Here is a 114,207-nt window from a genome sequence, read left to right on the forward strand (position 1 = left end):
AGATGTCTCTGTTCACCCGCGTCGTCCGGGGCCGGCTGGCCGCCTGGCTCACGCTGGCCGCCGCACTCGTCGTCGGCGTGGTCGCCTTCGGGCTTCCGAAGCCGGACAATCCGGCGCCCGTCTCCGACACCGGCCTGTCCGTGGAGTGGCAGTCGACACAGGTCGAGCGGCTCCAGGAGCAGTTGCCCTCCAAGGACGCCCAGACCGCCCTGGTGGTGGTCAGCCGCGCCGACCGGGCTCCGCTGAGCGGGGCCGACCGCAGCGTGCTCGACGGCCTCGGCGGCGAGTTGAACTCGCTCGCCGCCGGCGGGCGGGTCTCCCCCGCCCAGGTCTCCCCGGACGGCACTGTGGCGCTGGTCGCGGTGCCGCTGTCCACCGAGGGCGGCCCGTCGGCGGTGGTCGACGAGGTGGAGAAGCTCCGCGAGGCGGTCGGTGACCTGCCCGGCGAGCTGACCGTCGAGGTCACCGGCGGCCCGGCGTTCACCGCGGACCTGGGCAAGGTGTTCCAGGGCGCGGACACCACGCTGCTGCTGGTCACCGCCGCCGTGGTGGCGGTGCTGCTGCTCGTCACCTACCGCAGCCCGTTCCTGTGGCTGGTGCCTCTGCTGGTCGTCGGCGCAACCGAGCAGATCACGCTGCGCGTGGTGGAGTCCCTCGTCCCGGCCTTCGGCATCTACCTGCCCAGCGGGCAGGTCACGGGCATCGCCAGTGTGCTGGTGTTCGGTGCCGCCACCAACTACGCGCTGCTGCTCATCGCCCGCTACCGGGAGGAGCTGCGCCGCGAGGAGGACCGGTTCGCCGCCATGCGCTCGGCGCTGCGCCGCACCGCCGAGCCGATCCTGGCCAGTGGCAGCACCGTCGTCCTCGGCGTGCTCACGCTGCTGCTGTCCGAGCAGGAGACCAACCGGGCGCTCGCCCTGGCCTGCGCCACCGGTGTGATCCTCGCCATGCTCTCCGCCCTGTTCGTGCTCCCCGCCGCCCTGCTGCTGTTCGGCCGGGGCCTGTTCTGGCCGTTCGTCCCCCGCGTCGGCAGCGCCGCCCGCGAGGGCCGGATCTGGGGCCGTCTCGGCGAGATGGTGGTCCGCCGGCCGCTGCCGGTCGCCGCGCTCGCCGTCCTGCTGCTCGCCGGCCTCGCCCTCGGCGGCCTGGGCATCCGCACCGGGCTGTCCGAGACCGAGCAGTTCAGCGAGAAGCCCGAGGCGGTCGCCGGAGCCGAGACGCTCGCCCGGGCGTTCCCGGCCGGCAGCACCCAGCCGGTCGCGGTGCTCACCACCCCGCAGGCCGCTCAGGCCGTCCTGGCCGCGGCGGGCGGCGTCGACGGGGTCGCCTCGGCCCGGCCCGGCGCCGCCGGGGACCGGGTCGCCCAGATCGACGTGGTGCTCACCGCCGAGCCGGGCAGCGCCGCCTCCGACCGGGCCGTGGTGGCGCTGCGCGACGCCGTGGCCGCCGTACCGGACTCGGCACCGCCCGCCGTGGACGGAGCGGACGCCCCCGGCGGTGCCCTGGTCGGTGGTTCGGTCGCCGCGACGTACGACTCGAACGAGGCGAACACCAAGGACCTCAAGCTGATCCTGCCGCTGATCCTGCTGCTGGTCGGCGCGGTGCTGGTGCTGCTGCTGCGCGGGCTCCTGGCGCCGCTGCTGCTGGTGCTGACAGTCATCGCCTCGTTCTTCGCCAGCCTCGGCGCGGCCTGGCTGCTCTTCGACCACGTGCTGGACTTCCCGGCGCTGGACAGCGGGGTGCTGCTGCTCGCGTTCGTGTTCCTGGTGGCGCTCGGCGTCGACTACAACATCTTCCTGGTCACCCGGGCCCGGGAGGACGCCCGGCGCACCGGCACCCGCGACGGGATGCTGTCGGCGCTGCGGGTCACCGGCGGCGTGATCACCAGCGCCGGCATCCTGCTGGCCGCAGTGTTCGCGGTGCTCGGCGTGCTGCCGCTGATCACGCTCACCCAGATCGGCATCATCGTCTGCATCGGTGTGCTGCTGGACACGCTGCTGGTCCGGACGGTGCTGGTGCCGGCGCTGGCGTTCCTGCTCGGTGACCGGTTCTGGTGGCCGGGACGGATCAAGCGGGACGCCGACGCGCCCGCCACGACGCCGGCCGAGCCGGTCGCCGCGCGGGACTGACCGGACGGGCGGGGGCCGGCGCGTACGCCGGCCCCCGCCCGTTCGTCCGGTCGCCCGTTCGTCGGTTCGCTCAGAAGCTCAGGCACTCGCACTCGGTCATCAGCGCCCGCACGTTGCGCACGTACTGCGGGTTGGGGATGGTCAGCGGCTGATCCTCCCGCGCCACCGCGCCGTGCCCGTAGTTGTAGGCCGCGATCACGGCGTTGAGCAGGCAGGAGTTCAGCTCGCTGGTGCACAGCGAGGCGTCGAGCCGGTAGTCGGACTCGAAGTACATGTCGCCGATGTACTTGGTCAGCCAGGCCAGGTAGGTGCCGCCCAGGTAGGCGTTGTCCCGGTAGGCGTCGATGTCGTACGACTGGCCGAACCGCTGGTTCATCCACTCCGCCGTGGCCGGCATGACCTGCATCAGCCCGACCCCGCCGTCACAGGCGATGATGTTGGACTGCCACCCGCTCTCCTGCCAGGCGGTGGCCTTCAGCAGCGCCGACGGGATGCGGATGTCCGGCGCCGAGGTCGGCCAGTAGGTCCGCGCCGCGGCGTCGGCGAGCGCCGCCTTCACCTGGCTCTGGCTGGCCTTGGTGCCCCGGTAGCTCGGCTTGCAGCCGTCGTCGGCCGGCTTCGGCGGCGCCGGTGGCACCTGGGTCTCGGTCGGCGGCTTCGGCCGGGCCAGCGGCGCCGTCGACGTGCGGGACGGCTTCGCCCGCGGCTTCGGTTTCGCCGACGCGCTCGGGCTGGGCCGTCCGCCCATCGCCGCGACCGCCGGTGGCTCCTCGCTCGGCGCGTCGGCGGGCGCCTCCTGCGGCTGGTCCGCCGGGGCCGCAGTGGGCAGGTCCGCAGCGACCTCCCGGACCGGCCGTTCCTCCTCGCCGCACGCCGTGAGCGTGGCCGCCGCGACCAGTGCCACCACTGTCACGGCCCACCGGCCGAGTCCTCGCCGCATCGGACCTCCCCGTAGTCCCCCGTCGGCGCACCCTAGCAAGGATCGACAGGTCCGGGGGGTACCCGGAACGCGGACCGGCGCCGCCGGGGCCGGGGCGGCGACTCCCCCGCCACCGCGCCGGCCGGTCGCTCGTCCCGGTCGGCCAGGCGGTCCCGGGTCGCCCACGCCACCACGAACACGGTGGTCCAGGCGACGCCCAGCAGGACCGCGGTGACGGTGCCGCTCGCCGTGCTGAAGCCCAGGTAGAGCCGCGCGCCGGTGACAGTCACCACGCCCGCCGACGCGACCGTCCAGACCGCCGCGCCCACCGGCCAGCGGGCGCCGCGCGACAGCAGCCAGGCGAGCGTGCCGAAGCTCGCGGTCACCACCGCGTTCTGCGTCGGGAACAGGTCACCGGGGCGGTCCGGGCCGCCCGGGCCGGTCAGGTCCGCGACGACGACGAGCAACACCAGCGGCACGGCCGCCCCGACGGTCCCCAGCACCCCGAGCGGGTCCGCCCGCCAGGCCCGGCCGCGCCGGGCGACCACGGCGGCCACCACCGCCACCGCGGCGATCAGCACCCAGCCGCGCAACACCGACACCGCCAGCAGCGCCGTGTCGTCCACCCCGGGGGTACGCCGGGCGGCGAACCAGTCGGCGACCAGCCCGTCGAGGACGTACAGCCCGCTCTGCGCGACCACCGCCTCCAGCAGGACCGCCACGGCCAGCCCGGCGACGAACAGCAGCGCCAGCCCCAGCGCCAGGTTGAACAGCAGCGTCCAGGCCGGGCCGACCCGCATGGCGACCAGGAAGAACAGCACCCCGTACCGGGCCCGCAGCCAGCGCAGCGGCGGCAACGCGGCGGCCCGTGCGGCCAGCGCGCGTACCGGGTCCGGGTTGCGGCCCAGCCAGCGGCCGGCCAGCACCACGGCGAGCAGGCACAGCAGCAGGACCAGCACCGCGCCGGTGGCCCGGCCGAGCAGCTTCGACACCCGCTCGTACGACTCACCGGCGAGGTAGCCGGCGAGCACCGAGGCGCCGACCCAGCTCGCCACCCCGGCCAGGTTCCACGGCGCGAACCGCCGGTACGGCATCCCGGCCGACCCGGCGAGCCGGGGCGCCAGCGTGCGGGCGAACGCGATCCAGCGGGCCGCGAGCACACCCCGGCCGCCGAGGCGCTCCAGCAGCGAGTCGGCCCGCCGCCACCGGTGCGCGCCGATCCGGGCACCCACCCCGGAGGCACGCAGACGGGGGCCGTAGCGGCGGCCGGCCCGCCACGCGAGTGTGTCTCCGATCACGGCGGCGGCGGTCATCGCCACCAGCACGGGCGCGAGGCGCAGCGTCCCCGCGTACGCTAGGAAGCCGACCAGAAGCAGGGTCGCCTCGCCGGGCATCAGCAGCCCGACGATCACCGCGGTCTCCGCCGCGACGATCGCCGCGGCGGCCACGTAGATCAGCAGGGGCGGCAGCTCCTGCAGCCAGCTCAGCAGGTCAGGCATCGGGCACCCCGCACGGGTGTCAGCATGCCAGTCGCTGGAACGGTCGGCACAGCACTTTCGACGCAGATCCGGGTTGTCTCGGGGTGACCCCGAGGCGTGCCCCGGCAACCGCAGACAGGAGTATGGAGGGTATGCAGCTACGCACCGACCTCCGCAACGTCGCCATCATCGCCCACGTCGACCACGGCAAGACGACCCTGGTCGACGCCATGTTGCGGCAGGCCGGCGCCTACGGCGCCCGTGGTGAGACCACCGAGCGGGTCATGGACTCGATGGACCTCGAGCGCGAGAAGGGCATCACCATCCTCGCCAAGAACACCGGCGTGCGGTACATGCCGGCGGACGGCTCGGAGCCCGTCACCATCAACATCATCGACACCCCCGGTCACGCCGACTTCGGCGGCGAGGTCGAGCGCGGCCTGACCATGGTCGACGGTGTGGTGCTGCTCGTCGACGCCAGCGAAGGCCCCCTGCCGCAGACCCGGTTCGTGCTCCGCAAGGCGCTGCGCGCCCGGCTGCCGATCATCCTGGTGATCAACAAGGTGGACCGTCCGGACGCCCGGATCAAGGAGGTCGTGGACGACACGTACGAGCTGTTCCTCGACCTGGACGCCGACGAGGAGCAGATCGACTTCCCGATCGTCTACGCCTGCGCCCGCGACGGCATCGCCTCGCTGACCCAGCCCGCCGACGGCGCCGTCCCGGACGACAGCAGCAACCTGGAGCCGCTGTTCCGCACGCTGCTGGACACCATCCCCGCGCCCGCGTACGACGAGGACGCGCCGCTGCAGGCCCACGTCACCAACCTCGACGCCTCGCCGTTCCTGGGCCGGCTCGCGCTGTGCCGGGTTCGCCAGGGCACCATCAGCAAGGGCCAGACCGTGGCCTGGTGCCGCACCGACGGCAGCACCCAGCGGGTACGCATCTCCGAGCTGCTGATGACCGAGGGCCTGGAGCGCAAGCCGGCCGACTCCGCCGGGCCGGGCGACATCATCGCCGTAGCCGGCATCCCGGAGATCATGATCGGTGAGACGCTCGCCGACGCCGAGAACCCGGTGCCGCTGCCGCTGATCACCGTGGACGAGCCGGCCATCTCGATGACCATCGGCACCAACACCTCGCCGCTCGTCGGCCGGGTCAAGGGCGCCAAGGTCACCGCCCGGATGGTCAAGGACCGGCTCGACAAGGAGCTGATCGGCAACGTCTCGCTGCGGGTGCTGCCCACCGAGCGGCCGGACGCCTGGGAGGTGCAGGGCCGTGGCGAGCTGGCCCTGGCGATCCTGGTCGAGCAGATGCGCCGCGAGTCCTACGAGCTGACCGTCGGCAAGCCGCAGGTCGTCACCAAGGAGATCGACGGCAAGACCTGCGAGCCGGTCGAGCGGCTGACCATCGACGCCCCGGAGGAGTACCTCGGCGCCATCACCCAGCTGCTGGCCACCCGCAAGGGCCGGATGGAGCAGCTGGTCAACCACGGCACCGGCTGGATCCGGATGGAGTGGCTGGTCCCGGCGCGCGGCCTGATCGGGTTCCGGACCGAATTCCTCACCGAGACCCGCGGCACCGGCATCCTGCACCACGTCTTCGAGTCGTACGAGCCGTGGTTCGGCGAGCTGCGCACCCGCAACAACGGCTCGCTGGTCGCCGACCGCGCCGGTTCGGTCACCGCGTTCGCGATGACCAACCTCCAGGAGCGCGGCCAGCTCTTCGTCGAGCCGGGCACCGAGGTGTACGAGGGCATGATCGTCGGTGAGAACTCCCGCTCCGACGACATGGACGTCAACATCACCAAGGAGAAGAAGCTCACCAACATGCGCTCGTCGACCGCCGACGAGACCGAGAAGCTGATCCCGCCGCGCAAGCTGTCCCTGGAGCAGGCGCTGGAGTTCTGCCGCGAGGACGAGTGCGTCGAGGTCACCCCGGCCGCGGTGCGCATCCGCAAGGTGGTGCTCGACCAGCAGCAGCGTGGCCGGGCCGCCGCCCGCCGCAAGCACGCCGGCTGACCCACCACCGCTCATAAGCCCCACCCGGAGCCCGGCCCGCCCTCAGCGGACCGGGCTCCCCCCTTCCCACCGCCTCCTCCCCACTCACCCGCTCACCCGCTCACCCATCTCCGCCCGGTCGCCGGTCGATCATGAGGTTGGCGGCAGTTCTGGAGAGGCGGGGTCAAGGGGTGAGTGCAATCGTCAGGTGGTGATGAGTTGTGCGAGGCGTTGGGCTGGGGTGTTCCAGCCCAGCGTTTCGCGGGGCCGGGTGTTGAGTTCGTGGGCGACGTGGTCCAGGCCGCGCTGGTCGATGGCGCGGAAGTCGTAGCTGCTTTTGGGGAAGTACTGGCGTAGGAGCCCGTTGGTGTTCTCGTTGGTGCCGCGTTGCCAGGGGCTGTGGGGGTCGCAGAAGTAGACCGGGCAGCCGGTGGCGACGGTGAACACCGGGTGGGTGGCCATTTCCGTGCCTTGGTCCCAGGTCAGCGACCGGCGCAGGTGTGCCGGCATGCGGGCTGCCAGGGCGGTGAGGACACCGATGACGGCTTCGCTGTCGCGGCCGTGAGGCAGCGCGCCGAGCATCACATAGCGGGTGGTCCGTTCCACCAGGGTCACGATCGCCGAGGCTCCGGCCTTGCCGATGACCAGGTCACCTTCCCAGTGCCCGGGCACCGCCCGGTCGGCAGCCTCAGCCGGCCGGTTACTGATCCGCAGGTCCCCGATCCAGGGCCGCCGACTACGGGCGGCACCCGCGGCCCGCGACTGCGGGCGCCGCTGGGTGCGACCCGAGCGCAGCGCCACCTGCCGGGTCAACTCCGCCCGCAGGCTGCCCCGCGACTGCACATAGATCGCCTGGTAGATCGTCTCGTGGGACACCTGCAACTCCGGCCGGTCGGCGAACGTGGCCCGCAACCACGCGGCGATCTGCTTCGGAGACCACCTACGCGCCAGTTTCCCCGCCACCACCTGCCGCAGCCGCGTGCCCGCCGCCAACTTCGAGACCACCGGCCGCCGCCGGGCCCCGTCAGAACGCCGCTGCGCCCACTGCGCCTGATACCCCCACCGATACGGACGCCGAGCCCGCCCGGACGGCAGTGACCGCCCGAGCGGGTTCTTCGTCCCGTGCCGCGCACTGTTGTTCCGCGCCACCTCCCGCGACACCGTGCACACCGGCACCCCGAGAACCTCCGCGATCTGCGAGATCGTCCGACCCGACCCCCACAGATGCTCCAACACCTGCCGATGCCCGAACGTCATCACACCCGGCCTCGCCACCAGCCCCTCCAGCCCAACCAAGATCAGTTGCACTGAAGCCTAGAAACCGCCAGATCGAGTCCGCCGCCAACTTCATGATCGACGCGGTCAACGGGAGGGCTGCGCGACAGATGCGAGACGGCGAGACGCGCCACGGGGCCGGTACCGTGCCTCAGACGCGAGGCGAAGTCACAGCCAGCGGGGTCAGTGAGGTTTGGTGGCCTCCAGGGCCAGGACGTCGGGGATCGGGCCGGAGCCGGACTCGACGACCCGGGTCAGCCGCAGGCCGGCGCCCGCCACGGCGTCCAGCAGGCCGGCCAGCGGCAGGTGCCACGCGCCGACCCGCGCCCGCACCCCGGTCGCGTTCCACGAACGGACCGTGCGCTCCCGCGAGGCGTACCCGCCGTCGATCACGATCCGCTCCGGCTCGGACCGGTCGGCGAACGCACCCACGAAACACGGGTGCACGCCGACGTGCACCAGCCGCCCGCCAGGTGCCAGCACCCGCGCCGCCTCGGCGACCGCCGCCGGATAGTCCGGCATGTCGGTGTGCGCGAGCACGCAGACCACCGCCGGTACGGCGCCGGTGGCGAGTGGCAACGCGGTCGCGTCGGCCCGGGCCACCGGCAGCCGGGCGCGGGCGTGGCGTAACTGCCCGCCGGACAGGTCCACCCCCACCGGTGTCCACCCGAGACGCTTCAGCTCGGCCGCGTGCGCCCCGGTGCCGCAGCACAGGTCCACGCAGCGGCCGGGGCCTTCGCCCAGCAGGTCGGCCAGCACCGACCGGACCCGGTCCATGTAGACCGACGAGGTCTCGCTGGCGTACTCCTCGTACCAGTCGGCGATGTCGTCGTACAACGGGGTCGTCATCTCCGCACGCTAGCCCCGCACCGGGCCCGCCGCTGCCCCGCGTACGCCACGAAGATCCGCTACGGTGCGGTCATGACCTGGGAGGACCTCGACGCACACCTGGACCGGGTGCCCGGCACCGTCTCCGCGTACGTGGGCCGCCCCGGCGCGCGGCCGGCGTGGACGCGGCGGGCCGACGCCACCCACTACGCGGCGAGCACCATGAAGCTCGCCGTGCTGGTTGCGCTGTTCCGCGCCGCCGAGGCCGGCCGGCTCGACCTGGACGCGCCGGTGCCGGTGCGCAACTCGTTCGACTCCGCGCTGCCCGGCGCGCCCCGGTTCGCGAACGACCGCGACTACGACAACGACGAGGCGGTCTGGGACCGCGTCGGCGGTGAGGCGCCGCTGCGCTGGCTCGCCGAACGGATGATCGTCCGGTCCAGCAACCTCGCCACCAACATCTGCATCGGCCAGGTGGGGCTGCCCGCCGTGGCGCAGGCGTGGGCGCTCGCCGGTGCGCGGCACAGCGTCACCGGCCGCGGCATCGAGGACTTCGCCGCCCGCGACTCCGGCATCGACAACCTGGTCACCGCCGCCGACCTGGCCGCCCTGCTCGGTGAGCTGGCGCTCGGCGCGTCCCGGCCCGGCCCGCTCGCCTCGCCGGCCGGCTGCGCCGCCATGCTCGCCGTGCTCGTCGCGCAGGAACACCGCGAGGACCTGGCCGCCGGGCTGCCCGACGGCACCCGGATCGCGCACAAGAACGGCTGGGTACGCGGCGTACGCCACGGCGCGGGCGTGGTGTTCCCGGACGACTCGCCGCCGTACACGATCGTCGTCTGCACCACCACCGAGCTGGCCGACGGCGGCGCGGACGGCGACGAGGTCGAGGATGACGCCTGCCGGCTGATCGCGCACGTCTCCGAGCGGGTCTGGGCCGCGCGGCACGACCTGGCCGGCTGACCCGGCTACTCCAGCAGCCGCTCGCGCAGCGCGGCGCGGTGCGCGTCGGTCACCCCCAGACCGTCGCGCAGGTACGCGTCGAACGAGCCGTGCGCGCGGCGCACCTCGTCGTAGGCGGCGTCCAGGTATTCCGGGCGCACCTCCAGCAGCGGCCGGGCCACCGCCGGGTCCAGGTCCGGCCGGCGCTGGATCATCGCGGACAGCAGCACTTCGCGCAGGCTCTCGGTCAACTCGTTGTGCACGAGGTAGTCGGCGCGGATCGCCTCGTCCTCCACGCCCAGCGCGGTCAGCAGCACCACCGACAGCCAGCCGGTGCGGTCCTTGCCGGCCGAGCAGTGGAACAGCAGCGGCAGGTTCGCGCCCTCGGCGGCGAGCCGCACCGCCGCGCCGAACCCGGTCCGTGCCGACTCCCCGGTGACGAACCAGCGGTAGATCGCCGTCATCGCCCCCGGCATGCCCTCGCGGGCCAGCGCCGCGTACGCGTCCAGGTCGTGGCCCTGCAGCACCGCCGAGACGTACGTGAACACCGGGTGCGCCGCGTCGTAGACCGGCAGGTGCACGGTGCGGGGCTCGCCCACCAGCCGGTCCGGCGGGGCCACCGCCTGCTCGTGGACGTCGCGCAGGTCCACCACGCAGGCCGGGCCGAGCTTGCCCAGCACCGGCAGGTCCTCGTCGGTGAGCCGGCCCAGCGCGGGTGTGCGGATGAGCCGCCCCGCCCGTACCCGCCGCCCGTCGCTCGTCGGCAGTCCACCCAGGTCACGCGCGTTCGGCGCGCCCACCAGCTCCCATTCCCGCCCGGCCATCGGCCCTCCCCTGCTCGCCGCCAGTTGGCTATAGGGTGCCCCACATGACGATCGCCGCGGTACGCACCCACCGTCTGTCGGCCCCCTTACACACCCCGTTCGTCACCGCGCTGCGCCGTACCACCACAGTGGACACGCTGGTGGTGGAGGTGGTCGACGGCGACGGCCGGTCCGGTTTCGGGGAGGCGCCGCAGGTCTGGCAGGTCACCGGCGCGTCGGTGGCGGGTGCCGAGGCGTGCGTACGCGAACTGCTCGCGCCGCTGCTGATCGGCCGCGACGCCGACGACCTCCAGGCAGCAGGCGTGCTGGTGCGCCGTGCCGTGGTGGGAAACGAGTCGGCGAAGGCGGCGCTCGACGTGGCGCTGCACGACCTGGCCGCGCGGCGGCTCGGCGTACCCCTGGTGCGTCTGCTCGGTGGCACGGCGCTGCGCGTGCCGACCGACGTCACGCTGGCCGCCGGTGACGCGGTCGACCTGGCGGCGACGGCGGCGCGGCGCGGCGCCGAGGGGTTCGGCGTGCTCAAGCTCAAGGTCGGCACCGACGCCCGCGGCGACCTGGACCGGGTCCGGGCGGTGCGGGCCGCGGTCGGGCCGGACGTGCGGATCCGGCTGGACGCCAACCAGGGCTGGACGCCCCGGGAGGCGGTGCGGGTGATCCGCGCGATCGAGGACGCGGGGCTCGACGTGGAGCTGGTCGAGCAGCCGGTGCACCGCCGCGACCTGGACGGGCTGGCCTGGGTCAGCGACCGGGTGGACCTGCCGATCCTGGCCGACGAGTCCGTCTTCGACGTGCGCGACCTGGTCGAGGTGATCCGGCGGCGCGCCGCCGACATGGTCAACGTGAAGCTGGCCAAGTGCGGCGGCCTGCAACCGGCCCGCACGCTGCTCGACCTGGCCGCCGCGCACGGCATGGGCACCATCGTCGGTTCGATGATGGAGGGCCCGGTGGGGGTCGGCGCCGCGGCCAGCCTGGTCGCCGCGTCCGGCACCACCGCCGTGTCGGACCTCGACGCCGCCTGGTGGCTGGCCTGGTCGCCGGTCACCGGGGGCATCCGGTACGAGGGCGCGAGCGTGCTGCTGCCGGACGCTCCGGGCCTGGGGGTCACCGGCCTGCGTGAAGCTAAAATTCAGACACGTAGTTGAGCAACGTCAGAATTTTTCATATGGTCGCCCGGACGACCACCGGAGAGAGGGGTACGCGTGGCACCTCAGCCCGGCCGCCGGGCCGTCGTACGGGTACCGGTGGCGACCCTGTGGACCGCTCCCGAGGCGGTACGCCCGATCGACTGCCCCGCCCTCGCCGGCTCGCCCGACGTCGCCGCCTGGATCGCCGGCATGGACCGCGACCAGCTCGTCGGTGACTGCGTCCTGACCCAGCTGCTGCTCGGCGAGCCGGTGCGCGTCACCGAGTCCCGGCCGGACGGCTGGGTGCGGGTGGTGGCGCTGGGCCAGCCCGCGGCGAAGCTCGGCGCCGACGGCTACCCGGGCTGGCTGCGGGCCGCCCACCTGGCCGACGCCGACCCGGCCGACACCGTCCCGTCCGGCAGCGTCCCCGCCGGCCCCGCTCCGGCCGACCCCGCCGCGTCCGGCACGGCGCGATCGGGCCCCGCTTCGGCCGGACCGGCAGCGGTCGGCACCGGTCCGGCCGGTCCCAGGTCGGCCGGTTCCGGCCCGGCGGCCGACGGTCCGCTGACGGTCGACGTGGCCCGCACCGCGTTGCGTGCCGAGCCCGGCGGCGGCGCCGCGCTCACCGGCGTGGTCCTCGGCACCCGGCTCACCCCGGCCGGGCCGGCGGTGAACGGCAGACGCCCGGTCCGCGTACCCGGGCGGCCCGACCCGCTCTGGGCCCCGGAGGACGACCTGGTGCCGCTGCCCGCCGAGCGTCCCGAGGCCGAGCAGGTGCTCGCGGTCGCCGAACGGCTGCGCGACCTCGTCTACGTCTGGGGCGGCATGTCCACCGACGGCATCGACTGCTCCGGGCTGGTGCACCTGGCCTGGCGACGGTACGGGATCACGCTCCCCCGCGACGCCGACGACCAGGCGGCGGCGACCTCGCGGGTGCCGCTGGACGCCGAACGCCCCGGCGACCTCTACTTCTTCGCCCGGCCCGGCCGGCGCATCCACCACGTCGGGATCGTGTCGGCCGAGCCGCGCGGCGGCCGGCGCCGGATGCTGCACGCCTGCTACCTGACCCGCCGGGTGATCGAGGAGGAGCTGCCGGCCGACCGGACCGCCACTCTCGTCGGCGCCCACCGCGTCTGACCGCTGACACGCCGCGGGGCGCCCCGGCACGGGAGCGCCCCGGACGGGACGGACGGGTCAGCGGCGGGCCTGGGCCAGTTCCCGGCGCCGGTCCCGCGACGACTTCGCCAGGCTGGCGGCGGTGGCCACACCCAGGGTGCCGAGGATGACCGTCAGCGACAGCCAGATCGGGATGTGCGGGGCCCACGCCACGTGCTCGCCGCCGTTGATGAACGGCAGGTTGTTCTCGGCCAGCGCCTCCAGCACCAGCTTCACGCCGATGAAGCCGAGCACCACGGCGAGGCCGTAGCTGAGGTAGATGAGCCGGTCCAGCAGGCCGCCGAGCAGGAAGTAGAGCTGCCGCAGCCCCATCAGCGCGAACACGTTCGCGGTGAAGACCAGGTACGGCTCCTGGGTGATGCCGAAGATCGCCGGGATCGAGTCCAGCGCGAAGATCAGGTCGGTGGTGCCGATCGCGATCATCACGATGAGCATCGGGGTGAACAGGCGCCGCCCGTGCTCGTGGGTGGTCATCCGCGCGCCGTCGTAGTCACGGGACAGCGGGAGTGCCTTGCGGCTCCACCGGATCAGCAGGTTCTCGCTGAACTCGTCCTCGTCCGGCTCGCCCTGCCGGGCCAGGTTCACAGCGGTGTAGATGAGGAACGCGCCGAAGATGTAGAACACCCAGGAGAACTGGGAGATCAGCGCCGCGCCCGCCGCGATGAAGCCACCCCGCATGATCAGCGCCAGGATGATGCCGACGAGCAGCACCTTCTGCTGGTACTGCCGGGGCACCCCGAACCGGGCCATGATGATCACGAAGACGAAGAGGTTGTCCACCGAGAGGCTGTACTCGGTGAGCCAGCCGGTGTAGAACTCGCCTGCGACGCGGCCACCCGCGGTCAGCCAGAGCACCACGCCGAAGATCAGCGCCAGGCCGACGTAGAAGCCCACCCACAGGCTGGACTCCCGGACGCTCGGCTCGTGCGGCCGCCGGCCGATGATGAACAGGTCGGCGAGCAGGACCGCGATCATCGCGATCAGCGTTACCGCCCACACCAATGCGGACACGTTCAAATCCATCCTCCGGCAGACACGCTGCGTCGGGCACACCGTACGCCGGGTGCGGTGCCGGGGTGCGTCGACGCTGACAGGGGTGACTGTCGGAGGTCTCTTCCGCCGGAGCCCGGGTGCCGGGTTCCGACCGGCGGAGCCGGGTCGGGCCACCGGGGGTGCCGGCGCTCTTCCGTGCTGACGACTCCGTCGCGGGGGAATACTCCCCTCCTCGGCCGCCATTGTTCACCATCGCACCCGGGTGGCGCATCTCCGGGCCGCCCATCGATCTCTCGACGTGCTGCGGCTCACGTCGCGCAGGGCGTCCTAGGAGGCTAGTCGTCCCCCTGGCGGGGCGCGCCGGGACGTCACCCGGGACGCACCGGCCGCGGGCCGGCATGGCAGGCTGCCTGCATGGTTCTTGAGGTCGCGCTGATCGATGTCACGCCCGGACACGAGGACGAGTTCGCCGCCGCCTACGCGCAGGCGCGGCCGATCCTCGCCGGCGCCGAAGGCTGCCGCTCCGTGCGGATGACCCGGGGCGTGGAGTCGCCCACCCGGTTCGTGCTGCTCGTCGAGTGGGACTCGGTGGAGGCGCACGACGTGAACTTCCGCCAGACCGAGCGGTTCGCGCAGTGGCGAGGACTGATCGGCCCGCACTTCGCCGGCCCGCCGCTGGTCGAGCACTTCATCGACGTGCCGGCCTGAACTGTCGTACCCGTGCCGTAGCCTGCGCGCTGCGCGGCCACCGGTCCCGACGGGCATCGGGGGCGCCGGGCCCGGTGGTCGCGCCGCACCGACAGCGGGGGCTCACTCCAGCTCGTGCGGATCGCGCGGCCGGGGCACCGGCGCCGCGCCGAGCCGCCGGGCGACCAGTTCGGCGGAGGCGTCCGCCGGCAGCGCCGCCGCCAGCAGCCGCTCGATGACCCGCTCGTAGTGGGCCACGTCCGCCTCGGCGACCAGCCGCAGGTCGGTGGTGAGCGTCTCCACCAGCACGGTGCGCGGGTCGTCCGGGTCGGGGTAGGCGTAGTACGAGAACGGCGCCAGCGGGTGCGGCCCGTCGCCGCTGGACGCCGCGGACCGCAGCACCCGGACGCTGACGCGGGGCCGTTCGGCGAGCGCGAGCAGGTGCCGCATCTGGTCGCGCCACACGTCGGCGGGCAGGCCGTCCGGGTCGCAGACGCGCTCGTCGACGAGGGCGGTGTAGTGCGGCGGGTCCGGCCGGATCAGCAGTTCCTGGCGTGCGACGCGGGCGCGCACGTCGGCCTCCACGTCCACCTCGCCGGTCAGCGCCGCGCCGGCCGCCACGCGCAGCCGGGCGTACGCCGGGGTCTGGAGCAGGCCGGGTACGAGCACGCACTGGTACTCCACGATGCGTTCCGCGCCCGCCTCCAGCTCGGCGTACGCCCGCTGGCGCTCCCCCATCTCGCCGAGCGCCTTGGACCAGCCCCGGCCGGTGGCCGCGTCGCGGGCGATGACGATCAGCTCGTCGCGCTGCGGCGGCGGCACCGCGTAGACGTCGAGCAGGTCGAGCACGTCGGCCAGGTCGGGCCGGCTCTGCCCCAGCTCGATGCGGGACAGCTTCGACGTGGACGCCCAGCCCAGCCGGGTGCAGACCTGTTCGAGCGTGAGCGACTCGCGACGACGCAGCCGGCGCAGCTCCACACCGAGCCGCGCCCTCCGGACCACAGGACTTGCTGACAACGGCATGCACGCCTCCCGGGAGGCAGCGTACGCATCACCGTCACGCTCGGCAATACCTCGCCCACACAGCGCAACCAGGCGGGCGGCGGCGCTCAGGGCCGGTAGGTGCCGAACGACCAGACCAACCCGGCGAGGTCGCGGGCGGCGTAGTCACGGGAGCCGTAGTCGGTGTCGAACGGCGCCCGGACGATCTCCGCGCCGGCCGACCGGGCACGCTCGTGGTGCGCGTCGACGTCGTCGAGCGCCACGTAGACCCGGTAGTCGTCGTCGGCCGGCCGGGACCGCGGCGCCGGCCCCGGGCCGAGCATCACCAGGTCGTCGCCGTACGCCAGCTCGGCGTGGCCGACCGTGCCGTCGGGCAGTTCGTGGGCCTCGCGCACGGTGAAGCCGAACGCGGAACAGAGGAAGTCGGCTGCGGCTCGCACGTCGGGATACCGCAGGACCGGATAGATGCTTCGCATGGCGGTCAGTCTGCCGCCGGAGCGGTCAGGCCGGATTGGACGAATGCGATCCGGGCCCGGTCAGCGCGGCCGGGGTGGCGCCGGCGAACTCGCGGAACTCCCGGATCAGGTGCGACTGGTCGTAGTAGCCCCACCGGGCGGCCCGCTCCGCCCACCCGGCGTCGTCCGGCACGGCGGCGTCCGCGGTGAGCAGCGTGCGGCCCAGGCTCGCGTACGCCCGCTCGAAACGCAGCAGGCGGGCGACCGTCTTCGGCGGCAGGCCGAACTCCCGCCGGAACCGGACCGACAGGTGACGGCGGGACCAGCCCAGCTCCCCGGCGAGCGCGGCCACGCCGACCGCTCCCCCGCTGCCGTCCAGACGCCGAAAGGCCGCCAGCAGGTGCGGGTCCACCGGCGCGGTCGCCGCCAGCCGCGCGGCCACTGCCGCGTCGAGCCGGGCGAAGCGTTCCGGCCAGCCCGGCTCGCCGGCCAGCTCGTCGCGCAGCCGGGCCAGCCAGCCCGCCACCGCGTCGAGCGGCACCACCCGGTTGGCCAGCTCGGCCAGCGGCAGCCCGAGCAGGCGGCGGGCCGCCGGGGCGGTCAGCAGCACCTGCACCCCGGTGCCGGTCCCGGCCGTCCGGGTGGCGCACCAGCCGTCGAACGGGCCGGCCAGGAAGGCGTTGGTGGCGGACCCGCCCTCACCGGGGGCACGCGGGTCGGTCACGCCGAGAGGGTCGCCCCAGCCGAGGATCAGCACCACGAAGGCGCCCGCCACCTCCCGGCGTACCAGCGGGACGGGCACGTCCTCGCGGTAGCCGAGGTAGCTGTCCACCCACCGGCGCAACCGCGGGTCGGGGCGCCCGACGACGGCCTCGGTCAGCATCGCGCCGCCCCGGCCGTCGCGCCGGTCACCGGACCCCTGCGGCGTCCATCCCGCGTAGCTCCTTCTTGAGGTCGGCGACCTCGTCGCGGATCCGCGCGGCCAGCTCGAACTGCAGCTCCCGCGCGGCAGCGAGCATCTGGTCGTTGAGCTCCTGGATGAGGTTGGCCAGGTCGGCCCGGGCCATCCCCTCCCGCGACGGGGTGGCCGCGGCGCCCCGGCGGCTGCGGGTCTCCTTGACCGGAGCCTTGCCCCGGGACAGCTGCCGCACGGCACCGCCGACGTTGCTGTTCTCGGTGTCCTCCGCCTCGCGGTAGATGTCGTCGAGGATGTCGTGGATCTTCTTGCGCAGCGGCTCCGGCTTGATGCCGTTCGCCTCGTTGTGCGCGATCTGCTTGGCCCGGCGCCGGTTGGTCTCGTCGATCGCGTCCGCCATCGACGGCGTGATCTTGTCGGCGTACATGTGGACCTGGCCGGAGACGTTACGGGCCGCGCGGCCGATGGTCTGGATCAGCGACCGGCCGCTGCGCAGGAAGCCCTCCTTGTCGGCGTCGAGGATCGCCACCAGCGACACCTCGGGCAGGTCGAGACCCTCCCGGAGCAGGTTGATCCCGACGAGCACGTCGTAGTCGCCCTTGCGCAGCTCGCGCAGCAGCTCGACCCGGCGCAGCGTGTCCACCTCGGAGTGCAGGTAGCGCACCCGGATGCCGTTCTCCAGCAGGTAGTCGGAGAGGTCTTCGGCCATCTTCTTGGTGAGCGTGGTGACGAGCACCCGCTCGTCCCGCTCGGTCCGCAGCTTGATCTCGTGCATGAGGTCGTCGATCTGCCCCTTCGTCGGCTTGACCACCACCTCGGGGTCGATCAGGCCGGTGGGCCGGATCACCTGCTCGACGAACTCGCCCTGCGCCTGCTCCAGCTCCCACGGGCCGGGGGTGGCGGAGAGGAAGACCATCTGACCCACCCGCTCCAGGAACTCGTCGAAGCGCAGCGGCCGGTTGTCGGCGGCGCTGGGGAGCCGGAAGCCGTGGTCGATGAGCATCCGCTTACGGGAGGCGTCGCCCTCGTACATGCCGCCGATCTGCGGGATCGTCACGTGCGACTCGTCGACCACGGTGAGGAAGTCGTCAGGGAAGTAGTCGAGCAGGCAGTGCGGCGGGCTGCCGGGCAGCCGGCCGTCGATGTGCATGGAGTAGTTCTCGATGCCGGAGCAGAACCCCACCTGGCGCATCATCTCGATGTCGTAGGTGGTGCGCATGCGCAGCCGCTGGGCCTCCAGCAGCTTGCCCTGCCGTTCCAGCTCGGCCAGCCGCTCACCCAGCTCGGCCTCGATGTCGCGGATCGCCCGTTCCATCCGCTCCGGACCGGCGGCGTAGTGCGTGGCCGGGAAGATCATCAGGCTGTCGACCTCGCGGACCACGTCACCGGTCAGCGGGTTCAGGTAGTAGAGCTTCTCGATCTCGTCACCGAACAGCTCGATCCGGACCGCCAGCTCCTCGTACGCCGGGATGATCTCCAGCGTGTCGCCGCGGACCCGGAAGGTGCCGCGCTGGAAGGCCATGTCGTTGCGCGTGTACTGGATGTCGACCAGCCGGCGCAGCAGCTGGTCGCGGTCCAGCTCCTGCCCGACCTTGACGCGCACGGCCCGGTCGAGGTATTCCTCCGGCGTACCCAGGCCGTAGATCGCCGAGACGGTGGCGACGACGATGACGTCCCGCCGGGTGAGCAGCGACATGGTGGCCGAGTGCCGCAGCCGCTCGACCTCCTCGTTGATCGAGGAGTCCTTCTCGATGTACGTGTCGGTCTGCGGGATGTACGCCTCGGGCTGGTAGTAGTCGTAGTAGGAGACGAAGTATTCGACGGCGTTCTGCGGCAGCAGCTCGCCGAACTCCTTCGCCAGCTGGGCCGCGAGGGTCTTGTTGGGGGCGAGCACCAGGGTCGGCCGCTGGAGCCGCTCGACCAGCCACGCCGTGGTGGCGCTCTTGCCCGTGCCGGTCGCGCCGAGCAGCACCGTGTTGCGGTCGCCGCGCCGCACGCGACGCTCAAGCTCGTCGATGGCAGCCGGCTGGTCACCGGCCGGCTGGAACTCACTGACGACCTGGAAGCGGCCGTCGAGCCGGGGAATGTCGAGCGCCATGACACCCACCGTACGCCCGGGGTCCGACACTTCCGGCCACGACCACGGACCGTCCCTGATCGGCTTCGATATTCCCATTGTGTGGCTCATCTCACCGGTCTACCCTCGTACCGTAGGCCGCTCGCGGCGGCCGACCGGGCCGGTGATCGCCCCACGCGGGCCGGTCGCCCCCGGCGCCAGGGCCGCAGCACCCGGGACGACCGGCGTGCGCGCCGACGGTGGTCGCGCGCAGCGCTGACCGGCCGCCGCGAGCGCCCCTGCTCGTCACCGAAACCCCGCTCTCGCGTTCTCCACTCGTGGGGACCTCTCCCGAGCGCAGGCCGCGACGTGAGCCCGACACCGGCACGCCCCCGCCCGCCGACGAGCCGGGCCGCCAGCGCGGCGTGAGCCGCCCCCACCGGCTCTCCGCGCGGGGCGACGGCGACCAGGCCGTACCCCGGGAACCGGGTCGCGGCCACCGGCGCGGCCGCACCAGCACACCGACCCGGCCCGCCACCGTGGCCGGCCGGCGCCGCCGGGCCGGCCTCTTCGACGGCCGCCGTCCCCCGCTCACCACCCGGCCGGACGGCGACCCGGAACTGGACGGCGCCGACGACCCGCCGGACGGGCCGGACCGGCGCCGGATCGCCCTCGCCGCGCTCGTGGCCGCAGCCGCGATCTCCGCCGCGACGCTCGTCGCCGCCCTGCCGTCCTGGGTGCCCGGCCGCACCGACGACGCCCCGGCGACACGTGCCCTGACCGCCGCCGAGGCGGACCGGGTGGCCGCGCTGCGGGTCACCAACCTGCGCGACGTACGCGCCGGTGTCCGGGTCACGGTCGGCGCCGACGGTGCCCGTACCGAACTGGTCGGCTGGGTCGACTGGGCCCGCCCCCTGGTCTACCTGGACGTCGGCGGCCCGGGCGCGGGCGACGACCGGGGCCTGGTGCAGGCCACCGCGTCCGCGCTGCTGGTACGGCCCGACCCGGGCGCGCTCCCCACCCCAGCCCGGCCGCCGCTGGTGCCGCCGGCGGACCGGTGGCGGATGCGTTCCCCGACCGGCGGGCACGGCCTGGGCGCGGTACGCGACCTGCTGATCGGGCTCGGCGCCGACCGGGTCGATCCACCCGCCACCGACGGCCGGTGGCTACGCGGCGACCAGGTGGGCGGCGTCCCGGTGGACGTGCTCCAGGCGCCCCTCGCGTCACTCGGTGACCCACTGCCCACGCTGTGGGTGGACGCGGACGCCCGGCTGCACCGGCTCACCGGCCGGCTGGCCGACGGCACGCCCGTCACCGTGGACCTGACCCGCGCCGACCGGCCCACGCTGCATCCGGTGGACGCGCTCGGCGGGCGGCCCGGCCAGCCCCGGGCACTCACCGACGACGAGGTCGCCCGGCTGGCCGCGCTGCCCGCCCGGCTCCGGGCAGTCGGCGGCGCGACGGTGACGGTGGCCGCGCCGCTCGGCCCGTCGGACAACCTGTGGGCCACCGGAACGGTGAACTGGACGAGCCCGTCGGCGTACCTCGCGGTGATCGAGGAGGGCAGCGGCCGGCGCACCCTGCGATGGGCCCGGCCGGGACGCGTGGCCGAGGTGCAGCGGTCCCCCGACGGGCCCGCGACGCCACCGGCACCGACGCCGGCCGCGCTGCTCGCCGCCCCCGCGCGGCCGCCCGGCGACGACCTGGACCGGCTGCTCGACGCGGCGCTGCGGGCGGCCCGGCGCGCGCCCGACGGGACCGCCGTCCGGATCCGGGAGGACCGGCTGGACGACCGGGCCGTCGACGTGTTCGAGCTGCCGGGCGGCCGCCGCCTGTGGCTGGACCGGGGCGGCCTGCCGCACCGGATGGAGCTGCGGGCCGGGTCGGGCGTGTGGATCCGGCTCGACCTCACGCCCGGTCGGGCGGCGGGCAGCGGCGGATCGGCGGCCTCGGCGCCGCGCTGAGCCCGGCCCGATCCCTACCGCCCGGTCAGGGCCGCCAGCCGGTCTGCCCGGCCCACTCCTCGGCGCGCAGGTGCTCCTCGTCGAACCAGGGATCGGTCACCGTGCCCCACGTGACGTGCTCCGGCGCCGCAGCCGCCAGTTCCCTCTTCACCTGCAGGTAGTCGGCCCGCCGTGCCGGGTCGGCGCGCAGGTGGTCGCGCATCAGCAGCGCGTACCGCCAGCCGGGCGAACCGGCCTCCCGCAGGTGCAGGCGCACCGGACGTGCCGGGTCCGCTCCGCCGTGCAGCCGCTTGGGCCAGCGCACCGGCTCCGGCTGCCGCGGTGCGTCCCACCACTCGCCCGGCAGCCGCGGGAAACCCGCCTCGGCCAGCCGCTGCGCGAGCGGCCCGTCCGCCTCGTCCAGGGAGGGCACCGTCACCTGGATGTCGATCACGTCCGGCGCGGCGAGCCCCGGCACGGCGGTGGAGCCGACGTGGTCGACCCGGATGTCACCGCCGGCGGCGTGGCGAATCCGGGCGGCCAGCCGGGCGTACTGCTCGGGCCAGGTCGGGTCCGGCCCGGCGAGGGCCGCCGGGTCGGGTGGGACGGCACGGCGTTCGCGGACGTTGCGCTCGTAGGGCAGCAGACGGTCCCGCCAGAGGGTGTCCACGGCGGCGTGCAGATCGGTGAGCGTGCCGTCGTTCGTCAGCAGCACGTCGGCGACCGCGCGGCGGGTCGCGTCGTCGGCCTGCGCGGCGATGCGCCGCTGCGCCTCCGCCGGGGCCATCCCCCGGTCGCGGGTCAGCCGGGCCATCCGGGTCGGCACGGCCGTCTGCACCACGACCACCAGGTGGTACGTCGGCGCGAGTCCCACCTCGACCAGCAGCGGTACGTCGTTGACGACGATCGCGTCGGCGCGGGCGGCGGCGACCAGTTCGGCGCTGCGCGCGCGTACCCGGGGGTGGGTGATCCCTTCGAGCGTGCGGCGGGCCGCCTCGTCGCCGAAGACGACCGCGCCGAGGGCGGCCCGGTCCAGCGCCCCGTCGGCGTCCAGAACCTTTTCGGAGAAGGCGGCGACCACCTCGGCCAGCCCGTCGGTGCCGGGCGCGACGATCTCCCGGGCGATGCGGTCCGAGTCGACGATCACCGCGCCCAGGGTGGCGAGCCGGCTCGCCACCGCGCTCTTGCCCGATCCGATTCCGCCGGTCAGCCCCACCTTCAGCACCCGGACAGTCAACCGGATCCGAAGTCCGCATGCCAAACCCGCCGGGCGCACGACGCGGGCCCCGCCCCCGGCGCTCCGCTGGTGCGGAACGCGGGGACGGGGCCCGTCGTCAGAGGCAGTCGCCGGTCCGTCCGGTGGGACGAACAGGCGTCAGCGTCCGGTCACTTGCCGCCGGCGAGCTTCTCCCGCAGCGCGGCGAGCGCCTCGTCGGTCGCGAGCGTGCCGGCCGGCTCCTCGGCCTGACGGCTCGGGGCCGAGGTCGAGGTGGTGGTGCCGGTGGTGGCCGGAGCCGGGTTGGCGGCGGCCTCGGCGTCGGCGGCGCGGGAGGTCTGCACCTGCTTGGTGTGGGCCTCCCAGCGCTGACGCGCCTCGGCGTACTGCTGCTCCCAGGTCTCGCGCTGCTTGTCGTAGCCCTCGAGCCACTCGCCCGTCTCCGGGTCGAAGCCCTCCGGGTAGATGTAGTTGCCCTGGTCGTCGTACGTCGCGGCCATGCCGTAGAGGGTCGGGTCGAAGTGCTCCTCGCCCTCGACGAAGCCCTCGTTGGCCTGCTTGAGCGACAGCGAGATCCGGCGGCGCTCCAGGTCGATGTCGATGACCTTGACCATGACCTCGGAGCCGACCTGCACGACCTGCTCCGGGATCTCCACGTGGCGCTCGGCCAGCTCGGAGATGTGGACCAGGCCCTCGATGCCGTCGTCCACGCGGACGAACGCACCGAACGGCACCAGCTTGGTGACCTTACCCGGCACGATCTGCTGGATCGCGTGGGTGCGGGCGAACTGACGCCACGGGTCCTCCTGCGTCGCCTTCAGCGACAGCGAGACCCGCTCGCGGTCCAGGTCGACGTCCAGGACCTCGACCTCGACCTCCTGGCCCACCTCGACGACCTCGGACGGGTGGTCGATGTGCTTCCAGGACAGCTCGGAGACGTGCACGAGACCGTCCACGCCGCCCAGGTCGACGAACGCGCCGAAGTTGACGATCGAGGAGACGACGCCCTTGCGGACCTGCCCCTTCTGGAGCTTGTTGAGGAACTCGGTGCGCACCTCGGACTGCGTCTGCTCCAGCCAGGCACGGCGGGACAGGACCACGTTGTTGCGGTTCTTGTCCAGCTCGATGATCTTGGCTTCGAGCTCGCGGCCGACGTACGGCTGCAGGTCACGCACACGCCGCATCTCGACGAGCGACGCGGGCAGGAAGCCGCGCAGGCCGATGTCGAGGATGAGACCACCCTTGACGACCTCGATGACCGAGCCGCGGACGACGCCGTCCTCGTCCTTGATCTTCTCGATCGTGCCCCAGGCCCGCTCGTACTGCGCCCGCTTCTTGGAGAGGATCAGCCGACCCTCCTTGTCCTCCTTCTGGAGGACGAGGGCCTCGATGTGGTCACCCACCGAAACGACCTCGGCCGGGTCCACGTCGTGCTTGATCGACAACTCCCGAGAGGGGATGACACCCTCGGTCTTGTAGCCGATGTCGAGCAGGACCTCGTCCCGATCGACCTTGACGACGGTGCCTTCGACAATGTCGCCGTCGTTGAAGTACTTGATGGTCTCGTCGATCGCGGCGAGGAAAGCTTCCTCAGAGCCGAGGTCGTCGTGGGTGACCTTGTTGGCGCTCGAGGTGGCCTCGATGCTGCTCGTCATGTGGGCGGTTGCTCCGGTCGGATGGGTTGTCACAGCGGGCATGGGTGTCGCGGTGACTCTGCCGCGCCAACGGATCCGTCGCCGGGCACACCGAACGATCGACGCGAGAAGATCATTAGTGGCTCCGGTGACCGCGCACCTGCTCCCTGCCGAGGCACACGATCCGCGAGCGCATCGTCTAGCCTACCCGCTGCATTACCACAGCGTGCAAGCCCTCCCGGGTCCGTGCGAACTCATCCGCTGCGAAAGCGGAGATTTTGCGCGGTAAGGTGCCACAGCTGTCTCGTCCGTCACATCCGCCCCAGCCACCACCCCACCGCACCCGGTCCGCGCCGCCGGACCTAGCGTGAACCCGTGGACGACGACAGGGTGACCCGCCGACGGGTCGACGCCGGGGAGATCCGCCGCGCGAACCGCGGATGGTGGGACACCGACGCCGACGCGTACCAGGCCGAGCACGGCGCGTTCCTCGGCGACGCCGACTTCGTCTGGTGCCCGGAAGGGCTGCGCGAGGCCGACGTCCGGCTGCTCGGCGACGTCGCCGGCCGGCGGATCCTCGAACTCGGCGCCGGGGCGGCCGCCGCCGCCCGCTGGCTCGCCGCCCAGGGCGCCCGGCCGGTCGCGCTGGACCTGTCCGCCGGCATGTTGCGGCACGCCGCCGAGGCCGCCGGGCGCACCGGGGTACGTGTGCCGCTGGTGCAGGCCGACGCGCTCGCCCTGCCGTTCGCCGACGCCGCGTTCGACACCGTCTGCACCGCGTTCGGCGCGATCCCGTTCGTGGACGACTCGGCGGCGGCGATGCGCGAGGTGGCCCGGGTGCTGCGGCCCGGCGGCCGGTGGGTCTTCTCGGTCACCCACCCGATGCGCTGGATCTTCCTGGACGACCCGGGCGAGGGCGGGCTGACCGCAGTGCACTCGTACTTCGACCGCTCCCCCTACGTCGAGCAGGACGAGCACGGCGTGGCCACGTACGTCGAGCAGCACCGCACCCTCGGCGACCGGATCCGGGAGCTGGTCGGCGCCGGGTTCCGCCTGCTGGACCTGGTGGAGCCGGAGTGGCCGGCCGGGCACGAGGGGATCTGGGGCCAGTGGAGCCCGCTGCGCGGCCGGCTGTTCCCCGGCACCGCGATCTTCGTCGCGGAGAAGCCGACGGGCTGAGCGCGTCGCACGTCCGGTGCGACACGAGCTCCGGCACCCGGCGGTACGCTCGCCGCATGAGCGCCGTGCCCATTCCGACATCACCTGGCCCCTGGTGTCCGGACCCGATGCGGCAGCAGCGTGCGGACTACACGCTGGAGGATCTGCTCACCCTGCCGGACGACGCCCCCCGCGTCGAACTCGTCGACGGAGTCTTCCAGGTGACACCCTCCCCCACCCTGGGCCACCAGGACATCTCCCTCCTGCTCAGCCTCTGGCTGCGGTCACACGCTCCGGCCGGGCTGCGGGTCGCCCAGGCCATCAGGGTCGGACTCAGCCCCAACACCAGCCGGCAACCGGACGTCCTGCTCCACCACGCCGGGCTGCCGAGCGACAGGTCCCTCCTGCGACCGGCGGACGTCGTCCTGGCCGTCGAGATCGTCTCCCCCGCCACCCGGCGGGTCGACCGGTTCGCCAAGCCGGGCGAGTACGCCGCCGCCGGGATCCCGTTCTACTGGCGGATCGAGCAGGATCCGGTGCACCTCTACGCGTACCGCCTCGGTGACCGGATCGGTCCGGGCGGCGAGCGGCAGTACGAGCTGGTGGACGGCAGCAGCGAGGTGATCGAGCTGTCCGAGCCCTTCGCGATCAAGCTGCCGATCGCCGAGATCCGGCCCTGACCACACCGTTACTCGGTGTCGGCCGCGGGTAAGCGGGCGGCATGGCCGAGAAGGAGTTCCGCGCCGGCGACCACGTCTCCTGGGCCAGCCACAGCGGCCGGGCGTACGGCGTCGTCAAGGAGAAGCTGACCGAGCGCACCCACGTCCGCGGGCACACCGTGAACGCCTCGCCGGAGCAGCCGCAGTACCGGATCACCAACGACGACTCGGGCCGCGACGTGGCCCACCGCCCGGAGGTGCTGCGCCATGAGTCGCGCTGAAGACCCGCAGCAGACGTACCGGGAGTTCACCGACGCGGTGAACATGAAGCCCGGTGAGCTGACCCGCTGGCTGGAGACCGAGGAGTCCAAGCACGTCGGCTGGCACAAGAAGGGCACCCAGGGCGGCGAGTCGGTCGGGCACGACTCCGGCCGGCGCATCGTCGACCTGCTGCGCCGCAAGCGCGCCGACCTGACCGCCGCCGACTACAAGCACATGCGCAAGGTGATCGGGTACGTCCACCGCCACCTCGCCCAGCGCCCGTCCGGGGACGTGCGGGACACCAGGTGGCGCTGGTCGCTGATGAACTGGGGGCACGACCCGCTCAAGGGCTGAGCCGCCCGGTCCGTTCGCGTCGCGTTGGTACCGTGCCGGCGATGACGACAGACGTCTCGACCGCAGGCCGTCATCCCCGCGCCGGACGTGTGGTCCTCCTGGCGGGCCTCGGCCTGATCGCCGTCGCGGCGCTTCTCCTGGTGGCGACCGGGAACACCGGCATCCGATACAGCGCCGACCACGACGGCACCGTACCGATGTGGAGCCGCTGGATCCCGGCGCTGGCCGGGATCGCACTGATCCGCCTGATCCCGCCCGCGCCCGACCCGAGGTGGCTTGACCCGGTCGCGCCGTACCGCGAGGCGGTGCCGCTGCTGCTGGCCGGGATCGCGTTCGCCGCCGTCATGCCGCTGCTCGGCGGCGAACCCGCGTACACGCTGGTGAAGCTCGCGCTGCTGCTCGGCGTACCGATGGTGGTGTTCCTGGCCGCGCGCCGCCGGCCGCCCCGGTGGCGGCCGGGGCCGGCCCCGGCGGACACCGCCCACCGGTGGGGTCCGGCGCTGCCGGTGGCGGTGTGGCTGGTGCTCAGCTACGCGACGCCGCTGTCCGTGCCGGCGAGCGACTGGGGGCGGACCGTCACGCCGGTCGAGCTGGTCGTCACGCTGCTTGTGGCTTTCGCGGTGAACGCGCTGCTGGAGGAGGTCTTCTACCGGCGCTGGCTGCAGACCCGGTGGGAGTCCCTGCTCGGCCGGTGGCCGGCGATCGTGCTCGCGTCGCTGGTGTGGGCGGCCTGGCATGTGGCCATCCAGGGCAGCGGCCGGCCCGCCGTCGACCTGGCGTCGGTGGTCGTCAACCACGGCGTGATCGGGCTGTTCCTCGGCTACCTGTGGTCCCGGTACCGCCGGATGTGGCCGCTGCTCGTGGTGCACGGCGCGGTCAACGCGATGCCCGTTCTGCTCGGTCTCTGACCGGCCGCCGCGCCCCGCCTCCTCCCGGGTCGCCTCTTCGCGGTGATCAAGGCGTTTGTGTCCCCGAACGGGCTCGGGCGTGACACAAACTCCTTGATCACCACCGGGAGGAAGGGCAGGGTGGGGAAGTCAGTGGTCGGCGCTGTTCCAGTCGCGGCCCTCGCCCACCGAGACCTCCAGCGGCACCGACAGCGGGTACGCCTCGCCCATCTGCTTGCGTACCAGCGCCTCCAGCGCCTCCCGCTCGCCCGGCGCGACCTCGAAGACCAGCTCGTCGTGCACCTGCAGCAGCATCCGGGACCGCAGCCCGGCGTCGCGCAGCGCGCTGTCGACGTGCAGCATCGCGACCTTGATGATGTCGGCCGCCGAACCCTGGATCGGGGCGTTCAGTGCCATCCGCTCGGCCATCTCCCGGCGCTGCCGGTTGTCGCTGACCAGGTCGGGCAGGTAGCGGCGGCGACCCAGGATGGTGGAGGTGTAGCCGTCCTGGCGGGCCCGGGCCACCACCTCCTGGAGGTAGTCGCGGACGCCGCCGAACCCGGCGAAGTAGTTCTCCATCAGCCCGCGCGCCTCCTCGGCGCTGATGCCGAGCTGCTGGGACAGGCCGAACGCGCTGAGCCCGTACGCCAGGCCGTAGTTCATCGCCTTGATCTTGCGGCGCTGGTCGGCGGTCACGTCGCCGACCTCGACGGTGAAGACCGAGGACGCGGTGGCGGCGTGGAAGTCGTGCCCGGAGTTGAACGCCTCGATCAGCGCGTCGTCCGAGGACAGGTGCGCCATGATCCGCATCTCGATCTGGCTGTAGTCGGCGGTGAGCAGGCACTCGTAGCCCTCGCCGACGACGAACGCGCGGCGGATCCGCCGCCCCTCCTCGGTGCGGATCGGGATGTTCTGCAGGTTCGGCTCGGTGGAGGACAGCCGCCCGGTCGCCGCCACCGTCTGGTTGAACGTGGTGTGGATCCGGCCGTCGTCGGAGACGGACTTGAGCAGCCCGTCGACTGTCGACTTGAGCTTCGCGACGTCGCGGTGGCGCAGCAGGTGGTGCAGCAGCGGGTGCTCGGTCTGGGCGTAGAGCCACTGGAGCGCGTCCGCGTCGGTGGTGTAGCCGGTCTTGATCCGCTTGGTCTTGGGCAGGCCCAGCTCGGTGAAGAGGATCTCCTGCAACTGCTTCGGCGACCCGAGGTTGAACTCGCGGCCGACCACCTCGTACGCGCTCTGGGCGGCGGCCTTCACCTCGGCGGCGAAGTGCGCCTCCAGCTCGGAGAGGTAGTCGGTGTCGGCGGCGATGCCGGTGCGCTCCATCGCGGCGAGCACCCGCATCAGCGGCAGCTCGACGCCGGCCATCAGCCGGGCCGACTGCTCGCCGTCGCGGGACAGCTCGGCGTCGATCGCGTCGGCCAGGTCGAGCGTGGCGCGGGCCTGGAGCATGAGGTTCTGCTCGGCCGCGCCCTCGTCGCCGAACCCGTCGAGCGTGAGCTGACCGGTCTCCGGCGCGTCGACGCGCAGCTCCCGGTGCAGGTAGCGCAGCGCCAGGTCGGTCAGGTCGTACGAGCGCTGGTCGGGGCGGGCCAGGTAGGCGGCGATCTGGGTGTCGCGGGCGATGCCCTGCAGCTCCCAGCCGTGCGCGGCGAACGCCAGCACCGCCGGCTTGCTGTCGTGCAGCACCTTCGGGCGGTCGGCGTCGGCCAGCCAGCCGGCCAGCGCGGCCTCGTCGCCGGCGTCCAGCCGGCTCGGGTCGAACCAGGCGCCCGCGCCGGCGGCGGTGGCCAGCGCCATTCCCGTCACGGTGGCGGTGTGGCGGCGGTTCGGGCCGGTGTCGAGCGTGACCGCCAGGCCGACCGGCGCGCCCGCCGGGGCGTGCGTGTCGAGCCAGCCCGCGAGCGAGCCCGGCTCGGTGAGCACCTCGCCGGCCAGCTCGAAGCCCGCGTCGGCCTCCGGCTCGACCGCTTCCAGATACTGGTAGAGCCGGTCGCGCAGGATGCGGAACTGGAGCGTGTCGAAGACCTGATGCACCGCTTCGCGGTCCCAGCCCTGCCAGCGGGCGTCCTCGGGGCGTACCGGCAGCTCCAGGTCGGAGACCAGGCAGTTGATCTCGTAGTTGCGGATCACGTCGGCGAGCCGCTCGCGCAGGCTGTCGCCGGCCTTGCCCTTGATCTCGTCGGCGCGGGCCACCACGCCCTCGACGCCGCCGTACAGGTTGATCCACTTGGCCGCGGTCTTCGGGCCGACGCCGGGCACGCCGGGCAGGTTGTCGCTGGTCTCGCCGACCAGGGCGGCCAGGTCGCGGTAGCGGTCCGGGGTGACGCCGTACTTCGCCTCGACCGCGGCCGGGTCCATCCGGGCCAGGTCGGAGACGCCCTTGCGCGGGTAGAGCACCGTCACGCGCTCGCCGACGAGCTGGAACGCGTCCCGGTCGCCGGTGGTGATCAGCACGTCCATGCCCTGGTCGCGGGCCTGGCAGGCGAGCGTGGCGATGACGTCGTCGGCCTCGTAGCCCTCCTTCTCGACCACCGGCACGCGCAGCGCGGCGAGGACCTCCTTGACCAGGCTGACCTGGCCCTTGAAGTCGGTGGGCGTCTCGCTGCGGCCGGCTTTGTACTCGGAGTACTTCTCTGTGCGGAAGGAACGGCGGGACACGTCGAACGCCACGACGATGTGCGTCGGCTGCTCGTCGCGCAGCACGTTGATCAGCATCGAGGTGAAGCCGTAGACGGCGTTCGTCGGCTGCCCCGTGGTGGTGGAGAAGTTCTCCACCGGCAGGGCGAAGAAAGCCCGGTATGCCAGGGAATGTCCGTCGACGAGAAGCAGGCGCGGCGTCGTAGCTGTCACGGCTGCGACTCTAGTCCGTACGCCCGACAACTCCGGCCTCCGGTGCGGCGCGCGCCGCACCGGAGGCCGAGGTCAGAGAACCTTGGCCAGGAACGCCTTGGTCCGCTCGTGCTTCGGCGCCGAGATCACCTCGCGCGGGTCGCCCTGCTCGACCACCACGCCGCCGTCCATGAACACGAGGTGGTCGCCCACCTCGCGGGCGAAGCCGATCTCGTGGGTCACCACGATCATCGTCATGCCGTCGCGGGCCAGGTCCTTCATCGTGTCCAGCACCTCGCCCACGAGCTCCGGGTCGAGCGCGCTGGTCGGCTCGTCGAACAGCATCAGCTTCGGCCGCATGGCCAGCGCCCGGGCGATCGCCACCCGCTGCTGCTGGCCGCCGGAGAGCTGACCGGGGTACGCGCCGAGCTTGTCGCCCAGTCCCACCCGGTCCAGCAGCTGCGCGGCGTGCTCCCGGGCCTGCGCCTTCTTGGCCTGGCGCAGCAGCACCGGGGCCTCCATGACGTTCTGCAGCACCGTCATGTGCGGGAACAGGTTGAACCGCTGGAACACCATGCCGATGGCACGGCGCTGCGCGGCCACGTCCCTGTCGCGCATCTCGTACAGCTTGCCGCCGCGCTCCCGGTAGCCGATCAGGTCACCGTCCACCCAGATGCGGCCGGCGTCGATCTTCTCCAGGTGGTTGATGCAGCGCAGGAACGTCGACTTGCCGGAGCCGGAGGGCCCGAGCAGGCAGCACACCTCGCCGGAGCGGACCTCCAGGTCGATGCCCTTGAGCACCTCCAGCGGCCCGAACGACTTGTGCACCTGCTCGGCCCGCACCATCAGCCCGGACCCGGCCGTCGGCGCGGTGGCCTGCGCGGGCACGATCAGCTCGGTCACTTCACCACCCCCGCGCCGCCGCCGGCCTCGGCCGTCATCCCCCGCAGCTTCAGCCGGGCCCGGCCGGTCACGCCGTAGCCCTTGCCGAAATGGCGTTCCAGGTAGTACTGGCCGACCAGCAGGATGCTGGTCAGGAACAGGTACCACAGGCAGGCCGCGACGTACATCGGGAAGATCTGGAACGTCCGTTTGCCGACCGCGTCGAGCTGGAAGAACAGCTCCACGCTCACCGGCACGTAGAGCAACAGCGACGTGTCCTTGAGCATGGCGATGGTCTCGTTGCCGGTCGGCGGGATGATCACCCGCATCGCCTGCGGCAGCACCACCCGGCGCAGCAACTGAGAGCGGCTGAGGCCGAGCGCCTGGGCGGCCTCGGTCTGGCCGGGGTCGACCGACTGGATGCCGGCCCGGACGATCTCCGCCATGTACGCGGCCTCGGAGAGCGCGAGGCCGAGCAGACCGGCCATGAAGCCGGTGAGGATGTCACGGGAGGAGAACCCGAACAGCCGTAGCTGGAGGTTGTCGATGCCGAACAGCTGGCCGATCTGGGTGTCGAACGGCACCCCGAACTCGACCCGGCTCCACAGGATGCCGATGTTGCCGAAGACGGCCAGCAGCACCAGCCGGGGCACGGCCCGGAAGAACCAGGTGTAGAGCCACGCCACGCCGCGCAGGATCGGGTTGTCCGACAGCCGCATCACCGCGATCACCACGCCGAGCGTGACGCCGATCAGCATCGCGCTGACCGTCATCAGCACGGTGCCGCGCAGCAGGCCCTCGATGATCGGCGGCCGGAACATCTTGTCGACCATGAAGGACCAGTTGAAGGCCTCGTTGGTCACCAGCAGGTGGACGAACATCGCGGCCAGGACGGAGAGCACCGCCACCGCGGCCCATCGTCCGGGGTGCCGCACGGGCACGGCCTTGATCGGTTCCGGCCGTGCCCGCGCGGTTGTCGCTTCCTCGGTGGTCATGTCGTCACGGGTTGATCGCGGGGTCCGTGATCGCGCCGTCTCCCACCTTCCACTTGTCCAGCACCTGCTTGTAGGAGCCGTCGGCGATCACGGCCTTGGTGGCGTCACGCACCGCCTCGGCCAGCTGCGTCTGCTCCTTGGCCAGCACGTAGCCGTACGGTGCCGCCTCGTACTGCTTGTCGAGCAGCTCCAGGGCGTCGTTGGACTGCGTCACCGCGTACACGCCGACCGGGTAGTCGGCCAGCATCGCGTCGTCCTTGCCGGACACGACGGCGGCGGTGGCGGCGTCCTGGCCCGGGAACTGGTCGACGGTGATCGCCGGCTTGCCGGCGTCGGTGCACGCCTTGGAGCGCTTCTGGATGTCCTCGACCTGGACCGTGTCCTTCTGCACCGCGATCTTCTTGCCGCAGGCGTTGTCCAGCGCGATCCCGGCCGGGTTGCCCTTCTTGGTCACCCACTGCGTGCCGACCTGGAAGTAGCTGACCATGTTGGCCTGGCCCTTGCGCTCGTCGTTGATGGTGAACGACGAGACGCCGGCCTCGTACTTGCCCGAGTTGACGCCGTTGATGATGTCGCCGAAGGGCGCCGAGACGAACTCCGCCTTGAGGCCCAGCTTGGCCGCCACCGCGGTGAACAGTTCGACGTCGAAACCGATCACGGTCTTGCCGTCGGTGTCCAGGAACTCCGCCGGGGCGTAGGTGGAGTCGGTGCCCACCACGATCTTGCCGTCCGACTTGATCGCGTCCGGGACCTTCGCGGCCAGCGCGGCGTCGACCGACGACGCGACGCTGGGGCCGCCACCGGGCTGGTCGGTGCTCTCCTCCTCGCCACACGCGGCGAGGGAGAGCAGCAGGACGGCCGCACCGGCGACGCCGAGCGCCGCCCGCCGTCCGGGGTTGGGGTGGAACATGGCTGTACTCCTTATTGCGAGGGGTCGGTCGGTCAGGCCACGCCGAGGTAGGCCTCTTTGACCGAGGGGTCGTGCAGCAGGTCCGCGCCGGTGCCGCTCTTGACGATCCGGCCGGTCTCCAGCACGTACGCCCGGTGGGCGCGCGCCAGCGCCTGCTGGGCGTTCTGCTCCACCAGCAGGATCGTGGTGCCCTGCTGGTTGATCTCCGTGATGATCGTGAAGATCTGCTGGATCAGCATCGGCGCGAGACCCATCGACGGCTCGTCGAGCAGCAGCAGCTTCGGCCGGCTCATCAGCGCCCGGCCGACCGCGAGCATCTGCTGCTCGCCGCCGGAGAGCGTGCCGCCGGCCTGCTTGCGCCGCTCGGCCAGCCGCGGGAACAGGTCCAGCACCCGGGCCAGGTCCTGCGCGATGCCGGCCTTGTCGCGCCGGGTGTACGCGCCCATGTCGAGGTTCTCCAGCACCGACATGCCGGGGAAGATGCCCCGGCCCTCGGGCGCCTGGCACAGGCCGCGCCGCACCCGCAGGTCGGCCCGGAGCTTGGTGATGTCCTCACCGGCGAACCTGATCGTGCCGGAGGCGACCGGCCGGATGCCGGAGATCGCCCGCATGGTGGTGGACTTGCCGGCGCCGTTCGCGCCGATCAGCGCGACGATCTCCCCCTCGTCCACGGTCAGGCTGATGCCGTGCAGCGCCTGGATCCGCCCGTAGAGCAGGCTCACGTCCTCGATCTCAAGCAGCATCGTCCGGCACCCCCAGGTACGCCGCGACCACCTTCGGGTTGTCCCGCACCTCGGCGGGCAGCCCTTCGGCGATCTTCTTTCCGAACTCCAGGACCACGATCCGGTCGGTCACGCCCATCACCAGGCGCATGTCGTGCTCGATCAGCAGCACCGTCACGCCCTGATCCCGGATCTGCCGGATGAGCTGGAGCAGCTCCTCCTTCTCCGCCGGGTTGAAGCCGGCGGCCGGCTCGTCCAGGCAGAGCAGCTTCGGGTCGGTGGCCAGCGCGCGGGCGATCTCCAACCGCCGCTGCTCGCCGTAGGACAGGTTGCGGGCGAACTCGTGCATCCGGTTGCTGATGCCGACGAACTCCAGCAGGCGCTCGGCCTTCTCCCGGCCCTCGCGCTCCTCCTTCCAGTGCCGCGGCAGGCGCAACAGGGCGGAGATCACGCTGGTCTTGTGGTGCGCGTCCGCGCCGACCTGGACGTTCTCCAGCGCGGTCATCTCCGGGAAGAGACGGATGTTCTGGAAGGTACGGGCCATGCCCATCCGGGTGATCTGGTGGCGCTTCTTGCCACTGATCTTCTGGCCCAGGAACCGGATCTGCCCCTCGGTGGGCTGGTAGATGCCGGTCATCGCGTTGAAGCAGGTGGTCTTGCCGGCGCCGTTCGGGCCGATCAGGCCGAGGATCTCACCCTTGTAGAGGGTGAAGTCCACGTCGTTGAGGGCCACCACACCGCCGAAGCGCAGCGTGACGTGGTCGACCTCCAGCAACGGCTCCCGCTTGTCGACCGTCTCGACGGCGGGGGCCGCCGCCTGGGCCGGAACGGCCGGGGTCTGCTCGGTGTCACTCACCGACGATCACCTCCTTGCGGCGGTCCTTGAACTCCGCCGCTCGTCGCCGGTTCGGGATCAGGCCCTGCGGGCGGAAGATCATCATCACCACGAGCACCAGACCGAAGAAGAGGAACCGGTACTCGTACAGCTCCACGCCGAACAGCTCGATGCCACGGAACCGCTCGATCATGTACGCCACCAGGCCACCGCCGACGATCGCGCCGACGATGTTGCCCGAGCCGCCGAAGATGACGGCGGCCAGGATGATGATCGAGTTGAGCAGCTCGAAGTTCTGCGAGTTGACGAAGTTCTGCTTGCCGGCGAACAGCGCACCGGCCAGGCCGGCGATGGCCGCGCCGGAGGCGAACGCCCACAGCTTGAACTTGAACGTCGGCACACCCATCAGCTGGGCGGCGTCCTCGTCCTCGCGGATCGAGATCCAGGCCCGGCCGACCCGGCTGTGGGTCAGGTTCCGCACCCCGATCACCACCAGGATGATCAGCGTGAGCACCAGCCAGTAGTACGGGCGGGCGTCGAGCACGCCGAACCACGGCCGGCCGTCGGCGTACTCGCCGGGCGGGTGCGGGATCTGGTTGAAGCCGCGCTGTCCCTTGAGGAACTCGGAGCTGACCGCCGCGATCCGGATCATCTCGGCGAAGCCGAGCGTCACCAGCGCCAGGTAGTCGCCGCGCAGGCGCAGTGTCGGCGTGCCGAGCATGACGCCGGAGACCATGGTCAGGCCGATCGCGATCGGCACCACCGCCAGCCACGGCCACAGCGTCTTGAGGTCGCTGCTCGGCGAGGTCAGCACCGCCACCGTGTACGCGCCGACGGCGAAGAAGCCGAAGTAGCCCAGGTCGAGCAGGCCGGCGAAGCCGACCACGATGTTGAGCCCGACCGCCAGCAGCACGTAGATCGAGACCGTGAACATCACCTGGGTGAAGTTCGCTCCCGGGGTCGGGATCGGCCCGAGGTACTGGTAGAACTCCTTGTTCGGCAGCGCGTAGAAGAACGCGATGACCGCGACCAGCAGCACCCAGCGCACCCAGCGCGGCGCGTGGTGCCAGCGCTCCGAGATCGCGTGCCGGCCCTGCCGCAGCTTGTCCGCCGCCGTCTCCCGCCGCTCCGGCGGGTCGATGGTGGTCGTCATGCGCGTGCCCTCCCCAGTGATTCGCCGAGCAGACCGGTCGGCCGGAACATCAGCAGCACGACCAGCACCGCGAACGCGGCGAAGTCCTTCCACTGACTGCCGAACAGGCCCGCGGCGTAGTTCTCCACGACGCCGAGCAGCAACCCGCCGACGAGCGCGCCGCGCAGGTTGCCGATACCGCCGAGCACCGCCGCGGTGAACGCCTTGAGGCCCAGCAGGAAGCCGACGCTGTAGGTGAGCGTCTGGATCCGCACGTCGTACAGCAGGCCCGCGACGCCGGCCATGGTGCCACCGGCGATGAAGACCATCAGGATGATGCGGTCCTTGTTGACGCCCATCAGGGCCGCCGTGTTGGCGTCCTGGGCCACCGCCCGGATGCCGCGGCCGGTACGGCTGCGGTTGATGAACTGGTCCAGCGCGAACATCATCACCAGCGCGGAACCGATGGTGAGCAGCTGCACCGCGTCGATCGGCACCCCGGCGATGTGGAACAGCGGCTCCGAGCTGACCAGGATCGGTGCGCCCTCCGGCCGCCGCCGGGTGTAGACGCCGAACGCCTCCGAGATGGCGATCGAGGCACCGATGGCGGTGATGAGGAACGCCAGCGGCGGCGCGTTGCGCTTGCGCAGCGGCCGGTACGCCACCCGTTCGATCACCGTCGCGGTGCCCGCCGAGGCGATGGCCGCCACGATCATCGCCACCAGCAGGTAGAACAGGATCGAGCCGATGCCGCTGACCTGGGAGTTCTGGTCGAGTCCGAAGCCGTTCCAGGTCCAGATCGCGGCGAACGCGCCGGCGATGAAGACCTCGGAGTGGGCGAAGTTGATGAGCCTGAGCACGCCGTACACAAGCGTGTAGCCGAGCGCGACCAGGGCGTAGATGGCGCCCTGCGTCAAGCCGGTCGTGGTGAGTTCCCCGAAGTTGGAGAACAATCCGTCGAAGTCCAAGGGAGGGACGCTCCGTCGCTCAAGAGAAAAAGAGGGTGCGGCCGGGAGCCAGCTCCCGGCCGCACCCGCGATCACTACTCAATCGCCAGTCCAGCGATCGAACGATCAGGACTTGGGGATCTCCTGGTCCGGGACGACCTTGCCGCCCTGCACCTTGAACGCCCAGACCTTGACCTGCGCCGGGTCGAGCTCGCCGCCCTCGACGAACTTGTAGCTGGCGGCAACGCCCTCGCCGCTGTAGCCCTTCACGAACTCCAGCAGGTCGGCACGGCTGCTCTTGCCGGCCTTGATGCCCGCCAGCAGGATGTTCGCCGCGTCGTAGGCGGTGTCGCTGTAGGTGCCCGGGTCGGTGCCGTTGAGCGCCTTGAAGTCGGCGGCGAAGGTGCCGCGGGCCTCGGTGGACGGAGCGCAGGGGCAGGTGAGGATGGTGCCCTCGGCGGCGGCGGCACCGGCGGAGGTGATGTACGCGCCGTCGTTCACGCCGTCACCGGCGACCAGCGGAGCGGTGACCCCGGCAGCGGTGAGCTGCTTACGGATCAGGCCGGCCTCCTGGTAGTAGCCGCCGTAGAAGACCGCCTTCACGTTGGCGGCCTTGACCTTGGTGACCACACCCGAGAACTCGGTCTGCTTGCCCTCGCCCTGGACCTTGTCGCTGCCCACGACCGAGGCGCCGAGGACCTTCTTGACCTCGTCGGCCAGGCCGGCGCCGTACGCGGACTGGTCGTCGATGACGTAGACCCGGTCGGCCTTCATCACGTTCTTGATGTAGTTACCGGCGGCGGGGCCCTGGCTCAGGTCGTTGCCGACCGCGCGGAAGAAGGTCTTCCAACCCTGCTCGGCGAGGCTGGGACGGGTCGCGGAGGGGGTGATGGTGACCAGACCGGCCTCGTTGAACAGCGGGCCGGCGGCCTCGGACTCGCCCGAGTAGGCCGGACCCACGACACCCAGGATCTTGGTGTCGTCGATCGCCTTCTGGGCCAGACCCGGCGCCTGGTCCGGGCTGCCCTGCGAGTCGAGCTCGGCGAGCTCGACCTTGCAGTCCGGGTTCTCCTTGTTGTACTTGTCGACGGCCAGCTTGACGCCGTTCTTCTCGTTGATGCCCAGCGCGGCCGAGCTACCGGTCAGCGCGCCGAAGAAAGCGATCTTGCTCCCGCAGGCGCTGCCCCCGGAACCCTCATCGTCGCTGCCGCTGGAACAAGCGGTGCCACCGGCGACGAGCGCCAGCATGGCGACCCCGCCGATCACGCGTGCGAGCTTCTGCCTCAAGGCCCGAACCCTCCTCCGTCCATGATCCGAACCACCCGCCGCTGATTGGCCCTTGCGGGGTGGACGAACCAAGACCGTCGTCGCCGGTCTGGGGCGGGACGTTATCCCACCGTGAGCGGTGGCGTAAGACCTGGAAAGCGGGGTTGACCGAACCGTTACACGCCGTGGCGGATTCAAGCCCATCGGCGTAAGAACCGAAGGCGGGCAAAGGCTTTCGCCGACTATTCCTCGGTAATGAGCCATGCCCTCCCCACCCGCTACCGATCGACGGTCGGCAACGCCCCCCACCAGGCAAGGGACGTCTTCCCGTCATCGGCGACCACGAGCAGCCGGTCGTCGCGGACCGCCACCGCCAGCGCCGCGTCGCCCCCGTCCGGCACCTGCACCGGCGTGATCACCGGAAGCCACGACGCGCCGCCGTCACGCGACATCCAGAGCCGTCGCTGACCCCCGTCCCCGGTCACCGCGACGAGCCGCCCACCGGACGCCACGAACGCGTCCACCGACGACACCCCCGGGCCCGCCGAGCCGAACCCGCCTACCCGCCGCCACCCCTGATTCGCACCCGCCGAACCGGCCGACGGCGAGCCGCAGTCGTCGCACCCGCGCCACACCGCGAAGCGGTCACCCACCGGGCCGACCGCCACCGGCCCGCCGTCGGCCGACACCACCCGCTCGGCAGCCCCGGCCGCCCCCGCCGGCACCGGCAGGGCCACCCGCCGCCACACCCGGCCGTCGGCCGAGAACCACGAAAGCGGCGTCCGGGCCGTCCCGCCGGGCGGCAGCAACGACCCCACCACCAGCCAGCCCGACCCCACCGCCGCCACGTCGTACGCCGCCGTCCGGCCCCGGCCGTCGCCGGCCAGCTCCGCGACGCCCTCGCGCAGGACGAACCCCTCGGCGTCCGGCGACGACCACACCGCCGCGCCGTCCGCGCGCGCCCCCGCCACCAGCCAGCCGCCCGGACCCGCCGCCAGCCGCGACGCGCTCACCGCGCGCGGACCGCCGAACAACTCGAACGCCGCCGGCACCTCCCGCAACGGCCCACCCGGACCCCACACCCACGTTCCGGTACGCGGATTGCCGTGCACGCCACCGGTCTTCGCGCCCAGCGCCGCCATCCCGTCGTCGCGGCACGCCACCGCGTAGAGCACGTGCTGGCGGCCGTAGAACGTCTGCGCGCGCACCGGAATCGGCGACCAGGTCACGCCGTCCGATGAGGACCACGCCGCCGGCCGGGTCTCCCCCGCCGGATCGACCAGCCCGCCCACCACGTACCACCGGCCCGCGCACCGCGCGGCGTCGCGCAGCACCGGCCGTCCGGTGGCGCCGGCGGGAAGGGCCAGCTCGACGGGCTGCCACTGCGGGCGTACCGGCGCGGGCTCGGGCAGCTGTCGCGGCGTGGTGTGGCAGGCCGCCAGGAGCAGCGCGGCGGCAGCGGCGACGAGGGCCGGCCGGGCACGCGCGGGAGACATGCATCCGATCCTATCGATCGGACGCCTCCCGGGCAGGTCAGGGCGTGGGCTGCTCCACCTCGCCGCCGGCGGTCTCGGCGAGGATCCGCTCGGCGACCTCCTTCATGGTCATCCGGTGGTCCATCGCGGTGCGCTGGATCCACTTGAACGCCTGCGGCTCGGTCATCCCGTACGTGGTCATCAGCGCGCCCTTGGCGCGCTCGACGGTCTTGCGGATCTCCAGCCGGTCGGTGAGGCCGGCGACCTCCGACTCCAGCGCGGCGATCTCCGAGTAGCGGGACAGCGCGATCTCCACCGCCGGCACCAGGTCGCTCTTCTGGAACGGCTTGACCAGGTACGCCATCGCGCCCGCCGCCCGCGCCCGCTCCACCAGGTCGCGCTGGCTGAACGCGGTCAGGATGATCACCGGAGCGATGCGCGCGCCGGCGATCCGCTCGGCGGCGGCCAGCCCGTCCATGATCGGCATCTTGATGTCGAGGATGACCAGATCCGGCTTGAGCTCCTCGGCGAGCTTGACGGCGGTCTCGCCGTCACCGGCCTCGCCGACCACCTCGTAGCCCTCTTCGACAAGCATCTCGGCCAGGTCCAGCCGGATGAGCGCCTCGTCCTCGGCGATCAGAACGCGCTTGCGCTCGGCGTCCGCCTGCATCTCGCCCACGAGCCACTCCCACCATCGATCCCGGCACGGTCACCACCCATGCTCCCGCATGAGCCTAGTCGGGTACAGTTACCGCACCCCGCCGGGATGGTGGAACGGCATACACGGAAGTCTCAAACACTTCTGCCCGAAAGGGCTTGCGGGTTCGAATCCCGCTCCCGGCACTTCTTGTCATACAGGTGTTCGAGGATGTTGCTGTGCATCCTCCCGAAATGCGGGCACGAGCCCGCGCCCTTCGCGCCCGGGGTCACAACATCCATTCGGTGGCCCGCAGCCTTTCCCTGCCCTACACCACGGTCTGGCACTGGTGCGTCGACCGGCCCCAGCCGGCAGTCTTCGGCAGCGCGGTCCGCTGCTTCCGCTGCCAACCCGACCAGGACGGGCCGCCTGATCCGGCCGCCTACGCCTACCTGCTCGGACTCTATCTCGGTGACGGGCACCTGGTTACCACCGACCGAACGCCGGTGCTCCGCGTCTACTGTGCCGACGCCTGGCCGAACCTGATCGACAAGTGCGACGCCGCGATGCGGGCGGTGTTGGCAAACAAGGTGCAGCGCATCCAGAAGCGGGGCTGCGTCGCCGTGCAGAGCACCGCCGCACACTGGCCGTGCCTGTTTCCCCAGCACGGGCCAGGCAAGAAACACGAGCGACCGATCGTCCTGGCCGACTGGCAGCGCACCATCGTCGAGGCCCAGCCGGGCGACTTGCTGCGGGGCCTGTTCCACTCCGACGGCTGCCGCTTCGCCAACCGGGTCGTCGTTCGCGGGAAGGAATACGTCTATCCCCGCTACATGTTCTCCAACCGCTCCACGGACATCATGGCGCTGTGCCAGTGGTCCCTCGACCTGCTCGGCATCGCGTGGCGGATGAATCTGCCGTGGTCGCTGTCCGTGGCCCGCCGGGAGGCCGTCGCCGCGCTGGACCGGCATGTCGGCCCGAAGTCCTGACTCGACGGCGCCGGCAACGGCCGGGCCTCAGATCCGCGCCAGCGCCCGGGCGAGATCCGCCCGCAGGTCCTCCGGGTCCTCCAGGCCGACCGAGACGCGCAGCAGCCCGCCGCACGGTTTGGCGTCGCCCTCGACCGGCCGGTGGGTGAGCGAGGCCGGGTGCTGGATCAGCGTGTCGACGCCGCCGAGTGACACCGCGTGCGTGATCAGTTCGCAGGCGCCGGCGACCTCGGCCGCGGCGGGCGCGCCGCCGCGGACCTCGAAGGCGAGCAGGCTGCCGGTGCCGGACATCTGGCGGCCGACCAGCCCGGCCGGGTCGTGCAGCGACGGGTGGTGGACGCGCTCGACGGCGGGGTGCCCGGCGAGCCAGGCGGCGAGCTTCTCCGCGCCGGCCTGCTGGGCGCGGACGCGCAGCGGGAGGGTCTGGATGCCGCGGTGCAGCAGGTACGCGCCGAGCGGGTGCAGGACGGCGCCGGTGACGGCACGGACCTGGCGCAGCCGGGCGGCCCACTCGGGTCCGCAGGCGACGACGCCGGCGAGGACGTCGCCGTGGCCGCCGATGCTCTTGGTGGCGCTGTGCAGCACGAGCGCAGCGCCGTGGCGGGCGGGCTGCTGGAGCACCGGGGTGGCGACGGTGTTGTCGACGAGCAGCGGGACGTCACCGGCGGCGTCGGCGAGCGCGGCGATGTCGACCAGGTCGAGGCTGGGGTTCGCCGGCGTCTCGACCACGACCACTGCGGTGTCGGGGCGGATCGCGGCGGCCACGTCGGCGGTGGTGGCCCAGGTGACCTCGGTGCCGAGCAGGCCGGTGGCGAGGACGTGGTCGGTGCCGCCGTAGAGGGGACGGACGGCGACGACGTGCCGCTTGCCGTCGCGGGTGGCGGCGAGCAGGGTGGCGGTGAGCGCGGCCATGCCGCTGGCGAACGCGACGGCTTCGGCGGTGCCTTCGAGCTGGGCGAGCGCGGTCTCGAACCGGGCCACTGTGGGGTTCCAGAGGCGCTGGTAGACGGCGCTGCCGCCGGCCGGGAGGGTGCCGCCGGTGGCGAGCGTCTCGTAGTCGTCTCCACCGCCGGCGACCGAGGGCAGCGGGTTGGTGGTGGACAGGTCGATCGGCGGGACGTGGACGCCGAGCCCGGCGAGGTCGGCGCGCCCGGCGTGTACGGCTGCGGTGTCCACGGAAGTCATGCCGGAACTGTCGAACATGACGATGGCTAGAGGCAATAGCAGCGAAGAAGATTCTGGGAGTCACGCTTTCGTTCGGCGGTGATTCGGTGAAGGATGGTCACATGCCTGCCGCACCGAATGATGTACGGCCGTTCGCCGGCCTGGACGACATCGACCGCGCGATCCTCACCGAGCTGGCCGCGGACGGCCGGCTGCCGAACAACGCGCTGGCCGAGCGGGTGGGGGTGGCGCCGTCGACGTGTCTGACGCGTACCCGGGCGCTGCGGGAGTGCGGTGCGATCCGCGGGTTCCACGCCGAGGTGGACCCGGCGGCGGTGGGTCTGCCGTTGCAGGCGCTGGTGTCGGTGCGGTTGACGGCGCACGAGCGGGCCGCTGTGGACGCGTTCCGGGCCCGGTCGGTGCGGCTGCCAGGGGTGGTGTCGGTGTTCCACGTGGCGGGCGCGGAGGACTACGTGCTGCACGTGCGGGCCGCCTCCGGTGACGCGCTGCGGGACTTCGTCCTCGATCATCTCGCAGTCGATCCGGCGGTGCAGCACACGCAGACCAGCCTGATCTTCGAGCAGGCGCGGGGTATGGGGTAGCGCACCCGGCGGAACAATTCCGGCACGTCGCCTGTTGCACCTCCCTGTGATCGACGTACCCATGTCTGTTCTTGATCTTGCCCCGGTGGCGGCGACCGGCAGTGCCGGTGAGGCGCTGCGGTACACCACGGAGCTGGCCCGCCGCACCGAGGAGCTGGGCTACCGCCGGTTCTGGGTGGCCGAGCACCACAACATGCCCGCGATCGCGAGTTCCGCGCCGGCGGTGCTGCTCGCGCACCTGGCGGCGCACACCAGCACGATCCGGCTCGGTTCGGGCGGGGTGATGCTGCCCAACCACCCGCCGCTGGTGGTGGCCGAGCAGTTCGGCACCCTGGAGGCGCTGCATCCGGGCCGGATCGACCTGGGCATCGGCCGGGCGCCGGGCACCGACCAGGTGACCGCGCTGGCGTTGCGCCGCACGATGGAGGGCCTGTCCGCGGAGCACTTCCCGCGTGAGCTGGCCGACCTGATGAACTACTTCTCCGGTGCCGAGCCGGGCCCGATCACGGCGACGCCGGGCCGCGGCCAGTCGCCGCAGGTGTGGCTGCTCGGGTCCAGCGGCTTCAGCGCGCAGCTGGCCGGTCTGCTCGGGCTGCCGTTCTCGTTCGCGCACCATTTCAGTTCGCAGAACACGATTCCGGCGTTGCAGCTCTACCGGCAGAACTTCCGGCCGTCGCAGTGGCTGGACCGGCCGTACGCGATGGTGGCGGTCAACGCGGTCTGCGCGGAGACCGACGAGCGGGCCGAGTGGCTGGCCGGGCCGGCCGGGCTGTCGTTCCTGAAGCTGCGGTCGGGGCGGCCGGAGCCGCTGGTCACGCCGGAGGAGGCGGCGGCGTACCCGTACTCGGAGTTCGAGCGGGAGTTCGTCGCCCAGCGCCGCGACGGCCAGGCGACCGGCTCACCGGAGACGGTGGCCCGGCAGCTCGGTGAGCTGCTGGAGCGCACCGGCGCGGACGAGCTGATGCTCACCACGATGGTGTACGACGTGGCGGACCGGGTCCGCTCGTTCGAGCTGATCGCCGAGAAGGTGGCGGGCGGGCTGCGCCGGGAGGGCTGAAACACGCTCTTCATAGCCACGTCACCGCAGCGTCGCGCGGGACGCATAACTTTGTCCCCGGTGGTGGTACGGCATTCCCGGTCGGGACGGGTCGGGAATGCTGCGGTGTGGTGCACCGGGTCGCCGGCGGAGCGGATTCCGCGGCCGGCGACCCGGTGCCTGCCGTTTCAGCGCAGGTAGATGTTCGGCGCGGGCGGGGTGCTCATGCCGTCGCCCAGGTAGAAGCCCGGGTGCGGCGGCTGGTTGTAGGCGGTGTTCTGCCAGGCCACAGCCACCCGGTACTGCGGGTCGTGCATCAGCGTCGGCAGACGCAGACCGGTGGTCGACGGCGTGCTGTAGATCCGGAGCGCGGTGCTGTCGGAGGTGCGCCAGACGACCTCCTCCCGCCAGTCACCGAGCAGGTCCGCCGAGAGCGCCGGGGTGGACTTGGTGCCGTTGTTGGAGGCGACGCCGCTGCCGGTGAGCAGCCGGGTCTCGCCGCCGGTGCCGTACTTGTCGATCTTCGTGGCGTCGAGCAGTTCCCGGACCGGGTCGCCGTCCCACCAGATCAGGAAGTTCGCCGACGACGGCTTGCGCCCGACGTTCTGCCCCCGGGTGTTGAGCAGTCCGTCGACCGCCGACGACCAGGACTCGGCACCCGGGCTGCCCGCCCACACGTCACCGGAGACGCCGCGGCCGTTGTCGCCGTTCGGCGCGGTCTGCCAGATGATCTGCCCGGTACGCGCGTCGGCCATCCAGGAGCTGGGCTTGCTGGCGTCCTCGTCGACCTTGAACACCTCCAGACCGGAGCGGGACGGGTCGAGGTCACCGACGTGCAGGGCGTCGCCGTGGCCGTTGCCGGTGGAGTACAGCAGCCGGCCGTTGTCGTCGATGGTGGCGGCGCCGTACACGATCTCCTGGCGGCTGTCGTTGTCGACGTCGGCCACGGAGAGCTGGTGGTTGCCCTGGCCGGCGGCGGCGCCGTTGCCGGAGGCGTTCGAGTCGAACGTCCAGCGCTTGCGCAGCGTGCCGTCGCGGAAGTCCCAGGCCGCGACGACGGCCCTGGTGTAGTAGCCGCGCGCCATGATCAACGACGGTCGCTGCCCGTCCAGGTACGCGGTGCCGGCGAGGAACCTGTCGACCCGGTTGCCGTACGAGTCGCCCCAGGAGGAGACGGTGCCGCGCGGCGGGTCGTAGTCGACAGTGGACAGCGCCGCGCCGGTGCGGCCGTCGAACATGGTCAGGTATTCCGGGCCGGCGAGCACGTAGCCGCTGGAGTTGCGGTGGTCGGCCGAGCCGTTGCCGATCACCTGGCCGGTGCCGGAGCGGGTGCCGTCGGCGGTCTTCATGGCCACCTCGGCGTCCCCGTCGCCGTCGTAGTCGTACACCTGGAACTGGGTGTAGTGGGCGCCGGCGCGGATGTTGCGACCCAGGTCAACGCGCCACAGCCGGGTGCCGGCGAGCGTGTACGCGTCGACGTAGACGTTGCCGGTGTAGCCGGACTGCGAGTTGTCCTTGGCGTTCGACGGGTCCCACTTGAGCACGAACTCGTAGCGGCCGTCGCCGTCGAGGTCACCGACGCTCGCGTCGTTCGCCGAGTAGCTGTACCCCTCCCCCGACGGGGTGGTGCCGCCGGGCGGCGGCTGGATCGGCACGTCCAGGTAACCGTTGGCGAACTGGAGCGCCGGCGCGGACGCCGCCTGCTCGGCGCCGTTCACCACGGCCCGCACGGTGTACGCCGAGCCGGCCGCCGCGCCGCTGTCCAGGTACGTGGTGGCGCCGGTGATCGGGCTGCCGTTGACCTTGGTACCGCCCCGGTACAGGTTGAACGAAACCCCGGTGGTCTCGGTGCCGAGCAGCCGCCAGGAGACCAGGTTCCCGCTGCCGGAGCGGACGCTGATCAGCCCTCGGTCGAGGTCCTCCATCTGCTTCGCGCCGGCCGGCGGCGTGGTCGGCGGCGGCGTGGTGGGCGGGGGTGTGGTCGGCGGCGGGGTCGTGGGCGGAGGTGTGGTGGACGGTGGCGGGGTCGTCGGCGGCGCGCTGGTGGACGGCGCGCCGGTGCAGGCGGTGCCGTTGAGCGTGAAGGCGGCCGGAACCGGGTTCGACGCGTCGTTCCACGAGCCGTTGAAGCCGAAGTTCGCGGTGCCGCCGGTGCCGATGGCCGCGTTGTAGCCGGCGTCGCGGGCGCTCACCTGCGCGCCGGACTGGCTGACCGTCGCGTTCCACGCCTGGACGACCTGCTGGCCGGCGGCGAAGCTCCAGCCGACGGTCCAGCCGTTGACCGGGTCGCCGAGGTTGGTGACTGTCACGTCGGCGCCGAAGCCGCCGCTCCACTGGTTGGTGATCCGGTAGTCGACCCGGCAGGCGACGGCCGCCGCGGCAGCAGTCATCGTGGTGAGCGCGCCGGCCGACAGGGTGACCGCCGAAGCCGCGGCGAGCAGCGCGATCCGGCGGCGAGGGGTGGTGGGGTGCACGGGGAACGCCTTTCGCGGAGGTCAGGCACGCGACGAGCGCCGGCCTGCCCGGACCGGCGGATACGTGCCCTGACGCGACGGGCGACGTCAACGCATCGACGTCGGTGATTCGGCTCCGCGCTTCGTCAGCCTAGGTCGCCACTGGACGCACCACAAGCGCGGCGGAGCGGTCGGGCGGCGCGAAGGAATGGCCCGACAGCCGATATACCTCAGAGTCATAAATATGACCGAGAGGCATACCGGTCAGCGGGACATCTTCTCTCCCGGGCGACGGCACGGCCAGGCGAGGCGCGCGGTTCAGGCCGCGGGCGGCTCAGCCCTCGACGGCGGCGGCGAGCTTCCGCGATTCGGCGGCCTCGGCGGTGGCCGCCGGCTCCGGGACCTGCCCCGACTGCGCGTCCTCCGCCGCCGACGCGGAGGCTGGCGCGGCCTCGGCCGGCGGCGCGGCGGCCAGGGCCGCGTCGACAGTGGCGCGGGCCCGGCGGGTACGGCGCAGGGCGCGCACCGCCAGCCCGACGGCGACCAGCCAGGCGGTGCCGAGCAGCACGTACACCACCACCGGCACCGAGCCGCCCACGCCGCCGGCGCTCAGCAGCGTGCGGGCATTCGTCAGCACGATCACGCCGCCGATCACGGCGCCGAGCAGCTGAGCGGGGACGATGCGGACCAGCCAGGCCGCGATCGGCGCGGCGATCAGGCCGCCGACCAGGAGGGCGGCCACTGTGGGCAGCAGGAAGCCCTCGGAGCCCAGGCCGATGAGGAAGCCGATGCTGGCCGCGCCGGCCACCACGAACTCGGAGGTGTCCACCGAGCCGATGACCTTGCGGGGTTCCATCCGACCGGAGACCAGCAGGGCCGGGGTGGCGACCGGGCCCCAGCCACCGCCGCCGGTGGCGTCGACGAAGCCGGCGACCAGGCCGAGCGGGGCGAGGAAGCGGCTACGGAGCCGGCCGGCGGCGCGGTTGGCGCGCAGCGGCCGGGAGAACCGCACCAGCAGGTACGCGCCGAGCGTGAACAGGATGGCTGCCATCCACGGCGCCGCCGCCTCGGTGGAGATGGAGCTGAGGAACGTCGCCCCGGCGAACGCGCCGATCGCGCCGGGCAACGCGATGCGGCCGACCACCTTCCAGTCGACGTTGCCGAATCGCCAGTGCGAGACGCCCGCGGCGAGCGTGGTGCCGATCTCGGCCAGGTGCACCGAGGCGGATGCCGCGGCCGGTGCCACGCCGGCGAACAGGAGAAGCGTGGAGGAGGTCAGCCCGTACGCCATGCCGAGCGCGCCGTCGACGAGTTGCGCGGCGAGCCCGACGAGGGCGAGGACCAGCAGCTTGCGCACGAGCGCCCCCTGACTTTTCGGTATCTCCTATCAACTTGGTCGACAATGCGGCACGAGGGCACCCCGGGTCAAGTCCCCCATCCGGTTGGTAGGAGACGCCGGACGGTGTGGTCAGCTCCAGGCGCGCGGGTCGGCGGCCAGTTCGTTGACCCGGCCGGGCAGCGCGCCGGCGGCCACGTCGGCGATGGTGACCAGCTCCAGGATCTCCCGCTCGCTGGCCCGCAGCGCGATCCAGACGTCCTGCAACGCGCGGGCCGCGCCCTGGTAGCCGAGCTGTTCCGGGCGCTGCCCGCGCACGTGCGCGAGTGGACCGTCGATGACGCGGATCACCTCGGCCAGGGAGATCTCGCCGGCCGGCCGGGCCAGCCAGTAGCCGCCCTCGGGGCCACGCTGGGCGTGCACGATGCCGCCCCGGCGCAGTTGCAGCAGGATGCTCTCGAGGAACTTCGGCGGGATGTCCTGCGCGCGGGCAATCTGCTCGGCGGTCACCGGGCGGCTCCGTCCGGTGCTTCCCCCGTCCGCGACCGAGGCCAGCTCAGCGGCCGCGCGGAGGGCATAGTCGACCCGGGCGGAAAGACGCATACGGCCAGGTTAGTCCGCTGCGGTGCGGACCTGCCGCCCGACCCGCGCCGGGACGATCACCGGCCGGGCGATCACCGCCCGGGCGGTCAGTCGCCGACGCGCCGCAGCAGCCCCTCCTGGACGGCGCTGGCGATGTGCCGGCCGTCGGTGGTGAACATCCGGCCCGTGGCCAGGCCGCGGGCGCCGGACGCGGACGGGCTCCAGCAGTCGTACAGGAACCACTCGTCGGCGCGGAACGACCTGTGGAACCAGAGCGCGTGGTCGAGGCTCGCGCCGACCACACCGCCCGGGCCCCACACCTCGCCGTGCACCGACAGCACCGAGTCCAGCAGCGTCAGGTCGGAGGCGTACGTGAGGGCGCACGCGTGCAGCAGCGGATCGTCCGGCAGCTTGCCGTCCAGGCGCATCCACACCCGCTGGTGCGGTTCGGCCGGGCGGTCGCCGGGGCGGACCCAGCCGGGCTCGCCGACGTAGCGCACGTCGATCGGGCGCGGGATCATCCCCCAGATGCCCAGGCGCTCCGGGTAGCGGGACAGCCGGTCGGCCATCGTCGGCACGTCGTCCGGGCCGGGTACGTCCGGCGGGAGCGGGGCGTGGTGGTCCAGCCCCTCCTCCTGGCGCTGGAACGACGCCGACATGAAGAAGATCGGCTTGTCGTGCTGCAACGCCACCGAGCGGCGTACCGAGAAGGAGCGGCCGTCGCGGACGTTCTCCACCTGGTACTCGATCGGCTCGGCCGGGTCGCCGGGGCGCACGAAGTAGCCGTGCAGGGAGTGCACGGCCCGCTCCGCGTCGACGGTGCGGCCGGCCGCGACCAGGGCCTGGCCGGCGACCTGCCCGCCGTAGACCCGCTGCGGGCCCACCGGCGGGCTCATCCCCCGGAAGGTCATCTCCCCGGTACGGGCGAGGTCGAGCACCTCCAGCAGCTGGTCGACCGCCGCCTGCCCGGTGGCCACACCACTCATTGGAGGGCTCGCGCCGAAGCGGCGTCGACCAGCGAACCGAGCTGGTGCACGCGCAGCGTGTTGGTGGAGCCGGGGGTGCCGGGCGGGCTGCCCGCCACGATGACCACGTAGTCGCCCGGGTTGGCCCGGTTGAGGCCGAGCAGCGCCTGGTCGACCTGGCGGAACATGTCGTCGGTGTGCTGGACGAACGGCATCAGGAACGTCTCCACGCCCCAGGACAGCGCGAGCTGGTTGCGCACCTCCGGCACCGGCGTGAACGCCAGCAGCGGCAGGTCGCAGTGCAGCCGGGCCAGCCGCTTGACGGTGTCACCGGTCTGCGAGAACGCGACCATGGCCTTGGCGCCGATGGCCCGGGCGATCGACGAGGCGGCGACGGTGAGCGCGCCGCCGTGCGTACGCGGATCGTGCTGCAACCGGGGGACGGCGATCGAGCCGGCCTCGGTGGTGGTGATGATCTTCGCCATGGTGCTGACGGTGAGCACCGGGTACTTGCCGACGCTGGTCTCGCCGGAGAGCATCACCGCGTCCGCGCCGTCGAGCACCGCGTTCGCCACGTCGGAGGCCTCCGCGCGGGTCGGGCGGGAGTTCTCGATCATCGAGTCGAGCATCTGGGTGGCCACGATGACCGGCTTGGCGTTCTCCCGGCACAGCTGCACGGCGCGCTTCTGCACCAGCGGCACCTGGTCCAGCGGCAGTTCGACGCCGAGGTCGCCGCGGGCGACCATGACCCCGTCGAAGGAGAGCACGATCGCCTCCAGGTGGTCGACCGCCTCCGGCTTCTCGACCTTGGCCAGGACCGGGCGCCGTACGCCCTCCTCGTCCATGATCGAGTGAACGAGCTTGATGTCCTCCGGCGAGCGGACGAAGGAGAGCGCGACCAGGTCGACACCGAGGCCGAGGGCGAAGCGCAGGTCCTCGGCGTCCTTGTCGGACAGGGCCGGGACGCTCACCGCGACGTTCGGCAGCGAGACGCCCTTGTTGTTGGAGACCGGGCCGCCCTCGGTGACCAGGCACCGGATGTCGTTGCCGGTCACGTCGCTGACCTCGACCGCGACCCGGCCGTCGTCGATCAGCAGCCGGTCGCCCGGCTTCACCTCCTGCGGCAGCTTGCGGTAGGTGCAGGAGACCCGCTCCTTGGTGCCCTCCACCTCGTCGCCGGTGATCACCACGGAGTCGCCGGTGCGCCACTCGTGCGGGCCGTCGACGAACCGGCCGAGACGGATCTTGGGGCCCTGGAGGTCGGCGAGCACGGCGACCGGCCGGCCGGCCGCATCGGCCGCCTCGCGGACCAGCCGGTAGACCGATTCGTGGTCGGCGTGACTGCCGTGGCTGAAGTTGAGCCTCGCCACGTTCATGCCCGCCTCTACGAGGCCGCGGATACGCTCCGGGGACGCGGTTGCGGGGCCGAGAGTGCAGACGATCTTCGCGCGGCGTGTCACGCCCATCAGGCTAGTCTCTCCTCCGGATCGGCCTCCCGGCCGACCCCTTGCGGACTGCGGAACATTTGTCCAACGACGCGCGTCAACCGCGTGGGCGGGCGGTAGGCGTACCGCACCGGAACGTCGTGTGGCGGGCATCGGCGACCGCGCGGTGAGAAATCGTACCGCTCCCCGTCACGGACCGGCCGGGGGCACTGTGGGGCCGCCGCGCTCGGCCGGCCGGGCGTGGGCGGGCACCGGGTACGCGGCAGCGACCGGTGCCGTCGGAGGGGCGGGCGTCGCGCCTCAGCTCTCCGTCTTGACCAGCGGGAACTCCAGTGAGCCGGCCGGGCAGAGGAAGGTAAGCACCTCGACCCGGTAGAGCCCGGCCTGCACCGCCGGGTCGGCCTCCATGACGCTGCGGACGTCGTCCACCGAACCGGTCCGGGCCAGGCCGAAACCGATCGGCGGGTCGGGTTCCCGGGCCGGGCCGTCGACCGACCCGTCCACGAGCACGATGCCGCGCCGTTGCAGCGCCCGCATGTGCTGGAGGTGCTCGGCCTGCAGCCGCTGCACGGTCTCGTCCGGCAGGGCCCGTCCCGAGGGCCCGGGGTAGAGCACGATGCACTCGTACGTGTCCAGCGCGAAGTCGAGCCGTGGCGTCGCGGCCATGCGCACCTCCTGAGCACCGTCCCACCCAGCCTCCCACGGCGGCCCGGTGCGCCGGGGCCGCTCGCCGCAACTACCAGTGCTTCGCCGTCACGATTCGGGGAATGTCCAGTGGTCGGGGCGCAACACCGCCCTGCGAGGCACGAACGAGCACAGGAGGACCGCGAATGGCCACCAGCACCCAGCCCGCCAAGGCGTCGGGCAGCTACCGGATCGGTGGCGACCTGCCGGTCGACCGCCTCGGCTACGGGGCGATGCAGCTCACCGGCCCCGGCGTCTGGGGCGACCCGAAGGATCCGGCCGAGGCGGTACGGGTGCTGCGCCGCGCGTACGAGCTGGGCGTCACGTTCGTCGACACCGCCGACTCGTACGGGCCGTTCGTCAGCGAGCTGCTGATCCGCGAGGCGCTGCACCCGTACGCCGACGACCTGGTCATCGCGACGAAGGCCGGGCTGACCCGCTCCGGCCCGGACGACTGGCGGCCGGTGGGCCGCCCGGAGTACCTGCGCCAGCAGTGCGAGCTGAGCCTGCGCCACCTGGGACTGGACTGCATCCCGCTCTACCAGCTGCACCGCATCGACGCGAAGGTGCCGCTGGCCGACCAGCTCGGGGAGCTGGCGCTGCTGCGCCAGGAGGGCAAGATCCGGCACATCGGGCTGTCCCAGGTCAGCGTCGAGGAGATCGAGGCGGCCCGGGCGATCGCGCCGATCGTGTCCGTGCAGAACCTCTACAACCTGGCCGACCGCAGCGCGGAGGACGTGCTGGAGCACTGCGAGCGCCACGACCTGGCGTTCATCCCGTGGTTCCCGATCGCCACCGGCAACCTGGCCCGGCCCGGCGGACCGCTGGACGCGATCTCGACCGCGCACGGCGCCAGCCCGGCGCAGCTCGCGCTGGCCTGGCTGCTGCGCCGGTCGCCGGTGATGCTGCCGATCCCGGGTACGTCGTCGGTGGCGCACCTGGAGGAGAACGTGGCGGCGGCCGAGGTGGAGCTGACCGACGACGAGTTCGAGGCGCTGGCGAAGGCCGCCTGACCCGGACGCGCCCGGCCCTTTCGCGGAATGTGATCGAGCAACTACTGTCAGAGGGATTCTCGCGAGTGGGGGTCCGCTGTGGAGGAGTTCGACTACGTCATCGTGGGGGCCGGCGCGGCGGGGTGCGTGCTGGCGAACCGCCTCACCGAGGATCCGGGGACGCGGGTGCTGCTGCTGGAGGCGGGCGGCTGGGACCGCAGCCCGTACGTGCGGGTGCCGAAGGCGTTCTCCCGGCTGATGGACGGCCAGCGCACCGCCTGGCACTACCCGGCCACCACCGGACCGGGCCGCCAGGAGATCTGGCAGCGCGGACGGATGATCGGCGGTTCGACGTCGGTGAACGGCATGATCTGGAGCCGCGGCGCGGCCCGCGACTGGGACGCCCTCGCACCACTGGGCTGGGGCTGGTCGGTCATGGGCCGCGTGTTCCCGCAACTGGAGGACCACCCGCTCGGGCCCGCGACGCACCGGGGCACCGGCGGCCCGGTGCGGCTGTCCATCGCCACCGGCACCGAACCGCTCGCCGAGGAGATGGTGGCCACCGGCGCCGAGCTCGGCTGGCGCCACGCCGACGACCTGGACGCCCACGACGACGAGCGGATCGGCTACCCGACCGCCACCATCCACGCCGGACGCCGGGTCAGCGCCGCCGACGCGTTCCTGCACCCGGTGCGGCGCCGGCCCAACCTGACCGTCGAGGTCGGCGCCGTCGTCCTGCGGGTGCTCGTCGAGGGCGGCCGGGCCACCGGCGTACGGGTGGCGCGCGGCGGCGGGGAGACCACGTACCGGGCGGCCGGTGAGGTGATCCTCGCCGCGGGCGCCCTCGCGACCCCGCACCTGTTGCAGGTCTCCGGCATCGGGCCGGCGGACACACTGCGCGCGGCAGGGGTGCCGGTGCTGCTCGACCGGCCCCGGGTCGGCGCCGGGCTGCGCGAGCACCGGTCGATGGTGCTCCAGTACCGCCTCGCCGAACGCGGCGGCCACAACATGACCATCGGCAGCCCGCTCGGGCAGGCCCGGGCCACGCTGCGCTGGCTGCTCACCGGGGGCGGCCCGCTCGCCCTGCCGGTGCTGGACGTGGCGGCCCACCTCAAGTCCCGCCCCGAGCTGGACCGCCCGGACGCGCACCTGCTGATGGCGCCGTTCTCGGCCGCCCCGCCCCGGCCCGGCAAGGCCCTCGAACTGGAACGGGAACCGGGCCTGATGTGCCTGGGCACGGTGACCCGGCCGGACAGCGAGGGCAGCCTGACGATCACCGACGCGGACCCGCGTACGCCGCCGGCCATCGTGGCGAACTACCTCGCCACCGAGCACGACCGGCGGGTGGCGGTGGACCTGTTCCGCCGGATGCGGGAGTTCTTCGGCACCGGCCCGATCGCGAAGCGCATCCGGGCCGAGACGGTGCCCGGGACGGCGGCTACCACCGACGCGCAGATCGTCGAGGCGGCGGTGGCACGCGGCTACTGCGGCTACCACGCGATCGGCACCTGCGCGATGGGCGACGGCGACGATCACGTGGTCGACCCGCACCTGCGGGTCCGCGGCGTGGACGGGCTGCGGGTGGTCGACGCGTCGGTGCTGCCGGTGATGGTGGCGGGCTGGACCAGCGCCCCGGTGACCGCGCTGGCCTGGCGGGCCGCCGACGTGATCACGGGCCGGGACGCGGACTGAGCGACGGCCCGGCCGGACGTGCCCGGGCCTGCGCGACGGCGGGCCCGGGCACGTGACTCAGACCGCGAAGCAGTTCGGCTGGACCGCGGCGCCGGAGAGCACCTGGCGTACCGCCGTGTACGTGGTGCCGTCCAGCACCAGCCCGAGGTGGCCGACGACCCGCAGCGGGCACCACGCCTGCACCAGGATGTTCGTCGCGCCGTCGGCGAGCACGGCGTTGTCGACCGGCCGGACCAGTTCGTCCTGCCAGGTGCGCACCGTCGCCCACCGCACCGGGCCGGGGGTGTCGTCCCCGGCGTTGAGGTCGGCGAGGAAGCTCGACCCGATGGTCATCTGCTGGCAGGCGATCACCCCGGCGCAGCTGCCCAGCCCGAGGAAGGCGACCAGGTTGGCGACGTAGGTGCCGTACTGCGGGCTGCCCAGGCTGACGTACTGGTCGACGGTGGCCGCGCCGCCGAGGTACTTGACGTACCAGCGGCTGACCAGGCCGCCCTCGGAGTGGCCGACCAGGTCGACGCGGGCCGCACCGGTGCCGGCGCGCACCCGGTCCACGTAGGACGACAACGCGCGGGCGGACTCGCGGATGTCGCCGAGACCGAGGTTCGGCAACTGGAAGATCGAGACCCGGTAGCCGTCGGCGCGCAGCCGCGCGGCGATCGGCTCGTACGCGATGGAGATTCCACTGAGGCCGCCGACCACGATCACCGGGTCGGCGGCCGCGGCGGCGGCCCGTTGCGCGGCGGTGGCGACGGTGGCCGTGGCAGACGGGGCGGCGGGTTCGGCGGTGGCGGCCTGGGCGGCGGCCGGGACGAGCAGGACGGTGGCGGCGGTGGTGACGGCCAGGATCGTTCGGAGCAGCATGGGCTGCACCTCCGGGGGGAGGCACCCGGGCGTACCCGGGGGGACGGGTGGGATCCGATCGATCGTGGACACGATGATGCGTGTCCGATTTCACACACGTCAATGAAAAGTTACGCGGCGGTAACCCTTGTCGCGCCCTGCGCGCAAACCGGCATGCCGGACCGGGCTCAGTTGCCCAGCGCCTGGACCTTCGCGATGGTCTCCTGCACGTGCTGCCGGGCCGGTTCCCCGCCCTGTGCGGCCTGTGCCAGCGCCTGCCGGTAGGAGTCGATGGCGCCGATCAGCGGCCCCGCCGTGGCACCTTCCAGCGCGCCCGCCACCAGCGCCCGCGCCTCGGCCGCGTCCTGCGCGGCGGCGGCGGTGCGTGCCTTGGCCTCGTCCAGCTTCTGTGCCGCCGCCGCCAGCCTGGCGATGATCTCCGCCGCGCTCACACGCCCTCCCCCAGCTCACCGACCCGCGCGCAGCCTACCGCCCCACCCCGCTTCGCTGTCAGCGCAGGAGGCGGAAGAGGAGGAGGTAGAGGCAGAAGAAGGACGGGGAGACCAGCGCGCAGATCACGAAACCCAGCGGCACGTAGCGTCCGGCCGGGGGCGCGTCGCCCTCCACCGCCGGGCGGCCCCAGCGGGCGAGCACCGCCTGACCGGCCACGAAGGACATCAACGGCACGCCCGCGCAGCTCAGCGCCGCCACCAGGTCCAGCCCGGTCACCGGCAGCGACGAACCCACTATCGCGATCAGCATCAGCAGCGAGCCGACCAGCGCACAGCCCGCGTACACCACCACCGCCCGCGCCGGCGCCGACCAGGTGGGCAGCAGCACCGGCGTGCGGGCCAGCGCATCGGCCTGCTGCCCGAACACGTCGGCCTCCTCGGCGAGCCGCCCCGCCGCCGCCAGCTCCGCCGCCGGGTCGCCGGCCCGCGGCGCCGGAACACCCCCCGAGGGGTACGCCCCGACGTCCGGCCGCCCCGGCGCGTCGGCTGCGCCGCCGGTCACCCCGTCCCCCGGCCCGGGTGCGGGACCCGGCGCTCCCCCACCGGCAGCCATCGCCGGCGCCGGCGCCTCCGCCGGTACCGACGTCATCGGCACGCCGATCGCCTGCCCGAGCCGGTCCAGGTGCTGGCCCTGGGTCGCGAGCCGCTGCCCGAGCGTGTCGACGGCGGACTGGAGGCCACGGCGGCGCTCCGCCTCGGCGGCGATCTCCCGCTCCCCGCCGCGCTGCCGGGTGGACAGCTCCCGCAGCAGCGCCGCGTACTCGTCGAATCCGCTCATGACGGCTCTCCCGCGGCGGCGAAGGGCACGATCAGCGCGGTGCGGTGCTCGTGCCGGTCGACCAGCAGGGCGCGCCCCTCGCGCGGGACGTACGCCAGGTCGTGCACGCCGAGGTGCAGGCCCAGGTCGGCGGCGGGGACGTTCAGCGCGACCAGGCCGGTCACGTCGTCGCGGTGCCCGCTGCCGCCGAGGTCGTCGGCGAGCCGGCGCAGCCCGCGCCACCAGCCGAGCACGTGCGTGCCGCGCGCGGGCCCCTGGCGCAGCACGGCGCGCAGGTCGTCGTACCCGGAGCGGAACGTCGCCGGGTCGGAGGCGGCCAGCGTCGTGGCCGCGGCGTCCATGCCGAACACCACCAGGTAGGTGCGCCCGGACGCCGGGCTGTCGCCGGCGGCGGCCTCGGTGAGATGGGCGCGCAGTGCGCCGGCGTCGAGGCGTCGGACCTGGTGCCCGGCGGCGGCGAGCGTCATGGCCAGGTCGTCGGCGGCGTCCGTGGTGCCCGGCGCCAGCGGCGCGAACAGAAACCGGGCGGTGCCGGGGGCGTGCTGGCGGGCCAGGGACAGGGTGGCCGACCGGAGCACGTCCGCGCCGCCCGCGGCGGTGCCGACCACCGCGAGGTGCCGGCCCGGGCTGGCGTCGAGCGCGAACCCGGCCGGGCTGCCGGGGACGTCCACTACGCGGCCGACGAGCGCGTACGGCGGGTCGGCGCCGGGCGTCAACGCCGCCCAGGCGCTGTCGTCGGTGAGCCGGGGCGTCTCGTGTCCCCGGAAGACGGCAGGCGGGCGCGACCCGGCCGGGCGGGCCGCGTGCAGCTCGTGGCGCAGCGCGGCGAGGTCGGCCGAGGCGGCGTGCGCGTCCGGGAACCGCACCTCGGCGTCCGAGCCGGGCGCCCCCGCGCCGGTGTTCACCACCGCCGTGCCGACGGTGAGCCCGCGTGCGGCGTCGTTGCGCGGGTCCAGCACGGCGTCGCCGCCGGGTAGCGCGATCCGCAGCGGGAACTGCCCGAAGATCGCCTCGGCCCGGCCGTAGAGCGCCTCGATGCCGGTGGTGCTCTGGCTCGCCAGCACCAGGTGCAGGCCGTACGAGCGGCCCTTGCGGGCCAGTTCCTCGATCAGGTCGACGGCCTGCCGGGCCAGCGCGTCGTTGCCGGCGAACAGCACGTGGAACTCGTCGACCACTGTGACGATCCGGGGCGGCCGGGCGTTGGGCGGCAGGTCCGCCAGGCGGCTGACGCCGTGCCGCTTCAGCAGGTCGGCGCGGCGGCCCAGTTCGGCGCGCAGTTCGCGCAGCGCCGCCACGCCGTACTCGCGGTCGGACTCGATGCCGACCGCGTCGGCGTGCGGCAGCCAGGACGGGTCACGGTCGGTGGGCACGAACTCGGTGAAGCTGACGCCCTCCTTGAAGTCGAGCAGCATCAGCCGCAGCTCGGCCGGGGAGTAGCGGGCGGCCAGCCCGTAGAGCACGTCGAGCAGCAGGACCGTCTTGCCCGCGCCGGTCCGCCCGCCGACCAGCCAGTGCGGGGTGGCGTCGTCGAACGCCACGCTCAGCGGACGGCGGCCGGCCCGGCCGAGCACGGTACGCAGCCCGGAGGCGGCGGACCCGGCCCAGCGCTGCGCGGGCAGCAGGTCGGCGAACGTGACGCCGTCCTGGCCTGCGGCCTCGGCGTACCGGCGGGCCAGCGCGGTGACGGTGGCGTGCGACGGGTCGCCGTCGAGCACCACCGGCGCGGCCAGCCCGCTGCCGTCGGTGCTGAACGGGCGCCCGGGCGGGTCGCCGACGAGCGTGTACCGCTCGGTGACGCGCAGCTGGGTGGTGGCGCCCAGCGGCGGCGCGGCGGACGGCCCGGCCGGTGGGTGCCCGGCCAGCAGCACGCAGACCGCAGCGGCCGGGCCGGCGTGGGTGAGCGCTGCGAGCCGGGCCAGTTCCCGGGGCGGCGGCGCGGACGCGGCGACCACCACCAGCAGCTCGCGGTCCTCCGGCGCGGACCGCTGGGCGGTACGGGCGTGCCGCTCGGCCAGGTCGAGCAGGGCCGTCGTCTCCGCCTCGGTCGTCGCCGCCGGGGCGAGCACCCCGGCATCGTGCAGCGGGCGCAGCGGAAGGAACGCCGCACCGAAGGCCGCCTGGTCGATGCCGGCCACCCGGATCGCACCGGCCGGAGCGGCGGTCAGCAGCCGTACCACCACCGCCCGCAGCAGCTCGCCGACGCGCGGGTCACGGGCGTCCGCGTCGACGGCCAGGTGCGCGCCCGCACCCACCGGCACGAGCACCGGGAACGCGCCGTCGACAGTGGACGCGGCGCCGAGGCGTACCGGAACGGGGTGGGTCGCGACGCGGGCCGTGCCGGGCACCGCGGCGGCCAGCTCACCGCCGAGGCGGGCCAGCCGCGCCACCAGCTCGGGGCTGCCCACCGGCGCCGGGCCCGCAGCGCCCAGCAGCCGCCGGGCCGCCTCCCAGTGCCGCACCGCCCGCCGATGCCGATCGACCGCCTGCCGGTACGCCGCCGCGAGTCTGCCCACCGTCCGCCCTCCGACGTTTGCGATCGAAGGGAACCCTAACGGACGCGCGCCGCACCGGCACGGGGCGCTCCGCACCGGGGATTCGTCCACTGTTCACCCGGCTACCGACGGACGCGCCGCCCGCCGTTCCCCCGGCCCCGCTTGCCTTCGGTCAGGCAATCGTGCGCACAGGAAGGCGACGACGTGACCACCTCACCTCTCCCCCGGCGGTCCCTGCTGCGCGGCGGCGTGGCCGGCGGACTCGGCATCATGGTGGCCGGCAGCCTGGAGGCGATCGCCGGCCCGGCGGCGGCCCGGCCCGCGTGCCGCCCCGCCGTCGGCTACGGCGACCTGGTGCCGGACCCGGCCGGCCTGCTGGCGCTGCCGCCGGGCTTCTCGTACACGGTCGTCGCGCAGGCGGGCGCGACGCTGCTGGAGTCCGGGCAGCCCACCCCGAGCGACGCGGACGGTACCGGCTGCTTCCGCGGCCCGCACGGCTCGGTGCTGGTCAACAACCACGAGATCGGCGGCGACGAGCCGTACCCGGTGCCGCCGCTACCCGGCCTCACCTACGACCCGGGCGCCCGGGGCGGCACCACCACCATCGAGGTGGACCGGCACGGGCGGCGGCTGCGCGAGTACGTGAGCGTGGCCGGCACGCACAACAACTGCGCCGGTGGCATCACCCCGTGGGGCACGTGGCTGACCTGCGAGGAGACCGAGCAGCGGGCCGGTGGGCGATATCTGAAGGACCACGGGTACGTCTTCGAGGTCGACCCGCACGACCGGTCCGCCAACACCGGCCCGGTGCCGCTGACGTTCCTCGGGCGGTACTCCCACGAGGCGGTCGCGGTCGACCCGTACACGCACTCGATCTACCTGACCGAGGACGCGAGCGGGCCCAACGGCCTGTACTTCCGGTGGACGCCGCCGCCCGGCTTCCGGGCCGGCAAGGGCGCGCTGCGGGCGCTCGCCCAGCGACCCGACGGCGGCACCGCCGGGAGCCTCGCCGCGATGCGCTGCCTGCGGGGCGACGGCCACGTGGCAGACCTGTCCGAGGCCACCACCCCCGGTACCCGCTACCGGGTGGAGTGGGTCGAGGTGCCGGACCGCGACGCCCGGACCGTGTCGGTACGCAAGCAGTTCACCGACGCCGAGGTGACCCGCAGCCGCAAGCTGGAGGGCGCCTGGTGGGGCGACGGGGGCGCGTACTTCGTGGCCAGCTACGCCCGCCACGACGACGGCAGCGCCAACGAGCACGACGGGCAGGTGTGGTTCTACGACCCGCGTCGGCAGACCGTCACGCTGAAGACGATCTTCGGGGTGAACACCGACCCGGAGGCCGACACCGGCAACTACGACGGGCCGGACAACATCACCGTCTCGCCGTACGGCGGGGTGATCCTGGCCGAGGACGGCGAGGGCGTGTCGCACCTGGTCGGCGTCACCGAGCAGGGCACTGCGTACCCGCTGGCGCGCAACGAGCTCAACGACAGCGAGTTCACCGGGCCGACGTTCAGCGCGGACGGCAAGACGCTGTTCGCCAACATCCAGTCGCCGGGGTACGTGTTCGCGATCACCGGGCCGTGGGGGCGGCCGGGTAACGGGCACCGCTGAGAGGGCGCCGGCCGGTGGTCTCCCCAGGGGCGGGAACCGCCGGTCGGCGTCATGGGTCGCCCGAGCGCCCGGATCATCGGTACTCTCTGAGCAGGGCTGATGAGGGGGTGTCACCGGATGGCCAGCGCACACGACGTCGCCGCCGCGGTGCTCGCCGAGGTCGGCCGGGTCACCGCGATGAAGCTCGAGAAGCTCGTCTACTACTGCCAGGGATGGCACCTGGCTCGCAGTGGTTCGTCGCTGTTCGCCGAGCCGATCGAGGCATGGCGGGAAGGCCCGGTGGTTCCGCTGCTCTACCGGCACCACCGCCAGCAGCTCTACGTCTCGGAGTGGCCCCTCGGAGATCCCTCCCTGCTCACCGAAGCCCAGCGCGAATCCGTCCGCTGGGTGGCCCGCGAGTACGGCAGGTTCTCCGCGACCGAGCTGTCCACCATGACGCACAACGAACTGCCGTGGCGGGCCGCTCGTGGCGCGCTGCCCGAGTCCGCCAGCTCCTCCGAGCAGCTCGATGTCGACCTGATGCGGACGTACTACGCGCGGCAGATGGCGAGCACCGAGACAGCCGTCGCGCAGGCCACGGCGAACGCCGCGATCGAGGGCCAGGAGTTCGACCAGGACTGGCAGGAACGGCTCCGCGACGTGGCCTCGGGCCTGGTCGACGCGGACGATCTGATCGCCGAAGAGATCGCCCGCCTGCGCGGATGACCGATCCGTACTGCTGGCCGGGCACTGACTGCCTGGTCAACCGGTTGGGCCTCAGAGACGCCGCTACCCTGCACGAGGTGGAGTTCCGCCTGGTCTCCATCCGGGACGTGCAGGCGGCCCGTAGCACCATCCCCGGCAACTACGGCCTCGGTCACCTCCAGGCGTTCCACAGGCACCTCTTCGGCGACGTGTACCCCTGGGCCGGGCAGACACGCACTGTTGAAATCAGCAAAACCGGGGCACGCTTCTGCCACTGGCGCTTCATCGACGACCAGGTGGGCAGCGTCCTCGCCCAGCTCTCCGAGGACGGCTTCCTGCTCGGCCTGAAGCGCGAGCCGTTCGTCGGCTCCCTCGCCCACTACTACGGCGAGCTGAACGTCTGCCACCCGTTCCGCGAGGGCAACGGCAGGACGCTGCGCGCCTTCCTGCGTCAGCTCGGCGCCGCAGCCGGCTACCTGCTCGACTGGTCGGAACTCGACGCCGCCGACAACATCGACGCCTGCGCCCGGCATCTGAACACTGGCGAGACGGACCTTCTGGTGACCGCGCTCGATCCGGTCGTACGGCGCCTCGGCTAGACCCGGGGCGATCCCGCACCGGCCGGCGGGCGCAGGCCGTCCAGCGCGATGGCCAGGACGCGGTCGCGCTGGGCCGGGTCCGGGAACTGATATGCGGCCAGCCCGCTGATCAGCCGGATCACGTCGTCGAAACCGGCGTCCGGCCGGGCCGCGCCGGCCTCCTGGGCGCGGCGCAGCAGCGGCTCGCCGGTCGCGTAGATCTCGGTGCGGCAGCTGCGGAACACCTCGGAGTCGTGTACCAGTTCCTCGGCCAGCGCCCGCTTGGTGGCCACGTAGGCGACGAACCGGTGCAGCCAGCCGACCAGGGCGTCCCAGGGCGGCTCGTCGGCCAGGTCGGCGGCGGAGGCGCTGAGCGCGCGCACCTCCTCGACGTAGACCGCCTCGAACAGGTCCCGCCGCTGGGGGAAGTTGCGGTAGAGCGTGCCGATGCCCACGCCCGCCCGGCGGGCGATCTCCTCCAGCGACGCGCCCGCGCCGTGCTCGCCGAAGACCTCGCGGGCGGCGGCGATCAGCGCGTCGTAGTTGCGGCGGGCGTCGGCCCGTTTCGGGCGGCGGGAGAAGACCTCACCGGGCACGTCGGCGTCGGTCATGACGCGCGTCACCCCTTCCGTCTTGCAACCGGAGGCACCCCTCCGCTAGGTTAATGGAGGCACGCCTCCGGTTACTGACCGGAGCCACCCCTCCGGATAGCTTACTCCGGACTTCCGGCCGCCCTCCGGCCGCGCGATCCTCGCGCCACGACACGGACCCGGGAGGTCCCACCATGCCCGCCGACCGCTGAGCGCCCGCACGACCCGGCCGCCACCGCCGCACGACCGCGCGAGCGGCCACCAGTCTCGTACCGACAACGGGGAGTTCTCCCACATGATCCACTCATCAGGGCGCGGCTCACGCCGGCTCACCTTCCTCGTGCTGGCCGCCGGCACCGGATTCTTCGCGATGCTCCAGTCGCTGATCACGCCGGTGCTGCCCACCATCCAGCACGACCTGCACACCTCGCCCAACACGGTGACCTGGGTGCTCACCGCCTACCTGCTCTCCGCGTCCGTCTTCACGCCGATCATCGGCCGCGTCGGCGACATGGTCGGCAAGGAGAAGACGCTCGTCTTCTCGCTCGCCGCGCTGGCGCTGGGCTGCCTGCTGGCAGCCGTCGCCCCCAGCATCGGCGTGCTGATCGCCGCCCGCGTGGTGCAGGGCATCGGCGGCGCCGTCTTCCCGCTCTCGTTCGGCATCATCCGCGACGAGTTCCCGGCCGCCCGGGTCAGCTCGGCGGTGGCCTCGGTCTCCGCGGTCGTCGCCGTCGGCGGCGGGCTGGGCGTGGTGCTGGCCGGGCCGATCGTGGCCACCCTGGGCTACCGGTGGCTGTTCTGGATCCCGCTGGTGGTGGTCGGCCTGACCGCGCTCGCCGCGCACCGGTTCGTACCGCGCTCGCCGGTACGCACCCCGGGCCGGATCAACTGGCTCAGCGCCGTACTCCTGTCCGGCTGGCTGGTGGCGCTGCTGCTGCCGGTCAGCAAGGGCGCCGCGTGGGGTTGGGGCTCCGGCCGGGTGGTCGGGCTGCTGGCGCTGGCCGCGGTGCTCGCGGCCGCCTGGCTGGCGACCGAGGCCCGAGCCGCGAACCCGCTGATCGACCTGCGGATGATGCGCCTGCCCGCGGTCTGGACCACGAACCTCGTCGGGTTGCTCTACGGCGCCTCGATGTTCGCCGTGTACGCGTTCCTGCCGCAGTTCGCGCAGATCCCGACCAGCGCCGGCTACGGCTTCGGCGCCAGCGTCACCCAGGCCGGGCTGCTGATGCTGCCGATGCTCGTCGGCATGTTCGTGGCCGGCCTGCTGGCCGGACGGCTGCAGTCCCGGTTCAGCGCCAAGGCCCAGCTGAGCACCGGCGCGGTGTTCAACGTGGCGGCCGCCGCCATGCTGACCGTCGCACACGACACCCGCTGGCAGGTCGGTGTCGCCGGTGGCCTGGTCGGCCTCGGCATCGGGCTGGCGTTCGCCTCGATGGCCAACCTGATCGTGGCGAACGTGCCGGCCGGGCAGACCGGCGCGGCGACCGGCATGAACGCCAACATCCGTACCATCGGCGGCGCGATCGGCGCGGCGCTCGCCAGTGCCGTGATCACCGCGAATCCGCAGCCGAGCGGGCTGCCCCGGGAGGCCGGTTTCACCGCGGGCTTCCTGCTGCTCACCGGCATCTCGGTGGCCGCGGCGCTAGCCGCGCTCGCCGTACCCTCCGGCCGCCGCCGGTGGCCCCGGCGGCGGATCGGGCCGGCGGTGCCGGACCTGGCGCCGGCCGCCGAGCTGGTCCCGGCCCGCTGACCTCAGCCCTCTCGTTCCGTGGATCTTGGTACGCGGGCGCCCTTTGCGGGGCGTGCGCGTACCAAGATCTCGTCTAGCGTGGGGCGACGCGGCAGCCGGGGTCGGGGCCGGCGTCGGCCACGCCGCAGTGGAACACCTCGACCGGGGCGGCGTCCACGTCGGGCACCTTCGCCACGGTGAGCAGCGCCAGCCGCTTCGCGACCGGCTCACCGGAGTCCGGGGCGTACCGGATGAGGCCGCTGACCCCCGGGTAGCCGCCGGCGGCGTTCTGCCGCAGCACCTCGGCGTGCACCCCGACCGGGTTGACCGAACGGGGCTCCCAGCGGCGGCCGGTGTCGGCGTGGCGCAGCCGGGCGGCGAGGCTCTCCAGCGCGCGTACCGTCATCATGGTGGCGTCGTAGGCCAGGCTGACCCGCTCGCCGACCGGCGGACCGGTCCCCGCGCGGCATCGGGGCGGGTCGAGCAGGCCGTCCGCGCCGATCCAGGTGAGGAAACTGCCCCGGGCGTCGTCGCGCCCGGCCTGCGCGGCCCGCAGCGACGCGCAGGTGGCCAGCGCGGCCTTCGACACGTACGTGACCGGCAGGTTGCCCGGCGCGCTGGCGCGCAGCCCCGGGTTGGCCATGTAGCGGTTCACCGAGTCGTCGGCGACCAGGTGCCGGGGCGGGTTCGCGCCGCACTCCTTGAGCGCGCGCATGAACCCGTCGAACTCCGACCAGCGGCCGGCGAAGAAGAGCATCCCCGGGTAGCCGCACTCCTGGGTGAGCCGCCGCCCGCTGCGCCACTCGTCGAGCCGGGTGAGCCGGTCGCCGAAGCGTTCCCGCAGGCCGTCGACGAGGGTGGCGACGTACAGGTCGTCGGTGAGCGAGCTGCCCTCGCCGGTGGTCCAGTAGACGTGCGCCTCCCCCACCCGCAGCACCTGCCGGGCGTACGCCTCGACCATCCGGGTCTGGTCCCGGTTCGGCGCCGACATGGCCAGGTAGAGGCTGGAGTTGGCGTCCATCCGGTCGGCCGACAGCGTCGGGGCGAGCACCGGCAGGCCGACGCGGTTGAGTTCGCGCAGCGCCGCCGCCGTGCTGGTGCGGCTGTCCACCAGGCCGACCACGCCGAGCACTGTGGGGTCGTCGCGGGCCAGCCCTTCCAGCATCCGTACCGCGTCGTCGGCGTGTCGCATCTGCCGCCCGGCGTTCGCCACCACGATGTGCAGCAGCGCCGCGTCGTCCGCCGCCGCCGACTCCTGGAGCAGGGCGTACTGGGCGGTGGCCATGCCCTCCAGTTCCTCCCGCTCGGAGACGTAGGACTCCTCGTCCGCGCGGGTCCGGTTGCCGGTGAGGCTGCCCAGGTAGACGAGCGTCAGGTAGGGGCGGCGGTGCTCGCTGCGCCGCCACACCTCCTCGGCGGCCCGGTTCTGGGCGAAGATGCGCCGCTGCACGGCGCGCAGCCGGTCCTGCCCGGGTTCGCTGTTGAAGACCTGCCCGGCGGTGTCGCTGTAGCCGACGCACTCCCCGCCGACGAGCCGCACGGTGACCCGGTCGGTGGGCCAGGGGCGGCAGTCCGGCGCCCACCGCCCGTGCGCCCACACGCCCAGCCCGGCGACGAGCGCCAGGGCCACCGCGGCGGGCAGGAACCGCCGGGCCCACCAGGGCGGGTCGGGTGCGACAAGGGCCGGCGGGACGCCTCCCACCGGCGCGTCGACGTCCCGGTCGTCCGCCTCCAGCAGCATCAGCCAGGCGCCGGGGCGACGCAGCCGGCGGTTCTCCGGCAGCGCCTCGGCCCACTCCTCGTACGCCTCCTCGGCCTCGGCCAGCGGCCGGGCCGCTGCCGGTTCCGGTGGCGGGTCGGCGGCGACCGCGACGACGAGCAACGGGTCGTTGCGGCCGGTCTCGTTGCGGACCTCGTCGACGAGCCGGACCAGCGTGTGCCCGACGTTGTCCGGCCGCGCGCCGTCGAGCACCAGCACCGGATAGGCGGTGCGGCGCCAGTCCCCGGGCCGCCAGAACCGCCGCCGGTACGCCAGGCGCAGGTCCTCCAGGAACGCGTGCAGCAGCAGCTTCTCCACCTGGGCCGGGTGTTCGCCGTCGCGCCAGCCGGCGGTGAGCCGCTCGGCGAAGCCGAGGAACGTCACCGACTGGCGGGGCGCCAGGTACTGCTGGCGCATGAACCAGCGGTACTGCCGTCCGACGAGCGGCACCCGGCCGGAGACGGCGATCCGGAACACGACGCCGGGTACGGCCCGCCACAGCAGCCAGAGCAGCAGGTGCAGCGCGGCACCGAGGCCGGAGTCGCCGCCGACCTGGGGGTCCTCTCCGGCACGCCGTCCCCGCCAGTCCCGCAGCCGGCGCACCAGCGCGGCCCGGCCGCTGTCGGCGGCGTCCAGGTCCACGGCGAGCGTCTGGTGCATCAGCCAGTCGGCCAGCGGGTAGTGCCGGAACCGCAGCCGGGGCGCGCCGAACGCCTCCACGGAGAGTTGCCGGTGCAGCTCGCGCAGCACGGCCGCGACGTCGTCGCCGGCCGGCCGGCCGGTGAGGTCCAGCACGGCGTGCGGTACCCGCCGCCCGGCCCGGAGCGCCGCGAAACGCCGTAGCAGGGCCGCGACCGCGCCGTCCCCGGTGGGCCGGACCAGCCAGAGCAGTGGGAGCCGGCGGTCACCGCGGCGTGGACGCCGCAGCAGCCGGGCCAGCAGGGTGAGCAGTTCCGGGCCGCCGGCCGGGAGCTGCTCACGGACCGGCCGCAGCCGGGTCGCCGGTTCACGCATGGTCACCTCCGGGTCGCACGGGGTGTCGCACCATTGTCGACGTTCGATGCAACCCGGCACGGCGGGGGCCCCGCTCGACGGACGGGTGTCGAGCGGGGCCCTCTCCTCACATGCGGATCAGCCGATGGCGGCGGTCAGCGCGGCCAGGTAGCCGTAGCGGTAGCCGTTCGCGTTCGGGTGGTACGCCTCGATGACACCGCTGACGTCCCGGATCCACGGCTCGGCGGCGCACACGCCGTGCCCGGCGAAGAACGGCCGCGCGTCGACGAAGGTGCCGCCGGCGGCGGCGGCCCGGCCGGAGATGACGCCGTTGAGCGTGTCGGCGGCCTGGTTGAGGATGGTGCGCTTGTAGCTGCTCATGGCGAGCAGTCCACAGGAGCCGGTCTCGAACAGCCGCGGGTAGCCGAGCACCACCAGCCGGGCGTTCGGGGCCCGGTTGCGGATCGCAGTGTACGTGGCGTCGAGCCGGGCGGGCAGCGTCGCGGTGGCGAACGCCTTCGACTCGTTGACCGCACTCTCGCAGCTGGACGTGCTGCCGAAGCGGCAACTGGTCATCACGTCGGCGAAGCCGGCGTCGTTGCCGCCGATGGTGATGGTGACCAGCGTGGTGCTGCTGCTGAGCTGGCCGACCTGGTCGGCCAGCACGTCGGCGGTGACCGCGCCGCCGCAGGCCGGGAACTTGAAGCTGGTGACCGAATGGGCGGCGGCCCAGAGCGGGGCGTACGACTTCTGGCTGCGCAGGCAGGTGGACAGGTCGTACGGGCCGGCGCCGACCCCGGAGGAGTAGGAGTCACCGAGGGCGACGTAGTTGACGGTGGCCGCCCGGGCGGCGCCGGGCAGAAGCACGGCGCCGAGTACGGCCGCCAGGAGGGCGGCGAACACGGTACGGACGCGACGGGGCATGGCAGAGCCTCCACGGGGCAGGGGTGGTGGAGCCCGTTGACCGCGCGCGTGGCCGAGGGATCGGTGCTGTTACTGGTCGGTAATGCTATCGAAACATTCGTCGAAATTGAATAGCCCCGATCGACCGGACAGGACAGATACGTTCACATGTGTCGATTAGCTTGACGGTGACGACACCCGACGGAGGGAGTCCCACCGTGCGACGCGCACTCACGGCGGCCATCGCCGCCCTGACCCTCACCACGGCCGGCACCACGGTGACCGGTGCCCCCGGCCAGGCCGCCCCCACCGGATGGGGCCGGCCGCAACCCGCGGCGGCCACCCCGACGCCGGGCAGCCCCGGGCTGGGCGACAGCTACTTCCCCGACTACGGCAACGGCGGCTACGACGTCGGCCACTACGACATACGGCTGCGCTACGAACCGGCCACCGACCGGCTCAGCGGCACCACCACGATCCTCGCCACCGCCACGAAGGACCTGTCCCGGTTCAACCTGGACTTCGCCCTCGACGTCGAGTCGGTGCGGGTGAACGGGTGGACCGCCGGGTTCGCCCGGGCCGGCGACCACGAGCTGGTCGTCACCCCGGCCCGGCCGCTGACCAAGGGCCAGCAGCTCACCGTGGTGGTGAGGTACGCCGGCGTGCCGTCGCAGACCACCGTCTACGGCTACACCGCGTGGACGCGAACCGCCGACGGGGCGCTCGCCGTCAACGAGCCCGAGTCGGCCTGGTGGTGGTACCCGAGCAACGACCACCCGAAGGACAAGGCCACCTGGGACATCTCGGTGTCGGTGCCGACCGGCGTCGAGGTGGTCAGCAACGGCGTGCAGCCGCGCGACCCGCTGCCCGAGGCCGGCAACCGCACCCGGTGGAGCTGGCGCAGCGTCAAGCCCGGCGCCACGTACCAGGCGTTCCTGGCCATCGGGCAGTACGAGATCGTCACCGACGTCGCGCCGAACGGGCAGCCGGTGGTGAACGCGTACAGCACCACGCTGGGCGAGCGCCTGCCGGCCGCGCGGGCGAGCATCGAACGCACCGCCGAGATCGTCGAGTGGGAGAGCGGGCTGTTCGGCCCGTACCCGTTCGAGGCGCAGGGCGGCGTGGCCGGGCCGGTCGACGGCATCGGCTTCGCCCTGGAGACGCAGACCCGCCCGGTGTACGGGCCCGGCTTCTGGCGGCGCGGCGCCAACACGTACGTGGTGGTGCACGAGAACGCCCACCAGTGGTTCGGCGACTCGGTGTCGGTGGCGGACTGGCGGCACATCTGGCTCAACGAGGGCTTCGCGTCGTACGCCGAGTGGCTCTGGTCGGAGGAGCAGGGCGAGGGCACCGCGCAGGAGCTGTTCGACTTCACCTACGACAGCTACCCGGCCGACTCCGAGTTCTGGCAGGTACGCCCCGGCGCCCCGGGCCCGGGCGGCATCTTCGACGCCGCCGTCTACGACCGGGGCGCGATGGCGCTGCACCAGATCCGGCGCGCCGTGGGCGACGCCGCGTTCTTCCGCATCCTGCGCACCTGGACGGCCAAGCGGCAGTACGGCAACGGCACCGTCGCGCAGTTCCAGGCGCTCGCCGAGCGGATCTCCGGACGGGACCTCGACGCGGTGTTCACCACCTGGCCGTTCACCCCCGGCCGGCCCGCCGTGGCCACCGCCGCACGGACGAGCGCCGCACCGGCGCAGCCGGCCTCGTGGGCGAAGATCCGGGCGGCGCACGACCTGCTCGGCCGCTGACCGGCGCCGGCCGGGCCGCTCCCCCGCGACGGAGGGCGGCCCGGCCGGTTCGGGGTCAGCGCGCGGCGAGCGGCTGGCGGGCCGGGTCGACCGGGGCGGGCAGTTCGCCCACCCCGCCCAGGTACGCGTGGATCGCCGCCGCGGCGGCGCGTCCCTCGGCGATCGCCCAGACGATGAGCGAGGCGCCCCGGTGCATGTCACCGGCGACGAAGACGCCGTCGGCGGCCTGCCAGTCGGGGCCGGAGTCGATCGCGCCCCGGCGGTTGCGGGTCACCCCGAACTGGGCCAGCAGCGGCTGCTCCTCGGTGCCCTCGAAGCCGATGGCGAGCAGCACCAGGTCGGCCGGGATCTCCCGCTCGGAGCCCGGCAGCGGGGTGACGATGCGGCGGCCGTCCACCTTCTCCACTGTCACCTCGGCGATCCGGACCGCGCGGACCTGACCGGTGCCGTCGTCCACGAACTCCTGCACCGCGACGGCGAAGACCCGCTCGCCGCCCTCCTCGTGCGCCGGGTAGTTGCGCAGCACCCACGGCCAGGTCGGCCACGGGTCCCGGGCCGCGTCGCGCTCGGCCGGCGGCTCCGGGTAGAGGTCGAGCTGGTGGACGCCGGCCGCGCCCTGCCGATGCGCCACGCCGAGGCAGTCGGCGGCGGTGTCGCCACCGCCGATGATCACCACGTGCTTGCCGGCGGCGTCGATCGGCGTACCGTCGGGCAGCGTGGCGAGCGCGGGCCGCCCGTCCCCGGCGGCGGCCACCACCCGGTTCGCGGCGACCAGGTGCGCCATCGCCTGGTGCACACCGCGCAGCGCCCGGCCCGGCGTCTCCGGCGTGTCCCGGCCCTGCAACGCCCCGCAGGCCAGCAGCACCGCGTCGTGCTCGGCGCGCACCTGCTCGGCGGTCACGTCGACGCCCACCTCGACGCCGGTCCGGAACCGCACACCCTCGGCGGTGAGCTGGGCCAGCCGCTTGTCGATGTGCTGCTTCTCCAGCTTGAAGTCGGGGATGCCGTAGCGGAGCAGGCCGCCGATCGCGTCGTCGCGCTCGTACACGGTGACCGTGTGACCGGCGCGGGCGAGCTGCTGCGCGGCGGCCAGCCCGGCCGGGCCGGAGCCGACCACGGCCACCGACCGGCCGGTCGGGGCGGACGCGGGCCGGGGCCGCAGGCCGTCGCGGGCCACCGCCGCGTCGGCGATCTCCACCTCGACCTGCTTGATGGTGACCGGCTGCTGGCCACCGAGGCCGAGCACGCAGGCCGCCTCGCACGGCGCCGGACAGAGCCGGCCGGTGAACTCGGGGAAGTTGTTCGTGGCGTGCAGCGACTCCACCGCGGCGTCCCAGTTGCCGGTGCGGACCAGGTCGTTCCAGTCCGGGATGCGGTTGCCCAGGGGGCAGCCGTCGTGGCAGAACGGGATACCGCAGTCCATGCACCGGGTGGCCTGCTCGCGGATCAGCCCCTCACCGGCCGGCGGGTAGACCTCCCGCCAGTCGGAGATGCGTACCGGCACCGGACGGCGGGCCGGCAGCCGCCGGTCGTAGCGCAGGAAACCGTTCGGGTCAGGCACGAGCCACCTCCTGGGCGACCGCCCGGGGCGCGGGCGGTACCGGCGCGGCCGACGGCACGCTGAGCGCGCTCATCACCGCGTCGTCGACGTCTCGGCCGGCGGCTTCGGCGGCCCGCATGATCTCCATGACCCGGCGGTAGTCGCGGGGCACCACTGCGGTGAACTCCTCCACCGCCTGCGGCCAGCGCTTGAGCAGGTCCTCGGCGACAGCCGAGTCCGTCTCGGCGAAGTGCCGCTGGACCAGCTCGTGCAGCCGGTCGCGTTCCTCGTCGCGCAGCGGCGACAGGTCGACCAGCTCGGCGTTCACCAGCCGCTGGTCGAGCCGGTGCACGAACGCGGTGCCACCGGACATGCCGGCGGCGAAGTTGCGCCCGGTCGGCCCGAGCACCACGACGGTGCCGCCGGTCATGTACTCGCAGCCGTGGTCGCCGAGGCCCTCGACCACGGCGACCGCGCCGGAGTTGCGGACCGCGAACCGCTCCCCCACCCGGCCGCGCAGGTAGACCTCGCCGCCGGTGGCGCCGTACAGGATGGTGTTGCCGGCGATGATCTGGTCCTCGGCGCGGCGGCCCGGCGTGGCGTCCACGCCGACGAACGGCGCGTCGGCGTCCGGCCGGACCACGATCCGGCCGCCGGACAGTCCCTTGCCGACGTAGTCGTTGGCGTCGCCGTACAGGCGCAGCGTGACTCCGCGCGGCAGGAACGCGCCGAACGACTGGCCGGCGGTGCCGCGCAGCCGGAACTCGATCGTGTCGTCGGGCAGCCCGGCGCCGCCGAAGCGGCGGGTGACCTCGCCGCCGAGCATCGCGCCGACGCTGCGGTGCTCGTTGCGGACCTCGACCTCGACCCGGACCGGGGTACGGTCACGCAGCGCCGGCCCGGCAAGCTCGATGAGCCGGTTGTCCAGCGCCGCGTCGAGGCCGTGGTCCTGGGCGCGTACGCCCCGGCGGGCCGCGCCCTCGGGCAGCTCCGGCAGGTGCAGCACGCGGCTCAGGTCGAGGCCGTGGCCCTTCCAGTGGTCGATCGCGCCGGCCACGTCGAGCAGCTCGGTGTGGCCGATCGCCTCGTCGATGCTGCGGAAGCCCAGCTCGGCCAGGTAGCCGCGGACCTCCTCGGCGAGGAACAGGAAGAAGTTCTCCACGAACTCCGGCTTGCCGGTGAAGCGCTCGCGCAGCACCGGGTTCTGGGTGGCGATGCCGACCGGACAGGTGTCCAGGTGGCACACCCGCATCATCACGCAGCCCTCGACGATCAGCGGCGCGGTGGCGAAGCCGAACTCCTCGGCGCCGAGCAGCGCCGCGATCAGCACGTCCCGGCCGGTCTTGAGCTGGCCGTCGACCTGCACCGTCACCCGGTCGCGCAGCTTGTTGAGCAGCAGCGTCTGCTGCGCCTCGGCCAGGCCCAGCTCCCACGGGGTGCCGGCGTGCTTGAGCGAGTTGAGCGGGGACGCGCCGGTGCCGCCGTCGTGCCCGGAGATCAGGATGACATCGGCCTTGAGCTTGGCCACGCCCGCCGCGACGGTGCCCACGCCCACCTCGCTGACCAGCTTGACGTGCACCCGGGCGGCCGGGTTGACGCACTTCAGGTCGTGGACGAGCTGGGCGAGGTCCTCGATGGAGTAGATGTCGTGGTGCGGCGGCGGGGAGATCAGGCCGACGCCGGGGGTGGCGTGCCGGGTCCGGGCGATCCACGGCCAGACCTTGTTGCCTGGTAGCTGCCCGCCCTCGCCGGGCTTCGCGCCCTGCGCCATCTTGATCTGAAGGTCGTCGGCGTTGACGAGGTACTCGCTTGTCACGCCGAACCGGCCGCTGGCGATCTGCTTGACCGCGGAGCGCCGCGCCGGGTCGTGCAGCCGCTCGACGTCCTCGCCGCCCTCGCCGGTGTTGGACTTTCCGCCGAGCCGGTTCATCGCGACGGCGAGCGTCTCGTGTGCCTCCGCCGAGATCGACCCGTACGACATGGCACCGGTGGCGAAGCGCTTGACGATCTCGGTGGCCGGCTCGACCTCGTCCAGCGGCACCGCCGGGCGGACGCCGGTGCGCAGCGTGAACAGCCCGCGCAGCGAGCCCGCCTGCGCGGCCAGCTCGTCGACCTTGGCGGTGTACTGCCGGAACACGTCGTACTGGCGGCTGCGGGTGGCGTGCTGGAGCAGGAAGACCGTCTCCGGGTTGAACAGGTGCAGCTCGCCCTCGCGGCGCCACTGGTACTCGCCGCCGACCTCCAGCCGGTCGGTGGCCTGCGCGCCCGGCGCCGGCCAGGCCCGCGCGTGCCGGGCCGCCACCTCGGCGTGGATCTCGTTCAGGCCGATGCCGCCGATGGTGCTCGGCGTGCCGCGGAAGTACCTGTGGACCAGGCGGGTGTCCAGGCCGACCGCCTCGAACACCTGCGCGCCGCAGTACGACGACACGGTCGAGATGCCCATCTTCGACATGATCTTCAGGACGCCCTTGCCGAGCGCCTTGACGTAGTTGCGGACCGCCTTCACCCGGTCGACGCCGGCCAGCCCGCCGGTGGAGATCATGTCCTCCACCGACTCGAAGGCGAGGTACGGGTTGACCGCCGCCGCGCCGTACCCGATCAGCACCGCCGCGTGGTGCACCTCGCGGCAGTCGCCGGACTCGACGATCAGCGCCACCTGGGTGCGGGTCTGCTCGCGGACCAGGTGCTGGTGCACCGCGGCGGTGAGCAGCAGCGACGGAATCGGGGCCAGGTCGGCGTTGGAGTCCCGGTCGGAGAGCACCAGGATGCGGACGCCGTCCTCGATCGCCTCGGAGACGTGCCGGCAGATCTCGGTCAGCCGGGCCTTGATGCCGGCGCCGCCGTCGCGCAGCCGGTAGAGCCCGGAGACCCGGACCGCCTTGAAGCCGGGCAGGTCGCCGTCCTCGTCGATGGAGAGGATCTTGGCCAGCTCGTCGTTGTCGATCACCGGGTAGGGCAGCACGATCTGCCGGCAGCTCGCCGGGCCCGGGTCGAGCAGGTTGCCCTCCGGCCCGATGGTGGACGCCAAGCTGGTCACCAGCTCCTCCCGGATGGCGTCCAGCGGCGGGTTGGTGACCTGCGCGAAGAGCTGATGGAAGTAGTCGTAGAGCAGCCGCGGCCGGGTGGACAGCGGGGCGATCGGCGTGTCGGTGCCCATCGAGCCGATCGGCTCCGCGCCGCTGCGGGCCATCGGGCCGAGCAGGATCTTCAGCTCCTCCTCGGTGTAGCCGAACGTCTGCTGGCGGCGGCGTACCGAGTCGTGGGTGTAGACGGTGTGCTCGCGCGGCGGCAGGTCGTCCAGCTCGATCAGGCCGGCGTGCAGCCACTCCTGGTACGGCTGCTCGGCGGCCAGCTCGGTCTTGATCTCGTCGTCGGAGACGATCCGGCCGTTGACGGTGTCGACCAGGAACATCTTGCCCGGCTGGAGGCGGCCCTTGGCGACCACGGTGGCCGGGTCCAGGTCGAGCACGCCCGCCTCGCTACCGAGCACCACCAGGCCGTCGGCGGTGTGCCACCAGCGGCCCGGCCGCAGGCCGTTGCGGTCCAGCACCGCGCCGACGATCTCGCCGTCGGTGAACGCGACTGACGCCGGGCCGTCCCACGGCTCCATCAGGCTGGCGTGGAAGCGGTAGAACGCGCGCTTGTCGGCGCGCATGTCCGGGTCGTTCTCCCACGCCTCGGGGATCATCATGAGCACCGCGTGCGGCAGGCTCCGCCCGGCCAGGTGCAGCAGTTCCAGCACCTCGTCGAAGTTGGCCGAGTCGGACGCCGCCGGGGTGCAGACCGGGAAGACCCGGCGGATGTTGCCGGGGATGCTCGGGCTGCGGAGGAGGGCCTCGCGGGCCTGCATCCAGTTGCGGTTGCCGCGGATCGTGTTGATCTCGCCGTTGTGCGCGATGAATCGGTACGGGTGCGCCAGCGGCCAGGACGGGAACGTGTTCGTGGAGAAGCGCGAGTGCACCAGCGCGATGGCGCTGACCACCCGTTCGTCGGTCAGCTCCGGGTAGAACGCCGGGAGCTGGTCCGGGGTGAGCATGCCCTTCCACACCATCGTGCGGCCGGACAGCGACGGGAAGTACGCCGGCACGCCCCGCTCGGCGGTCTCCCGCTCGACCTGCTTGCGCAGGCAGAACGCCACCCGGTCCAGGTCGAGCCCGGTCAGCGGGGAGCCGGCCGGACCGGCCGGTGAGTCGGTCAGCCGGTGCGCGGCCACGAAAAGCTGCCGGACCCGGGGCATGGCCGCGAGCGCGGTCTCCCCCAGGCCGGACGGCTCGGTCGGCACCTCGCGCCAGCCGAGCACGTCGGCGCCCTCGACCAGCGCGTACTTGTCCACCACCTGGCGGGCGCGGGCCTCGGCCGCGTCGTCGTCGGGCAGGAACACCAGGCCGGTGGCGTACTGGCCGGCCGGGGGCAGCGGGAAGTCGACGGTGGCGCGCAGGAACGCGTCCGGCACCTGGATCATGATGCCGGCGCCGTCCCCGGTGTTGTGCTCCGCGCCCCGGGCGCCCCGGTGGTCCAGCCGGCACAGCGCCCCGAGGCCGTTCGCGACGACCTGGTGCGAGCGCCGCCCGTGCAGGTCGGCCACGAAGGCCACGCCGCAGGCGTCGTGCTCGTACGCGGGGTCGTAGAGCCCGGTCGTCCGCGGGGCCGACTGCGGGCTGTGAGGGTACGGAAAGGCCACCGGGCCTCCTGTCGTCACTCAGGATGGATCATGATGGGGACGACGTCGGCCCTCTGCGGTTTATTGAGTCTACGTTAGGGCTTCCGGCGCAAGGCCAGTTCAGATTGATCACACTTCCAGATGCTGGGACGTGTAGTCTCGCGCGGTGGATCTCGCACGCGCTGACGTACTCGCCCGGTTGGAGCGGTTCTACGACGCGGTGCCCCGCGACGGGGCCCGGACCGAGGATCACGGCGCCCTGGTGCTGTTCGTCCGCGACGGCGCCGGATGGCCGTTCTACGCCCGGCCCCGACTCGACGCCGACGAGGCGCCCACGCTCGCCGACGTCACCGCCGTCCGCGCCCGGCAGCGGGAACTGGGCCTGCCCGAGGCGTTCGAGTGGGTGCACGAGCACCAGCCCGACCTGCTCGCGGTGGCCCGCTCGGCCGGGCTCAGCGTGCTGGAGGCGCCGCTGATGCTGCTGGAACCGGAGCGGCTGCCCGATCCGGGGACGTTCAGTGACGTACCGGTGCGGGTGCTGGACCCCGCCGAACCCGGCTTCGCGGCGGACATCGCGCTGCGCCGGGCGGTCGCGGCGGTCGGCTTCGCCAACGGCGGCACCGCGCGTGGCGACGCCGGACCGGCCGAGCGGGACGCCGCCCTCGCCCAGCTGGACGTGGCCGCGCTGGAGGAGGAGGCGACCCGGGTCGCCGACGGACGGCGCGTCTCGGTGCTCGCCGAGACACCAGACGAGGGCGCGCTCGCCAGCGGGATGGCGATGCGGGTCGACGACGTGGCGGAGATCGCCGGGGTGGCCACGCTGCCGTCCGCCCGGCAACGTGGGCTGGGCGCGGCGGTGACCGCCACGCTCGCGCGGGAACTGCGCGCCGCCGGCACCGACCTGATCTTCCTGAGCGCCGGCAGCGAGGACATCGCCCGCGTCTACCTGCGGGTCGGGTTCCGCCGGATCGGCACCGCCTGCATCGCCGAGCCCGCAGCCGTCATCTGAGCACCGGCGCGGGCCGCCCGCCCGCGCGGGGACCGCGCCGCCGAGGGCCGCGCCGCCGAGGGCCGCGTCAGGACGGTCAGGACGGCGGCTGCCAGGCGGCGGCCGCCGCCGCGGCGGTGTTGCGCAGTCGCGGGCTGATCGTGCCCAGTGCGGCGTCCCGGGCGCGCAGCGCCAGCCTGCCCCGGGCCTGCAGGACCGCCGACATCCGCCGGGTCTGCCGGACCATCGTGGCCGCGCGGGGGCGGCGCAACCTGTCGTACGCGGTCACCGCATCCGGCAGCCGCGACTCCCGCAGCAGCCCGGCCAGCGTCGCCGCGTCCTCGAACGCCAGGCAGGCGCCCTGCCCGAGGTGCGGCGGCATCGCGTGCGCGGCGTCGCCGAGCAGCACCACGCCACCCGGGCCGGCCGGGAAGCCGTACGCCTTCGGCAGCGGCCGCAGCTCGCGGATCTCCTGCTGGACCACGTCCTCCGGATCGGTCGCCTCCAGCAGCGTGCCGATCGGCGCGGGCCAGCCGGCGAACCAGCGCTTGAGCAGCGCGAGCTGGATCTCCGGCGGCTCCGGCCGGGGCGCGCCGGCGGCGGTGGCGACCCAGTAGACGCCGCCCCGGCGGGAGGCGCCCGCGGTGCCCCGCTCGCCGAGCGAGGCGGCCAGGAAGCGGTAGCCGGCGCCGAGCGTCTCGCCGTGCACCGGCTGGTCGTCGGGTAGCTGCGGGGCCCGGTACCAGGGGATCACGGCCCGCCAGGCGGCACAGCCGGAGCTGACCACTGCGGTCTCCGGGGCGAGGTGCCGGCGGATCTCGCTGTCCGTGCCGTCGGCGGCCACCACCAGGTCCGCCTCGTAGGTGTGCCGGCCGTCGCCCACCGCCGGGCGCTCGCCCGACGCCGCGCGCACCGTCCGCACTGTCACGCCGGTTCGCAGCTCGACCCGGTCACCCAGACCGGCGATGAGCGCGTCGTGCAGGTCCTCCCGGTGCACCACCACCGGCATCCGCTCGGCCGGCGTGGACCGGGCCTGCACCAGCCAGTGGCCGTCCGGGCGGCGCACGCCGCCGTCGGGCAGCGGGGTGGCGATCGCGTCCAGCCCGTCGCCCAGCCCGAGGGCGCGCAGCGCGCGTACCCCGTTGGGCCAGAGCACCACGGCGGTCGCCTCCGGGCGGACCCGGTCGGCGCGCTCCAGCAGCGTGACCTGCCAGCCCGACCGGGCCAGCACACCAGCCGCCGCCATTCCGCCGAGGCCGGCGCCGACCACCACCGCGCTGCGCATGACTCCCCCGCTCAGCTGTCCCGGTCCGCCGGGCGCCCGCCGTCGGCCCGGCCGGCGTTCGTCCGTTCGGCGTCCGCCCGCTCCGGGTCCGTGTCGTCCTCGGTGTCGTCGCCGTCCGTCCGCTCGGCCGTGGCGCCGTCGTCGTCCGTGCGGCCCGTCGCGGCATCGTCGGCGGGCTCGGCCCGTGCCGCTTCGTCGTCCGCCGCCGGCTCCGGGGGCAACTCGCCGGTCTGCCGGTACGCGTCGAACTGTTCCTCGGTCACCACCCGGTAGCCCTCGGGCGCGGCCGGCCGTTCGGCGGCCTCCCGGGCGGAGAGGTCGACCTGGGACACGTCCCCGGCCGGGCCGGTCACGGGGGCCGGCTCGCCCACCGGCACCAGGTATTCGCGCGGGCCACGGACCCGGATGAAGTAGGCGAGCGCGCCGAGGAAGACCAGCGCGGCGGTCCAGACGTTGAGGCGTACGCCGAGGATCAGGTTCGCCTCGTCGGTGCGCATCAGCTCGATCCAGAACCGGCCCGCCGTATAGCCCATCACGTAGAGCGCGAACGCCCGGCCGCGGCCGAGCCGCAGGCGACGGTCGAGGAACAGCACCAGCGCGGCGACGCCGACGTTCCAGAGCGCCTCGTAGAGGAACGTCGGGTGGTAGAGCCCGGGCTGGAGCACCGGGTTGCCGGCGTCATCGCGCAGCGCGTGACCCGGATTGTCCGGGTCCATCACGTGCACTTCCAGGCCCCACGGCAGCGTGGTCCGCCCGCCGTACAGCTCGTTGTTGAACCAGTTGCCCAGGCGGCCGACGGCCTGCGCCAGGGGCAGCCCCGGCGCCAGCGCGTCGGCGATCACGGTGAACGGGATGCCGAGCTGCCGCGCGGCGAGCCACGCGCCGACCGCGCCACCGGCCACCGCGCCCCAGATGCCGAGGCCGCCCTCCCAGATGTAGAGCGCCTTGATCGGCTCACCGCCGGCACCGAAGTATTTCTCCGGCGAGGTGATCACGTGGTAGATCCGCGCGCCGATGATGCCCGCCGGCACGGCCCAGACGGCGATGTCGAGTACCGCGCCGGGCGCCACACCGCGGCGGCGCAGCCGGTACTCGGTGACCACGCAGGCCACCACGATGCCGAGGATGATGCAGAGCGCGTACGCCCGGATCGGAACCGGACCGAGCTGCCAGACGGCGGTGCTGGGGCTGGGCATGGCCGCCAGTGGGGTCATCGGGGCGAGGGTCACGGGTGCACACGGTACCGGTGCGGACTGTGTGTGCGGCACCCCGGGCCGCCTGCCGCGCGGGTCGATGACTTCTGGTTTGCACGGTCGTAGGCTGTTTGTCCATGAGCCCGCTCACCTGGGCGGTCGCCGCTGTCGTCACCGACGCATCCGGCCGGCTGCTGCTCTGCCGCCGGTCCGAGAGGGCCCGGCGCTGGGGCCTGCCGGGCGGGCGGCTGCGCCACGACGAGAGCCCGGCGGACGCCGTCGTCCGGGCGGTCCGCGCCGAGACCGGCTGGGCGGTGGCGCCGGCCGACCTGGTCGGCCTCCACCGGGTCACCGACCCCCGGGTGCCCGCGCCGCCGGCCGGGTCGCGCCCACGCATGATCGACACCAGTTCGGCGAGGTGGCGGTGTCCCGGCGTCCTGGACCACGCCAGCTCGGCGAAGTGGAGTCGATCAAGCGGGTGGCGACGGAGCGGACCCCGGGCGTCAGCGGGCGGGGTTGCGGACTCCGTCGGCCAGCTCCGCGCTGAGCTTGCGCAGGGCGGTCAGGCCGGCGGCCTGGTCCGGGGCGTCCAGCACGCAGCGGACCAGCGCGCTGCCCACGATCACCGCGTCGGCGTACCCGGCGACGGTGGCGGCCTGCGCGCCGGTGCCCACGCCCAGCCCGACGCCGACCGGTAGTTCGGTGACCTCGCGTAGCCGGGAGACCAGGATCGGCGCCGCTTCGGAGGTCTGCGCCCGGGCGCCGGTGACGCCCATGATCGCGGTGGCGTAGACGAACCCGCGGCAGTGCTCGACGGTCATCCGCAGCCGCGCGTCGGTCGACGAAGGCGAGACCAGGAACGTGCGGTCCAGGCCGTGCGCGTCGGAGGCGGCCAGCCACTCGGCGGCCTCGTCCGGGATCAGGTCCGGCGTGATCAGGCCGGTGCCGCCGGCAGCGGCCATGTCGCGGGCGAAGGCGTCCACACCGTACTGCTCGATCGGGTTCCAGTAGGTCATGGTGACCACGCTGGCCCCGGTCGCGGCGACCGCCTCGACCACGCGCAGCGCGTCCGCGACGCGGACACCGCCCGCGAGCGCGATGTCGCTCGCCTTCTGGATGACCGGGCCGTCCATCACCGGGTCGGAGTACGGGATCTCCACCTCGATGACGTCCACGCCCGCCTCGACCATCGCCTTCATGGCGGCGATGCTGTCCTCGACGGTCGGGAAGCCCGCCGGCATGCAGCCGACCAGCACCGCCCGCCCGTCCGCCCGCGCCTTGTCGAAGGCGACCCCGATGCGGCTCACGCTGTCACTCCTTGTCGAGGATGCCGAAGTACGCGCCGGCGGTGTGCACGTCCTTGTCGCCCCGGCCGGACAGGTTGACCACGATCACCGGTTCCCGGCCCAGCTCCTCGGCGAGCCGGGGCGCGACGGCGCGGGCCCCGGCGAGCGCGTGCGCGCTCTCGATCGCCGGGATGATCCCCTCGGTGCGGCAGAGCAGCTCGAACGCGGCCATCGCCTCGTCGTCGGTGACGGGGAGGTAGGTGGCCCGGCCGCTGTCGTGCAGCCAGGCGTGCTCCGGGCCGACGCCCGGGTAGTCCAGGCCGGCCGAGATCGAGTGCGACTCGATCGTCTGCCCGTCGGCGTCCTGCAGCACGTACGTGCGGGTGCCGTGCAGCACGCCGGACGAGCCGCCGGTGATGCTGGCGGCGTGCCGGCCGGTGTCGACGCCCTCGCCGCCGGCCTCGAAGCCGTAGAGCCGCACGCCGGTGTCCGGCACGAACGCGTGGAAGATGCCCAGCGCGTTGGAGCCGCCGCCGACGCAGGCCGCGACCGCGTCCGGCAGCGCGCCGGTCAGGTCCAGGCACTGCCGGCGGGCCTCCTCGCCGATGCCGCGCACGAAGTCCCGGACCATCTCCGGGAACGGGTGCGGGCCGGCGGCGGTGCCGATCAGGTAGTGGGTGTCCTCGACGTTGGCGACCCAGTCCCGCATCGCCTCGTTCATCGCGTCCTTGAGCGTGCGCGAGCCGGTGGTCACCGGGACGACTGTGGCGCCGAGCATCCGCATCCGCGCCACGTTGAGCGCCTGCCGCTCGGTGTCCACCTGGCCCATGTAGACGACGCATTCCAGGTCGAACAGCGCGGCGGCGGTGGCGGTGGCGACGCCGTGCTGCCCGGCGCCGGTCTCCGCGATGACCCGCCGCTTGCCCATCCGCTTGGTGAGCAGTGCCTGGCCCAGCACGTTGCGGACCTTGTGCGCGCCGGTGTGGTTGAGATCCTCGCGCTTGAGCAGGACCCGCGCGCCGATCTGCGCGGAGAACCGCCGGGCCTCGTAGAGCAGCGAGGGCGTGCCGGCGTAGTCGCGCAGCAGCGCGTCGAACTCGGCGAGGAAGTCCTCGTCGCCCATCGCCTTCCGGTACGCCGCGTCCAGCTCGTCGAGCGCGGCGACGAGCGCCTCGGGGACGAACCGGCCACCGAACCGGCCGAAGTGACCGGCGGCGTCGGGGACCGGGCCGGTTGCGGGTGCGGCGCTCATCGCGGGCGTCCTCTCGGATCGGGTGCCCGGCGGCTCAGCGCACCGGGCGGGGCGTGGCCGGGTGGTTACCGGCGTTGACCAGCTCGGCCACCGCTTCGCGCGGGCTCTTCTGGGTGACCAGGCCCTCACCCACCAGCACGGCGTCGGCGCCGGCGGAGGCGTACCGGATCAGGTCGTGCGGACCGCGCACCCCGGACTCGGCGATCTTGACGACGCTGCTGGGCAGGCCGGGCGCGATCCGCTCGAACACCGAGCGGTCGACCTCCAGGGTACGCAGGTCGCGGGCGTTCACGCCGATGACCTGCGCGCCGGCCTCCAGGGCGCGGTCCGCCTCCTCCTCGGTGTGCACCTCGACCAGCGCGGTCATGCCGAGCGACTCGATCCGCTCCAGCAGCCCGACCAGCGCGTTCTGCTCCAGCGCGGCGACGATCAGCAGCACCAGGTCGGCGCCGTGCGCCCGGGCCTCGTGCACCTGGTAGCTGGAGACCACGAAGTCCTTGCGCAGCACCGGCACGTTCACCGCGGCCCGCACGGCGGCCAGGTCGTCGAGCGACCCGCCGAACCAGCGGCCCTCGGTGAGCACGCTGATCGCCCGCGCGCCACCGGCCGCGTAGTCACCGGCCAGGTCGGCCGGGTCGGCGATCTCGGCCAGCCGCCCCTTGGACGGCGACGAGCGCTTCACCTCGGCGATCACCGCGACGCCGGGGCGGCGCAGGGCCGCGTACGCGTCCAGCGGTGGCGGCGCGGCGGCGGCCAGCTCACGGATCCGCTCCAGCGGAACCTGCTCCTGGCGCCGGGCGACGTCCTCCCGCACGCCGGCCAGGATCTCGTCGAGCACCCCTGCGGACGGCGCCGCTCCGGCGTCGTCCCCCTCCGCGTGCGCATGCTCAGCAGTCACCAACGGACTCCCCTCTCCGGGCGTCATGGGCCGATGCTAGGGGGCGCCACCTGGCGACGAGTGCCGGGGGGTATGGCGCACCTCACGACATGGGCTGTGGCATGATGGCCGACTTCCGGTGAACGCCATGTCACGCAGCGCCACCGCTGGCATCGACCGTCACCCATCCCCTATCTCACCACGATCGTTCCGGGCCCGCAGGACGGGTTCCGGCGATGGGCTGTGACCAAGCTCAAGGACCTCCGGCCCTGCCCAGGTCGTCCCCGGTGCGGCAGCGTTGACCTGTGCTTCACGGCGGCGAAACGTCCGCCCGGAAGCATCGTCGTCGGGCACACTCGACGCCGGCGGCTGCCGACCGTCGCCAACGATCTCGTATGGGGTGACCATGAGCGCCAACGGGCCGACCCAGACCATCGGCTTGACCACCATCTCCCGTACCGTCGCCTCCCTCGCCGTCGGCGTGGTGGACACGCTCGAACGCGCGGTGGCCGGCGACGGCCGGGCGCGTACCGCCCGCGGCAACGCCTGGGAGGCCGTCTGCGCCGACCGGGCCCGCGCCGCCCAGCGCCGTGAGCTGGAGCGGCTGGTGGCCGAGCTGGCCGCCGCGCGGGCCGCGGCCCGGCAGCGGCGCGACGCCCGCGAGGCGCAGCCGGTCAGCTGACCGTCGGGTCCTCGCCCCGGTCCAGCGCGTCCCACGCGTCCCGGGTACCACGTTCGACCGCCGGTCGGCCGGGCTCGTCGGCCGGAGCGGACCGCCGCTCGTACCGGGCGCCCATCGCCGGCCAGCCGTCCCCGCGCAGGGCGGTGAACGCGCCACCGGCCGCCAGGGCCAGGCCACCGGCGAGCACCAGCGCCGGCCACTGCCGGCTCACCCCGGCCTCGGTCAGGCCGATCCCGCCGCCGACCGCCACCGCCAGGCCGACGCCGGCCAGCAGCACACCCAGCAGCCGGCGCAGCCGGCCCCGGGTGGCGAGCACCGCGCCACCGCCGGCCAGCCCCACGTAGGTCAGCGCCAGCACCCAGGGCAGCAGTTCCGTACCGGTGCGCCCGGCCCGCCCGGACGGCAGCGATCCCCGGGCGGTCGCCTCCACCGCCCAGGTCCGGGTCACCGCCCAGCAGGCCAGGCCCGCGCCGGCCAGGCAGAGCAGCACCGCGTACGCGAGTTCGCGCCGCCCGCGGGCCGGCGGCGCGGTGGTGCCGGGCGCGCTCACCGGGCGGCCCGCAGCGTCTCGGCGGCCGCGATGGCGGCGAGCACGGCGGCGGCCTTGCTGCGCGTCTCCCGGTCCTCGGCGGCGGGGTCGGAATCGGCCACGATCCCGGCGCCGGCCTGCACGTAGGCGCGGCCGTCGCGGATCAGCGCGGTACGGATCGCGATGGCCATGTCCAGGTCACCGCCGAAGGCGAAGTAGCCGACGGTGCCGCCGTAGACGCCGCGCCGGACCGGCTCCAGCTCCTCGATGATCTCCATGGCCCGCACCTTGGGCGCGCCGCTGAGCGTCCCGGCCGGGAACGTCGCGGCCAGCGCGTCGAACGCGGTGCGGTCGTCGCGCAGCTCTCCGACGACTGTGGAGACGATGTGCATGACGTGGCTGTAGCGCTCGATGGTGGCGAACTCGGGCACCTCGACGGTGCCCGGCCGGCACACCCGGCCCAGGTCGTTGCGGCCCAGGTCGACCAGCATCACGTGCTCGGCGCGTTCCTTGGGGTCGGCGAGCAGCTCGGCAGCGAGCTTCGCGTCGCCGTCCGGGGAGCCGCCGCGCGGGCGGGTGCCGGCGATCGGGTGCAGCAGCGCCCGCCGCCGACCGTCCGGGCCGGCGCTGACCTTGAGGTGCGCCTCCGGCGACGAGCCGACGATGTCGAAGCCGTCGAAGCGCAGCAGGTACATGTACGGGCTGGGGTTGGTGGTGCGCAACACCCGGTACACGTCGAGCGGGTCGGCGTCGGTGGGGCGCTCGAAGCGCTGGCTGAGCACGATCTGGAAGCACTCGCCGGCCCGGATCGCCTCCTTGGCCGTCTCCACCGCCTTCGGGTAGCCGCCCTCGGGGGTGCGGCTGACCACCTCGCCCACGCCGGGCCGGTCCACTGTCGAGACCATGGGCGGAATCGGCCGGGACAGCGCGCTGGTCATCGCGTCGAGCCGGCCGACGGCGTGGTGGTACGCGGCCTCCACCAGCTCCGCCCGGTCGGGGTCGTCCAGCGGCGGCAGCACGGCGTTGGCGACCAGGATCGCGGAGCCCTCGTAGTGGTCGAGGACCACGAGGTCGGTCGCGAGCATCATGCCCAGCTCGGGCACGTCCAGCTCGTCCTCGGTCAGCTCGGGCAGGCGCTCGAAGCGGCGGACCAGGTCGTAGGCGAGGTAGCCGACCAGGCCACCGGTCAGCGGCGGCATGTCACCGGCCGGATCCCAGCCCGGCCCGGCGAGCGCGGCGACCGTCTCGCGCAGCACGGTCACCGGGTCGCCGCCGGTGGGCACCCCGGCGGGCGGGGTGCCGGTCCAGCTCGCCGCGCCGTCGCGCTCGGTCAGCGTGGCGCTGCTGCGGACGCCGATGAACGAGTAGCGCGACCAGGCGGTGCCGGCCGAGCCGATGCCCTGCTCCGCGGACTCCAGCAGGAACGTGCCGGGACCACCGGCCAGCTTGCGGTAGACCCCGACCGGCGTCTCCGCGTCGGCGAGCAGCCGCCGGGTGACCGGTACGACCCGCCAGCGGGCGGCCAGGCCGGCGAAGGTGGACCGGTCCGGGCTGACGGTGCCGTCGGTCACGGGGTCACCTCCGGGGAGCTGACCGGCAGTTCGGTGAAGAAGCAGGTGCGCTGCCCGGTGTGGCAGGCCGCGCCGACCTGCTCGACGCTGACCAGCAGCGCGTCGCCGTCGCAGTCGAGTGCCACCGAGCGCACGTACTGGTGGTTGCCGGAGGTGGCGCCCTTGACCCAGTACTCGGCGCGGCTGCGCGACCAGTAGGTGGCCCGGCCGGTGGTGAGGGTGCGGTGCAGCGCCTCGTCGTCCATCCAGGCGACCATCAGCACCTCGCCCGTGTCGTGGGCGCGGACCACGGCGGCGACCAGGCCGTCCGGGGTGCGGCGGAGCTTGGCCGCGATGGCCGGGTCGAGCCGGGACGGCCGGGCCGGGCCGGGAGTGGGGGCGCCGGTCAGCGGCGCGTCAGGGGCGGGCACGGTTGACCATTCTCCCGCACGCGGCCCGGGGACCGCCGACGTGTCCCGGGAGGCGGGCGTCACCGGCCCCAGGGCCCGGCCCAGCTGGGCGAGGTAGCGGTCCACCCGGCCGTCGGCGAGCGCCTCGGCCAGGTCCGCGCCGTGGGTGGCGGCGATCTCGTCGGCGTACGGGCGGATCAGCGGGAGGATGCCGGTGACCAGCCGTCCGGCGGCGGCGCCGACCTCGGCCGGGTCGCCGGGGCGCGAGCCGAGGCAGAGCAGCATGTCGTCGCGGTAGCCGGGCGGGGCGACCGGCAGGTCCAGCGCGGCGGTCAGGGCGGCCCGGCGGGACACCACGCGTACCGACGGGTTGGCCGGCCGCAGCACCGACGGACAGAGCCGCGCCAGGTCGGCCGCGGCGAGCCGGACCCCGGCCGGGTCGTCGGCCGCCCGGGCCGCGGCGACCTTGCCCAGCGTCGCGATCAGCTCCTCCAGGCGCGGATCGTCGGCGGGCTGGCAGAGCACCGGCAGGTCGATCCGGCGGCGCCATTCCGGCGCGGCCCAGAGCAGCCGGGCGGGCGCGGTGACCGGGAGCCCGAACGCCCAGTCGGCGGGCTGGCCCAGGCGGCGCACCCAGGAGCGGATGTCGCGGGCGGCCACCGAGACGTGCACGAGGCGGCCGCCGAACTCGGCCAGGTACGCCCGCCGGGCCGCGTACGGGGTGCCGCGGCGGGACGTGGGCTGCCGGGCTCCGCCGGCGGGGCGTCCGTCGTCGGCGGCGACGAGCACGTCCACGTCGACGTCGCTGTGCTCGGTGGCGGCCCGCCGGGCGTGGCTGCCGCGCAGCATGATCCCGACGACCGGCCGGTCCGCGACCTGCCGGAGTCGGGCGGCCCAGTCGTCGAGGAACCCGGTTCCGGGCAACGGAGCTGGACCCACTGCGTCATGGTGCCGAGCTCCGATCCTCCGGTGCCGGACTCCCTGTCCGCCGTCGGGCGCGGTCAGCCCGACTCCTCCTCCGCCCGGCGGTACGCGTCGATCTTGTGTTCGAGGACCTTCAGGTCCTCCTCCAGCTCGGCCATCCGGGCCAGTACGCGGGCCCGGTGTGCCTCGAACAGCGCCCGCCGCGCGCCGAGCGTGCTGTCCCCGTGCCGGGCCAGCTCGGCGTAGCGGCGCATGTCGCGTACCGGCATCCCGGTCCGCCGCAGCCGGGTGAGCAGGAACAGCCAGTTGACGTCGGACTCGGTGTAGCGCCGGCGACCGGACGAGTCCCGCCCGACGCGGCCCACCAGGCCCTCCTGCTCGTACCAGCGCAGCGTGTAGGTGGTCAGGCCGACCCGTTCCGCCGCCTCACCCACGGTGAGGCTCGTCTCCCGCGTGCTGATGTCCACGCCCTCCAGGCTTCCAGTTCGAGCGCACTCGAAGTCAAGTCCCTCATTGCCCTGCCGACGGAATTCACCTACCGTTGAGTTCAACGGGTGATGAATTGATGGAGGCGAGCATGGACGACGCGGTGTCGGTCCGCGAGCTGGTGGTCGACCGGGGCGGACGGCGGGTGCTGCACGGCATCAGCTGCGCGGTGCCCCGGGGCACGGTGACCGGGTTGCTCGGGCCCAGCGGCAGCGGCAAGACCACGCTGATGCGCGCGGTGGTCGGCGTGCAGACGGTCGGCTCCGGTGCCGTCGACGTGCTCGGCCGCCCGGCCGGTTCGGCCGACCTGCGCCGCCGGGTGGGCTACCTGACCCAGGCGCCGAGCGTCTACGCCGACCTGACGGTGCGGGAGAACGCCCGCTACTTCGCGGTACTCCAGGGCCGGGGCCGCGCCGAGGCCGACCGTGCGGTGGCCGACGTCGGCCTCGCCGAGGCGGCCGACCAGCTCGTCGGCACGCTCTCCGGCGGTCAGCGCAGCCGCGCCTCGCTCGCCTGCGCGCTCGTCGGCGAACCGGAACTCGTCGTCCTCGACGAACCCACTGTCGGCCAGGACCCGGTGCTGCGGGCCGACCTGTGGGCCCGGTTCCACGCGATGGCCGCGAACGGCACCACGCTGCTGGTCTCCAGCCACGTGATGGACGAGGCCGCCCGCTGCGACCGGCTGCTGCTGATCCGCGAGGGCCGGCTGGTCGCCGACGACACCCCGGCCGCGGTCCGCGCCGCCACCGGGACCGACGACCTGGAAGAGGCGTTCCTGCGCCTGATCCGCGACGCCGAGGGAGAGGCGCGATGAACGGACGGATCCTGGCCGCCACCACCGGGCGCATCCTGCGCCAGCTCCGCCACGACCGGCGGACCGTGGCGCTGCTCGTCGTGGTGCCGTCGGTGCTGCTCACGCTCGTCTACTACATGTACGTCGACCAGCCCGCCCCGCCCGGCGGGCCGAGCACGTTCGACCGGGTGGCCCTGATCATGCTGGGCTTCTTCCCGTTCATCATCATGTTCCTCGTGACCAGCATCGCCATGCTCCGCGAGCGCACCACCGGCACGCTGGAGCGTCTGCTCACCACGCCGCTGGGCAAGCTCGACCTGCTGTTCGGGTACGGCATCGCGTTCGGCCTGGCCGGGGTGCTCCAGTCCACTGTCGCCTCGCTCGTCGCGTACCGGGTGTTCGGGCTGGAGACCGCGGGCAGCGCGTGGCTGGTCGTGCTGATCGCCGGGGTGAACGCGGTGCTCGCGGTGGCGCTCGGGTTGTTCTGCTCGGCGTTCGCCCGCACCGAGTTCCAGGCGGTCCAGTTCATGCCGGTGGTGGTGGCGCCGCAACTGCTGCTGTGCGGCCTGTTCGTGCCGCGCGACCAGATGGCCGGCTGGCTCCAGGCGATCAGCGACGCGCTGCCGCTGTCGTACGCGGTCGAGGCGTTGCAGGAGGTCGGCGCGCACGCCGAACCGACCGGGACGATGTGGCGGGACGTCGCGGTCGTGGCCGGGGCGGCGGTGGCGGCGCTGGTGCTGGCCGCCGCGACGCTGCGCCGGCGCAGCGGGTGAACGCGCGGCGCACCGGGCGGCGGCCCGGCACCCCGGACACCCGCGAGGCGATCCTCGCCGCGGCCCGGCAGGCGTTCGCCGAGCGCGGGTTCGACGCCGCGTCCATCCGGGCCATCGCCGCGGCGGCCGGCGTGGACCCGGCGCTCGTGCACCACTACTTCGGCGGCAAGGAGGTGCTGTTCCGCGCCGCGACGGCGTTCCCGGCCGACCCGGGCCGGCTGCTGCCGGCGGTGCTCGCCGGCGGCCCGGACGCGGCCGGCGAGCGGATGGTCCGGGTGTTCCTGGAGGTCTGGGACTCCCCCACCGGCACCGCCGCGGTGGCGCTGCTGCGCTCGGCCGTCAGCAACGACTGGACCGCGCGCCTGCTGCGCGAGTTCCTGGTCACGCAGGTGCTGCGGCGGGTGCTCGACCAGCTCGACGTCGACCCGGCGCAGCGCGCGCTGCGCGGCGGGCTGGTCGCCACACAGCTCGCCGGGCTGGCCATGATGCGGTACGTGCTCCGCCTCGACGCGGTCGCCACCGCCGAGCCGGCGACGCTGGTGGCGGCCATCGGTCCCACGGTCCAGCGGTACCTCACCGGCGACATCACCTGAGACGCCCACACCCGGCTCAGGCCGCCGCCCGGGGGCACAGCATCGGGTGCAGCAGGCGGGACAGCTCCGCCACGTCGGCGACCGGCCGGGGGAAGGCGAGCCGGGCCCGCCGGGTCGCGCCGGGCCGCCCGTGCGCGACCAGCAGGCCGTACCTGTCGATCCGGACCACCCGCGGCACCTGGTCGCCGGTCAGGTCCAGCCGCCGCCGCAGGTAGTCGCCGACCTGCTCGGCGTGGTGGTCGGCCAGGTCCGCGAGGAGGTCGGCCTCGACCGGGTGCAGCGGGTCCGGCTCGGCCTCCGCGTACGCCTCGGGGTCGACCCGGCGCACGCGCCCGGCGCGTTCCCAGCGGGCCTCGGCCACCTCGAAGCGGTGCAGGTGGAACCGGCTGCCCACGTCGAGCAGGTCGCCGGTCGGGTCGGTGGCGGCGAAGTCGACTGCCGCGTCGCGGGCCTCGTCGCCGTCCAGCCGCGTCGCCCAGCCGGAGACCCAGGCCCGGCCGAGCGAGGGCGCCCCGGCCGCGGGCGGCAGGTCGAGCACGTCGAGCACGGTGGCCACGTCGGCGTCGCCCGCCGGCGGCACGAGCGCCGCGGCGAGGTCACTGACCACGGGTACGAGCAGCAGCACCCGCCCGTCCGGGTCGACGGCGTGCCGGACCTGGTGCGGGCCGGGGTGCCGGGCCAGGTGGACGAGGGCGGGCAACCGGCCCGCGACAAGGGTTCGCACGATCTCCGCCGGGCTGGGCCGCATGATCCCGACCTCCTCAATATAGGTTAGGCTTACCTAAGAAGCAGGCTAGACGATCGGAGACGTCGACGTGAACCACCCCCGGCCCAAGGCACGGCTCTCCCGCGCCCTCGGCATCCCGCTGACCCGCAAGTGCGTGCGGTACTTCGAGCGGCGCCCCTATCCCCCGGGCGTGCACGGCCGGTCCCGCCGCACCACCTCCGACTACCAGGTGCGGCTGCTGGAGAAGCAGCGGCTGCGCCACCAGTACAACGTCAGCGAGGCCCAGCTGCGCCGCCTGTTCGACGAGGCCGCCCGGGGCGCCGGCAAGACCGGCGAGACACTCGTCGCGCTGCTGGAGCGCCGCCTCGACGCGGTGGTGCTGCGGGCCGGGCTGGCGCGCAGCGTCTACCAGGCCCGCCAGCTCGTCGCACACGGCCACATCACAGTGGACGGGCGCAAGGTCGACCGGCCGTCGTACCGGCTGCGGCCCGGCCAGGTGGTCGGCGTACGCGAGCGCAGCCGCACGCTGCCGCCGTTCCAGCTCGCCGCCGCCGGGGCGCACGCCGACGCGCAGCCGCGGCCGTACCTGTCGGCGCAGCCGGCCGAGCTGCGCGCCACGCTGGTACGCGAACCGGCCCGGCACGAGGTGCCGGTGGTCTGCGACGAGCAGCTGGTGGTGGAGTTCTACTCGCGCTGACCGGTCACCGGGTCTGCTCCAACCCTGGTGGACCCGCAAGATCAGCGGGTCTGTTCCAACCAGGAGGCGTACAGCAGGGCGTACACCGAGTCGGCGTCGCGGACCAGCTCGTCGTGCGGGCCGCGCTGCACGATCCGGCCCCGGTCCACCACGATCACCTCGTCCGCCGCCTGCGCGGTGGACAGCCGGTGCGCGATGGCGAGCGTGGTCCGGCCCCGGGTCACCGCGTCCAGGGTCCGTTGCAGGCGGACCTCGGTGGCCGGGTCGACAGCGCTCGTCGCCTCGTCCAGCACCAGCAGGTCCGGGTCCGCGACGTACGCCCGGGCCAGCGCCACGAGCTGCCGCTCGCCGACGCTCAGCGCCTCCCCGCGCTCACCGACCGGCGTGTCCAGCCCGGACGGCAGCCCGTCCAGCCAGTCGGAGAGGCCCAGCTCGGCGAAGGCGGCGGTGAGCCGCTCGTCGGTCAGGTCGGGGCGGGCGAAGCGGACGTTCTCCCCGACCGTGGCTTCGAACAGGAAGCCGTCCTGCGGCACCATCACCACCCGGGAGCGCAGCGAGTCGAAGCGCACCTGCCGCAGGTCGACGCCGGAGAGCAGTACCGCGCCCTCGGTCGGGTCCATCAGCCGGGTGAGCAGCTTGGCGAACGTGGTCTTGCCGCTTCCGGTCTCGCCCACCACCGCCACCCGGCTCTTCGCCGGGATGTCCAGCGTCACGTCGTGCAGCACCGGCGGCCCGCCCGGATAGGCGAACGTCACGCCGGCGAACCGGGCGTCCAGCGGCCCGGACGGCAGCTCCCGGCCCTGCTCGCCCGGGTCGGCCACGTCCGGGGAGACGTCCAGCACGTCCAGCACCCGGCGCCAGCCGGCGATCGCGTTCTGCGCCTCGTTGAGCACCTCGGTGGCGATCTGCACCGGCTGGATGAACAGCGTGACCAGGAACAGGAACGCGGTGAGCTGGCCGATCGACAGCGTGCCGTCGACACCCAGGCTGACCCCGACCACCACCACGCCGGCCAGCGCCAGCCCGGCTGCCAGCTCCCCCACCGAGCTGCCCATGATGCTGATCCGGATGGCCCGCTGCTGGGCCACCCGCTGCCCGTCGATGGCCGTGTCCAGCCGCCGCGCGGTGCGCCCGGCGATGCCGTACGCCCGGATCACCGGCGCGCCCACCACGCTCTCGCCGATCGCGCCGAGCAGCGTGCCGGTGCGCTGCCGCACCAGCCCGTACGCCCCGGCGAGGCGGCGCTGCAACTGCCGGATCACCAGCACCGCGGGTGCGAACGCGACGAGCACCACGAGCGTCAACTGCCAGGAGTACGCGAGCATCACCGCTGTGGTCACCAGCAACTGGCCCAGGTTGACGATCAGGATCACGCCGCCCCACTGCAGGAACTGGGTGATCTGGTCGACGTCGCTGGTCACCCGGGAGACGAGCGAGCCGCGCCGCTCGGACTGCTGGTGCAGCATGGACAGGTCGTGCACGTGCCGGAACGCCCGGGTGCGCACCCCGGCCAGCGCGGTCTCGCTGACCGTGAACAGGCGGCGCATCATCAGGTAGCCGCAGGCGGTGGTGACCACCAGCACCCCGGCGGTGATCGCCACGGTGAGCGAGATGACGTTCAGGTCGAGCCCGCCGACGATGCCGTGGTCGATGCCGCGCTGCACCGCCACCGGCACGGCGACCCGGCCGATCATGTAGACCAGTGCCAGCGCCAGCGTGCCGGCGAGGCCGGTGCGCAACTCCGGGGAGAGCGCCAGCCCGCGCCGCAGCGTCTGCCAGGTCGACTCGGTGGTCTCTGTGGTCCCGGTGCTCTCCCCCGTGGCCGTACTCACCGCTCCACCTCCAGGCCGGAGGCCAGCGGCGTGACCTCGTCGTACGTCTGCTTCTGCTCGCGTTCCTGCTCGGCCTGCTCGTACGCGGTGACCAGGTCGGCGTAGCCGGGCACGGTGGTCAGCAGCTCGGTGTGGGTGCCGCGGGCCACCACCCGGCCCTGCTCCACGTAGATCACCTCGTCGGCGAGCGCGATGGTGGCCCGGCGGTACGCCACCACCAGGATCGACGCCGGGGCACCGCCATCGGTGGGCGCGCGCAGCCCGGCCAGGATGGCCGCCTCGACCCGCGGGTCGACGGCGCTGGTGGCGTCGTCGAGCACCAGCAGCCGGGGCCGCCCGGCGAGCGCCCGGGCCAGCGTGAGCCGCTGGCGCTGACCGCCGGACAGCGACGTGCCCCGCTCGCCGACCATCGTGTCCAGCCCGTCCGGCAGCGCGGCCACGAACCCGTCCGCCTCGGCGAGCCGCAGCGCCGCCCACACCTCGTCGTCGCCGATGCCGGCCCGGTCGAGCGCGATGTTGGCCCGGACCGTGTCGTCGAAGACGAACGGCACCTGCGCCACCAGCGCCACGTTGCCGGCGAGCGAGGCGGCGGTCAGCTCCCGCACGTCCACGCCGTCCAGCGTGACCCGCCCGGCGCCCGGGTCGACCAGGCGCACGGCGAGCGACGCGATCGTCGACTTGCCCGCGCCGGTGGGGCCGACCAGCGCGACCGTCTTCCCGGCGGGCACGGTGAACGTCACCTCGCCGAGCACCTTGGCACCGGGCAGGTGTGCCTCGGCCGGCTCGTACGCGAAGTGCACGTCGTCGAAGCCGAGCGTGGCCGGCTCGCGGGTGGCCGGGTCGAGCGTCGTGGTGCCGTACGGCATCTCACCTGTCGCGTCGAGCACCCGGCGGACCCGGTCCCAGCCGGCGACGCTGCGCGGCAGTTCGGCCAGCACCCAGCCGATGGCGCGTACCGGGAAGGCCAGCACGGTGAACAGGAACGCGACGCTGACCAGCTCGGTCACGCTGATCGCGCCCTGCCGCAGCCGGATCGCGCCGACCACCAGCACGGCGAGCGTGCCGAGGCTGGGCAGCGTCTCCAGCATCGGGTCGAACACGCCGCGCAGCCGGCCGACCGAGATCAGCGCGTCGCGCAGTTCACCGGCGCGGGACGCGAAGCGGGCCGTCTCCTGGGCCTCGCGGCCCATCGTCTTGACCACCAGCGCGCCGTCGAAGCTCTCGTGCGCGATGCCGCTGACCTCGGCCCGCAGACGCTGCGCCCGGGCCTGCCGGGGCGCCATCCGGCGGGAGTAGACGACGTTGAGCGCGAACAGCGCGGGGAACACCGCGAGGCCGACCAGGGCCAGCGCCCAGTCGGTGAAGAACAGCGAGGCCACCGCGCCGACGAGCATCACCAGCGTGCCGACCGCGAACGGCAGTGGGGCGATCGGGTACCAGGCCGCCTCCACGTCGGAGTTGGCGTTCGACAGCAGCGTGCCGGTGGAGTTGCGGTGGTGCCAGGAAAGCGGCAGGTCCAGGTAGCGGCGGGTGACCCGGCGGCGGTAGGCGGCCTGGAGCCGGTACTGCATGTATCCGGCGCCGAGCCGGCGGCCGAAGATGCCGACCACCCGCAGCACGCTGATGCCGAACAGCGCCGCCGCGGCGAGCGCCAGCGCCCCGCCGGCCACCTCGCCGCGCTCCACGGCCGGCACGACCACGTCGCCGACCACCGCGCCGACCACGTACGCGCTCGCGATCACCAGGAGGCCGAACAGCACGCTGCCGCTGACCGCGACCGCGAAGATCCGTGGCTGTTCCCGGATGGCCCGGCCGAGCACCCGCAGCCCTCTGCCGAGGACGTCCCGACTTGTCCCGCTCGCCACGCTCTCCCCCGCCGTAAGCCGCAGTTTTCTCCCCCATCCTTACCGCTCGGCGCCGACTCCGCCGACCCGGCCGGGATATGTCCGCCGTCACGTTCCCACCGGAGCTGCGCGGACGACGGCCGGGACCGATCCGGCGGCCGGATCCCGCCGGGCGTGGCGCGCCGATCGGCCGGGACCGGCCTACGATCGGGCCATGCCGCGGTACGCCCGAGCGGAGCGCGAGGCGCTCGCCGACCTGATGCTGGAACTGGGACCGGACGCACCGACTGTGAACGAGGGGTGGTCGACCCGTGACCTGGCGGCGCACCTGCTGGTGCGGGAGCGCCGGCCGGACGCGGCGGGCGGGATCCTGCTGCCGCCGTTGCGCGGCTACGGCGAGTCGGTCCGTAAGCGGGTCGCCGCCGGGCCGTACGCCGACCTGATCGCCCGGGTGCGCCGTCCCCCGGCGTGGAGCCCGGTGAGCAACCCGCTCACCGACGAACTGGCGAACGGGATGGAGTTCTTCATCCACCACGAGGACGTGCGGCGCGCCCGCCCGGGCTGGCACCCGCGTGACCTGCCGGCCGGGCAGCAGGCGGTGCTGTGGAAGCGGGTGTCCCTGCTGGCCCGGATGGCGCTGCGGCGGTTCCCGGCCGAGGTGCTGGTGCAGGCGCCGGGGTACGGCGAACTGCGGGCCGGCGCCGGCGGCGAACGGCTGCGGCTGGTCGGTGCGCCGGGCGAGCTGGTGCTGTTCCTCACCGGACGGCAGCGGGTGGCCCGGGTCCAGGTGGACGGTCCGGCCGACCGCGCCGAGCGCCTGCGCACCGCCGAGCTGGGTCTGTGACCGAGGACGGGTAGCCACTCGCTCGCCGACAGTGGAAAGTGGACACCCGGACTTCGATAACGGTTACGAACTCCCGTACGCTCCTGCGCACCGGCCCGACCCCGCGGGGCGGCGGACAGGGGACGACGATGCGCGACTTCGCCCTCTCGGCACTGCACGAGCCGCCCTTTCCCTCCCGGCGCCACCCCGCCGTCGACGTGGCGGCCGCGGAGAGCGCCGCCTGGGTACGAGACTTCGGCCTGGTGAAGGACCAGGCCGGGCGCCGGCGCCTGGAAGGCGCGCACGCCGCGGAGCTGGCCGCACGCGCCTGCCCCGAGGCGTCGCCGTCCGGGCTGCGGATGCTCACCGACCTGATCAACTGGCTGTTCGTGGTGGACGACGCCTGCGACGACGACGGGCTCGGCGCGACGCCCACGCTGCTGGCGCCCACGCTGGCCGCGCTGCTGGCGGTGCTCGACCGGCACGGCGACCCGGAGGCGCCCGCACCCACCGAGGGCGGTCCGATCGCCCTCGCGCTGCACGACCTGTGCCGCCGGGCCCGCGACCGGGGCCGCCCGGCTCACCTGCTGCGCCTGGTCAGCCAGTTGCGGGAGTACCTGCTGGCGCTGCTCTGGGAGGCCGCCAACCGGGAGCGCCACCGGGTGCCGGGGGTGGCCGAGTACACGCAGATGCGCCGCCACACCGGCGGCGTGCGCCCCAGCTTCACGGTGACCGACCTGGCCCGCCCGTCCGCGCCCCGGGCCGACCAGCGGGTCGCGCCGGCGCTCACCGCGCTGGACGCGCTGGCCACGGACCTGGTCTGCTGGTGCAACGACCTGTTCTCCTACGGCAAGGAGCGGGGCGCCGCCCCGGAGGCGCACAACCTGGTCACCACGATCGCGGGCGAGACCGGTCGGGACGAGACGGCGGCGCTGTACGCGGCGGCGGACCGGTTCAACACGGCCCTCGCCACGTACGCGGAGCGGGACGCGGCGCTGAGCGCGGTGGCCGACGAGGGGATGCGGGTCTTCCTGGACACCCGCCGGGACTGGATCCGGGCCACCTACGACTGGTCCCGCGCGGCCGGCCGGTACGCCTGACCGGTTCCAGCAGGGCGGGACCGCCGGCGACTCGGCCGATCGGGGCTAGCCGCTGGCCGGGTGCACGCAATACCCTTCGGTAACCGCAGACCGGCGTGACCCCCGTCACGTCCCTCCACCCCTGAAGGCGGCTACAGCGATGGCTCTCGATGTACCGTACCGTTCCGTACCCGACATGTTCCTCAAGCGCGTGGCGGACTCCCCCGACCGGCACGCCTTCGCCCACCCCGCACCCGACGACTCGGGCCCGGTCTGGCTGACGTGGGAGCAGGTCGGGCAGCGCGCCAAGGCGATCGCCGCCGGGCTGCACGGGCTCGGTGTCGGCCTGGAGAACCCGGTGGCGATCCTGGCCAACACGCGCCTGGACTGGGTGCTCGCCGACTTCGGCATCATGTGCGCCGGTGGTGCCACCACCACCGTCTACCCCACCACCGAGCCCGAGGACGCGGTCTACATCATCGCCGACTCCGGCTCGAAGGTGCTGTTCGCGGAGAACCCGGCCCAGGCGGCGAAGATCGCCGGGGCGGACCTGCCCGCGCTGACCCACGTCGTGCTCTTCGACGGCACGCCCGACCCGGCGGCGGCCGTCCCGCAGCTCACCCTGGCCGAGCTGGAGGAACGCGGCGCCGCCGCGCTGAGCGCCGAGCCGGACCTGATCGACATGCTCGTCGCCGGCATCGGCCCGGACCACCTGGCCACGCTGATCTACACCTCGGGGACCACCGGCCGCCCGAAGGGCGTGGAGCTGCTGCACGGCGGCTGGTGCTGGGAGGGCGTGGCGCAGGCCGAGCTGGGCCTGCTGCGCGTCGACGACCTGCAGTACCTGTGGCTGCCGCTGTCGCACTCGTTCGGCAAGACGCTGCTCTGCGGCGCCACCCACGTCGGCCTGCCCACGTACGTCGACGGCCGGGTGGACAAGCTCGTCGACCTGCTCGGCGTGGTGCAGCCGACGCTCATGTGCGGCGCACCCCGGGTCTTCGAGAAGGTCTACAACAAGGCGGTCACCACCGCGCAGGGCGCGGGCGGGGCCAAGGCCAAGATCTTCGCCTGGGGCGTCGGGGTCGGCAAGGAGAAGGTCGCGCTGGAGCAGGCCGGCAAGCCGGTCCCGGCCGGGCTGCGGATGAAGTACGCGCTGGCCGAGAAGCTCGTGTTCAGCAAGCTCCAGGCCCGGCTCGGCGGCCGGATGCGGGTGCTGGTCTCCGGCGCGGCGCCGCTGAGCAAGGAGATCGCCACCTTCTTCGCCGCCGCCAACCTGCCCATCTCCGAGGGCTACGGCCTGACCGAGACCAGCGCCGGCGCGTTCGTGAACCCGCCCGACGGGCTGAAGATCGGCAGCGTGGGCCGGGCCATGGGCGACCTGGAGTGCCGGATCGACACCGACGGTGAGGTCCTGCTGCGCGGCAAGCCGGTCATGCGCGGCTACCACAACCTGCCCGAGGAGACCGCCGCGGCGTTCACCGAGGACGGCTTCTTCCGCACCGGTGACATCGGCACGCTCGACGCCGACGGCTACCTGCGCATCACCGACCGGAAGAAGGACCTGGTCAAGACGTCCGGCGGCAAGTACGTGGCGCCGTCGCACATCGAGGGCATGTTCAAGGCGGTGTGCCCGTACACCTCGCAGGCGGTGGTGATCGGGCAGGCGCGCAACTACTGCACCATGCTCGTCACGCTGGACCCGGACGCGATCAAGGGCTGGGCCGCCGGCACCCCGTTGGAGGGCAGCGACTACACCACGATCGTCACCTCGCCGCAGGCGCGGGAGATGGTCGAGGGGTACGTGGCCGAGCTGAACGCCAAGCTCAACCGCTGGGAGACGATCAAGAAGGTGGCCATCCTCCCCCGTGACCTGACCATCGAGGACGGCGAGGTCACGCCGTCGCTGAAGATCAAGCGCCGCAGCGTGGAGACGAACTTCGCCTCCGAGATCGACAAGATGTACGAGGGCACGCTCGCCGAGCTGTGACCCGCACCGCCGTACGGTCGCGCCGGCCGTGCCCCACCGTCCCGGGGCACGGCCGCGTGCCGTTCACAGATGCTGCTGCCGCCAGTGGCTCTGCTCGGCCTCGGCGGCGATCTGCTCCTCCAGCGCGAGCTGGCGTACCCGGCGCCGGTGGCCGTCCTCGGAGCGCGTCTCCCAGGCGACACCGGCGCCGGTGATCACCGCGAGCACGCCGAGCGCGATCAGCTCCGGGACACGGAAGACGAACGGGCCGACGACCGCCAGCGCCACCACAGTGAGCAGCAGCGGCCGGTGCACCTCGCGCAGCGCGAGCCACCAGCACCCGGCGAGGCTGAGCAGGTGCAACGCCACCCCGCCGAACAGGATCGCGCCCCAGAAGTCGCCCAGCGGCAGTCCCCAGGAAGGCGTGTTCGGGTCGGCGGCCTCGGCCAGCAGGTCCTTGAGGCCGAGCGCGTAGAGGATGATTCCGGCCACCATCGGCAGGTGCATGAACGTGTACACGTCGCGCGTCATCCGGACCCGGGTGGCCTCGTCCCGGGCGTGGTGCAGCGCCTGCTCCATCGCGAAGGCGAGCGTGTCGAAGTAGGCCCACCACAGCGCCGCGACGACCACGATGCCGAGCAGCGCCGACACCGCCACCGGCCCGGTCAGCGGCAGCCCGTGCTTCGGACCGAAGCCGAGCGCGATGATCGACTCACCGAGCGCGACCAGCACGATCAGCGCGTGCCGTTCGGCCCAGTGCCCGGCGGAGACCACCACCCACCACTGGCGGGCGAGCGTCACGCCGCCGATGTACTCGACGAGCAGCGCCAGCGTCCAGAGCGCCAGTTGCAACGGGATCGCGAACCGCTCCTGCGGCAGCCGCGTCGGCACGGTTCCGGCGATCACCAGCAGCACCGTGGCGGCGGCCGGGAACGCGGCGCGCAGCAGCAGCCGGCGGTGCCGGACCGGGTCGGCCCGGTCCACCCAGCCGAAGACGGTGAGCTGGGCCATCCGGATCACGAAGTAGCAGCCGGCGAAGACCAGCGGGCCGGGCAACCCGCCGGGGAGGTCCTCGAACGCGCTGGGCTCGCTGAGCACCAGCAGGAACGTCGCCGCCACGGTGACGAAGCCGACCAGCGGCAGCACGCCCTGGTCGGCGCGGAAGAAGTTGCCCATCCGGGCGAAGCCGGTCCACGACCACCAGAGCAGCGCCAGCACCAGCAGGAAGCGGTAGAGGTTGGCCGGCGTGAGCTCCGAGGCGGTGAGCGTGGTGACGTTCAGGAACGCGAAGACGAAGACCAGATCGTAGAAGAGCTCCAGCCGGGTGGTGCGGGATCCCGGGGCGGCGGACCGCACGCTCCACGACCGCCGGACTCCCCTCCCGTTCCCCACCCGGGCAGTCTGCGGGCACGGGCCGTCCCGCAGCCGCCGTTCGGCCCATTCACCACCGGAACGGGCACCGCCCGCTCAGGCGATGACGCTCGGCTCCCGCCACTGCGGCCGGCTGGTCCGGTCCAGGTCGTAGCGGACCGCCGCGAGTCGGCCCACCGCCTCCACCAGCTCGTCGGCGGGCAGCGTGAAGGGCAGCCGCAGGAAACGCTCCAGCGTCCCGTCCAGGCCGAACCGGGGTCCGGGCGCCAGCCGTACGCCGACCTCCTCGGCCGCCCGGGCCAGCGCGCTGGAGATCGGCCCGTCCAGCTCGGCCCAGAGCGTGACGCCGCCGCTCGGCACCCGTACCCGCCAGTCGGGCAGCCGGTCGGCGAGCGCCGCGACCAGGGCGTCCCGCTGGGCGACGAGCTGGGCCCGGCGGGCGGCCACGATGGCCGGCGCCTCGGTGAGCAGGTGCACGGCGACGAGCTGGTCGAGCACCGGGCTGGCCATGTCCACCCCGACCCGGGCCGCGGCCAGCCGCTGGACCTGGGGCGCGGAGGCGCGGACCCAGCCGATCCGCAGCCCGCCCCAGTAGGGCTTGCTCATGCCGCCGATGCTGATCACCCGGGAGTGCCTGTCGAAGACGGCCACCGGCGGCGGCAGCGTGGTGTCGTCCAGCGGCAGGTCGACGAAGGACTCGTCGACCACCAGGTCGGTGCCGGCCGCGTGGGCCGTGCCGACCAGCCGCTCACGCAGGTCGGCGGCCATCAGGTGGCCGGTCGGGTTCTGGAACTCGGGGATCACGTACGCGAGCTTCGGCCGGGTCTGCCGGAGGCTGCCGAGCAGCAGTTCGGCGTCCCAGCCCTCGTCGGACAGGCCGTGGGTGGCGATCCGGGCCCGGCGGGCGGACAGCGCGGCCAGCGCGTTGGGGTAGGTGGGCGACTCGACGAGCACGCCGCCGCCGGGCGACAGGGCCAGCCGCAGCACCAGGTCCAGCGCGTGCTGGGTGCCGCTGGTGACCATGATCTGCTCCGGGCTGGTGGGCAGTCCCCGGTCGGTGTACGCGCGGGCCACCGCCTCGCGTAGCTCGATGATGCCGGTCGGGTGGTAGCCGGCGCCGCCGAGGTAGCGGGGCAGGTCCTCGGCCGCGGCCCGGGCGGCCGGGACGAGCTGCGGGGGCGCGGACAGCGCGGCCACGCCGAGGTCGATCATGTCGCGGTCGTCCAGCGGCGTCCACAGCCCGGTGCTGGCCACCCGGTGCCCGCCGGGCAGCATGGTCCAGCTTCCCGCTCCCCGGCGGCTGGCCAGGTGGCCGCTCTCCCGCAGTTCCCGGTACGCGGCGGTGACTGTGGTCCGGCTGATCCGCAGCGCTTCGGCCAGTTCCCGCTCGGCCGGCAGGCGTACCCCGAGTGGGAGCCGCCCGTCGGCGAGCAAGCCGCGGACGGCGCCGGCGAGCGCGGCGTAGTCGGGGCTGCGCCGGCGGCCCGGCAGGGCGTGCCACTGGCCGAGGAGCCGCGCCAATTGGACACCGCGCACCTGACTGGTCATAGCCACACCCCCGAAATTGGCACGCTTGAGGTCCACGATTGGCCCCTAGGGTGGCATGCATGGCACAGCTTGGCAATCTCCGGCACCGGCCGGCGCGACGGCTCACCCAGCTCTACGCCGGGCTGGTCCTCTACGGCGTGAGCATGGCGCTGATGATCCGCTCGGAGCTGGGGCTGGACCCGTGGGACGTGTTCCACCAGGGGCTGGCCCGGCAGACCGGCCTGTCCTTCGGGACCGTCACCATCGCCGTCGGCGCCCTCGTACTGCTGCTCTGGATCCCGCTGCGGCAGCGGCCCGGCCTCGGCACGGTCAGCAACGTCGTGGTGATCGGACTGGTCGTCGACGCCACCCTGGCCGTGCTGCCGCCCGGGGAGGACATGCCGGTCCGGGTCGCGCTGCTCGTCGCCGGGATCGTCGCCAACGGGGCCGCCACCGGCCTCTACCTGGGCGCCGGGCTCGGCCCCGGCCCACGCGACGGGCTGATGACCGGCTTCGTCGCCCGCCACCCCCGGTTCTCGGTCCGGCTGGTCCGCACCGTCATCGAGGTCACCGTGCTGGCGCTCGGCTGGCTGCTCGGCGGCACCGTCGGCCTCGGCACCGTGGCGTACGCGCTGACCATCGGCCCGCTGGCCCAGTTCTTCATCCCGGTCTTCGCGCTGCCCGCAAGGCCGGCGGCCGGTGCCTACGCTACGTGAGCGCAGTCGGGCCGACCGCCACGGACCGGTTCGATCCGCAACGCGCTGAGCTGCGACGACGCACAACAGGGAAACCAGGTGTTTCCTCCGCCGTCGCGGCCGGGCATCATTCCTGCATGGGGGAGAACGGATGGCGTTGGAGCGACGCCTGGATCTTCGTCGCGCTTGTCATCGCCAGTGGCGCCGGCCGGCACCGGCGGGCCGCCGCCACACGTCGCCCCGAAGGCGTACGGCTGGCCGACGTCCTCTCCACCGCCGACCACCTCAACCAGGCCATCCCGGAACGGCACGAGGTGGAGGGCGCGGTCCGGCGGCTGGTCGGGGCGGGCCTGGTCAGCGTCGCCGACGGCTGGTTCCGGGTCACCCCGGACGGTGAGCGGCTCTGGCGCACCCGGCCCAGCGCCGGGCTCGGCACCACAGTGGACACGGTGCAGGGCGTGCTGACCCGGCGGCACCCGCCCGCCGAGTCCGAGTGGCAGCTCGCAGAGGACGACCACGCCGCCGCCGTGCAGGAGTACGTGGTCCGGTCGATCCCGATGCCGCGCCGCTCCCCCGAGGGGCACTCCGGCCGGCAGTGAGCGCCGGCTCAGCGCACCGGGTGCCCGGCGCCGCGCAGCGCGTCCTTGACCTCGCCGACCGTCAGTTCGCCGAAGTGGAAGACGCTCGCCGCGAGCACCGCGTCCGCCCCGGCGCCGACGGCCGGCGGGAAGTGGGCCACAGCGCCCGCGCCGCCGCTGGCGATCACCGGCACGTCGACCACCTCGCGGACCGCCTGGATCAGCGGCAGGTCGAACCCGGCCTTGGTGCCGTCGGCGTCCATCGAGTTGAGCAGGATCTCGCCCGCGCCCAGTTCGGCGCCGCGCGCCGCCCACTCGACCGCGTCCAGCCCGGTGCCCCGGCGGCCGCCGTGCGTGGTCACCTCGAAGCCGCTCGGGGTCGTGCCGTCCGGCGCGCGGCGCACGTCGAGCGAGAGCACCAGGACCTGCCGGCCGAACCGGTCGGCGATCTCGGCGATCAGCTCCGGCCGGGCGATGGCGGCGGTGTTCACGCCGACCTTGTCCGCCCCGGCGCGCAGCAGCGTGTCGACGTCGGCGACCCGGCGGACGCCGCCGCCGACGGTGAGCGGGATGAAGACCGACTCGGCGGTGCGCCGCACCACGTCGAGCATGGTGCCCCGGTCGCTGGACGAGGCGGTGACGTCGAGGAAGGTCAGCTCGTCCGCGCCGGCCCGGTCGTACGCCGCCGCCAGCTCCACCGGGTCGCCGGCGTCGCGCAGGTCGAGGAAGTTGACCCCCTTGACCACGCGCCCGGCGTCCACGTCCAGACACGGGATGACCCGTACCGCCACCGTCATGCCCCGAGCCTAACGAACGCGCGGGCGGTGGTGACCCGCCGGTGAGGCCGGTCACCACCGCCCGCTGTGGTGCGCGCTCGCGCCGGTCAGAGACGGACCAGCATCTTGCCGAGGTTCTCGCCGCGCAGCAGGCCGAGGAAGGCCTCCGGGGCCTGCTCGATGCCGTCGACGATCGTCTCGTCGTACGACAGCCGGCCCTCGCGCAGCCAGCCCGCGACCTCCTGCACGAACTGCTCCCGCAGGTGACCGTGGTCACCGACGAGGAAGCCGCGCAGCGTCAGCCGCTTGCCGATCACCAGCGCCAGGTTGCGCGGCGCGGCGGGCGGCTCGGTGGCGTTGTACTGCGCGATCATGCCGCAGATGGCGGCCCGGCCGTGCAGGTTCATCGCCCCGATCGCGGCCTCCAGGTGGTCGCCGCCGACGTTGTCGAAGTACACGTCGACGCCGTCCGGGGCGGCGGCCCGCAGCTGCTTGGACACCGGGCCGTCGTGGTAGTCGAAGGCGGCGTCGAAGCCCAGCGCGGTGAGCCGTTCCACCTTCGCCGCGGAGCCGGCGCTGCCGATCACCCGGCCGGCGCCGCGCAGCTTCGCGATCTGGCCGACCATGCTGCCGACCGCACCGGCCGCGCCGGAGACGAACACCGTCTCCCCCGGCTTCATCGCCGCCACGTCCAGCAACCCGGCGTACGCGGTCAGCCCGGTCATGCCGAGCACGCCCAGGTACGCGGTGACCGGCGCCAGGCCGGGATCGACCTTGCGTACGCCCTTGGCGTCCACCAGCGCGTACTCGCGCCAGCCGAGCCCGTGCAGCACGGTGTCGCCGGGCTGGACGCCACCGGCCTCGCCGGCCACGACCTCACCGATCGCGCCGCCGTCCAGCGGGGCGTCGAGCGCGAACGGCGGCACGTACGACTTGACGTCGTTCATCCGCCCGCGCATGTACGGGTCGACGGACATGAACCGGTTGCGGACCACCACCTGTCCCGGGCCCGGGGTCGGCACCTCGGTGGTGACCAGCCGGAAGTTCTCCGGCGTCGGCCAGCCCTGCGGCCGGGACGCCAGATGGATCTCCCGGTTCGTCCCGCTCATCGGGCCTCGCGGACCGTGCGGGTCACCTCGACGTTGCCACGGGTCGCGTTCGAGTAGGGGCAGACCTGGTGGGCCGCGTCGACGAGCTGCTCGGCGGCCGCGCGCTCGACCGCGGGCAGGTCCACCACGAGCGTCACAGCCAGGCCGTAACCGCCGCTGCCGTTCGGGCCGATGCCCACCTCGGCCTCGACGACGGAGCCGGAGACGTCCGCCTTGGCCTGGCGGGCCACCACGCGCAGCGCGGAGTGGAAGCAGGCCGCGTAGCCGGCCGCGAAGAGCTGCTCCGGGTTGGCCGCGCCACCGGCGCCACCCATCTCCTTCGGTACGGCGAGGTCCAGCTCGACCGTGCCGTCGGAGGTCCGGACGTGACCGTCGCGGCCGTCGCCGGTGGCGCGGGCGGAGGCGGTGTAGAGCACCTGCATGTCACTGCTCCTTCTGTCGGTGGATCGTCTCGGTGACCCGGGTGAGGATGCCGTGGAGGAAGACCAGCTCCTCCTCGGAGAGCCCGGTGGCGGTGGCCACCCGGCGCGGCACGTCACCCATCCGCTCCCGCAGCGCCCGGCCCCGGTCGGTGAGGCCCACCTCGACCCGGCGCTCATCCGCCGCCGATCGGGTACGCACCACCAGGCCGGCCGCCTCCAGCCGCTTGAGCAGCGGGGAGAGCGTGCCGGAGTCGAGCCGGAGCGCGGCGCCGAGCTCGGAGACCGTGGGGGCGTCGTCGTGCTCCCAGAGCACCAGCAGCACCAGGTACTGCGGGTAGGTCAGGCCGTGCTCGTCGAGGATGGGCCGGTAGACGTCGGTCAGGGCGCGCGACGCCGCGTAGAGGGCGAAGCACACCTGCCGGCGAAGTACCAGATCATCGGTCACGCCCAGAACGGTAGCGCGCAATTAAGTTGTGCACAACTTATCGGGCCGTGGAACGGTGCGGCGCCGGTCACCCGGGCACCGGTCAGCGCTCCGGGAGGTACGCCTCCAGCTCGACCTCGACCAGGAGATCCGGGTCGATCAGCCCGGCCACCACCACCATCGTGGCGACCGGGCGCACCGGGCCGAAGACCGCGTTGTGCGCCCGGCCCACCTCGTCGGCGAAGATCCGGTCCGTCACGTACATCCGGGTCCGCACCACGTCCCCCGGCCCGGCGCCGACCTCGGCCAGCGCGTCCAGGCCGATCCGGATCGCCTGCGCGGTCTGCGCCGCCGCGTCACCGGCGTGCGCCACTCGGCCGTCCACAGTGGAGGTGCAGCCGGCCGTGATCGCCAGCGAACCCGCCCGGACCACCCGCGAGTAGCCGTAGAGCGCCTCCCACGGGCCGCCCGAGCCGAGCCGGGTCACCACCCCGGCGTCGGGGGACGGCTCGGCCGTCACGCGCCGGCCCGCAGCGTCGCCAGCGCCTCGGCGACTGTGAACGCGCCCGCGTAGAGCGCCTTGCCGGCGATCACGCCCTCCACCCCCACCGGCTCCAGCGTGGCGAGCGCCCGCAGGTCGTCAAGCGTGGACACACCACCGGAGGCGATCACCGGGGCGTCGGTGCGGGCGCACACCTCGCGCAGCAGATCCAGGTTCGGCCCGCGCATCGTGCCGTCCTTGGTGATGTCGGTGACCACGTACCGCGCCGCGCCCGCGGCGTCGAGCCGGGCCAGCACCTCGTACAGGTCACCGCCGTCGCGGGTCCAGCCGCGCGCCGACAGGGTACGGCCGCGCACGTCCAGCCCGATCGCCACCCGGTCGCCGTACTCGCCGCAGATCCGGTCGCACCACTGCGGGTCCTCCAGCGCGGCGGTGCCGATGTTGACCCGGGCCGCTCCGGTGCCCAGCGCCGCCCGCAGCGACTCGTCGTCGCGGATACCGCCGGACAACTCCACCTTCACGTCCAGCTTGCCGACCACCTCGGCGAGCAGCGCGGCGTTGGAGCCCCGCCCGAACGCGGCGTCCAGGTCGACCAGGTGGATCCACTCCGCGCCGTCGGACTGCCAGGCCAGAGCCGCGTCCAGCGGGTCGCCGTACGCGGTCTCGCTACCGGCGGCGCCCTGCACGAGCCGGACGGCCTGGCCGTCGGCGACGTCCACGGCGGGCAACAGGGTGAGGCTCAACGCTTCTCTCCTCGGATCCTCAACGACGGTCCAGCGCGATCACCACGATCGCGGGCAGGACCAGCAACAACAACGCGACCAGCACCAGCCGCAGTGCGAGGTCGTCCACCAGAGTCCAGCTGGCCACCACCGCCACGGCGGTGAGCACCAGGATCGTCGCCCGCTCGCGGCGGGTGTGCCGGCGCAGCCGCCCGGTACGGCCACGCCGCAGCGACGGCGTCAACCGGCGTACCAGGGAACGACGCCGCTCCCGGCGTGCCACCCGGCGGGCGCGGACGGCGCGCGCCCGCTCCTGCTCGGCCTCGCGCGCCGCGCGACGGCGGGCCCGCTCCTTGCTCACGCGGACGCCCGCGTGCCCGGCAGCGGGCCGGTCACAGCGTGCCGAGCCAGTTACGCAGCAACGCGGCCCCGGCGTCGGCCGACTTCTCCGGGTGGAACTGCGCGGCCGAGAGCGGCCCCCGCTCCACCGCCGCGACGAAGTCCGCACCGTGGTGCGCGGTGGTCACCGTGGCACCCGCCTCCGCCAGCGCCGCCGGGTCGGTCACCCCGTAGGAGTGGACGAAGTAGAACCGCGTGCCCTCGGGCAGCCCGGCGAACAACGCCGAGCCGGCCGGCGGGCGCACGGTGTTCCAGCCCATGTGCGGCAACCGCCGCGCGGGCAGCCGGGTCACGCCGCCCGGCAGCAGCCCGAGCCCCTTGGTGACCACCCCGTGCTCCTCGCCGTGCCCGAAGAGGATCTGCATGCCGACGCAGATGCCCAGCACCGGCCGCCCGGCGGCGACCCGGTCGGCGATGACCGGCCCGGCGCCCAGCGCCTCGATCCCGGCCATGCACGCGGCGAACGCGCCGACGCCCGGCACCACCAGGCCGTCGGCGGACGCGGCGGCGTCCAGGTCGTCGGTGACTGTCACGTCGGCACCGGCCCGCGCCACCGCGCGCTCGGCCGACCGCAGGTTGCCCGAGCCGTAGTCGAGCACCACCACCCGTGCCATCAGCTCTCCCCCGGCAGCAGCCAGAGCACGCCGGCGGCGGTCGCCAGCAGGGCCAGCAGGCCGGTGATCACCACGGCCGCGCGGGGCGCGCCCTGCTTGAGCAGCGACCACGTCCCGCCGACCAACAGGCCGGCCACGATCAACAGAAGAGTGGGCAGCACCTTCATCAGAGCCGCCTTTCATTCGCGACTGCGGGACTCCGCTGCGCTGCGTTCCTCGCGCTCATCAGAGCCGCCTTTCATTCGCGACTGCGGGACTCCGCTTCGCTGCGTTCCTCGCGCTCATCAGAGAGCGCCCTTCGTGGACGGCACCACGCCCGCGTTACGCGGGTCGATCGCGGTGGCCTCGCGCAGCGCGCGGGAGACGGCCTTGAACTGCGCCTCGACCACGTGGTGGGCGTCCGGGTGGCCGCCGGGCCGGGCCGCGCGCAGCACGTCCACGTGCAGCGTGATCCGGGCCGACTGACCGAACGACTCCCAGATGTGCCGGGTCATGCTCGTCGGGTAGACCGGCCCGATGTACGGGGCCAGCGCCGGCTCGTCGTGTACCACGTACGGGCGGCCGGACAGGTCGACGGCGGCGCGGACCAGCACCTCGTCCATCGGGACGGTGGCCGAGCCGTACCGCCGGATGCCGGCCTTGTCGCCCAGCGCCCGGTCGAACGCGGCGCCCAGCGCGAGCGCGGTGTCCTCCATCGTGTGGTGCGCGTCGATCTCCAGGTCGCCGACGGTGTGCACGGTCAGGTCGAAGCCGCCGTGCCGGGCGATCTGGTTGAGCATGTGGTCGTAGAAGCCGACGCCGGTCTCGATGTCGGCCTTGCCGGTGCCGTCGAGGTCGATCTCGACGAGCACCTTCGTCTCGTTTGTGACCCGCTCGATCCGGGCGATCCGGCTCATGAAACTGTCTCCATCGCGGTGAGGAAGGCGTCGGTCTCGGTCGGGGTTCCGGCGGTGACGCGCAGCCAGCCGGGCAGGCCGACGTCGCGCACCAGCACGCCGGCATCGAGCAGGGTACGCCAGGCCACCGCCTGGTCCCCCTCGACGGCGAACAGCACGAAGTTGGCGTCGCTGTCAGCCACGCGGTGGCCCCGGGCGCGCAGCTCGGCGACGATCCGGTCCCGCTGCTCCATGATCGCGGTCACGGTGCCGAGCAGGGCGTCGCGGTGCGCCAGCGCCGCGCGGGCGGCGGCCTGGGTGAGCGCGGACAGGTGGTACGGCAGCCGGACCAACTGCACCGCGTCCACCACCGCCGGGTCGGCGGCCAGGTAGCCGAGCCGGCCGCCGGCGAACCCGAACGCCTTGCTCATGGTGCGGGTCACCACCAGCCGCGGGTGGCCGGGCAGCACGGCGAGCGCACTCACCGTGCCGGGCCGGGCGAACTCGGCGTACGCCTCGTCGACGATCACCATGCCGGGCGCCTCGTCCAGCACGGCGGCGACCACCGCCGGGTCGAGCGCGGTGCCGGTCGGGTTGTTCGGCGAGCAGAGGAACACCACGTCCGGCCGGTGCTCGCGGACCTGGGCCACCGCCTCGCCGGCGGTGAGACCGAAGTCCGCGCCGCGCCGGGCGGGCACCCACCGGGTGCCGGTGCCGAGCGCCAGCAGCGGGTGCATCGAGTACGCCGGGGTGAAGCCGAGCGCGGTACGCCCGGGACCGGCGAACGCCTGGAGCAGCTGCTGCTGGATCTCGTTGGAGCCGTTCGCCGCCCACACGTGGTCGGCGGTGAGCCCGTGTCCCAGGTACGCGGCGAGGTCGGCGCGCAGCGCCACCGCGTCCCGGTCCGGGTAGCGGTTGAGGTCGCGCAGCTCGGCGGCGACCGCCTTGCCGATCGCCTCCACCACCGGCTCGGGCACCGGGTAGGAGTTCTCGTTGGTGTTCAGCCGCACCGGCACGTCGAGCTGCGGCGCCCCGTACGGCGTCCGCCCGCGCAGGTCGTCGCGGATCGGCAGGTCGTCGAGCGTGGTCACGACGCGCCGCCCTCGCCGAACCGGACGCTGACCGCCTGGCCGTGTGCGGGCAGGTCCTCCACGGTCGCCAGCGTGACCACGTGCGGCGCCACCTCGCGCAGCGCGTCCTGCGTGTATTCGACCAGGTGCACGCCGCGCAGGAACGACTGCACGGACAGCCCGGAGGAGTGCCGCGCGCAGCCGCCGGTGGGCAGCACGTGGTTGGAGCCCGCGCAGTAGTCGCCGAGCGACACCGGCGACCAGGCGCCCACGAACACCGCACCGGCGTTGCGCACCCGCAGCGCCCACTCCCGGGCGTTCTCGGTCTGGATCTCCAGGTGCTCGGCCGCGTACGCGTCGACCACCCGCAGACCCGCCTCCAGGTCGTCGACCAGGACCACGCCGCTCTGCTCGCCGCGCAGCGCGGTGCCGATCCGCTCGGCGTGCTTGGCCGCCGGCGCCTGCCGGGCCAGCTCCGCGTCGACCGCGTCGGCCAGCGCGGTGGACGGGGTGACCAGCACGCTCGCCGCGAGGGGGTCGTGCTCGGCCTGGCTGATCAGGTCGGCGGCCACGTGCGCCGGGTCGGCGGTGTCGTCGGCCAGGATCGCGATCTCGGTCGGGCCGGCCTCGGCATCGATGCCGACCACGCCGCGCAGCAGCCGCTTCGCGGCGGTGACCCAGATGTTGCCCGGGCCGGTGATCATGTCGACCGGCTCGCAGCGCTCGTCGCCGGCCGGGTCGACGCCCGCGCCGTACGCGAGCATGGCGACCGCCTGGGCGCCGCCGACCGCGTACACCTCGTCCACGCCGAGCAGCGCGCAGGCCGCCAGGACCCGGCGGTCCGGCAGGCCGTCGTTGTCCTTCTGCGGCGGGCTCACCACCACCAGGGAGCGCACCCCGGCCGCCTGGGCCGGGACCACGTTCATCACCACCGTCGACGGGTACATGGCCAGGCCGCCGGGGACGTACAGACCGACCCGGTCGACCGGCACCCACCGCTCGGTCACCGTGCCACCCGGCACCACGGTCGTGGTGTGGTCGGTACGCCGCTGGTCGGCGTGGACCTTGCGGGCCCGGGTGATCGACTCCAGCAGCGCGGCGCGGACCTGCGGGTCCAGCTCGTCCTCGGCGGCGCGGATCGTCTCGACCGGCACCCGCAGCCGCTCCGGCGAGACGCCGTCGAACCGTTCGCTCGCCTCCCGGATCGCCGGGTACCCATGGTCCCGGACCGCCTCCACGAGCGGGCGGATCCGCTCGACCGCCACGGAGACGTCGAGCTGGGCACGGGGCAGCAGGCGGCGCGGGTCACGGTTCCCGCCGCGCAGGTCGATCCGATTCAGCACGCCTGCGAGTCTAGGCCGCCGCCGGTGTCGCCGGCCGGGCCCGCCCGCACGCCGGGACGGTGAGCCGGGACACGCGCGGGCGGGCGGGTTGGCGATACGCTCGATCACGTGAGCGCACGGCTGCCGGTGTTCCCGCTCGGGACCGTCCTCTTCCCCGGGCTGGTCCTTCCGCTGCACATCTTCGAGGAGCGCTACAAGGCGCTGGTGCGCCACCTCGTGGGGCTGCCCGAGGGCGTGCCGCGCGAGTTCGGCGTGGTGGCGATCCAGGCCGGCTGGGAGGTCGCGCCGGCCGGGCCGCCGGGTCGTTCCGGGCCGGCCGGCGGCGACGTCACGCTGCACGAGGTCGGCTGCACCGCCGAGCTGCGGCAGGTCACCGAGCTGGCCGACGGCGGCTTCGACATCGTCACGGTCGGGCGGCGGCGGTTCCGGGTCGCCGAGGTGGACGCCTCCGCCACGCCGTACCTGACCGCCGAGGTGGAGTGGCTGCCGGAGCCGGACGGCCCGGACGAGGTCTCCGACCTGCTGGCGGCCCGGGTGATCTCGGTGTTCCGGCAATATCTCGGCCTGATCCGGCCGGACCAGCAGGAGATCACCGAGCAGCTGCCGGAGGATCCGACGGTCCTGTCGCACCTGGTCGCCGCGACCGCCGCGCTGACCGTCGCCGACCGGCAGCGGCTGCTCGCCGCCGACGACACGGCCGGGCGGCTACGCGCCGAGCTGCGCCTGCTCAACCGGGAGACGGCGTTGCTGCGGCAGGTGCGCGCGGTGCCGGTGCCGCTCAGCGAGCTGGCTGGTCCCCCGGCGCCGAACTGAACCCGGGCGGGGGCGGCGGCCAGGCCGCGTCGGGCTCCGGCTCCGGCCGCAGTGACGGCCACCGCGACCAGCCCGCCAGCAGCGTGTACGTGACGGCGGCGCCGAACGCGGCGAGCAGCAGGTTCCCGTGCGGCACCGGCAGCGGGCCGTACCAGTCGACGCCGCCGGCGCGCAGGTCGACGGGCTTGGTGAAGGCGGTGCCCGGCGGCGCGGTGTCCACCAGCCGCTGGAACGTCGACAGCCCGATCCGGCGGCCGACCTGCCAGGCCACCACCGCCGCGCCGAGACCGCCGAGCGTCACCGCGAGCAGGCCGGCCGGGCCGCGCCGACGCCGCAGCAGCACCCACAGGGCGATCGCGGCGAGCACGCCGAAGCCGAGCGTCAGGAGGCTGAACCAGCCGTCCGCGGCGATCGGCTGCTCCGGCTGCGTGGTCGCGTAGACCGTGCCGGCGGGGGTCTGCCGGACCGGGGTGGCGGGCGCCGCCCACGCCCACAGCAGGCCCAGTGGCGCGCCGAGCGCGGTGAGCAGCGCGATCACGCCGAGCGCGGTGAGCAGCGGGCGGCGGGACCGGTCGACGCCGGCGCCGGGCAGTTCCGCCACCACGCCCGGGTATCCGGCGAGCGGGTCGGCGCCGGGCGCGGTGACCGGCGTGCCGGTGGGTACCGGCAGGCCGCCGGGCCAGCCGGGCGGCTGAGCGTGCTCGGGCCACACGTCGCCGCCGGGCCGCGGGGCCTCGCCGGTACGCGCGTCGGTGCCGTCGGTGCGCTCGCGCGCCCGCTCGGGCTCAGGGGTGTCCGGACTCACCCGTTGATCCTCTCAGGCCCGGGCACGGCGCGGGGCGGTGGTCGCCGCTCAGCGCGCGAACGGTTCCAGCATCACCGCTGCCGCCTTGAGCCAGGCGTTGCGGGTCTCGGCCTGGAGCTGGTGGTACTCGATCGAGGAGCCGGTCTCCAGCGCCGGGTCGTAGGGCACCACGGCGACCGCCCGGGTCCGGGTGGCGAAGTGCCGTTCCAGGTCGTCCTGCAACGAGGTACGCCCCGGCGTCGGGCAGGAGATCAGCGTGACCGCGTTGTCGGCCAGCTCGCCCATGCCCACCTCGTGCAGCAGGTCGAGCATCCAGTCCGCGCTGAACGCCGCGTCCTCGCGCGGCACGGTGGTCACCACGAGCTGGTCGGCGGCCTGCATGACGGTGCGCCAGTTCGGGCTCTCCACGTTGTTGCCGGTGTCCACGCAGACCACCTCGTGGGTGCGGCGCAGCAGCTCCAGCACCCGCTTGACGGTGAACTGGTCGAGCCGCTGCGCGAAGCGCGGGCTCTCCTCGCCGGCCAGTACGTCGTACGAGCCGTCGGAGGCGTGCCGCAGGTAGTCGTCGAGGTGCGACAGCAGCGTGTTGCCCTCGAGGATCTCGATCTGCGCCAGGTCGTGGATCAGGTGCCGGATGGTACGGGCGTGCCGGGCGCTGCCGGCCCGCAGACCGAGCGTGCCGCGCAGCTCGTTGTCGTCCCAGGCGAGCACGCCGCGTCCGCGCACGCTGCCCACCGTCGCGGCGGCGAGCACCGTCGCCGTGGTCTTGTGCACCCCGCCCTTGGGGTTGGCGAAGGCGAGCACCCGCGGGGTGCCCAGCTCGCGCCGCAGCACGCTGGTCGCCCGTTCCAGTTCCGGGTCCGGCTCCGGGGCGCGCCACTGCACCTGGGCCGCGTCGACCCGGCCGGAGCGGCCGTCCAGCGGGCGGCGGGGCGCGGGCACCACCGGCTCCGGGGCGGGCGGCGTGTCCGGCCGGTAGCGGCCCCGGTCGAGCAGCGCGTAGCGGGACTCGGGCGGGGGCGGCGCGGGCCGATAGCCGCCGTCCAGAAGGGAGTACCGGGACTCGGCCGGCGCATCGGCCCGGCCGCGCGGCTCCGGACGGGCCGGGTCGGGCCGCCAGGACGGCTCCGGGCGCGGCTCGGCGGTGAGGGGCTGCTCGGGCGCGAACGACGGGTCGGCGCGCCAGGACGGGTCGGGCGGGTAGGGCTGCCCGGCGCGCCAGGACGGCTCCGGATCGCTGCGGTAGGCCGGTTCGGCCCGGTACGCGGGCTCGCCGTCGTGCCGGGGATCGGCGCGGAAGGCCGGGTCGACCCGGAACGTGGCCTCGGCCCGGTAGCCGGGCTCGGCGCCGTACGACCCGTCGGGGGCGCGGCCGACGGCGGTGGCGCGCCCGGTCCACCCGGCGCCCGCGCCACGACGGGGCAGCGGGTCGGGCGGCGGCGCCGGTTGCTCCTCGACGTGCCGGTCGGCGTCGGCGTGCTCCGCGCCGCGACCGCCGAGCCGGGCCCGGTCGAGCAGCGCCCGCCACCGCGGTGCCGGCTCGCCCTGCCGACCCCAGCCGGTCTCGCTGCCGTCCAAGGATTCGCCCTCCCCCAGCCCATCGATCTCCGCCTGACAGGCTACGAACGAAACCCTATTCGGACCACTCCCCGCGCCGCACATCGCCCGGTGGTCCGCCGCACCGTGGGATCGGCCGGGTCGCCGCGTACCCCGATGTCTCAGGAGGTGGGAGCGGGATTGGGCGTCCCGGAGCCGGCGGCGGGCGCGGGGGCGGTGGGTGAAGGTCCGCTCACCGTCCGTGCGGCTTCCGACGAATCGCCCATTCCGCCTGCCTCGGCCGGTCCGGTGTCGGACGGCGGCCGGACCACGTCGCGCTGCTCGGGCAGCGGCGGGGTGAACACGGTCCGGTCCAGGCGGCGCACCTCCGGCGCCGGGTCCACCACCCGGACGCCCGGACGCCCGGCGAGCGCGCGCAGGGCGTCCGGCGCGGCGCTCACGACCGCGGCGTAGACGCAGGCGCAGCCGGTCCGGTACGCCTCGGCCTCGCGGGCGGCGACCTCCGCGCCGCTGTCGTACACCCGGCGCAGTTCCGGATCCGCGGTGGTCGCGGCGGCGCGCGAGCGGTAGTCAACGGCCTCCCGGTCCTTGCGCGTCGCGACGCCGGCCATCCCGGCCACCACGTCCTGCGGCAGGCGCAGCGCCGCGATCCGGACGATCTCGGTCTGCCGGCCGGGCAGCGGCACCCGCGCCACCACCGCCGAGACCCGCGTGCCGTCCAGCGCGGCGGCCGCCCGCGCCGGGGTCAGGTAGCCGTCGAACGAGACGAGCGCGTAGCCGTCGGGAGCGTCGAGGCCGGCCAGTTCGTCCCCGGCGGCGCGCAGGTACGCCGGGATGCTCGCGCCGTCGGTCACGCCGACCCGGGTCACCTCGCCCACGGTGCGGTCGCTCACCGGCCGGTCCCGCCGCTGCGCCACCGCGACCATCAGCACCACGAGCGCGCAGGCCAGCGCGACCCAGGTCAGCGCGGCGGACCGGGACCGGCGCGGCGGCGCGGGATCGTCGCTCACGTCAGTCGCGCAGGATCTCCAGCGCCCGGGCCAGGTCGTCCGGGTACTCGCTGACGAACGTCACCTCGTCGCCGGTGCCCGGATGCGCGAAGCT

At 73.6% G+C, this 114,207-nt stretch carries 103 protein-coding genes, 1 tRNA gene and 2 pseudogenes (1 of these 106 running past the window's edge); 36 read left to right on the plus strand and 70 right to left on the minus strand.

All coding sequences use genetic code 11. The features are described from left to right. Positions 1-2: 2 nt before the first annotated feature. Complete coding sequence (locus O7546_RS19435; RefSeq protein ID WP_194803193.1) at positions 3-2,129, plus strand: MMPL family transporter; 2,127 nt, start codon at positions 3-5, stop codon at positions 2,127-2,129. Positions 2,130-2,199: 70 nt separating this feature from the next. On the opposite strand, the gene O7546_RS19440 is transcribed toward O7546_RS19435, so the two are convergent. Beyond that, positions 2,200-3,069 carry a lytic transglycosylase domain-containing protein gene (locus O7546_RS19440; RefSeq protein ID WP_194803194.1) on the minus strand — a complete coding sequence of 290 codons (870 nt, stop codon included), beginning with the start codon at positions 3,067-3,069 and terminating at the stop codon, positions 2,200-2,202. A 32-nt stretch (positions 3,070-3,101) separates the two neighbouring features. Beyond that, a complete protein-coding gene (locus tag O7546_RS19445; protein WP_194803195.1) occupies positions 3,102-4,547 on the minus strand; it encodes a DedA family protein in 1,446 nt (481 codons plus the stop codon). Positions 4,548-4,678: 131 nt separating this feature from the next. Here O7546_RS19445 and typA point away from each other — a divergent pair, with 131 nt between their 5' ends. Next, positions 4,679-6,547 (plus strand): translational GTPase TypA, encoded by a 1,869-nt coding sequence (gene typA, locus O7546_RS19450; RefSeq protein WP_269697328.1) that lies wholly within the window; start codon positions 4,679-4,681, stop codon positions 6,545-6,547. Between the two features lie 183 nt (positions 6,548-6,730). On the opposite strand, the gene O7546_RS19455 is transcribed toward typA, so the two are convergent. Continuing rightward, positions 6,731-7,783: an IS30 family transposase gene (locus O7546_RS19455; protein ID WP_228533124.1), complete on the minus strand. Its 1,053-nt coding sequence runs from the start codon at positions 7,781-7,783 to the stop codon at positions 6,731-6,733. A 201-nt stretch (positions 7,784-7,984) separates the two neighbouring features. Then, a complete protein-coding gene (locus tag O7546_RS19460) occupies positions 7,985-8,650 on the minus strand; it encodes a class I SAM-dependent methyltransferase (protein ID WP_281599875.1) in 666 nt (221 codons plus the stop codon). A gap of 72 nt (positions 8,651-8,722) precedes the next feature. On the opposite strand from O7546_RS19460, the gene O7546_RS19465 reads away from it, so the two are divergent. Continuing rightward, positions 8,723-9,589 (plus strand): serine hydrolase, encoded by an 867-nt coding sequence (locus O7546_RS19465; RefSeq protein ID WP_194803507.1) that lies wholly within the window; start codon positions 8,723-8,725, stop codon positions 9,587-9,589. A 5-nt stretch (positions 9,590-9,594) separates the two neighbouring features. Here the strand turns inward: O7546_RS19465 and O7546_RS19470 are convergent, their stop codons facing one another. Next, positions 9,595-10,392, minus strand: a complete 798-nt coding sequence (locus O7546_RS19470) for a tyrosine-protein phosphatase (protein ID WP_194803508.1) — start codon at positions 10,390-10,392, stop codon at positions 9,595-9,597. A 44-nt stretch (positions 10,393-10,436) separates the two neighbouring features. Here O7546_RS19470 and O7546_RS19475 point away from each other — a divergent pair, with 44 nt between their 5' ends. Next, on the plus strand, positions 10,437-11,534 hold the full coding sequence (locus tag O7546_RS19475; protein ID WP_194803509.1) for a dipeptide epimerase: 1,098 nt from the start codon (positions 10,437-10,439) through the stop codon (positions 11,532-11,534). Between the two features lie 57 nt (positions 11,535-11,591). After that, entirely contained in the window at positions 11,592-12,653 is a 1,062-nt protein-coding gene (locus tag O7546_RS19480; protein WP_281599879.1) for an NlpC/P60 family protein, read from the plus strand. A 57-nt stretch (positions 12,654-12,710) separates the two neighbouring features. Here O7546_RS19480 and O7546_RS19485 read toward each other — a convergent pair whose 3' ends face one another. After that, on the minus strand, positions 12,711-13,709 hold the full coding sequence (locus O7546_RS19485; RefSeq protein WP_194803519.1) for a TerC family protein: 999 nt from the start codon (positions 13,707-13,709) through the stop codon (positions 12,711-12,713). A gap of 390 nt (positions 13,710-14,099) precedes the next feature. Here O7546_RS19485 and O7546_RS19490 point away from each other — a divergent pair, with 390 nt between their 5' ends. Beyond that, positions 14,100-14,393, plus strand: coding sequence for an antibiotic biosynthesis monooxygenase (locus O7546_RS19490; protein ID WP_013287496.1), 294 nt, complete (start codon positions 14,100-14,102; stop codon positions 14,391-14,393). A 102-nt stretch (positions 14,394-14,495) separates the two neighbouring features. Here the strand turns inward: O7546_RS19490 and O7546_RS19495 are convergent, their stop codons facing one another. The 4 genes from O7546_RS19495 to uvrB form a co-directional block, all read right to left on the minus strand. Continuing rightward, positions 14,496-15,395, minus strand: a complete 900-nt coding sequence (locus tag O7546_RS19495) for a DUF5753 domain-containing protein (RefSeq protein ID WP_194803511.1) — start codon at positions 15,393-15,395, stop codon at positions 14,496-14,498. Between the two features lie 86 nt (positions 15,396-15,481). Beyond that, positions 15,482-15,850 carry a VOC family protein gene (locus tag O7546_RS19500; RefSeq protein WP_194803512.1) on the minus strand — a complete coding sequence of 123 codons (369 nt, stop codon included), beginning with the start codon at positions 15,848-15,850 and terminating at the stop codon, positions 15,482-15,484. A 25-nt stretch (positions 15,851-15,875) separates the two neighbouring features. Beyond that, positions 15,876-16,712 (minus strand): helix-turn-helix domain-containing protein, encoded by an 837-nt coding sequence (locus O7546_RS19505; RefSeq protein WP_194803513.1) that lies wholly within the window; start codon positions 16,710-16,712, stop codon positions 15,876-15,878. A gap of 25 nt (positions 16,713-16,737) precedes the next feature. Then, positions 16,738-18,843 (minus strand): excinuclease ABC subunit UvrB, encoded by a 2,106-nt coding sequence (gene uvrB / locus O7546_RS19510; RefSeq protein ID WP_187690918.1) that lies wholly within the window; start codon positions 18,841-18,843, stop codon positions 16,738-16,740. Positions 18,844-19,226: 383 nt separating this feature from the next. Here uvrB and O7546_RS19515 point away from each other — a divergent pair, with 383 nt between their 5' ends. Next, positions 19,227-20,765, plus strand: coding sequence for a hypothetical protein (locus O7546_RS19515; RefSeq protein WP_281599885.1), 1,539 nt, complete (start codon positions 19,227-19,229; stop codon positions 20,763-20,765). A gap of 25 nt (positions 20,766-20,790) precedes the next feature. Here O7546_RS19515 and coaE read toward each other — a convergent pair whose 3' ends face one another. Next, positions 20,791-21,969, minus strand: a complete 1,179-nt coding sequence (coaE, locus tag O7546_RS19520) for a dephospho-CoA kinase (RefSeq protein ID WP_194803514.1) — start codon at positions 21,967-21,969, stop codon at positions 20,791-20,793. Between the two features lie 161 nt (positions 21,970-22,130). Further along, entirely contained in the window at positions 22,131-23,657 is a 1,527-nt protein-coding gene (gene rpsA / locus O7546_RS19525) for a 30S ribosomal protein S1 (RefSeq protein WP_047893869.1), read from the minus strand. A 312-nt stretch (positions 23,658-23,969) separates the two neighbouring features. On the opposite strand from rpsA, the gene O7546_RS19530 reads away from it, so the two are divergent. The 5 genes from O7546_RS19530 (at position 23,970) to O7546_RS19550 (ending at position 26,934) form a co-directional block, all read left to right on the plus strand. Beyond that, on the plus strand, positions 23,970-24,773 hold the full coding sequence (locus O7546_RS19530; RefSeq protein ID WP_194803515.1) for a methyltransferase domain-containing protein: 804 nt from the start codon (positions 23,970-23,972) through the stop codon (positions 24,771-24,773). Between the two features lie 107 nt (positions 24,774-24,880). Beyond that, on the plus strand, positions 24,881-25,432 hold the full coding sequence (locus tag O7546_RS19535; protein WP_269697334.1) for a Uma2 family endonuclease: 552 nt from the start codon (positions 24,881-24,883) through the stop codon (positions 25,430-25,432). Positions 25,433-25,473: 41 nt separating this feature from the next. Beyond that, a complete protein-coding gene (locus O7546_RS19540) occupies positions 25,474-25,692 on the plus strand; it encodes a DUF2945 domain-containing protein (protein WP_030503817.1) in 219 nt (72 codons plus the stop codon). Further along, on the plus strand, positions 25,679-26,026 hold the full coding sequence (locus tag O7546_RS19545) for a DUF3140 domain-containing protein (protein ID WP_194803517.1): 348 nt from the start codon (positions 25,679-25,681) through the stop codon (positions 26,024-26,026). Before O7546_RS19540 ends, O7546_RS19545 begins: the two co-directional genes overlap by 14 nt. Before the next feature lie 41 nt (positions 26,027-26,067). Then, positions 26,068-26,934 (plus strand): CPBP family intramembrane glutamic endopeptidase, encoded by an 867-nt coding sequence (locus tag O7546_RS19550; RefSeq protein WP_281599891.1) that lies wholly within the window; start codon positions 26,068-26,070, stop codon positions 26,932-26,934. Between the two features lie 129 nt (positions 26,935-27,063). Here the strand turns inward: O7546_RS19550 and polA are convergent, their stop codons facing one another. The 11 genes from polA to O7546_RS19605 form a co-directional block, all read right to left on the minus strand. Beyond that, complete coding sequence (polA, locus tag O7546_RS19555; RefSeq protein ID WP_281599894.1) at positions 27,064-29,763, minus strand: DNA polymerase I; 2,700 nt, start codon at positions 29,761-29,763, stop codon at positions 27,064-27,066. Between the two features lie 72 nt (positions 29,764-29,835). Then, positions 29,836-30,588: an amino acid ABC transporter ATP-binding protein gene (locus O7546_RS19560; protein ID WP_174535931.1), complete on the minus strand. Its 753-nt coding sequence runs from the start codon at positions 30,586-30,588 to the stop codon at positions 29,836-29,838. 53 nt (positions 30,589-30,641) lie between these two features. Next, positions 30,642-31,619 (minus strand): amino acid ABC transporter permease, encoded by a 978-nt coding sequence (locus tag O7546_RS19565; protein WP_174535924.1) that lies wholly within the window; start codon positions 31,617-31,619, stop codon positions 30,642-30,644. Positions 31,620-31,623: 4 nt separating this feature from the next. Next, the gene (locus O7546_RS19570) at positions 31,624-32,529 is read right to left on the minus strand and encodes an ABC transporter substrate-binding protein (RefSeq protein ID WP_174535923.1); all 906 of its coding nucleotides are present in this window, start codon (positions 32,527-32,529) and stop codon (positions 31,624-31,626) included. Between the two features lie 32 nt (positions 32,530-32,561). After that, positions 32,562-33,272, minus strand: a complete 711-nt coding sequence (locus O7546_RS19575; protein ID WP_194801287.1) for an ABC transporter ATP-binding protein — start codon at positions 33,270-33,272, stop codon at positions 32,562-32,564. Continuing rightward, positions 33,262-34,026 (minus strand): ABC transporter ATP-binding protein, encoded by a 765-nt coding sequence (locus tag O7546_RS19580; protein ID WP_176722847.1) that lies wholly within the window; start codon positions 34,024-34,026, stop codon positions 33,262-33,264. Before O7546_RS19580 ends, O7546_RS19575 begins: the two co-directional genes overlap by 11 nt. Before the next feature lie 73 nt (positions 34,027-34,099). Beyond that, positions 34,100-35,239, minus strand: a complete 1,140-nt coding sequence (locus O7546_RS19585) for a branched-chain amino acid ABC transporter permease (RefSeq protein ID WP_194801286.1) — start codon at positions 35,237-35,239, stop codon at positions 34,100-34,102. Further along, complete coding sequence (locus tag O7546_RS19590; RefSeq protein ID WP_091420555.1) at positions 35,236-36,186, minus strand: branched-chain amino acid ABC transporter permease; 951 nt, start codon at positions 36,184-36,186, stop codon at positions 35,236-35,238. The genes O7546_RS19585 and O7546_RS19590 overlap by 4 nt, the downstream gene beginning before the upstream one ends. Positions 36,187-36,291: 105 nt before the next feature. Beyond that, entirely contained in the window at positions 36,292-37,452 is a 1,161-nt protein-coding gene (locus O7546_RS19595; protein WP_104114971.1) for a branched-chain amino acid ABC transporter substrate-binding protein, read from the minus strand. Positions 37,453-37,709: 257 nt separating this feature from the next. Continuing rightward, on the minus strand, positions 37,710-38,927 hold the full coding sequence (locus O7546_RS19600) for a hypothetical protein (protein WP_194801285.1): 1,218 nt from the start codon (positions 38,925-38,927) through the stop codon (positions 37,710-37,712). Between the two features lie 37 nt (positions 38,928-38,964). After that, positions 38,965-39,585: a response regulator gene (locus O7546_RS19605; RefSeq protein ID WP_194801284.1), complete on the minus strand. Its 621-nt coding sequence runs from the start codon at positions 39,583-39,585 to the stop codon at positions 38,965-38,967. Positions 39,586-39,666: 81 nt separating this feature from the next. On the opposite strand from O7546_RS19605, the gene O7546_RS19610 reads away from it, so the two are divergent. Together O7546_RS19610 and O7546_RS19615 are read left to right on the plus strand one after the other, a co-directional pair. Further along, a tRNA-Leu gene (locus O7546_RS19610) sits at positions 39,667-39,749 on the plus strand. Positions 39,750-39,848: 99 nt separating this feature from the next. Beyond that, positions 39,849-40,532, plus strand: coding sequence for a transcriptional regulator (locus tag O7546_RS19615; protein ID WP_259275860.1), 684 nt, complete (start codon positions 39,849-39,851; stop codon positions 40,530-40,532). A 27-nt stretch (positions 40,533-40,559) separates the two neighbouring features. On the opposite strand, the gene O7546_RS19620 is transcribed toward O7546_RS19615, so the two are convergent. Further along, positions 40,560-41,735 (minus strand): PLP-dependent aspartate aminotransferase family protein, encoded by a 1,176-nt coding sequence (locus O7546_RS19620; protein WP_281599905.1) that lies wholly within the window; start codon positions 41,733-41,735, stop codon positions 40,560-40,562. Positions 41,736-41,818: 83 nt separating this feature from the next. Between O7546_RS19620 and O7546_RS19625 the strand changes: the two genes are divergently transcribed. Both O7546_RS19625 and O7546_RS19630 read left to right on the plus strand, forming a co-directional pair. Further along, the gene (locus O7546_RS19625) at positions 41,819-42,298 is read left to right on the plus strand and encodes an Lrp/AsnC family transcriptional regulator (RefSeq protein ID WP_013475837.1); all 480 of its coding nucleotides are present in this window, start codon (positions 41,819-41,821) and stop codon (positions 42,296-42,298) included. 61 nt (positions 42,299-42,359) lie between these two features. Further along, positions 42,360-43,355 carry an LLM class flavin-dependent oxidoreductase gene (locus O7546_RS19630; protein ID WP_281599908.1) on the plus strand — a complete coding sequence of 332 codons (996 nt, stop codon included), beginning with the start codon at positions 42,360-42,362 and terminating at the stop codon, positions 43,353-43,355. A gap of 167 nt (positions 43,356-43,522) precedes the next feature. Here O7546_RS19630 and O7546_RS19635 read toward each other — a convergent pair whose 3' ends face one another. From O7546_RS19635 to O7546_RS19660, 6 genes are all read right to left on the minus strand, one after another. Next, the gene (locus O7546_RS19635) at positions 43,523-45,808 is read right to left on the minus strand and encodes a cellulose binding domain-containing protein (protein ID WP_269697338.1); all 2,286 of its coding nucleotides are present in this window, start codon (positions 45,806-45,808) and stop codon (positions 43,523-43,525) included. Between the two features lie 313 nt (positions 45,809-46,121). Further along, complete coding sequence (locus O7546_RS19640) at positions 46,122-47,144, minus strand: sulfite exporter TauE/SafE family protein (protein ID WP_194801279.1); 1,023 nt, start codon at positions 47,142-47,144, stop codon at positions 46,122-46,124. A 111-nt stretch (positions 47,145-47,255) separates the two neighbouring features. Then, positions 47,256-47,726 (minus strand): Rrf2 family transcriptional regulator, encoded by a 471-nt coding sequence (locus O7546_RS19645; protein WP_135241228.1) that lies wholly within the window; start codon positions 47,724-47,726, stop codon positions 47,256-47,258. 86 nt (positions 47,727-47,812) lie between these two features. Continuing rightward, complete coding sequence (locus O7546_RS19650) at positions 47,813-48,691, minus strand: acyl-CoA thioesterase II (protein WP_194801278.1); 879 nt, start codon at positions 48,689-48,691, stop codon at positions 47,813-47,815. Continuing rightward, positions 48,688-50,136 carry a pyruvate kinase gene (gene pyk, locus O7546_RS19655; protein WP_281599912.1) on the minus strand — a complete coding sequence of 483 codons (1,449 nt, stop codon included), beginning with the start codon at positions 50,134-50,136 and terminating at the stop codon, positions 48,688-48,690. Before pyk ends, O7546_RS19650 begins: the two co-directional genes overlap by 4 nt. Before the next feature lie 279 nt (positions 50,137-50,415). Further along, complete coding sequence (locus O7546_RS19660; protein ID WP_013287532.1) at positions 50,416-50,781, minus strand: YciI family protein; 366 nt, start codon at positions 50,779-50,781, stop codon at positions 50,416-50,418. Positions 50,782-50,945: 164 nt separating this feature from the next. Between O7546_RS19660 and O7546_RS19665 the strand changes: the two genes are divergently transcribed. Then, on the plus strand, positions 50,946-51,812 hold the full coding sequence (locus tag O7546_RS19665; RefSeq protein ID WP_194801276.1) for an aldo/keto reductase: 867 nt from the start codon (positions 50,946-50,948) through the stop codon (positions 51,810-51,812). Between the two features lie 78 nt (positions 51,813-51,890). Beyond that, entirely contained in the window at positions 51,891-53,483 is a 1,593-nt protein-coding gene (locus tag O7546_RS19670; protein WP_281599915.1) for a GMC family oxidoreductase N-terminal domain-containing protein, read from the plus strand. A gap of 57 nt (positions 53,484-53,540) precedes the next feature. Here the strand turns inward: O7546_RS19670 and O7546_RS19675 are convergent, their stop codons facing one another. The 4 genes from O7546_RS19675 to O7546_RS19690 form a co-directional block, all read right to left on the minus strand. Next, entirely contained in the window at positions 53,541-54,344 is an 804-nt protein-coding gene (locus tag O7546_RS19675; RefSeq protein ID WP_194801274.1) for an alpha/beta fold hydrolase, read from the minus strand. A gap of 167 nt (positions 54,345-54,511) precedes the next feature. Beyond that, entirely contained in the window at positions 54,512-54,775 is a 264-nt protein-coding gene (locus tag O7546_RS19680; protein WP_073830945.1) for a DUF6244 family protein, read from the minus strand. Between the two features lie 58 nt (positions 54,776-54,833). Continuing rightward, entirely contained in the window at positions 54,834-55,613 is a 780-nt protein-coding gene (locus tag O7546_RS19685) for a hypothetical protein (protein ID WP_194801273.1), read from the minus strand. Then, entirely contained in the window at positions 55,610-58,126 is a 2,517-nt protein-coding gene (locus tag O7546_RS19690; protein ID WP_281599919.1) for an FtsK/SpoIIIE domain-containing protein, read from the minus strand. The genes O7546_RS19685 and O7546_RS19690 overlap by 4 nt, the downstream gene beginning before the upstream one ends. A gap of 183 nt (positions 58,127-58,309) precedes the next feature. Here O7546_RS19690 and O7546_RS19695 point away from each other — a divergent pair, with 183 nt between their 5' ends. The 3 genes from O7546_RS19695 (at position 58,310) to O7546_RS19705 (ending at position 61,005) form a co-directional block, all read left to right on the plus strand. Beyond that, positions 58,310-59,722, plus strand: a complete 1,413-nt coding sequence (locus O7546_RS19695) for an alkaline phosphatase PhoX (RefSeq protein ID WP_281599921.1) — start codon at positions 58,310-58,312, stop codon at positions 59,720-59,722. A gap of 117 nt (positions 59,723-59,839) precedes the next feature. After that, complete coding sequence (locus tag O7546_RS19700) at positions 59,840-60,427, plus strand: type II toxin-antitoxin system antitoxin SocA domain-containing protein (RefSeq protein ID WP_269697342.1); 588 nt, start codon at positions 59,840-59,842, stop codon at positions 60,425-60,427. A gap of 77 nt (positions 60,428-60,504) precedes the next feature. Further along, positions 60,505-61,005 carry a Fic family protein gene (locus tag O7546_RS19705; protein ID WP_281599922.1) on the plus strand — a complete coding sequence of 167 codons (501 nt, stop codon included), beginning with the start codon at positions 60,505-60,507 and terminating at the stop codon, positions 61,003-61,005. Here the strand turns inward: O7546_RS19705 and O7546_RS19710 are convergent. Further along, positions 61,002-61,595, minus strand: coding sequence for a TetR/AcrR family transcriptional regulator (locus O7546_RS19710; RefSeq protein ID WP_281599923.1), 594 nt, complete (start codon positions 61,593-61,595; stop codon positions 61,002-61,004). The genes O7546_RS19705 and O7546_RS19710 overlap by 4 nt on opposite strands. A gap of 274 nt (positions 61,596-61,869) precedes the next feature. Between O7546_RS19710 and O7546_RS19715 the strand changes: the two genes are divergently transcribed. Beyond that, the gene (locus O7546_RS19715; RefSeq protein ID WP_269697345.1) at positions 61,870-63,324 is read left to right on the plus strand and encodes an MFS transporter; all 1,455 of its coding nucleotides are present in this window, start codon (positions 61,870-61,872) and stop codon (positions 63,322-63,324) included. Positions 63,325-63,397: 73 nt separating this feature from the next. Here the strand turns inward: O7546_RS19715 and O7546_RS19720 are convergent, their stop codons facing one another. Together O7546_RS19720 and O7546_RS19725 are read right to left on the minus strand one after the other, a co-directional pair. Further along, positions 63,398-66,076 (minus strand): hypothetical protein, encoded by a 2,679-nt coding sequence (locus O7546_RS19720; RefSeq protein ID WP_281599924.1) that lies wholly within the window; start codon positions 66,074-66,076, stop codon positions 63,398-63,400. Positions 66,077-66,193: 117 nt separating this feature from the next. Then, positions 66,194-66,979 (minus strand): SGNH/GDSL hydrolase family protein, encoded by a 786-nt coding sequence (locus O7546_RS19725; protein ID WP_281599925.1) that lies wholly within the window; start codon positions 66,977-66,979, stop codon positions 66,194-66,196. A 197-nt stretch (positions 66,980-67,176) separates the two neighbouring features. Between O7546_RS19725 and O7546_RS19730 the strand changes: the two genes are divergently transcribed. Then, positions 67,177-68,712, plus strand: coding sequence for a M1 family metallopeptidase (locus O7546_RS19730; RefSeq protein ID WP_281599926.1), 1,536 nt, complete (start codon positions 67,177-67,179; stop codon positions 68,710-68,712). A 55-nt stretch (positions 68,713-68,767) separates the two neighbouring features. On the opposite strand, the gene O7546_RS19735 is transcribed toward O7546_RS19730, so the two are convergent. After that, the gene (locus O7546_RS19735; protein WP_194801261.1) at positions 68,768-70,273 is read right to left on the minus strand and encodes a glutamate synthase subunit beta; all 1,506 of its coding nucleotides are present in this window, start codon (positions 70,271-70,273) and stop codon (positions 68,768-68,770) included. Next, positions 70,266-74,933: a glutamate synthase large subunit gene (gltB, locus tag O7546_RS19740; RefSeq protein WP_281599927.1), complete on the minus strand. Its 4,668-nt coding sequence runs from the start codon at positions 74,931-74,933 to the stop codon at positions 70,266-70,268. The genes O7546_RS19735 and gltB overlap by 8 nt, the downstream gene beginning before the upstream one ends. 145 nt (positions 74,934-75,078) lie before the next feature. On the opposite strand from gltB, the gene O7546_RS19745 reads away from it, so the two are divergent. Beyond that, entirely contained in the window at positions 75,079-75,921 is an 843-nt protein-coding gene (locus O7546_RS19745) for a GNAT family N-acetyltransferase (RefSeq protein ID WP_281599928.1), read from the plus strand. Between the two features lie 76 nt (positions 75,922-75,997). Here the strand turns inward: O7546_RS19745 and O7546_RS19750 are convergent, their stop codons facing one another. Next, positions 75,998-77,185 (minus strand): NAD(P)/FAD-dependent oxidoreductase, encoded by a 1,188-nt coding sequence (locus O7546_RS19750; protein ID WP_013287548.1) that lies wholly within the window; start codon positions 77,183-77,185, stop codon positions 75,998-76,000. Between the two features lie 11 nt (positions 77,186-77,196). Continuing rightward, positions 77,197-78,414, minus strand: a complete 1,218-nt coding sequence (lgt, locus tag O7546_RS19755; protein WP_281599929.1) for a prolipoprotein diacylglyceryl transferase — start codon at positions 78,412-78,414, stop codon at positions 77,197-77,199. A 101-nt stretch (positions 78,415-78,515) separates the two neighbouring features. Between lgt and O7546_RS19760 the strand changes: the two are divergent. After that, a pseudogene (locus O7546_RS19760) lies at positions 78,516-78,656 on the plus strand (NUDIX hydrolase); the annotation flags it as partial. Positions 78,657-78,881: 225 nt separating this feature from the next. On the opposite strand, the gene trpA reads toward O7546_RS19760, so the two are convergent. Genes trpA through trpC form a run of 3 tightly spaced genes read right to left on the minus strand, consistent with a single transcriptional unit; the run spans position 78,882 to position 81,754 of the window. Beyond that, entirely contained in the window at positions 78,882-79,685 is an 804-nt protein-coding gene (gene trpA / locus O7546_RS19765; RefSeq protein ID WP_194801256.1) for a tryptophan synthase subunit alpha, read from the minus strand. Between the two features lie 4 nt (positions 79,686-79,689). Further along, positions 79,690-80,916, minus strand: a complete 1,227-nt coding sequence (gene trpB / locus O7546_RS19770; RefSeq protein WP_194801255.1) for a tryptophan synthase subunit beta — start codon at positions 80,914-80,916, stop codon at positions 79,690-79,692. 34 nt (positions 80,917-80,950) lie between these two features. Beyond that, a complete protein-coding gene (trpC, locus tag O7546_RS19775) occupies positions 80,951-81,754 on the minus strand; it encodes an indole-3-glycerol phosphate synthase TrpC (RefSeq protein ID WP_194801305.1) in 804 nt (267 codons plus the stop codon). A gap of 445 nt (positions 81,755-82,199) precedes the next feature. On the opposite strand from trpC, the gene O7546_RS19780 reads away from it, so the two are divergent. Then, positions 82,200-82,475 (plus strand): hypothetical protein, encoded by a 276-nt coding sequence (locus O7546_RS19780; RefSeq protein WP_194801254.1) that lies wholly within the window; start codon positions 82,200-82,202, stop codon positions 82,473-82,475. On the opposite strand, the gene O7546_RS19785 is transcribed toward O7546_RS19780, so the two are convergent. The 5 genes and pseudogenes from O7546_RS19785 to O7546_RS19805 all read right to left on the minus strand — a co-directional run bounded on the left by O7546_RS19785 (position 82,468) and on the right by O7546_RS19805 (position 86,355). Then, positions 82,468-83,025 carry a Trp biosynthesis-associated membrane protein gene (locus tag O7546_RS19785; RefSeq protein WP_194801253.1) on the minus strand — a complete coding sequence of 186 codons (558 nt, stop codon included), beginning with the start codon at positions 83,023-83,025 and terminating at the stop codon, positions 82,468-82,470. The genes O7546_RS19780 and O7546_RS19785 overlap by 8 nt on opposite strands. Beyond that, on the minus strand, positions 83,022-84,575 hold the full coding sequence (locus O7546_RS19790) for an anthranilate synthase component I (RefSeq protein ID WP_281599930.1): 1,554 nt from the start codon (positions 84,573-84,575) through the stop codon (positions 83,022-83,024). Before O7546_RS19790 ends, O7546_RS19785 begins: the two co-directional genes overlap by 4 nt. Beyond that, positions 84,572-84,985, minus strand: coding sequence for a phosphoribosyl-AMP cyclohydrolase (gene hisI / locus O7546_RS19795; protein ID WP_269698127.1), 414 nt, complete (start codon positions 84,983-84,985; stop codon positions 84,572-84,574). Before hisI ends, O7546_RS19790 begins: the two co-directional genes overlap by 4 nt. 228 nt (positions 84,986-85,213) lie before the next feature. Continuing rightward, positions 85,214-85,813 (minus strand): annotated as a pseudogene (locus tag O7546_RS19800) (phosphoribosyl-AMP cyclohydrolase); the annotation flags it as partial. 152 nt (positions 85,814-85,965) lie between these two features. Next, positions 85,966-86,355, minus strand: coding sequence for a MerR family transcriptional regulator (locus O7546_RS19805; protein ID WP_064445250.1), 390 nt, complete (start codon positions 86,353-86,355; stop codon positions 85,966-85,968). Positions 86,356-86,465: 110 nt separating this feature from the next. Between O7546_RS19805 and O7546_RS19810 the strand changes: the two genes are divergently transcribed. Genes O7546_RS19810 through O7546_RS19820 form a run of 3 tightly spaced genes read left to right on the plus strand, consistent with a single transcriptional unit; the run spans position 86,466 to position 88,533 of the window. Then, positions 86,466-87,188, plus strand: a complete 723-nt coding sequence (locus O7546_RS19810; protein WP_194801250.1) for an ABC transporter ATP-binding protein — start codon at positions 86,466-86,468, stop codon at positions 87,186-87,188. Continuing rightward, the gene (locus O7546_RS19815) at positions 87,185-87,940 is read left to right on the plus strand and encodes an ABC transporter permease (protein ID WP_194801249.1); all 756 of its coding nucleotides are present in this window, start codon (positions 87,185-87,187) and stop codon (positions 87,938-87,940) included. The genes O7546_RS19810 and O7546_RS19815 overlap by 4 nt, the downstream gene beginning before the upstream one ends. Next, positions 87,937-88,533, plus strand: a complete 597-nt coding sequence (locus O7546_RS19820) for a TetR family transcriptional regulator (RefSeq protein WP_194801248.1) — start codon at positions 87,937-87,939, stop codon at positions 88,531-88,533. The genes O7546_RS19815 and O7546_RS19820 overlap by 4 nt, the downstream gene beginning before the upstream one ends. A gap of 16 nt (positions 88,534-88,549) precedes the next feature. On the opposite strand, the gene O7546_RS19825 is transcribed toward O7546_RS19820, so the two are convergent. After that, positions 88,550-89,281: a DUF2470 domain-containing protein gene (locus O7546_RS19825; protein ID WP_194801247.1), complete on the minus strand. Its 732-nt coding sequence runs from the start codon at positions 89,279-89,281 to the stop codon at positions 88,550-88,552. 67 nt (positions 89,282-89,348) lie between these two features. On the opposite strand from O7546_RS19825, the gene rpsD reads away from it, so the two are divergent. Further along, positions 89,349-89,957, plus strand: a complete 609-nt coding sequence (gene rpsD, locus O7546_RS19830; protein ID WP_194801246.1) for a 30S ribosomal protein S4 — start codon at positions 89,349-89,351, stop codon at positions 89,955-89,957. A gap of 41 nt (positions 89,958-89,998) precedes the next feature. On the opposite strand, the gene O7546_RS19835 is transcribed toward rpsD, so the two are convergent. Further along, entirely contained in the window at positions 89,999-91,789 is a 1,791-nt protein-coding gene (locus tag O7546_RS19835) for an ABC transporter ATP-binding protein (RefSeq protein ID WP_194801245.1), read from the minus strand. Further along, positions 91,786-93,654: an ABC transporter ATP-binding protein gene (locus O7546_RS19840; RefSeq protein ID WP_194801244.1), complete on the minus strand. Its 1,869-nt coding sequence runs from the start codon at positions 93,652-93,654 to the stop codon at positions 91,786-91,788. The genes O7546_RS19835 and O7546_RS19840 overlap by 4 nt, the downstream gene beginning before the upstream one ends. Before the next feature lie 193 nt (positions 93,655-93,847). Here O7546_RS19840 and O7546_RS19845 point away from each other — a divergent pair, with 193 nt between their 5' ends. From O7546_RS19845 to O7546_RS19855, 3 genes are all read left to right on the plus strand, one after another. Beyond that, entirely contained in the window at positions 93,848-94,477 is a 630-nt protein-coding gene (locus O7546_RS19845) for a TIGR03085 family metal-binding protein (protein WP_281599931.1), read from the plus strand. 128 nt (positions 94,478-94,605) lie between these two features. Beyond that, positions 94,606-95,556: a terpene synthase gene (locus O7546_RS19850; protein ID WP_194801242.1), complete on the plus strand. Its 951-nt coding sequence runs from the start codon at positions 94,606-94,608 to the stop codon at positions 95,554-95,556. A gap of 139 nt (positions 95,557-95,695) precedes the next feature. Beyond that, positions 95,696-97,522: a long-chain fatty acid--CoA ligase gene (locus tag O7546_RS19855; RefSeq protein ID WP_269697351.1), complete on the plus strand. Its 1,827-nt coding sequence runs from the start codon at positions 95,696-95,698 to the stop codon at positions 97,520-97,522. 63 nt (positions 97,523-97,585) lie between these two features. On the opposite strand, the gene O7546_RS19860 is transcribed toward O7546_RS19855, so the two are convergent. Both O7546_RS19860 and O7546_RS19865 read right to left on the minus strand, forming a co-directional pair. After that, positions 97,586-98,857, minus strand: coding sequence for a low temperature requirement protein A (locus O7546_RS19860; RefSeq protein ID WP_194801240.1), 1,272 nt, complete (start codon positions 98,855-98,857; stop codon positions 97,586-97,588). A gap of 111 nt (positions 98,858-98,968) precedes the next feature. After that, positions 98,969-100,420: a PLP-dependent aminotransferase family protein gene (locus tag O7546_RS19865; RefSeq protein WP_135241258.1), complete on the minus strand. Its 1,452-nt coding sequence runs from the start codon at positions 100,418-100,420 to the stop codon at positions 98,969-98,971. Positions 100,421-100,479: 59 nt separating this feature from the next. On the opposite strand from O7546_RS19865, the gene O7546_RS19870 reads away from it, so the two are divergent. Continuing rightward, the gene (locus O7546_RS19870) at positions 100,480-101,115 is read left to right on the plus strand and encodes a hypothetical protein (RefSeq protein WP_194801239.1); all 636 of its coding nucleotides are present in this window, start codon (positions 100,480-100,482) and stop codon (positions 101,113-101,115) included. A gap of 116 nt (positions 101,116-101,231) precedes the next feature. Further along, complete coding sequence (locus tag O7546_RS19875) at positions 101,232-101,693, plus strand: hypothetical protein (RefSeq protein WP_128137455.1); 462 nt, start codon at positions 101,232-101,234, stop codon at positions 101,691-101,693. Positions 101,694-101,701: 8 nt separating this feature from the next. On the opposite strand, the gene hisF is transcribed toward O7546_RS19875, so the two are convergent. The 12 genes from hisF to hisD all read right to left on the minus strand — a co-directional run bounded on the left by hisF (position 101,702) and on the right by hisD (position 109,928). Beyond that, positions 101,702-102,469 carry an imidazole glycerol phosphate synthase subunit HisF gene (gene hisF / locus O7546_RS19880; protein ID WP_194801238.1) on the minus strand — a complete coding sequence of 256 codons (768 nt, stop codon included), beginning with the start codon at positions 102,467-102,469 and terminating at the stop codon, positions 101,702-101,704. A gap of 86 nt (positions 102,470-102,555) precedes the next feature. Then, positions 102,556-103,557, minus strand: coding sequence for an NADP-dependent oxidoreductase (locus O7546_RS19885; protein WP_269697352.1), 1,002 nt, complete (start codon positions 103,555-103,557; stop codon positions 102,556-102,558). Beyond that, entirely contained in the window at positions 103,554-103,979 is a 426-nt protein-coding gene (locus O7546_RS19890; RefSeq protein ID WP_091045350.1) for an organic hydroperoxide resistance protein, read from the minus strand. Before O7546_RS19890 ends, O7546_RS19885 begins: the two co-directional genes overlap by 4 nt. Position 103,980: 1 nt before the next feature. Beyond that, positions 103,981-104,424: a MarR family transcriptional regulator gene (locus O7546_RS19895; protein WP_194801236.1), complete on the minus strand. Its 444-nt coding sequence runs from the start codon at positions 104,422-104,424 to the stop codon at positions 103,981-103,983. An 82-nt stretch (positions 104,425-104,506) separates the two neighbouring features. Further along, positions 104,507-104,923, minus strand: a complete 417-nt coding sequence (locus O7546_RS19900; protein ID WP_194801235.1) for a RidA family protein — start codon at positions 104,921-104,923, stop codon at positions 104,507-104,509. Next, entirely contained in the window at positions 104,920-105,648 is a 729-nt protein-coding gene (gene priA / locus O7546_RS19905; protein WP_018785235.1) for a bifunctional 1-(5-phosphoribosyl)-5-((5-phosphoribosylamino)methylideneamino)imidazole-4-carboxamide isomerase/phosphoribosylanthranilate isomerase PriA, read from the minus strand. The genes O7546_RS19900 and priA overlap by 4 nt, the downstream gene beginning before the upstream one ends. A 19-nt stretch (positions 105,649-105,667) precedes the next feature. Next, a complete protein-coding gene (locus O7546_RS19910) occupies positions 105,668-105,988 on the minus strand; it encodes a hypothetical protein (protein WP_281599932.1) in 321 nt (106 codons plus the stop codon). A 31-nt stretch (positions 105,989-106,019) separates the two neighbouring features. Further along, positions 106,020-106,640: an imidazole glycerol phosphate synthase subunit HisH gene (gene hisH / locus O7546_RS19915; protein WP_194801233.1), complete on the minus strand. Its 621-nt coding sequence runs from the start codon at positions 106,638-106,640 to the stop codon at positions 106,020-106,022. Next, positions 106,640-106,807: a hypothetical protein gene (locus O7546_RS19920; RefSeq protein WP_167796924.1), complete on the minus strand. Its 168-nt coding sequence runs from the start codon at positions 106,805-106,807 to the stop codon at positions 106,640-106,642. Before O7546_RS19920 ends, hisH begins: the two co-directional genes overlap by 1 nt. Before the next feature lie 117 nt (positions 106,808-106,924). Then, positions 106,925-107,536: an imidazoleglycerol-phosphate dehydratase HisB gene (gene hisB, locus O7546_RS19925; protein ID WP_013287582.1), complete on the minus strand. Its 612-nt coding sequence runs from the start codon at positions 107,534-107,536 to the stop codon at positions 106,925-106,927. Continuing rightward, complete coding sequence (locus O7546_RS19930) at positions 107,533-108,606, minus strand: histidinol-phosphate transaminase (protein WP_194801232.1); 1,074 nt, start codon at positions 108,604-108,606, stop codon at positions 107,533-107,535. The genes hisB and O7546_RS19930 overlap by 4 nt, the downstream gene beginning before the upstream one ends. Next, positions 108,603-109,928, minus strand: coding sequence for a histidinol dehydrogenase (gene hisD / locus O7546_RS19935; RefSeq protein ID WP_194801231.1), 1,326 nt, complete (start codon positions 109,926-109,928; stop codon positions 108,603-108,605). Before hisD ends, O7546_RS19930 begins: the two co-directional genes overlap by 4 nt. Positions 109,929-110,036: 108 nt before the next feature. Between hisD and O7546_RS19940 the strand changes: the two genes are divergently transcribed. After that, entirely contained in the window at positions 110,037-110,741 is a 705-nt protein-coding gene (locus O7546_RS19940; RefSeq protein WP_194801230.1) for an LON peptidase substrate-binding domain-containing protein, read from the plus strand. Here O7546_RS19940 and O7546_RS19945 read toward each other — a convergent pair. The 4 genes from O7546_RS19945 to O7546_RS19960 all read right to left on the minus strand — a co-directional run. Continuing rightward, positions 110,707-111,546: a DUF2567 domain-containing protein gene (locus tag O7546_RS19945; protein WP_194801229.1), complete on the minus strand. Its 840-nt coding sequence runs from the start codon at positions 111,544-111,546 to the stop codon at positions 110,707-110,709. The genes O7546_RS19940 and O7546_RS19945 overlap by 35 nt on opposite strands. Positions 111,547-111,594: 48 nt before the next feature. After that, positions 111,595-113,124 carry an ATPase gene (locus tag O7546_RS19950; protein WP_281599933.1) on the minus strand — a complete coding sequence of 510 codons (1,530 nt, stop codon included), beginning with the start codon at positions 113,122-113,124 and terminating at the stop codon, positions 111,595-111,597. A gap of 140 nt (positions 113,125-113,264) precedes the next feature. Next, on the minus strand, positions 113,265-114,113 hold the full coding sequence (locus O7546_RS19955; RefSeq protein ID WP_194801227.1) for a hypothetical protein: 849 nt from the start codon (positions 114,111-114,113) through the stop codon (positions 113,265-113,267). A 1-nt stretch (position 114,114) separates the two neighbouring features. After that, positions 114,115-114,207 carry the 3' end of an RluA family pseudouridine synthase gene (locus tag O7546_RS19960; RefSeq protein ID WP_194801226.1) on the minus strand. Its footprint extends 852 nt past the window's final position, so only the last 93 of its 945 coding nucleotides appear in the window; its start codon lies off the right edge, out of view — the gene reads right to left on this strand; it ends in the stop codon at positions 114,115-114,117.

The organism is Micromonospora sp. WMMA1976 (assembly GCF_027497335.1).
GTDB classification, from domain to species: domain Bacteria; phylum Actinomycetota; class Actinomycetes; order Mycobacteriales; family Micromonosporaceae; genus Micromonospora; species Micromonospora aurantiaca.

What these genes read in the sequence shown, in the direction of transcription:
- O7546_RS19495 (WP_194803511.1), bottom strand. Translation starts at nt 15,395, where the DNA reads ATGCCGTTGTCAGCAAGTCCTGTGGTCCGGAGGGCGCGGCTCGGTGTG.
- trpB (WP_194801255.1), bottom strand. Translation starts at nt 80,916, where the DNA reads ATGAGCGCCGCACCCGCAACCGGCCCGGTCCCCGACGCCGCCGGTCAC.
- O7546_RS19665 (WP_194801276.1), top strand. Translation starts at nt 50,946, where the DNA reads ATGGCCACCAGCACCCAGCCCGCCAAGGCGTCGGGCAGCTACCGGATC.
- O7546_RS19750 (WP_013287548.1), bottom strand. Translation starts at nt 77,185, where the DNA reads ATGCGCAGCGCGGTGGTGGTCGGCGCCGGCCTCGGCGGAATGGCGGCG.
- O7546_RS19475 (WP_194803509.1), top strand. Translation starts at nt 10,437, where the DNA reads ATGACGATCGCCGCGGTACGCACCCACCGTCTGTCGGCCCCCTTACAC.
- O7546_RS19625 (WP_013475837.1), top strand. Translation starts at nt 41,819, where the DNA reads ATGCCTGCCGCACCGAATGATGTACGGCCGTTCGCCGGCCTGGACGAC.
- hisF (WP_194801238.1), bottom strand. Translation starts at nt 102,469, where the DNA reads ATGACGGTGGCGGTACGGGTCATCCCGTGTCTGGACGTGGACGCCGGG.
- O7546_RS19570 (WP_174535923.1), bottom strand. Translation starts at nt 32,529, where the DNA reads ATGTTCCACCCCAACCCCGGACGGCGGGCGGCGCTCGGCGTCGCCGGT.
- O7546_RS19720 (WP_281599924.1), bottom strand. Translation starts at nt 66,076, where the DNA reads ATGCGTGAACCGGCGACCCGGCTGCGGCCGGTCCGTGAGCAGCTCCCG.
- O7546_RS19560 (WP_174535931.1), bottom strand. Translation starts at nt 30,588, where the DNA reads ATGGTGCGGGCCGAGCAGGTGCACAAGTCGTTCGGGCCGCTGGAGGTG.
- O7546_RS19470 (WP_194803508.1), bottom strand. Translation starts at nt 10,392, where the DNA reads ATGGCCGGGCGGGAATGGGAGCTGGTGGGCGCGCCGAACGCGCGTGAC.
- O7546_RS19540 (WP_030503817.1), top strand. Translation starts at nt 25,474, where the DNA reads ATGGCCGAGAAGGAGTTCCGCGCCGGCGACCACGTCTCCTGGGCCAGC.
- O7546_RS19535 (WP_269697334.1), top strand. Translation starts at nt 24,881, where the DNA reads ATGCGGCAGCAGCGTGCGGACTACACGCTGGAGGATCTGCTCACCCTG.
- typA (WP_269697328.1), top strand. Translation starts at nt 4,679, where the DNA reads ATGCAGCTACGCACCGACCTCCGCAACGTCGCCATCATCGCCCACGTC.
- O7546_RS19620 (WP_281599905.1), bottom strand. Translation starts at nt 41,735, where the DNA reads ATGTTCGACAGTTCCGGCATGACTTCCGTGGACACCGCAGCCGTACAC.
- O7546_RS19875 (WP_128137455.1), top strand. Translation starts at nt 101,232, where the DNA reads ATGGGGGAGAACGGATGGCGTTGGAGCGACGCCTGGATCTTCGTCGCG.
- O7546_RS19550 (WP_281599891.1), top strand. Translation starts at nt 26,068, where the DNA reads ATGACGACAGACGTCTCGACCGCAGGCCGTCATCCCCGCGCCGGACGT.
- O7546_RS19810 (WP_194801250.1), top strand. Translation starts at nt 86,466, where the DNA reads ATGGACGACGCGGTGTCGGTCCGCGAGCTGGTGGTCGACCGGGGCGGA.
- O7546_RS19565 (WP_174535924.1), bottom strand. Translation starts at nt 31,619, where the DNA reads ATGACCACCGAGGAAGCGACAACCGCGCGGGCACGGCCGGAACCGATC.
- O7546_RS19650 (WP_194801278.1), bottom strand. Translation starts at nt 48,691, where the DNA reads ATGAGTGGTGTGGCCACCGGGCAGGCGGCGGTCGACCAGCTGCTGGAG.
- O7546_RS19465 (WP_194803507.1), top strand. Translation starts at nt 8,723, where the DNA reads ATGACCTGGGAGGACCTCGACGCACACCTGGACCGGGTGCCCGGCACC.
- O7546_RS19545 (WP_194803517.1), top strand. Translation starts at nt 25,679, where the DNA reads ATGAGTCGCGCTGAAGACCCGCAGCAGACGTACCGGGAGTTCACCGAC.
- O7546_RS19885 (WP_269697352.1), bottom strand. Translation starts at nt 103,557, where the DNA reads ATGAGCGGGACGAACCGGGAGATCCATCTGGCGTCCCGGCCGCAGGGC.
- O7546_RS19505 (WP_194803513.1), bottom strand. Translation starts at nt 16,712, where the DNA reads ATGCTGACCGAGGCCGTCGTCGGGCGCCCCGACCCGCGGTTGCGCCGG.
- O7546_RS19780 (WP_194801254.1), top strand. Translation starts at nt 82,200, where the DNA reads ATGAGCGCCAACGGGCCGACCCAGACCATCGGCTTGACCACCATCTCC.
- O7546_RS19870 (WP_194801239.1), top strand. Translation starts at nt 100,480, where the DNA reads ATGGCACAGCTTGGCAATCTCCGGCACCGGCCGGCGCGACGGCTCACC.
- O7546_RS19445 (WP_194803195.1), bottom strand. Translation starts at nt 4,547, where the DNA reads ATGCCTGACCTGCTGAGCTGGCTGCAGGAGCTGCCGCCCCTGCTGATC.
- O7546_RS19630 (WP_281599908.1), top strand. Translation starts at nt 42,360, where the DNA reads ATGTCTGTTCTTGATCTTGCCCCGGTGGCGGCGACCGGCAGTGCCGGT.
- O7546_RS19440 (WP_194803194.1), bottom strand. Translation starts at nt 3,069, where the DNA reads ATGCGGCGAGGACTCGGCCGGTGGGCCGTGACAGTGGTGGCACTGGTC.
- hisH (WP_194801233.1), bottom strand. Translation starts at nt 106,640, where the DNA reads ATGGCACGGGTGGTGGTGCTCGACTACGGCTCGGGCAACCTGCGGTCG.
- O7546_RS19710 (WP_281599923.1), bottom strand. Translation starts at nt 61,595, where the DNA reads ATGACCGACGCCGACGTGCCCGGTGAGGTCTTCTCCCGCCGCCCGAAA.
- O7546_RS19850 (WP_194801242.1), top strand. Translation starts at nt 94,606, where the DNA reads ATGCGCGACTTCGCCCTCTCGGCACTGCACGAGCCGCCCTTTCCCTCC.
- O7546_RS19600 (WP_194801285.1), bottom strand. Translation starts at nt 38,927, where the DNA reads ATGTCTCCCGCGCGTGCCCGGCCGGCCCTCGTCGCCGCTGCCGCCGCG.
- O7546_RS19500 (WP_194803512.1), bottom strand. Translation starts at nt 15,850, where the DNA reads ATGCGAAGCATCTATCCGGTCCTGCGGTATCCCGACGTGCGAGCCGCA.
- O7546_RS19645 (WP_135241228.1), bottom strand. Translation starts at nt 47,726, where the DNA reads ATGCGTCTTTCCGCCCGGGTCGACTATGCCCTCCGCGCGGCCGCTGAG.
- O7546_RS19920 (WP_167796924.1), bottom strand. Translation starts at nt 106,807, where the DNA reads ATGAAGGTGCTGCCCACTCTTCTGTTGATCGTGGCCGGCCTGTTGGTC.
- O7546_RS19815 (WP_194801249.1), top strand. Translation starts at nt 87,185, where the DNA reads ATGAACGGACGGATCCTGGCCGCCACCACCGGGCGCATCCTGCGCCAG.
- O7546_RS19825 (WP_194801247.1), bottom strand. Translation starts at nt 89,281, where the DNA reads ATGCGGCCCAGCCCGGCGGAGATCGTGCGAACCCTTGTCGCGGGCCGG.
- rpsA (WP_047893869.1), bottom strand. Translation starts at nt 23,657, where the DNA reads ATGCCCGCTGTGACAACCCATCCGACCGGAGCAACCGCCCACATGACG.
- O7546_RS19725 (WP_281599925.1), bottom strand. Translation starts at nt 66,979, where the DNA reads ATGCCCCGTCGCGTCCGTACCGTGTTCGCCGCCCTCCTGGCGGCCGTA.
- O7546_RS19455 (WP_228533124.1), bottom strand. Translation starts at nt 7,783, where the DNA reads ATGACGTTCGGGCATCGGCAGGTGTTGGAGCATCTGTGGGGGTCGGGT.
- O7546_RS19675 (WP_194801274.1), bottom strand. Translation starts at nt 54,344, where the DNA reads ATGCTGCTCCGAACGATCCTGGCCGTCACCACCGCCGCCACCGTCCTG.
- O7546_RS19890 (WP_091045350.1), bottom strand. Translation starts at nt 103,979, where the DNA reads ATGCAGGTGCTCTACACCGCCTCCGCCCGCGCCACCGGCGACGGCCGC.
- O7546_RS19490 (WP_013287496.1), top strand. Translation starts at nt 14,100, where the DNA reads ATGGTTCTTGAGGTCGCGCTGATCGATGTCACGCCCGGACACGAGGAC.
- O7546_RS19435 (WP_194803193.1), top strand. Translation starts at nt 3, where the DNA reads ATGTCTCTGTTCACCCGCGTCGTCCGGGGCCGGCTGGCCGCCTGGCTC.
- O7546_RS19685 (WP_194801273.1), bottom strand. Translation starts at nt 55,613, where the DNA reads ATGAGCGGATTCGACGAGTACGCGGCGCTGCTGCGGGAGCTGTCCACC.
- pyk (WP_281599912.1), bottom strand. Translation starts at nt 50,136, where the DNA reads ATGGGCGTGACACGCCGCGCGAAGATCGTCTGCACTCTCGGCCCCGCA.
- hisB (WP_013287582.1), bottom strand. Translation starts at nt 107,536, where the DNA reads ATGAGCCGGATCGCCCGGATCGAGCGGGTCACAAACGAGACGAAGGTG.
- O7546_RS19460 (WP_281599875.1), bottom strand. Translation starts at nt 8,650, where the DNA reads ATGACGACCCCGTTGTACGACGACATCGCCGACTGGTACGAGGAGTAC.
- O7546_RS19715 (WP_269697345.1), top strand. Translation starts at nt 61,870, where the DNA reads ATGATCCACTCATCAGGGCGCGGCTCACGCCGGCTCACCTTCCTCGTG.
- O7546_RS19660 (WP_013287532.1), bottom strand. Translation starts at nt 50,781, where the DNA reads ATGGCCGCGACGCCACGGCTCGACTTCGCGCTGGACACGTACGAGTGC.
- O7546_RS19845 (WP_281599931.1), top strand. Translation starts at nt 93,848, where the DNA reads ATGCCGCGGTACGCCCGAGCGGAGCGCGAGGCGCTCGCCGACCTGATG.
- uvrB (WP_187690918.1), bottom strand. Translation starts at nt 18,843, where the DNA reads ATGGCGCTCGACATTCCCCGGCTCGACGGCCGCTTCCAGGTCGTCAGT.
- O7546_RS19585 (WP_194801286.1), bottom strand. Translation starts at nt 35,239, where the DNA reads ATGACGACCACCATCGACCCGCCGGAGCGGCGGGAGACGGCGGCGGAC.
- O7546_RS19575 (WP_194801287.1), bottom strand. Translation starts at nt 33,272, where the DNA reads ATGCTGCTTGAGATCGAGGACGTGAGCCTGCTCTACGGGCGGATCCAG.
- O7546_RS19855 (WP_269697351.1), top strand. Translation starts at nt 95,696, where the DNA reads ATGGCTCTCGATGTACCGTACCGTTCCGTACCCGACATGTTCCTCAAG.
- O7546_RS19865 (WP_135241258.1), bottom strand. Translation starts at nt 100,420, where the DNA reads ATGACCAGTCAGGTGCGCGGTGTCCAATTGGCGCGGCTCCTCGGCCAG.
- O7546_RS19700 (WP_269697342.1), top strand. Translation starts at nt 59,840, where the DNA reads ATGGCCAGCGCACACGACGTCGCCGCCGCGGTGCTCGCCGAGGTCGGC.